Origin of the sequence: Micromonospora sp. GCM10011541 (assembly GCF_042650725.1) — a bacterium.
GTDB classification, from domain to species: Bacteria; Actinomycetota; Actinomycetes; order Mycobacteriales; family Micromonosporaceae; genus Micromonospora; species Micromonospora sicca.
On sequence record NZ_JBHSBP010000047.1, the window covers coordinates 1 to 96807 of the forward strand.

Below are 96807 nucleotides of genomic sequence, written 5' to 3' on the forward strand. Positions count from 1 at the left end.
ACCGGTGAAAGCCAGACCAGCAATACCCAGCACGCTCTTACGCAGCATCGTGTTCATGACAAAAGCTCCTTGGGGGGTCGGCGCACACCCGGTGGGGGCCGGGACATGCGCAAGCACCGTCAGGCGCTCAAAAGAGTGCAAGGGGGAAAGTCTCTGCCCGGTGCCAGCCGCGGGGCGGGGGCCTCGTCGCGGCGCCGGGACCATGTGTAACGACCACCGGCCCACCACCATTCCCGGGGCCCGACCATCCGACCCGGTCGAGCGGGCCAGGTACTCGGTCGTACGCGATGTGTAACGACCCCGGGCCGGCCACGATTCCGGGCTGAGGATGCCGCCGGTCACACCCAGAACCGGACATCTCGGCCAGACCGCACGGGCCGTCTCACGCCGACCGCCAAGATCCACACAACCTGCGGGCACACCGCGGTATCACCACCCGGAGACACCAAGCTGCCGCAACCCGCGACGATCTCGCCAGAACACGACCTCTCAACACCCGCCACGCACCAACCTGCCGCAACCCGGGACGACATCGACGGGACACGCGAACCGCCCGGCCGGGGACGCACGAGCGGACCGGGACCACGTCAGGGGTGTGGCCCGCCGTGACCGGCGCAGGGATCAAGCCTGACCGCCCGGAGCCGGTCACGGCGGGCCACACCCCCACCGCAACCAACCACGCACCGCAACGCACGACCCGCCGCCTGGAGAGCGGAGGTCCCCAGCGACCGGTTCAAGCCTCCCAGCGCGGGTAGCAGTCCGATGGACGGCACCAAAGAGGGGACATTCAGGCATGAAGGCACTGACCTGGCAAGGTAAGCGTGACGTCCGGGTCGAGGACGTCCCGGACCCCAGGATCGAGGAGCCGACCGACGCGATCCTCCGGATCACCTCCACCGCCATCTGCGGCTCCGACCTGCACCTGTACGAGGTGCTCGGGCCGTACCTGAAGCCCGGCGACGTCCTGGGGCACGGGCCGATGGGCATCGTCGAGGAGGTCGGCCCGGGGGTGACCCGGCTGAAGGTGGCCGACCGGGTGGTCGTCCCGTTCAACATCTCCTGCGGCTCGTGCTGGATGTGCGCGCGGCAGCTCTACGCGCAGTGCGAGACGACGCAGGTCACGAGCGAGGGCAAGGGCGCCGCGCTGTTCGGCTACACCTCGCTCTACGGCTCGGTGCCGGGCGGGCAGGCCGAGTACCTGCGGGTCCCGCAGGCCCAGTTCGGCCCGATCAAAGTCCCCGAGACCGGCCCTGATGAGCGCTGGCTATACCTCTCCGACATCCTGCCCACCGCCTGGCAGGCGGTGAAGTACGCGGACACCCCGCGCGGCGGCACCCTCGCCGTCTTCGGGCTCGGCCCGGTGGGGCAGTTCTGCGCCCGGATCGGCCGGCACCTCGGCGCCGACCGGGTGATCGGGCTCGACCTGGTGCCGGAGCGGCTGGAGATGGCCCGCCGGCACGGCATCGAGGTGCTCGACGTGTCGGCCCTGGACGACGTCCCCGGCGCGCTGATCGACCTGGTCGACGGGCGCGGCCCGGACGCGGTGATCGACGCCGTCGGCATGGAGGCGCACGGCGCCCCGCTGGGCAAGGTTGCGCAGACGGCCGCCGGGCTGCTGCCCGACAAGTTGGCGCAGACGATGACCGACAAGGCCGGCGTCGACCGCCTCGTCGTGCTGTACGCGGCGGTGAAGGCGGTCCGCCGGGGCGGCACGGTCTCCGTCTCCGGCGTCTACGGCGGCGAGCGGGATCCGATGCCGTTGGTGGAAATGTTCGACCGGGGCATCCAACTGCGGATGGGGCAGTGCCACGTGAAGCGCTGGGTGGACGAGATCATGCCGCTGCTCGCCGGCGACGACGACCCGCTCGGGGTCGAGGACCTGCGTACCCACCGGCCGCCGCTGGAGCAGGCGCCGCAGGCGTACGAGATGTTCCAGAAGAAGCAGGACGGCTGCGTCAAGGTCGTGCTCGCGCCGTGACCCGGACGGTGGTGATCACCGGCGCGACCAGCGGGATCGGCCGGGCGGCGGCCCAGGCGTTCGCCGGGCGCGGGGACCGTCTGGTCCTCGCGGCCCGCTCCCCCGCCACCCTCGCCGAGGTACGCGAGGAGTGCCGGGCCGCCGGCGCGCCGGTGCTCGCCGAAGCGACCGACGTGACCATGCCCGACGCGGTGGGCGGGCTGGCCCGCGCCGCGCTGGCGGCGTTCGGCGGCATCGACGTCTGGGTGCACACCGCCGCGGTGATGGCGTACGGACGGTTCGACGAGGTGCCCGAGCGGGTCTTCGAGCAGGTGGTCCGCACCGACCTGCTCGCCGCCGCGGCGGTGGCCCGGGTGGCGTTGCGGCACTTCCGGGCCGCCTCGGCGGGCACCCTCATCCTCACCGGCTCGGTGCACGGGCACATCACCGCGCCCTACCTGAGCGGCTACGTCGCCGCCAAGTGGGGGTCACCACCCCGCAACGGGTGGCCCGGGCGATGGTGGACTGCACCGACCGGCCGCGCCGGGAGGTGTCGGTGGGCCGGCTCAACGTGGTGATGCGGTTCGGTTTCACCGTCCTGCCCGGCGTGTACGACCTGCTGGTCGGCCCGCTGATGCGGCGGGCGGGGCTGTGCGACCGGCCGGTGGCGCCGCACGACGGCATCGTGTTCACGCCCAACCCGGCCGGCGAGTCAGTGCGCGGCGGCTGGCTGCCGGACCTGTCGCAGGTGGTCCGTTCGGTCGGCGGGATGGGCACTACGGTCGGTTCGGCGGTCCGGCGCCGGCTGGGCTGAGCGCGAGGGCGCGACGGCTTCGGGATGGCTACCGTGTACTGCGGGACACGGCGGAGGGGACGACGATGGGCGAGACAGCGGATCGGGCGGTAGAGCGGGCGCTCGGCCGTCGGCTGTGGCGGATGGCCGGGGTGGCGGCGCTGGCCGGGGTGGCCTGGGTGGGGCGGGACGTCCCGGCGCAGCTCGGCGGCCGGCTCACCGGCGCGCGGGCGGAGCGGGCGATCCGCTCGCCACGGTTCCGCGACGGCACCTTCCACAACCCGTCGAGCACCCGGACGATGGTCGCGGACCCGGGCCGCAACCTGGTCAAGGAGCTGATCTTCGGCAAGCAGAAGCGGCGACCCGACGGCGGGGTGCCGCTGTTGCGCCCGTCGGCCGCGCCCGTGTCCGACCCGGCCCGGGAGCTCAACGTCGTCTGGTACGGCCACGCCTCGGCGCTGATCGAGATCGAGGGGCACCGGGTGCTGGTCGACCCGGTCTGGAGCGACCGGTGTTCCCCCTCGGCCCTGGTCGGCCCGCGCCGGATCCACGAGCCGCCGGTACGCCTCGACGAGCTGCCCCCGGTGGACGCCATCCTGATCTCGCACGACCACTACGACCACCTGGACCTGGCGACGGTACGCGGGCTGCTGGCCCACCAGTCGGCGCCGTTCCTGGTGCCGCTGGGCGTCGGCGCCCACCTCGACCGGTGGGGCGTGCCGGAGGAGCGGATCGTCGAGCTGGACTGGTCGGAGAGCCACCGGGTGGGCGGCCTGACCATCACCGCCACCGCCGCCCAGCACTTCTCCGGCCGGGGGCTGCGCCGCGACGGCACGCTCTGGAGCTCCTGGGTGGTGGCGGGCGCGCACCGCAAGGCGTTCTACACCGGTGACTCCGGCTACTTCGACGGGTACGCGGAGATCGGCGCCGAGCACGGCCCGTTCGACGTCACGCTGATGCAGATCGGCGCGTACGACCGGGCCTGGCCGAGCATCCACATGTTCCCGGAGGAGGCGGTCGCCGCCCACCTCGACCTGCGAGGCGGGCTGTTCCTCCCGGTGCACTGGGCGACGTTCAACCTGGCCCTGCACGACTGGGCCGAGCCGGTCAACCGGCTCTGGGTGGAGGCGAAGGCCCGGGACGTCCGGCTGGCGGTGCCGCGGCCCGGCGAACGGGTGGTGGTGGACGACCCGCCGGCCGTGGACGGCTGGTGGCAGGCGATCGCCTGAGCGGTCCGGCCCGGCCGGGTCGGCTCAGAGGACGAAGGCGTCCGTCCAGAGGGCGCCGGAGCGGCCGGAGAGGGCGTCCAGCATCGCCACCGCCTGGCCGTCGGTGAGCTGGGCGACGAAGTCGACGATGGCCCGGCCGCGGGCCCGGCCGATCCGGTCCTTGGTACGCGGGTGCAGCTCCGCCTCGGCCAGCTCCACCAGGTCGTGCAGCCGGCGGGGCAGCCGGGACTCCTCCTCCGGGTCGAGCAGCCACTCCCAGAGCGCCTCGACCAGGGTGCCCAGCAGCCGGGCCTGACCGCGCTGGTGCAGGGCCAGGTCGGGGCGGGCCAGCACGAACCGGTGGTGGACGAACTTGAGCACCTGCACCTCGTGCCACTGCGCCTCGGCCAGCAGCACGTACCCGGAGCGCGGGCCCGGCTCGGGGGTGACGGTGATCGACTCGACGAACCGGGTGGACCAGCGGGCGGAGAAGCGGGCCACGTACTGCTCCGCCTCGATCGAGCCGTCGAAGGGCAGCGCGAGCAGCCCCTCCACCAACTCTTCGCGGACGTGCTCGACCGCGGCGGCGAACGCCTCGTCGTCGGCGATCCAGGCGTCCTTGCGGTGCAGTTGCCGGCGCAGCCGCTCGATCGCCGCGCCGGGCCGGCGGGCCGCGGCGGCCAGGGCGGCGTCGGTGATGGCCCGGAAGTGCCCGCTCTCCCGCTGCCAGGCCATCAGCTCGGCGGCCACCGCGCCCTGCTGGAGCACCCCGACCCGGTAGAAGTCCTCCACGTCGTGGATGGCGTACGCGATGTCGTCGGCGGTGTCCATGATGGATGCCTCGGGGGTCTGCTGCCAGTCCGGGATCCGTCCGGCGAACGGCTCGCGGGCCTGCCGCAGGTCGTCCACCTCGGTCCGGTACGCCCCGAACTTCGCCGACCCGCTCTCCGGGTCGTCCGGTGGCGGGGTGGCGCCCCGGGGCGCCGGGTCGAGGTGACGCGGGTGCGGGTCCGGGTGATCCAGCCGGGTCCACGGGTACTTCAGCATCGCCGCCCGAACCGCGGCGGTGAGGTCCAACCCGGTGGTCGCCGCGCCCCGGATCTCGGTGCTGGTCACGATGCGGTACGACTGCGCGTTGCCCTCGAAGCCGTCGGCCAGGCCGAGCCGCTGCCGAGCCAACCGGTCCAGCACCCGCTCCCCCAGGTGCCCGAAGGGCGGGTGGCCGAGGTCGTGGGCGAGCGCGGCCGCCTCCACCACGTCCGGGTCGCAGCCACCGAGCTTCTCCAGCAGGGCGCGGTGCTGCTCGTCGGCGGTGAGCCGCTCGGCGACCGCCCGGGCCACCTGGGCCACCTTCAGGCTGTGGGTGAGCCGGTTGTGCACCAGCAGGCCCGAACCACCCGGGCTGACCACCTGGGTGACCCCGTTCAGCCGGGCGAAGAAGGGCGAGGCCACGATCCGGTCCCGGTCGGCCCGGAACGGGCTGGCGGCAAGGTCGCCGAGGGCCCGGGAGCTGCCGCCGAAGAGCCGCCGCGCCCGCGGGTCGGCAGGTGGTTCCATGATCGCCACGCTAGCGCAGCCGGCCGGCCTGCGGCGACGCGTCCGCCCATGCTGCGCCGGCGCGGGCGGCGGGTGCGGCGCGGCCGGTGACCGACGGAACGGCACAATGCACTGCGGAACCCACCGGAAAAGGCGGATCAGATCGTGACCCAGTCTGTGCACCAGCGGATCGCCGACGAGCTCGGCGTCGCCGAACGGCAGGTACGCGCGGCCGTGGAGCTGCTCGACGGCGGCGCCACCGTGCCGTTCATCGCCCGCTACCGCAAGGAGGCCACCGGCCTGCTCGACGACGCCCAGCTGCGCACCCTCGAGGAGCGGCTGCGCTACCTGCGCGAGCTGGACGAGCGGCGCGCCGCGGTGCTGGAGTCCATCCGGAGCCAGGGCAAGCTCGACGAGGCCCTGGCAGCCCAGATCATGGCGGCCGACTCGAAGTCCCGGCTGGAGGACATCTACCTCCCGTACAAGCCGAAGCGGCGGACCCGGGCGCAGATCGCCCGCGAGGCCGGGCTGGAGCCCCTGGCCGACACGCTGCTGGCCGACCCGGGGCAGGACCCGCGCGGGACGGCCGCCGGCTACGTCGACGCCGACAAGGGCGTCGCCGACGCGGCCGCCGCGCTGGAGGGGGCGCGGAACATCCTCATCGAGCGGTTCGCCGAGGACGCCGACCTGATCGGCACGCTGCGCGGGCAGATGTGGTCGCGGGGCCGGCTGGTCTCCCGGGTACGCGACGGCCAGGAGGCCGCCGGCGCCAAGTTCGCCGATTACTTCGACTTCGCCGAGCCGTACACCCGGCTCCCCTCGCACCGGATCCTGGCCATGTTCCGGGGCGAGAAGGAGGGCGTGCTCGACCTGACCATGGACCCGGAGGGCGAGGGCGACTCGGACGCCGTGGTCACCGGCCCGACCCGCTACGAGGCGGCCATCGCCGGCCGGTTCGGCGTCAGCGACCAGGGGCGGCCCGCCGACAAGTGGCTGGCCGACACGGTGCGCTGGGCCTGGCGTACCCGGATCCTCATCCACCTCGGCGCGGACCTGCGGATGCGGCTGTGGCAGGCGGCCGAGGAGGAGGCCGTCCGGGTCTTCGCCACCAACCTGCGCGACCTGCTGCTCGCCGCGCCCGCCGGCACCCGCCCCACCATGGGCCTCGACCCGGGCCTGCGCACCGGCGTGAAGGTCGCCGTGGTGGACGCCACCGGCAAGGTGGTCGCCACCGACACGATCTACCCGCACGAGCCGCGCCGCCAGTGGGACGCCTCCGTCGAGACCCTGGCGAAGCTGGCCGGGGCGCACGGGGTGGAGCTGATCGCCATCGGCAACGGCACCGCGAGCCGGGAGACCGACAAGCTCGCCGGCGAGCTGATCAAGCGGTATCCGCAGCTCGACCTCACCAAGGTGGTGGTCTCCGAGGCCGGCGCGTCGGTCTACTCCGCCTCCGCGTACGCCTCCCAGGAGCTGCCCGGGCTGGACGTGTCGCTGCGCGGCGCGGTCTCCATCGCCCGCCGGCTCCAGGATCCCCTCGCGGAACTGGTCAAGATCGACCCGCGTTCGATCGGCGTCGGGCAGTACCAGCACGACCTGTCCGAGGTGAAGCTCTCCCGCTCGCTGGACGCGGTGGTCGAGGACTGCGTCAACGCCGTCGGCGTGGACGTGAACACCGCGTCCGCTCCCCTGCTCACCCGGGTCTCCGGCATCGGCGCCGGACTGGCCGAGAACATCGTGCTGCACCGGGACGCCAACGGCCCGTTCCGCACCCGGGCGGAGCTGAAGAAGGTGGCGCGGCTCGGCCCGAAGGCGTTCGAGCAGTGCGCCGGCTTCCTGCGCATCCCCGGCGGCGACGACCCGCTCGACTCGTCCAGCGTGCACCCCGAGGCGTACCCGGTGGTGCGGCGGATCCTGGCCAGCACCGGGCAGGACCTGCGCTCGCTGATCGGCCGGTCGACGATCCTGCGCGGGCTGAAGGCGACCGACTTCGTGGACGACACGTTCGGCCTGCCCACCGTCACCGACATCCTGCGCGAGCTGGAGAAGCCGGGCCGGGACCCGCGACCGGCGTTCAAGACGGCCACCTTCGTCGAGGGCGTGGAGAAGATCGGCGACCTGGTCCCCGGCATGCTGCTGGAGGGCGTGGTCACCAACGTGGCCGCGTTCGGCGCGTTCGTGGACGTCGGGGTGCACCAGGACGGCCTGGTGCACGTCTCGGCCATGTCGAACACCTTCGTCAAGGACCCGCGGGACGTGGTGAAGTCCGGCGACGTGGTCCGGGTCAAGGTGCTCGACGTGGACGTGCCCCGCAAGCGGATCTCACTGACCCTGCGGCTGGAGGACGAGGCGGCCCCGGGCGGCGGCCGGTCGTCCGGCGACGGTGGGCGGCGCGAGCGCGGCGGAGGGCGCCCCGACCAGGGTGCGGCCCGGGGGGCCCAGGGCGGTACCCGGGGCGGTCAGGGTGGTACCCCGGGCGGCCAGGGCGGTAACCGGGGCGGTCAGGGTGGCGGGCGCGGTGACCGGGGCGGATCCCGGGGCGGGCCGCAGCGGCAGGGCCGGGGCGCGCCGGCACCGGCCAACAGCGAGATGCTCGAGGCGTTGCGCCGCGCCGGCCTCGCCTGACCGTTCGGCACCCGTCGGGTCGACGCCGGGCCACCGCACCGGGCGGTGCCGCGGGCGGGTCGGCCCGACGGGTTGCCACGAGGCCGGGAACCGGCATGGTTCCGGGTGCGGGCGGTGGGGCGTACCGTCGCGGGCGTGGGCGTGGACGACGACCTGGAGTGGCGGGAGCGGCAGCGCCGCGCGGTACGGGCGCACGCCGCGGCGGACGAGCGGGCCCGCGCGGCCGAGCAGGCGGAGGCGGCCGAGCTGGTCGCCTGGTTCGCCGCCGAGGCGACCCGGCGCGGCCTGCGCACCACCCGGCTCGTCGCCCGGTCCTACGACGGTCGCAGCCGCTACCGCACCCGGCTCACCGGCTGGTACGTCGACCGCGCCCGCAGTCGGGCCGTGGACACCGAGGGGCGCTTCCACCTGCTGACCGTCCCGGCCAGCGTGCGGTCCCGGCTCTTCGGCGCGGATCCCCGGCCCGAACCGGCGCCGCTGGTGGTGGGGCGGGGCGGTCGCGACGGCGAGTCGATCCCGCTGCGCGACCTGCTCCACCGCCGGCTGGCCGCCGGCGACGACTGGGACTGAGCCGGCTCAGCGCCGCCCGGTCACCCGCTCCCGCGCCGTGCGCCGCCGGATCCGGCCGACGCGCCACCACCAGAGCTGCTGCACGACCAGGGTCAGCATCCCGGCCAGCACGATCGCGCACAGGTTGATCACCAACTGGAGCGCCGACCCGCCGGCCTCGGGCCACACTCCGTACGCGGCGGCGACGGCGACGTTCGCGGCGGCCGGCACGGTGGTGACCGAGATCAGCACCCCGACCAGGGAGCCGGACTTCTTCGCCGTCAACGAGAGCATGCCGGCCACGCCGGCGAGCAGGCCGACCACCCAGGAGAGCGCGTCCGGCCGCCAGATGAAATCGGTCAGCGGCCGGTCGGCCAGCAGCATCCCCCGGTCGACCAGCCCGGCGGCGGTGAGCGCCCAGGTGCTAAGCACGGTGCCCAGCATGGCCGCCAGGAAGCCCACCACCAGGGCCTTGATCGAACGGCCGATGACGCGTGGATTGCGGCGCAGCAGGGCTACGCAGAGCGCCGCCAGCGGGCCGAACTCGGGGCCGACCACCATCGCGCCGACGATCAGGATGGGCTGGTCGAGCAGGACCCCGATGCCGGCGATCATGGTGGCGACGATGATCAGCACCAGGAAGGTGCCGGTCAGCACCGTCTGCTCGCCGGTCTTGGCCGCGATCTCGTCCCAGACCACCGCGTCCTCGCCGTGCCCCGGCGCGTCGCGGGCGGCCTGTTCCGCGGCCGAGGAGAGGGTCAGCTCGACGTCGTCGGCCGAGATTCCACCCCGGGCCTCCACGCCGAGGTCCTGGAGTTGCCGCAGCAGGTGGTCGGCGCTCTCCCGGACGACGTCGCAGAGGATGAGGTCACCGGCCGGCTGACGGGCGGCGCCGGGGACGACGGCCAGGTGCGCGACGCCCGGGTCGTCGGCGAGGAGATCCGCCACCGCCGCCGACTGGTCGGTCGGCGCGATGATCCTCAGATGCAGCACGGGGAGGCTCCTGGATTCGGGCGGCCGTCCCGCCGCCGGCCGCGAACTCTACCGTCCGTCCCGGCCCGGGCCTCCTCCCGATGCCCATGGCCCGGCTCCATCGGCCGGGCGGCGCGGATCCCGGCGAGACCGACCAGCACGCCAAATGGGACGAAACCGCCTGCTGATCTGGATCGTTGAGCGCGTGTAAGCTGCCGCACTCCCACGAGGAATCCTCATGCTCCTGACGGAACGGATTCACCTGTCGCCGCCGGACGTCGGCCCGGCCGAGGAAGCCGGCGTGCTCCGGGCGCTGCGGTCGGGGTGGGTCGCGCCGCTGGGCCCCGAGGTGGACGCGTTCGAGCGGGAGGTGGCCGAGCGGGTGGGTGTCCGGCACGCGCTGGCCCTCAACTCCGGGACCGCGGCCCTGCACCTCGCCCTGCTCGCCCTCGGCGCCGGACCGGGACAGGTCGTCATCGTGCCGACGCTGACCTTCGTCGCCACCGCCAACGCGGCCGTCTACACCGGAGCCACCCCGGTCTTCGTGGACTGCGACCCCGCCACCGGCAACCTCGACGTCGCGCTGGCCGCGGAACTGATCGACCGGCTACGGCGCGCCGGGCGGCGCATCGCCGCCCTCGTCTCGGTCGACATGTTCGGCAGCTGCGCGGACTACGACGCGCTGCTGGGCCTCTGCCGGGATGCGGAGGTGCCCGTCGTCGAGGACGCGGCGGAAGCCCTCGGCGCCTCCTACCGGGGCCGGGCGGCCGGCTCGTTCGGCGACGCCGGCGTGCTCTCGTTCAACGGCAACAAGATGATCACCACCTCCGGCGGCGGGATGCTGCTCTCGGACGAGGCGGCGCTGATCGCCCGGGCCCGCCACCTGTCCACCCAGGCCCGTCGTCCCGCCGTCCACTACGAGCACGACGAGGTGGGCTACAACTACCGGCTCAGCAACGTGCTCGCCGCGCTGGGCCGGGCCCAGCTCGGCCGCCTGGACGACATGCTGGACCGGCGCCGCCGCCTCCGGGAGCACTACGCCAAGCTCTTCGCCGCCGTACCCGGGGTCGAGGTCCTGGCCGACGGGGATCCGGGGGGCAACTGTTGGCTCACCGTCATCGTCGTCGACCCCGAGCGCGCCGGCTGGCGGGCCGGTGACCTGGGGGCACACCTCGCCGCGGCGGAGATCGAGACCCGGCCGGTCTGGAAGCCGATGCACCTCCAGCCCCTCTTCGCCGGCGCCGGGACGCTGCTCAGCGGCGCCGCGGAGCGGCTCTTCGAGCGGGGCCTCGCCCTGCCGAGCGGATCCGCGCTGACCGAGGAGCAGATCTCCCGGGTCACCGCCGCCATCACCGAATTCCTCGGGGCGCATCCGTGACCGCTCGGCACCGCGCGGTCGACCACGTGGCGTACGACCGGGTGAAGCGCGCCATGGACGTGGTGGTGGCCGGCCTGCTGCTCGTCCCCACGGCACCGGTCATGCTGGTCGTCGCGACCGCGATCCTCGTCGGCACGGGCCGGCCGGTCCTGTTCCGGCAGCACCGGCCGGGCCGGCACGGCGCCCTGTTCACCCTGGTCAAGTTCCGGACGATGCGGCCGTCCGGGCGGCCGTCGGTCGACCCGCGGGACGACGGGGACCGACTCACCCCGCTCGGCCGCTGGCTGCGGGCCACCAGCCTGGACGAGCTGCCCACGCTCTGGAACGTCCTGCGGGGCGACATGAGCCTGGTCGGGCCGCGTCCCCTGCTCCCGCAGTACCTGGACCGGTACAGCCCGAGGGAGGCCCGGCGGCACGAGGTACGACCGGGGGTCACCGGACTGGCCCAGGTACGGGGCCGCAACGAGTTGGACTGGACGGCGCGGTTCGAGTACGACGTCTGGTACGTGGATCACCGGAGCCTCCACCTCGACCTGCGGATCCTCGGGGAGACGGCGGTGGCGGTGTTCCGCAGAACCGGGATCAGCGCCCCGGACGCCCCCACCGCGCACGAGTTCGTCCGGGTCCCGGCGGGACACGCCGCGGGCGCCGGCGGCAGCGACCGGTCGGAGGAGCGGGTGGCATGACGGTGGACCTGGTGATCGTGGGTTGCGGCGGACACGGCCGCGAGCTGTTCGGGATCGTGCAGGCGATCAACGGAACCGACCCGGCCCGGCCGAGGTGGCGCGTCCTCGGGTTCGTCGACGACCGGCCGTCGGAGGTGAACCTCAAGCGACTTCAGCGGCTCGACGCGGCGTACCTCGGTGGCACGGACCGGCTGCGCGACCTGCCGGGCCCGGCCCACCACGTGCTCGGGGTCGGGGACCCCCGGGTGCGCCGGCTGATCGACCAGCGGATCGCCGACCTCGGGCTGCCCGCGGCCAGCCTGGTGCATCCGCTGGCCAGCGTGGGCGCGGACCTGGTGCACGGGGAGGGCCTGGTGGCGTTCGCCGGGGCCCGGGTGACGACCAACGTCCGGCTGGGCCGGCACGTGCACCTCAACCAGAACGCCACCGTGGGGCACGACAGCGTGCTCGCCGACTTCGTGTCGGTGAACCCGCTCGCCGCGGTCTCCGGCGACTGCCACCTGGACTCCGGGGTGCTCATCGGCACCACCGCCGCGGTTCTGCAGGGCCTGCGGGTCGGCGCCGACGCCACGGTGGGCGCCGGCGCGTGCGTGGTCCGGGACGTGCCGCCCGGCTCGGTGGTCATGGGGGTGCCCGCACGATGACGGGCACCCGCCGAACCGGGCCGACGGCCCCGGAGAACGGAGGTGTGCCCATGCCGGCCCTGCGCGTGTGCGTCGTGCTGAAGACCAACAGCGGCGGTCTGTGGATCGTCCCGCAGGTGGAGGAGCTGCGCCGCCGCGGGCACGAGGTGGCGGTCGTGCTGCCGCCGGGGCCCGGGCGGCTCCCCTCGGAGCTGGACCGCCGCGGGATCCCGGTCCTCGACGCCGGCTTCGACTTCCGCCTCCGCCCCCAACTCAGGACCCTCCGCGGGCTGCGCAGGCTGCGCCGCCTCGTCCGCGACTTCAGGCCCGACGTGCTGCACTACCACCTGTACGCCTCGGCGCTGGCCACCCGCTTCGCGACGCTCCGCCTCCCGGCCCGCCGGGTGCACATGTCGGCCGGGCCGCTGTACCTGGAGTCGCCCACGATCCGGCCGGTGGAACGGCTGCTCTGGCGCCTCGACGACACGGTGATCTGCGGTACCGCGTACACCTCGGAGCTGTACGGCCGCCTCGGCGTCCCCGCGGACCGCCGGCCGGTGGTGACGTACGGGGTGGACACGGACCGGTTCAGCGTACGGCCGCCGGACGGCGCTCCCGGCGGGCACCGGGACGAGGTGCGGGCCAAGGCCCGGGCCGAGCTCGGCATCGACCAGGACGCGTTCGTCGCCATCATGGTCGCCTACGTCTACGCGCCCAGACGGCTGGCGCACCACGGGCGCGGGATCAAGGGCCACGACGTGCTGCTGGCGGCGTGGCGGACGTTCCACGCGCGGCACCCGCGCTCCCGGCTGCTCCTGGTGGGCGGGGGGTGGACCGCGGCCGGCGAGGCGCACCGACGGGACCTGGTCGACCGCTTCGGACTCGACGACGATCCCAGCGTCACCTGGCTCGAATCGGTGCCCGACGTGCGGCCCTGCTACCGGGCCGCCGACGTCAGCGTCAGCCCGTCGCTCTCCGAGGGCCACGGCGCCGCGGTCGAGGCGAGCGCGATGGGCGTGCCCAGCATCGTCAGCGACGCGGGCGGGCTGCCGGAGACCGTCGACGAGGACTCCGGTTGGGTGGTGCCACGCGCCGACGTGCCGGCGCTGACGGCCGCCCTGTCCCGCGCGTACGCGGAGTTCGAGGACGGCCGGCTGGCGCGCCGCGGCGCGCACGCCCGGGACCGGGCGCTGCGCCTGTTCGACAATCGGATGGCGGCCGCCGCCGTGGCGGACGTCATCGAGCGGACCGCCCGGCCCTGACGTGATCCGCCGCCCCGTCCGCCGGGTGGCGGGCGGGGCGGCGGTGGCCCCAGCACGATGGTCCGGTCCGGTTCCGCGTGGGACGCCTAGCGGGTCGGTGCGACGCGCCCGGCGACCTCCCCGAGCAGCACCAGATAGCGGGCCAACTGGTCGTCCCGGAAGAGACCGTCCAGGGCCGACGCCGGCAGGGCCGGGATCCGGCCACTCCGCTCCTTCATCGCCAGCCAGGTGCGCAGCTGCTCCGCGATCGCCTGCTTGTCGTTGCGGACGACGCCGGCGCCACGGGCGCGGATGAGGTTCGCCGCGACCCCCGACTCGTATCCGAGCAGCAGGATCGGACGCCGGGCGAACAGGTAGTCGAAGATCTTCCCGGTCACCGTGCCGGCGTCCCGCGGGTCGTTCCACATCAGCAGCACCAGGACGTCCGCCTCGGCCTGGATGCGCCAGGACTTCTCGGCGGACACCTGGCCGAGGAGGGTGACGGAGTCGGCCACCCCGGTCCGCTCCACCGCCCGCCGCACGATGCCGTTGTCCTCACCGGCGAACACGACGTGCACCCGGGCGGCGTCCTCGCCGAGCGAGGCCACGGCCTCCAGCAGCGGGCCGGGATCGCGCCGGCTCGGGTAGACGTACCCGGTGTGGGCCAGGGTCAGGGTCGCCGCCGCGTGGTCGGCCCGGGCCTGCGGGCCGGCGACCGGCTCGGTGGACGTGGCCGGCGGGCGTCGGTCGATGCCGTTCATGACGACCCGGGTGTGCACCCCGAGGGTGCGGCGCATCGCCTCCGCCAGCGGCTCGGAGACGGTGACGGACGCGGCCGCCGACCGGAGCAGGCGCCGTTCCAGGCGGCGGTCGACCGACCGGCGGGCGCGGGTGCGGACCCAGTACTCGTTGCCGACCGACCACAGGTCCCGGTAGTCGGCGACCCAGGGCACGTCCAGTCGGCGGGCCAGTCGCGCGGCCACCGCGAACACCGAGAAGGGCGGTCCGGTGGCGAGGATGACGTCGGGCCGCCAGCCGTCGCGGGTGTCCAGGAAGCGCCGGACCGCCGGCCAGATCCAGTTGACCTGGGAGTCCGGGACGAGCAGCTCGGAGCCGGCCTTCCACACCCAGCGGTTGACCGCGAGGCGGAGGTCGGCGGCCCGGGTCCGCGCGGCCGTAGCCGGGCGGGACGCGGTGGCGTCGGCTCCGTCGGCTGCCGCGGCGGGCGAGCGGCGCAGGCGGGGCAGCCGGGGCACCGGCGCGACCCGCACGATGTGCCGTTCGGGCACTTCCGGCACCGGGTTCTCGAGGTCCGGCGTGCCGGTGGTGAGGACTCGGACGTCCCACTGCCGCTCGGCCGCGTACCGGGCGAGGGCGGCGGGCCGCCGGGCGCCCACCGAGTCGGCGGGCGGGAAGTGGTAGGCGACGATCAGCAGCCGAAGCGGTGCGTCCGTCCCACCCACGGAATCCGGGGGCTGCAGCGGGTTGTCCATCGGGTCCTCCTGTTCGACCGACATTCAGGTCAACGACCCAGCCGTCGGTGGGCAGCGCATTTCACCGTGAAAGGTGCAAATCGTACGAGTGTCAGTCGTTCAGCGCGGCGGCCCGGACCGGCACGGGTCGCGGGCCGGCGGCGGCCTGTCGCGCCCGCCGACTGTCCACGGTGACCGCGCGCAGCGACATCAGCCATGCCGCCCCGTACGCGACGGCCCCCGAGACGCCGAGGGCCCAGATCGCGGTCAGCGCGGACGCGCCGGACCGGGCGGCTGCGACGACCGCGCCGGTCACCAGCACGACCCGGCCCACGTCCCAGGCCAACTGGAGCCCCTGCCGCTCGAGCACGATCAGCGTCTGGGACAACGGCGAGGCGATGATCTGGGCGGCCATGTAGAGCGCGAGCGCCTGGGTGTACGCCCCGCTGGTGCGCCACGGCGCGCCGAACACGACGGCGAACACCGTCGGCGCCCCCAGGACCACGGCCAGCGCCGCCGGCCCGGCCACCAGGGTCAGTTTCCTGCTGGCGCCGACGAAGATCCGCCGCGCTCCCTCGCCGTCCCCCCGGACCGCCCGCGATATCTCCGCGAGGTACACCTGGGCGACCGCCGACGCGACCAGCGCGGCGGGCATCGCGATCACCCGCTGGGTCAACCCGAGGTAACCGGCGACGGAAGCCGGGTACCAGTACGCGATGAACAGGATCGGCAACTGGAGCCCGAGGATGTTGAGCAGCCCCGACGGCGCCAGCAGGAGCGGGAACCGGCGATAGCGCACCGCGCTCTCCCACAGGTGCCGCAGCCGTCGGCCCGCCCTGACCTCCGGATCGGCCGACCGTGCCCCGGGGAGCAGCACGAGCGCGCCGACGACCTGGCCCATTCCCAGCCCCAGGGACAGGCCGCCGGACCGCAGACCGCCGGCCCCCGCCACCACCTGGGTCGTCACCATCGTCGCGGACTGGAGGAAGTTGCGCCGGCCGATCGAGCCGTAGCGGCGGTGCCGGATGGCCATTTGGTTGAGCACCAGCACCGCCGCGGTGGCGGCCGCGGCCGGCGGCACCAGCCACAACCAGGGCCGCAGCTCGGGCCGGCCGAAGAGTCCGGCGACACCGTCACCGACCAGCAGGACCGCCACCGTGCCCAGCAGCGCCGTGGCCGCCGCCGCGGCCAGCCCGAGGGCCACCAGAGCCTGCGCGTCCCGCTCCCGCTCCGGCAGTGGGACGGCCAACTCGAAGCGGAACGCGGCCACCGTGCCGATCGTCGTGACCAGGGCGGCGACGATGGTGAACACGCCGAAGTCGGCAGGGCTGTACAACCTGGCCAGCAGGGGGGCCGCCGCCAGGGCGAGGACCTGACCGCCGGCGGAGCCCGCCGCGATGCTCAGCACCCCACGCCGGCTCGCCGTCATCCGGCCACGGACGGCGCGGAGCCGGCTCACCGAGCCGCCCTTCCCCCTCCGGTCCCGGCGGGCCGCCCGAGCGGGGCCGCCTCCGCCGGGTACGTGCCGGGCGGGCCGGGGCTCCGCCCGGGACCCGAGACCGATCGCCGCGGTCGTTGTCGTCCGTCCCCCGCCACCCCGTCGCCGGAGGAGGGCCGGGCCGCCGGGCCGTCCAGGACGGACGGCTGGGGGCCGGGCCGGCCCTTCACCCGCGTCCAGGTCAGCACCAGGATCCCGAGGGCGAGCGCGGTGAACAGCGGCCGGTCGGCGTTGACGTCACCGGACGTCGACACCGCCACCACGGCGAACACCAGGAGGCCGAGCACGAAACCGGCCGCCGAGTCGACCCGGGCGGCGCCCCACAGCCGCGCCGCCACCACCACGGTCGCCAGAATGAACGCGCCGCCGACCAGCCAACCGGCCTCGGCGGGCAGTTCCAGCCACAGGTTGTGCGGATAGTTGAAGGACAGCAACCCGGAGACGCCGCTCCAGTTCCCGTAGCCGACGCCGCCACGGTATTCCGCGATCATGGACAGCGTGCGCTGTCGCATCTCCGCCCGCGCCGAGTCGAAGAGTTCGTCCGACGGGTCGACGATGAGGGCGTACATCCGGGGCGGCAGCAGCCGGGGCAGCGTCATGACCGTGACGACCAGGCCGGCCATCAGCGTGACGCCGATCCATTCCCGCTTGCCCCGAGCGGTCTTCCGACGCAGCCCGGCGAGGACCAGAACGAACAGCCCGAGAACGGTCGCCACCAGCGGCCCACGGGAACCGGTGGCGAACATCCCGAGGGAGAGCAGCACCGTCAGCGAGGCGGCCAGCCACATGGCCAGCCACCGCTGGAAGTACAGCCAGGCGACGGCGATCAACGCGGCGCCGATGGCGCGCGCCAGCCAGATCGGATTGGAGCCGAATCCGTCCGACCGGCCGCCCGAGTCGCCTGCCGTCAGCGCGGCGACGGCCAGGATCGCCGCGGACAGGATCAGCAGCCAGGCGAACATCCGCAGGTCCCGCCGCCCGCGGACGATCGCCACGGCAAGCGTGGAGAGCAGGGTCAGCGTCATCAGCAGGACAACCTTCTGCCGTCCGTAGTCGGTCTCCGGCCAATGCAGGAGGGCGGGCAGCGCCAGCCCGCCGAAGAGCAGCAGGATCCAGCCGACCACCACCCGCGCTGCGGTCGTCCGCCGGCTGAACTCGTGGAGCAGCAGCGGCAGGGCCAGCCCCGCCGCCGTGAAGAGGAAGGTCCTGCCGATCAGGCGGGGAAACTGGTCGAAGTTCAGGAACAGCACGAGCGTGACCGCCCGGACGGTGCTCGACGCGAAACCGGACCGGGCGTCCCCCGCCACGTCCGTCCGTGGCCGGGAAGCGGAGCCCGCCGGGTCGGCGCCGGCCGACCATGGAGGCGCCGGCTCGGTGGCCACGCCCTCACGCAACATCATCAGGTTGATCCTCCAGCAACGAGTCGGCCGAACTCAACGAGCGGCAGGCCCGTTCAGGTGAGCGTCGAGATGGGCTGCCCTGCCCGCGCTCAGCTTCCGGACCGCCTGGTAGAAGTCGCGCCGGCGGGACGAGAGCACGTCGGCGGAGTACGACGAGGCCAGGTCGAGGTTCCGGCGGGACGCCTCGGCCAGCCGGTCCGGGTCGGCCAGCAGACCGCCGATCGCGGTCGCGAGGGCCGCCGGATCGCCCGGCGGCACCAGGCAGCCGGCGGGCAGCAGCTCAGGGATGCCGCCGGCCGTCGAGCCGATCGCCGGCAGTGCCCGCGCCATCGCCTCGATCAGCGCCCGGGGCAGCCCCTCGGTGCGGGACGGCATGACGAACAGGTCCACGCCGTCCAGCAGGCTGCGCAGGTCCTCGGTCGACGGCAGCCAACCGGCGAGCGTGACCTGACCGGTCAGCCCCCGCGCGACGATCAGCTCCTCGATCCCGGGCTGGTGGCGCCCGACGCCAACGTGCACGAGCCGGTGCCGCTGCCCGGCGTCCCGCAGCCGGGCCAGCGCCTCCACCAGCGTGTCGATGCCCTTGTACAACTGCTCGAGCGAGCCCACCGACACCAGCGTCGCCGATCGGACCGGCGCGTCGTACGTCCTCGGCGTCGCCACGAAGGCGGCGGCCGGCAGGTCGACCGAGGAGATACCGACGCTCACCGCCGACGGGGACGCCGGGTAGCGCGCCTGCAGGGTCCGCCGGGTCTCGTACGACACGGCGACCGCCGACCCGCACTGGCGCTGCATGGCCGAGGTGGCCCAACGGCGCAGCACCGGCCGGAGGGGATGGTCGACGACACCCCGGGACAGGACCACGTAGGGGTCGCCGATGGCCTCGCAGGCGTACGGCCGGCCGCGCCGGTCCAGGTCGCGGCTGATCAGGTTCGCGATCGGTGACGGCACCCGGAGGATGACCGCGTCCGTGTCCGCGACGGCGGCCAGCGCCGCGCGCCGGATCGCGGGCCGCCTCAGGAGGAACTGGACCGGTCCCTCGTAGTACGGCACTCCCCGGACCTCCACCCCGGGACCGTCGACCCGGGCCGCTCCGGCCGGTGCCTCGTCGACGTCCCTGACCCGGGCCACCACCCGGACCTGTTCGAACGCCGCCAGGTACCGCGTCCAGATGGCGTGGTCCGGGCCGACCTGGACCCACACCCGCCCGTCCGGGGTCCGCAGGAACCGGGACTCGGTGGTGATGACGACCTGCGCCACGATGCTCCTCAGCTGTTCGACGGTGGGGACGGGGGACGGCGGCCCGTCGTCACGTGGACGCGGTCCGGTACCACTCGAAGGTGCGTCGGACGCCCTCCTCGAGCGGCACGGTGGGCTCGAAGCCGGTCAGCCGGCGCAGCCGGGTCAGGTCCGGGCACCGCCGGTGCACCGAGCGCGACGGCGCGGGCAACGGTTGTACGGTCGGCGTCACGCCGGCGAGGCGCAGCACGATCTTGGCCAGGTCGGCGATGTTGGTCTGTTCGCTGTCGTTGCCGATGTGGACGATCTGCCCCTCGGCCGCGGGGGTGGCCATCAGCCGGAGGACCGCCTCGACGGCGTCGTCGACGTGGCAGAAGGCGCGATACTGGTCCGCCCCCCACACCCGGAACGGGTCCTCCCCCCGCAGGGCGCGCAGCGCCATCTCGGGGATGACGTGGTCGGCTCCCATCCGGGGGCCGTAGACATTGTGGAAACGGCCGACGACGGTGGCGCAGCCCCGCGCGGGCGCGCCATGCAGCAGCATGGCCTCCCCGGCGAGCTTGCTGATCGCGTACGCCAGCCGGGGCGACGTCACGTCGGCGATCATGACGGCGACATCCTCGGCGGTCGGCACCGGCACGATCCCGGCGTCCACCCCGCCGGCGTACACCTCGCTGGTGGAGCTGAAGAAGACCCGTCGACCAGGGGTCAGCCAGTCCAGCAGGTGCGACACGACAAGCGTGTTGACCCGGAGCACCCGGGCCGGATCGGCCTCCACGTTCCGCACGCCGACCACCGCGGCCAGCAGGTAGACCTCGTCCACGTCCCTGGGCAGCGCCGACCAGGCCTCCGGCGCGGTGAGGTCCGCCGAGACGATCTCGACCAGCGGGCTGTCGCGCAACGCGGCGACCCGCTGGTCGTTCCGGCCACGGGAGAAGTCGTCCACGACGACCACCCGGCGGCCGTCGGCGACGAGCCGTTCCACCAGGTGGAGTCCGATGAACCCGGTCCCGCCGAGCACCAGCGCGCGGGTCATGCCGGCACCGCCGTCGTCGGGGTGGCGGGGTCCACCGGCAGGTAGCCGATGCCGGCGTACCGGACCCCGGCCGCGCGGACCGCCGACTCGTCGAGGATCCGCCACGAGTCGAACACCACCCGGATCCGCGTCCCGGGCAGCAACGCGCCGATCTCGACCGTCCGGTAGTCCGGGTGGTCGTTCAGCACGAGGACGGCATCGGCCTCCGCGAACGCCTTGTCCAGGCTGGTCGGCTCACCGCCGTGCTGCCGGATCACGTCGTCGCTCACCATCGGGTCGTGCCCGAGCACCACGAGGCCGGCGTCGCGGAAGACCGGCAGCATGGTGGTGACCGGGGTGCCGCGCATGTCGTCCGTGGCCGGCCAGCCCTTGTAGGCCCAGCCCAGCACCGCGAGCCGGGCGCCCGGCAGCGGGCCGCACTCCTGCCGCATCAGCTCCACCATCCGGGCGGCGACGTGGGCCGGGAGGTGCTCATTGAGCTGCCGCGCCGCCCCGACCAGGAACGGCGGGCGCGCCCCGGCGCTCGCCACCATCAGGTACGGGTCCTTGGAGAGGCAGCCCCCGCCGACGTAGCCGGGCTTGCACAGGTCCGGACGGGGGTAGTCGAGGTTCGCGGCGCGGATGACCTCCAACGGGTCGAGCCGGTGCGTCTCGGCGACGAGCGCCAGCTCGTTGCCGAACGAATAGATCAGGTCGGTGTGGCAGTTGTTGGCCAGCTTCACCAGCTCGGCCGCCTCCAGGCTGGACACCGGAACCACCTGGCGGGCCAGCCCGGCGAAGAGCGCCACCCCCGCGGCGCGGCTCGCCTCGTCCAGACCGCCGACGACCTGCGGCAGCTCGACCAGCTCGCGGAGCGCCTGCCCCTGGATCGTCCGCTCGGGCGCCATGACCAGTCGCACGTCGTCGCCCCAGGCCCGGCGCAGCGCCGGCAGCACCACCCGCCGGCTCGTGCCGACCGGCACGGTGCTGCGCACCACCACCGGGGTCCCCGGGCGGCACCGGCGCGCCACCTCCTCGGCCGCGGCGGCCAGGTTCTCCAGTCGGGGCTGGTGGGTGGACTCGTCGACCGGGGTCGAGACGCAGAGCACCACCGCGTCGAGGTCGGCGGGGAGCGCGTCGACCACGTGCAGCGTCGACCCGGTCCGCTCCGCGAAGATCCGCTCGATGCCCGGTTCGAAGATGTGCAGCCGACCCGCCCGCAGCGACTCCCGTACGCGCGGCTGCGTGTCGACGCCGTGCACCTCGTACCCGTTGTCGGCCAGCGCGGCGGCGAGCGTCACGCCGACATAACCGAGCCCGACAACGCCGATCCTCTGATACAACGTCTACTCCCTGCTGGACGAAGAGTCACCGAGGCCGGCAGCCTCGGTCCAGATGGCCTTCACCGTCTCGGTGAGGTCGTACGACGGGCGCCAGCCCAGTTCCCCGGCCGCCGACGAGACGTCCGCGCACATCCACGGCACGGTGGCCGAGCGCGCCGCACCAGGCCCCGGCGCGGTCTCGGCGATCCCACCGGGATATCCGGCGGCGGCGGCCAGCATCGAGACCACCTGCCGGATCCGCACGGCCGTTCCGGTGCCCACGTTGAACACGACCGGGTGCGGCCTGGGCAGCCGTACGGCTGCCCGGACGGCCAGGGCCACGTCCCGGGCGTCGACCAGGTCCCGGTACGCGTCGAGAGGCCCGAGCGCCACCTCCGGGGCGTGGCGGGCGAGCGCGGTCCGGATCAGCCGGGCGGCCCGGCCGACCACGTTCTGCTCGCCGAGGCCGGGCCCGATCGGGTTGAACACCCGCAGCACGACGCCGTCGAGCCGGCCCGCGGCGACCGCGGTCTCCATCAACCGGGTGGCGGCAAGGTGGCTGAGCCCGTACGCGCCGACCGGCTCGGCGGGGTGCGACTCGCGGACCTGCTGCCCGAAGGGCACCGGGCCGTACTCGCCGGCCGAGCCCAGCCGGATCAGCCGCGCGTCCGGGGCGCCCGCGACGACGGCGTCGACGAGCCGGGCGGTCACCTGGGTGTGCGCGTCGACCAACTGCCGGTCGGTGCCGTCGAGGCGGCCGGTGCAGTTCACCACCGCAGCGGGTCGGACCGACCGAATCAGCTCGGTGAGCTCGGGCAGGTCGACGGTCAGCAGGTCGCACTCCGACCGGCGGGGGCAGGTCAGCGTGTGGTCCGGCGTGAGCGCCGCACGGACGTGCCGGCCGAGGAACCCGTTCGCGCCGAACAGCAGCAGGCGGGTCATATCGCCTCCCGCACCGACGGCGGGAGGAGGACCGACCTCAGCGACTCGAAGCTCCGGTTGGCCTCGTCGTAGTCTTCGGGCCGGCCGACGTCGAGCCAGTAGCCGTCGAACGGGTAGTCCGCCGGGTACCGCCCCTGGTCGATGAGGTCCAGCATGAGCTGGTCGAAGCCGAAGGGCTGGCCGACCGGATAGGAGGCGATGGTCTTCGCGGACAGCCCGTAGACCCCCATGCTCACCCGGTAGTCGAGCGTGGGTTTCTCGCTGAACTCCACCACCCGGTCGTCCAGCACCTCCAGGACACCAAAGTCGATCTTCACGGTCCGGTGGAACGTGGCGACGGTGAGCGGAGCACCCGAGCGGGCGTGGGTGTTCAGCAGTTCGGCGTAGTCGAGGTCGGTGAGGATGTCACCGTTCATCACGAGGAAGTGCTCGGGCAGCCGGTCCCGGAGGTGGAAGAGCGGGCCCACGGTCGACAGTGGCACGTGTTCCTCGATGTAGTCGACACGCAGGCCGAACCGGCTGCCGTCCCCGACGAAGGCCCGGATGAGCGAGCCCAGGTGGTTGATCGCGAGCGTGGCGTGGGTGAACCCGCAGGCCACGAGCTGGTGCAGGACGATTTCGAGGATCGCGTAGCTGTTGCCGATCGGGACCAGCGGCTTCGGCAGCGCGGTCGTGTACGGCCGCAGCCGGGTGCCCATCCCCCCTGCCATGATCACGACGTGCACGTGGCACCCCCGCTCAGCACAATGTCCACGGTCGCTCCCGTTGCTGGCCCGGTCCGCCGTTGCGTGAGCGGATCCTCCGTTCGCTGCCGAGGGTCTAACGTGCAAAAACGGACATAGTTATGCCGCTCGCGACAGTGCGCGTCCGCCCCTCCACATTGAGTAGGGGAAAGCTGGATCGAATGATTGACATGGATGATTCGCGCCTGAAAGCTCGCGCCTACAGGTCCTTCCACCAAAGGGGGCGCGATGAGACCGACACGGCTGGCGATCGCCGGCGTGTTCACTCTGGTCGGCGCGATGGCGCTGACCGCACCGGCGAGCGCGCGGCCACCGTCCGATCCGGGCGGCCGCGACAGCTTGGAGGTGTACGTCGGCAGGGTCAACGCCGAGCAGCTCGACCGGCTGCGGGCCGCGGGGGTCGACCTGGACGAGGACCACCGGTCCGCAGGCGCGAACGGCAGCACGACGATCGAGACGGTGCTCACCCGGCGGGAGGCGGCCCGGCTCACCGGCCAGGGCGTCCCGCTCAGCGTGAAGAAGGTGCACGGCAAGGACGCCTCACAGGCGCTGCGCGAGCAGGCCGCCGCCGGCTGGCAGGCGTTCCGCTCGTACAGCGAGCCCGGCGGCATCCGGGACGAACTCACCGCCACCGCCGCCCGGTTCCCCGGGCTGGCCAAGGTGGAGACCCTCGGCCGTACGGTGCAGGGGCAGCCGATCCTCGCCGTCAAGGTCACGAAGAACGCCCGGACGGTCGCGGACGGGAAGCGTCCCGCGGTGCTCTACGCCAGCACCCAGCACGCCCGGGAGTGGATCACCCCGGAGATGACCCGTCGGCTGCTGCACCACCTGCTGGACAACTACGGCACGGACGCGGAGATCACCCGGCTGGTGAACACCACCGAGCTGTGGTTCCTGCCGGTGGCCAACCCGGACGGCTACGACCACACCTTCACCCCGGGCAACCGGCTGTGGCGCAAGAACCTGCGGGACAACGACGGCGACGGCCGGATCACCAGCGCGGACGGCGTCGACCTGAACCGCAACTTCAGCTTCAAGTGGGGGTACGACGACGAGGGCTCCTCGCCCGAGCCGAACAGCGACACCTACCGCGGCGCCGGCCCCAACTCCGAGCCGGAGACCAAGGCGCTGGACCGGCTCTTCAACCGGGTCGGCTTCGAGTTCTTCGTCAACTACCACTCGGCCGCCCAGCTGCTGCTCTACGGCGTGGGCTGGCAGGTGAGCACGCCGACCCCGGACGACGTCATCTATGAGGCGATGGCCGGCGACGACGCCCACCCGGCGGTGCCCGGCTACGACCCGGACATCTCCGCCGAGCTGTACACCACCAACGGCGACACCGACTCGCACGCCCACGTCCGGTACGGCACCCTCGGCTTCACCCCCGAGATGTCCACCTGCCAGACGGCCGCCGCCTCCGACCCCGACGACCAGTGGCGGCCGGAGGACTGCGTGAGCGGCTTCATCTTCCCCGACGACGAGAAACTGATCTCGGCGGAGGTGACGAAGAACCTGCCGTTCGCCCTCGCCGTGGCGAAGTCGGCGGCCGACCCGGACGACCCGGTGTCGGTGGTCGGCCGGAGCACCCCGGACTTCCGGGTGGACGCCTTCGACACCTCGTACGGGCGGACGCAGCAGGTCGCCTCGATCACCCGGCGGGCGCTGAAGGACGTCCGGATGCACTACGTGGTCAACGGCGGCCGGCCGAACACGGTCCAGGTCCGCGAGTGGCGCGGCGGGGAGCGGTACGGCGACACCAACGACGACTACTACGCGGAGCTGCGCGGCACGGTGACCGGCACGAAACCGGGCGACCGGGTGGAGGTCTGGTTCACCGGGGTCAAGCCCCGCAAGGGTCCGGTGGCCAGCGAGCACTTCACCTACCGGGTGCACGCCGACATCGGCGGTGACGTGCTGGTGCTCGCGGCGGAGGACGTGACCGGGCTGAGCCCCGCGCAGAACGCCACCACCGCGAAGTACGCCGGCCAGATCGCCGCCTCCGTCGAGGCCGCCGGCCACCACGCCGACGTCTACGACTTCGACGCGATGGGCCGGCGGGCGCCGCATCCGCTCGGCGTGCTGTCGCACTACCGGGCGGTGGTCTGGGAGACCGGGGACGACATCATCCTCCGCTCCCCGGGCCAGGTCGGCGGCACCGCCGCCGAGGCCGCGCTCACCACCGAACTGGCCGTCCGGGACTACCTCAACGAGGGCGGCAAGGTGCTGGTCAGCGGCAAGTACGCGCTCTTCGCCCAGGGCGCCAACGGCTCGTACGTCTACCGGCCGGGCGCGCCACCGGAGTGCACCGACCCGGACGACGTGGCGTGCCTGCCGCTGCTCAACGACTTCCAGCAGTACTACCTGGGGGCGTACAACTACGTCAGCGACGGCGGCACCGACCCGGACGGCGACCCGTACCCGGTGCGCGGCTCGGACGGAGCGTTCGCCGGCTTCGACGGGCAGCTCAACGCGGCCGGGTCGGCCGCCAACCAGGACCACACCGCCTCGTTCCTCACCACCTCGAGCTTCCTGCCGCCGGAGCAGTTCCCGCAGTTCGCCAGCTCCGCGGCGGTGGACTGGGCGCGACCGGGCGCGGCGCCGTTCGACCCCCGGACCGGTGACTGGTACCTGTACAGCGGCCGGGCCGACGAGTCGTACAAGCGGCTCACCCGGACCGTCGACCTGACCGCGGCGTCCGCGGGCCAGTTGCGCTTCTTCACCTCGTACGACGTCGAACAGGACTGGGACTTCCTGATCGTCGAGGCGCACGAGGTGGGCAGCGACCAGTGGACCACGCTGCCCGACCTCAACGGGCACACCGGCACGGCGACCGGGGAGAGCTGCCAGTCCGGCTGGGTGGCGCAGCTGCACCCGTTCCTCGGCCACTACCAGGGCGCCGACTGCTCCCCCACGGGCAGCACCGGCACCTGGAACGCGGCCACCGGCGCGTCCGGCGGGTGGCAGGAGTTCGCCGTCGACCTGTCGACGTACGCGGGCAAGAAGGTCGAGCTCTCCATCTCGTACGTCTCCGACTGGGGCACCCAGGGTCTCGGCGTGTTCCTCGACGACGCCCGGGTGATCGCCGACGGGACGGTGGTCTCGGAGACCTCGTTCGAGACGGCCGACCTGGGCGGCTGGACGGTGGCCGGCCCGCCGACCGGGTCCGCCGGCGCCCCGAACGACTGGACGCGCAGCCAGCAGGCGTTCGAGGAGGGCTCGGCGGTGGTCACCGCCGACAGCGTCTATCTCGGCTTCGGCCTGGAGGGGCTGGCCCCGGCGGCCCGGGACGACCTGGTCGCCCGGTCGCTGACCCACCTGACCGGCGCGCCGCGCCGGTAGCGGTCCGCGGGGTGCGCCGGCGGTGGAGCCACCGCCGGCGCACCTTCCGGTACGTCCGGCGCGTCCGACGCCGATGTGGTGAGCTGTACGGGTGGCGGGGCTGGGACTGGTGCTGCACCCCACCCGGGACGTCTCCGAGGTGGTCGCGATCATCGAGCGGTGGGCGGCGCGCTACCGCAAGACGTTGATGGTGCGCGCGGAGGACGCGCACCGGGTGCCGTCCAGCGTCGAACCGGTCCCCGCCGAGGAGGTGGCCACCCGGGCGGACGCGCTGATCAGCATCGGCGGGGACGGCACCATGCTGGGCGCGCTGCGCTCCGCGGTGCGGGACCCGAAGCCGGTGCTCGGGGTGCACCTGGGGCGGGTCGGCTTCCTGGTGGAGGTCGAGCCGCCGGACCTGCCGGAGGCGCTGAGCCGGCTGCTGTCGAAGGACTTCACCGTTGAGTCCCACGCCTGCCTGGCCTGCGACGTGTGCGGCGACGACGTGGTGGCCTTCAACGACATCGCGCTGGTCCGCCAGCCCGGCTCCGGCTTCGTCACCGCCACCCTGGCTGTCGACGGCCAACGGTACGGCTACTACCGCTGCGACGCCCTGGTGGTCAGCACGCCGACGGGTTCGACGGCGTACAGCTACGCCGCGGGCGGCCCGCTGGTCTCCCCGGCGGCGGACGCGGTGGTGGTGACCCCGTCGGCGCCGATGGCGGGCATCTCCCGGTCGTTGGTGCTCTCGCCGCAGGAGCGCATCCGGCTGGAGCTGGAGCCGAACTCGGCGGCGGTCGCCGTCGAGATGGACGGGGTGATTTTCAAGGACGCGGCGACCGAGGGGTGGGTGGACATCAGCTACCGCCGGGACGCCGGCCTGGTGGTCCGCTTCGACCCGCTGCGCTATCAGGAGCGCAACCAGTTGAAGCTGAGCCTGCTCGACCTGCCGTTCCTCCCCGACCAGCTGCGCGAGCTGCTCCCGGAGGAACTGCGGCGGGAGCGCAACCGGCGCGAGCTGGAGCCACCCTGCTGACCGGTCCCGGCCCGACGGGCCGCGCCGGCCCCGCTAGGCCTGCGCGAGCACCCCGTCGACCAGGGACTTTGCCTCCTCCTGGATGCGGGCCAGGTGCTCGGGGCCCTGGAACGACTCGGCGTAGATCTTGTAGACGTCCTCCGTGCCGGAGGGGCGGGCGGCGAACCAGCCGGAGCTGGTGGTCACCTTGAGGCCGCCGATCGGCGCGCCGTTGCCGGGGGCGGTGGTGAGGGTGGCGGTGATCGGCTCGCCGGCCAGCTCGGTCACGGTCACCTGCTCCGGGGAGAGCTTCGCCAGCACCGCCTTCTGCTCCCGGCTGGCCGGGGCGTCGATCCGGGCGTACGCGGGCGCGCCGAAGCGCCCGGCCAGCTCGGCCCAGTGCTCGCTGGGGCTCCGCCCGGTGGTCGCGATGATCTCCGAGGCGAGCAGGCAGAGCAGGATGCCGTCCTTGTCGGTGGTCCAGGTGCTGCCGTCGCGGCGCAGGAACGACGCGCCCGCGCTCTCCTCGCCGCCGAAGCCGACCGCCCCGTCGAGCAGCCCCGGCACGAACCACTTGAAGCCGACCGGCACCTCCAGCAGCGGACGGCCCAGGTCGGCGGCCACCCGGTCGATCATGGAGGAGGAGACCAGGGTCTTGCCGACCGCCGCGTCCGGGCCCCAGTCCGACCGGGTGCGGAAGAGGTGGCCGATCGCCACCGCCAGGTAGTGGTTCGGGTTCATCAGCCCACCGTCCGGCGTGACGATGCCGTGCCGGTCGGCGTCGGCGTCGTTGCCGGTGGAGACCTGGTACTTGTCGCGGGCCGCGATCAGCGACGCCATCGCGTTCGGCGAGGAGCAGTCCATCCGGATCTTGCCGTCGCCGTCCAGGGTCATGAAGCGCCAGGTCGGGTCGACCAGCGGGTTGATCACCGTGAGGTCCAGGCGGTGCCGCTCGGCGATCTCCCCCCAGTAGGCGACGCTGGCCCCGCCGAGCGGGTCGGCGCCGATGCGCACCCCCGCGTCCCGGATGGCGTCGATGTCGATCGCGGCGGGCAGGTCGTCGACGTAGTGGGCGAGGAAGTCGTACGTCCCGGTGGTGTCGGCGGCGCGCGCCCGGGCGTACGGGACGCGCTTCACCTCCTTGAGTCCGGCGGCGAGGATCGCGTTGGCCCGGTCCTGGATCCACTTCGTGACGTCGGTGTCGGCGGGGCCGCCGTTGGTCGGGTTGTACTTGAACCCGCCGTCGTCGGGCGGGTTGTGCGAGGGAGTGATCACAATGCCGTCGGCGAGCCCGCTCGTACGGCCCCGGTTGTGGGTGAGGATCGCGTGCGAGGCGGCCGGGGTCGGGGTGTAGCCGTCCCGGCTGTCCACCAGCACGGTGACGTCGTTGGCGGCGAGCACCTCCAGCGCGCTGACCTCGGCCGGGGCGGAGAGCGCGTGGGTGTCCCGGGCCAGGAAGAGCGGCCCGTCGAGGCCCTGCTCACGCCGGTAGTCGCAGAGCGCCTGGGTGACCGCGAGGATGTGGTCCTCGTTGAAGGCGTTCTTCAGGCTCGACCCGCGGTGCCCGGACGTGCCGAAGGAGACCTGCTGCGCCGGGTCCGCCGGATCCGGGTGCTCGGCGTAGTAGGCGGTCACCAGCCGGGGCACGTCGACCAGGTCGGCGGGCTGGGCGGGCTGGCCGGCACGGGGATGGGCCACTGCGGGGACCTCCTGACGGGTTGCTGCGGTTCTGCGTTGACGGGCGGGGCTCAGGGCTCGACGCGCTGACCCTTGCCGATGACGACGATGCCGTTGTCGGAGACGGTGTAGCGCTGGCGGTCCTTCTCCAGGTCGACGCCGATCTCGGCGCCCTCCGGGACGTACACGTTCTTGTCCAGGATGGCCCGGCGGACCACCGCGTGCCGGCCGATCTCGACACCCTCCATGAGCACCGCGCCGTCCACGTGCGCCCAGGAGTGCACCTTCACCTTCGGCGAGACGATCGAGTTCTCCACCAGCGAGCCGGAGACCACCGCGCCCGGCGAGACCATCGAGCCGACCGCGCGGCCGACCCGCTCGCCCCACTGGTGGACGAACTTCGCCGGCGGGTACGGCGGCTGCATGCTGTAGATCGGCCAGTCGAAGTTGTAGAGGTTGAACACCGGGTGCACGTTGATCAGGTCCATGTGCGCGTCGTAGAAGGAGTCCAGCGTCCCCACGTCGCGCCAGTAGCCGCGATCCCGGTCGGTGCTGCCGGGCACCTCGTTGTCCTTGAAGTCGTAGACGTTGGCCTCGCCCCGCTCGACCAGCATCGGGATGATGCTGCCGCCCATGTCGTGCTTGCTGGTCTTGTCCTCCGCGTCGCGCTCGACGGCCTCGCACAGCGCACCGGTGCTGAAGACGTAGTTGCCCATCGAGGCGTAGATCTGGTCCGGCGCGTCGGGCAGCCCGACCGCGTCGGTGGGCTTCTCGCGGAACGCCCGGATCCGCCGCCCGTCCTCGCCGACCTCGATCACCCCGAACTGGTCGGCCATGGACAGCGGCTGGCGGATGCCGGCGACCGTCACCGCGGCGCCGGAGGCGATGTGGTCGTCCACCATCTGCCGCGGGTCCATCCGGTAGATGTGGTCGGCGCCGAAGACGATCACGTACTCCGGCTGCTCGTCGTTGATCAGGTTGAAGCTCTGGTAGATGGCGTCGGCCGAGCCGGCGAACCACCACGGGCCGCGGCGCTGCTGCGCCGGCACCGGGGTCACGTAGTTGCCGAGCATGGTCGACATCCGCCAGGTCTGGGTGATGTGCCGGTCCAGCGAGTGGGACTTGTACTGGGTCAGCACGACGATCTTCAGAAAACCGGCGTTGGCGAGGTTGGAGAGGACGAAGTCGACCATGCGGTACATCCCGCCGAAGGGGACGGCCGGTTTCGCCCGGTCGGTGGTCAGGGGCATCAGGCGCTTGCCCTCCCCGCCGGCCAGGACGATCGCGAGCACCTTGGCAGCCATGTCACGAACGCTATCCATCCGGCTGCGACTTCACCACTCGTACGGACGGACTTCTGCACTAGGGTGCGGGGGCATGACCGATTCCGCTCGCCTGCGCGTTGACCTGCTCACCCGGGAGTATCCGCCGGAGGTGTACGGCGGCGCCGGGGTGCACGTCGAGTACCTGGCCCGGGAGCTGCGCCGGCTCGCCGACGTCCGGGTGCACTGCTTCGGCCTGCCGCGCACCGAGCCGGGTGTCACCGCGTACGCCGAGCCGCCCGGCCTGACCGGCGCGAACGCCGCGCTGCGCACGATGGGCGTGGACCTGGAGATGGCGGCCGGCTGCGCCGGCACCGACGTGGTGCACAGCCACACCTGGTACGCCAACCTGGCCGGGCACACCGCGAAGCTGCTGCACGGGGTGCCGCACGTGGTGACCGCGCACAGCCTGGAGCCGCTGCGGCCGTGGAAGGCCGAGCAGCTCGGCGGCGGCTACGCGCTCTCCTCCTGGTGCGAGCGGACCGCCGTGGAGGCAGCCGACGCGGTGATCGCGGTGAGCGCGGGGATGCGCCAGGACGTGCTGACCGCGTATCCGGCGGTGAACCCGGACCGGGTCCGGGTGGTCCACAACGGCATCGACACCAGGCAGTACGCCCCGGACCACGACACCGACGTGGTGGACCGGCTCGGCATCGACCCGGCCAGCCCGAGCGTGGTGTACGTGGGCCGGATCACCCGGCAGAAGGGCCTGCCGTACCTGCTGCGGGCCGCCCGCCACCTGCCCGCCGACACCCAGCTGGTGCTGCTGGCCGGCGCGCCCGACACCCCGGAGATCGCCGCCGAGGTGGAGGGGCTGGTCGCCGAGCTGCGGGCCAACCGGTCCGGGGTGGTCTGGGTGGCCGAGATGCTGCCCAAGCACGAGGTGATCCAGGTGCTGACGCACGCCACGATCTTCGTCTGCCCGTCGGTCTACGAGCCGATGGGCATCGTGAACCTGGAGGCGATGGCCTGCGAGACGGCGGTGGTGGCCACCGCCACCGGCGGCATCCCCGAGGTGGTCGCCGACGACGAGACCGGCCTGCTGGTCCCCATCGAGCAGGCGACCGACGGCAGCGGCCGGCCGCTGGACCCGGAGCGCTTCGTCGCCGACCTCGCCGCGACGATCAACGAGCTGCTGGCCGACCCGGCGCGGGCCGCCGAGCTCGGCCGGGCCGGCCGCCGGCGGGCCGTCGAGCACTTCTCCTGGGACACGGTCGCCGCCCGCACGATGGAGGTGTACCGGTCGGTGGGAGCGGCAGGCTGACCCGAGCACGAACCGATCTCGGGCAGTAGGTTGACGGGGTGACTGGACGGTTCCCGATCGAAGACGTCTCCCCCGTCGTCTCCTGCGGTCGCTACCCGGCCAAGGCGGTGGTCGGGGAACTCGTGCCGGTGTCCGCCCGGGCCTACCGGGAGGGCCACGACGCGCTCGGCTGCAACGTGGTCTGGCTCGGCCCGGACGGCGCGGCCCGCCCGTTCACCCGGATGCGCCCCGGCGAGCCCGGGCAGGACCGCTGGCACGCCACCATCCGGCCCGACGCGGTCGGCGACTGGGTGTTCACCGTCGAGGCCTTCAAGGACCCGTACCTGACCTGGCAGAACGCGGTCACCAAGAAGATCGCCGCCGGCCAGGGCGCGGCCGAGCTGGCCAACGACCTGGCCGAGGGCGCCCGGGTGCTGGAGGCGGCGCTCGAGCTGGTCCCGGCCGTCGACCGGAAGCGGGTCCGCGCGGCGGCGACGGCGCTGCGCGACGCCAGGCTTCCGCTGCCCCGGCGGGTCGCCCCCGCCCTCGACCTGGCCGACCTGCTCTGGGACCACCCGGTCCGGGAGCTGGTCACCACCGGCGAGGAGCACCGGCTCTGGGTGGACCGCCCCCGGGCGCTCTTCTCCGCCTGGTACGAGTTCTTCCCCCGCTCCGAGGGCGCCGTCCCGGCCACCGTCGACGCCCCGGCGCGGTCCGGCACCTTCGCCACCGCGACGGACCGGCTGCCCGGCGTCGCCGCCATGGGCTTCGACGTGCTCTACCTGCCGCCGATCCACCCGATCGGCCGGGTCAACCGCAAGGGCCGCAACAACTCGCTCACCGCCGGGCCGGACGACGTCGGCTCGCCGTGGGCGATCGGCGCCGCCGAGGGCGGCCACGACGCCATCCACCCCGACCTGGGTACGCCGGCGGACTTCCGCGAGTTCATCGCCGCCGCCGCCGAGCAGGGCCTGGAGGTGGCGATGGACCTGGCGTTGCAGTGCGCCCCGGACCACCCCTGGGTGACCGAGCACCCGGAGTGGTTCACCACCCGGGCCGACGGCAGCATCGCGTACGCGGAGAACCCGCCGAAGAAGTACCAGGACATCTACCCGCTGAACTTCGACAACGACCCGGAGGGCATCCGGGCCGAGGTGCTGCGGGTGGTGCTGCACTGGGTCGGCGAGGGCATCCGGATCTTCCGGGTGGACAACCCGCACACCAAGCCGTTCGACTTCTGGCACTGGCTGATCCGGGAGGTGAAGAAGGTCGACCCGGACGTGCTGTTCCTGGCCGAGGCGTTCACCCGGCCGGCGATCATGCACGGGCTCGGCAAGATCGGCTTCACCCAGTCGTACACCTACTTCACCTGGCGCACGTCGGCGGCCGAGATGCGGGCGTACTGCGAGGAACTGGTCGCCGCGGCCGACTACATGCGACCGAACTTCTGGCCCAACACCCCGGACATCCTGCACGAGTCGTTGCAGCACGGCGGCCCGCCGATGTTCAAGATCCGGGCGGTGCTGGCCGCGCTGCTCTCCCCGTCCTGGGGCATCTACGCCGGCTACGAGCTCTTCGAGCACGTCGCCCGCCCCGGCGCCGAGGAGTACCTGGACAACGAGAAGTACGAGCTGCGCCCCCGGGACTGGGCGGGCGCCCAGGCGCACGGCCGGTCCCTCGCGCCCTTCATCGCCACCCTCAACCGGGTCCGCCGGGACAACCCGGCCCTGCACCAGCTGCGTAACCTGCGCTTCCACGACATCGACAACCCGGCGCTGCTCTGCTGGTCAAAGCACGACCCGGAGACGGGCAACACGGTGATCGGGATCTGCTCGTTCGACTCGCACACGGTCCAGTGGGGCAACACCACGCTGGACATGCCGGCGCTCGGCTTCGACTGGCACGAGCGGTTCACCGTGCGCGACGAGCTGACCGGCGCCAGCTACGACTGGGGCCAGCGCAACGCGGTCCGGCTCGACCCGTACCTGCAGCCCGCACACGTGCTGACGGTCCGCCGCCCGGCCGCGACCGGCCCGGAACCGGCCGTGCCGGCGGCGCCGCAGCTGACCGTCGAAGACGTACCCGCCGACCTCTCGGGCGGCACCGCCCCGACCGCACCGGCTGCGAAGGACGACGCACGATGGACCAGCTGATCGCCGGCGAGACGCATGACCCGCACGCCGTCCTCGGCGCGCACCCCGCCGACGGGCGCACCACCATCCGCACCATGCGCCGGGGCGCCGCCGAGGTGGCGATCCTCGTCGGCGACGAGCGGCACCCGACGAAGCGGGTGCACGACGTCGGCGTCTTCGAGACCGTCGTGCCGGGCACGGTGCTCGACTACCGGGTCGAGGTGGACGGCGCCACCCACGACGACCCGTACCGCTACCCGCCCACCCTCGGGGATCTTGACCTGCACCTGATCGGCGAGGGGCGGCACGAGCGGCTCTGGGAGGCGCTCGGCGCGCGGGTCTTCGACGAGGGCGTCGCGTTCACCGTCTGGGCGCCGAACGCGCGCGGGGTGCGGGTGGTCGGCGACTTCAGCGGCTGGGGGCCGGACGACGGCTGGCCGATGCGCTCCCTCGGTGCCAGCGGGGTGTGGGAGATCTTCGTGCCCGACGCGCACGTGGGCGCCCGCTACAAGTACCGCGTCCTCGGCGCCGACGGGCACTGGCGGGACAAGGCCGACCCCCTCGCGGCGTACGCGGAGGTGCCGCCGGCCACCGCCTCGGTGGTGCACCACTCCACGTACGAGTGGTCCGACGCGCTCTGGCTGGAGCGGCGGGCGCGGCGGGCCCCGCACCAGGAGCCGATGAGCGTCTACGAGGTGCACCTCGGCTCGTGGCGGCCGGGCCTCGGTTACCGGGAGCTGGCCGAGCAGCTCACGGCGTACGTCACGGAGATGGGCTTCACCCACGTCGAGTTCCTGCCGGTGATGGAGCACCCGTTCGGCGGCTCCTGGGGCTACCAGGTGACCGGCTACTACGCACCGACGTCCCGCTTCGGCGACCCGGACGACTTCCGCCACCTGGTGGACCGGCTGCACCAGGCCGGCATCGGCGTCATCCTGGACTGGGTGCCCGCACACTTCCCGAAGGACGAGTGGGCCCTCGCCCGCTTCGACGGCACCCCGCTCTACGAGCACCCCGACCCGCGCCGCGGCGAGCACCCCGACTGGGGTACGTACGTCTTCGACTTCGGCCGCCGCGAGGTGCGCAACTTCCTCGTCGCCAACGCCCTCTACTGGCTGGCGGAGTTCCACGTCGACGGGCTGCGGGTCGACGCGGTCGCCTCGATGCTCTACCTCGACTACTCCCGCCAGGAGGGGCAGTGGGCTCCCAACGTGCACGGCGGCCGGGAGAACCTGGAGGCGATCGCCTTCCTCCAGGAGGTGAACGCCACCGTCTACAAGCACCACGCCGGGGTGGTGATGGTCGCCGAGGAGTCCACCGCCTGGCCGGGCGTCACCCGCCCCACCGCCGAGGGCGGGCTGGGCTTCGGCTTCAAGTGGAACATGGGCTGGATGCACGACACCCTGCTCTACGCCTCGAAGGACCCGATCTACCGGCAGCATCACCACCACCAGCTCACCTTCTCCCTGGCGTACGCCTGGAGCGAGAACTACGTGCTGCCGATCAGCCACGACGAGGTGGTGCACGGCAAGGGCTCGCTGGTCGGCAAGATGCCCGGCGACACCTGGCAGAAGCTGGCCAACGTGCGGGCGCTGCTGGCGTACATGTGGGCGCACCCGGGCAAGCAGTTGCTCTTCATGGGCTGCGAGCTGGCCGACGACCGGGAGTGGAGCGAGGAACGCGGCCTCGACTGGTACCTCACCCACGACCCGGCCCGGGCCGGCGTGCAGCGTCTCGTGGCCGACCTCAACGCCGCGTACCGGGCCACCCCGGCGCTCTGGGCGCAGGACACCGAGCCGTCCGGGTTCCGCTGGATCGCCGGGGACGACGTCGCCAACAACACCGTCTCGTTCATCCGGATCGCCCCGGACGGCGCGACCCTGGTCTGCGTGGCGAACTTCTCCGCCCTGCCGCTCGAGGACTACCGGGTCGGCCTGCCGGCCGGCGGCACCTGGACCGAGATGATCAACACCGACGCGCACCACTACGGCGGCTCGGGGGTGGGCAACCTCGGCGCGGTGCATGCCCAGGACGTTCCCTGGCACGGGATGGTCGCCTCGGCGCCGCTGCGGGTGCCCCCGCTCGGCGTGCTCTGGCTGCGCCGCGACGAGCGTCCGTAAGGGTCTTGCCCTCGATCCTCCCCCGTCGTTAGCCTGACCGGCGCAACGGGGGAGGAAGTCCATGAGGACGTCGCTGCGGGCGCTGCTGTCCGTCGTCATGCTCGTCGGGTTCTACGTGTTCGCCTTCGGGCTGGTGGTGGCGCTCTGCGCGTTCGGGTTCCAGGCGGGCACCGACCGCGACGGCAACGGGACGCTGACGTTCCGGCCCTTCGTGGTCGGCGGCGCCATCGTCCTGCTGGCGGCGCTGGTGGCGGCCCTGGGCAAGGTCCTGACCGCCCGTCCGGCGTCTCCGACGGGGATCCGGCTCACCCCCGAGCGGGCCCCGCAGCTCTGGACGCTGGTCCAGGAGTTGGCCGCCCGAGCGGAAACCCGCCCGCCGGACGAGATCCGGCTGGTCGCCGAGGCCAACGCGGGCGTGTCGGAGGATTCCCGGCTGCTGGGTCTGGTGCCGGGCTGGCGCACGCTGGTGATCGGGATGCCGCTGCTGCGGTCGTACACGGTGGACCAGTTGCGGGCGGTGCTCGCGCACGAGATGGGTCACTACTCGGGACGGCACACCGCGACCGCCCGGCTCGCCCACCGCGGCCGGATGGTCGTGGTGGAGACCGTCCAGCACACCACGGACGGGCTGCTCCGCGCCGTCCTCTCCGGCTACGCCCGGCTGTACGTGGGCGTCGAGCAGGGCGTCAGTCGGCAGCTGGAGTTCGAGGCGGACCGCGCCGCCGTCGCCAGCGCCGGGCGGGAGGCGATGGTCAGCGCCCTGCGCGAGACCCGCGTCGTGGGGACGGCCTGGGACGCGTACCTGGAGCGGCATCTGCTGCCCGCGTACGACCGGGGGCACCTGCCGGAGGACGTCTTCGGCGGGTTCGACGCCTTCCTGGCGGAGTGCCGGGCGGAGCTGACCGGGCGCAGCGTCGAGGTGGCGCCGGCGGAGCCGGCCTGGTGGGAGTCGCACCCGCCGATCGGCGCCCGGATCGCCGCGCTGCGGTTCGTGCCGGACGTGTCGGTGCGGGCGGACGGCAGACCCGCGACGGTACTGGTTCCCGAGCTGGCCGCGGCGAGTCGGCAACTCCAGGCGGGCGTCTTCGATCGGGCCGGGATCCGGCTGCTGCCCTGGGACCAGCTCACCCCGACGCTCGCCGACCAGGCCGCCCGCGGGCTGGCCCACCCGCTGTTCCAGGCGGCGACCCGACTCACCGGCCGCGCGCACGCGGGCCTCGATCTGCTGCTGGACCTGTTCGCCGCCGACCGGTACGCCGACCTGGCCCGGGCGCTCGCCCCGGACGCCGGCGGCGAGGACGGCCTGCGGGAGTTGACCGCGGCCTTCGAGGGTGCGGTGGAGGCCGCGGCGGTGGAGTCGGGCGCGGCCGCCTGGCGGCACTCCTGGTCCGGCCCGCCAGAGCTGCTCACCCGTGCCGGGGAGCCGCTGCCGCTCGACGAGTTGGTGGAGCTGGCCGCCGATCCGCTCACGGTGCCCGCCGCCCGGGAGCGCCTCGCGGTGCTCGGAATCCGGGTGTCGGCCGAACCCGCGTCCCCGGCCCCCGCGTAGCGGAGGCCACCCGGCGCCGGTCGACGCACCGGCCCACTTCCCGTCTCTTGATCCACTCCAGGTCGCCGATCCGGCGGCATGGCGGCCTGGCGGATACCGCCAGGTCGCGGGACTGGCCGCTACGATCCCGCACGCCGGCGCGGAGAGTGACCAATCCAGCGGGCCAGGAATACGCTGCGTCGAACGTTCAGCCCCGATCGCCGTCCCCCGTGAACGGTGCCGGCCGTCCGCCCGTACCGCTGGACGGATGCCGGACACCCGTGAACGACGAGGCGGAGGAGCTTCGATGGCGTGGAGCAGGGGCACAACCAGGAGACGCGGGACGGCGGCTTCGTCCTGGAACCGGAAGATCGCCGGCGGGGTCGCGCTGGCGTTGACCGCCGGCGCGGCCTTCGCGGTGGCCACCGGGACGGGCCAAGCGGCGGAGAACTGCCAGGGCCTGGACACGGCCCTGCGCAACAACCTGACCTTCATCGCCGACCAGCGGCGGAACCCGGACGCGAACTCGGCGGCCCGGATCGCCAACCGGCAGGCCGTGGTCGACCTCATCCAGCAGCGCCGGGCGGCGGCCGGCTGCGCCGCGACCGTGGACGTGGCCGGGGCGGCCTGTCCGAGCGTCCCGTGGGAGGCGGCCATGTCGACGCAGTTGAACCAGGCGTGGGCGATCACGCAGGAGATGAGCGGTGAGCAGTCGGGTCAACTGGTCGATCGTGCGGCCACCGAAGCCCGGGTGAAGCGGCTCGCCGGGCTCGTCGACGGTATCCGGAGCGTCGCGCAGGGCGCCGCCCAGGCCGGCGCGCCCCAGGGCGGCGGCGCGGCCCAGAACGACGGCGCGGGGGAGGCTGCCGGCATCATCAACGCGATCGGCGGTCTGATCGGACAGATCGCCGGCATCATCCAGGCGGCCCGGCAGCCAGCCGCGGCCGAGCAGGCGGGCGCCGCCCAGCAGGGTGACGCTCAGCAGGACGCCGGTCAGCAGGCAGGCGAGGAGCAGGGCGCAACCGGCCAGCAGGCCGGCGGGCAGGAGGCCGGCGGCGGGTACGGCCAGCAGGCCGACAACGGCGCGGCCGAGCAGGAGGCCGGGCAGCAGAACGCCGGCGGCCAGCAGGCGGGCAACGGAAGTGGGCGGATCGCCAATCGGCTCAAGCAGATCCGGGAACGCATCCAGCAGTTGCGGGCGATCGCGCAGCAGGTGCGTGAGGCCCGCCAGGCCGCCCGGGACGAACGCGCCGTCCAGGGCAACGGCAACGCTCAGGGCACCGGCAACGCACAGGGCAAGGGCCAGGGTCAGGGCGACGCGCAAGGTCAGGGCAAGGGCAACGCGGCTCAGGGCGGTGGCGCGGCGGGGAACGACGGCGGCGACTCCTACATGGTCGCCGACCCCAGCCTGCCGGGCTGCGCGAGCGCCCCCGCCGACCCGGGGCAGGCGGCCGGCTCCGCCGGCGCGGACCAGCACGGCGCCGGCCAGCAGGCCGGCCCGGGCGACGCCGGCGACGACCAGCAGGCCGGCAACGGCATGGCCGGTGACGGCGCGCAGAACGGCGGCCTGGACGCCGGTGCCGGCATGGACGCCGACGGCGCCCTGGTCGGCGGCGGCGCGAACTAGGGGTACCCGGCCAGGAGGCCGACCCACCCGTCGAGCGGTTGACGTAGGGGAACCGCCGGGCGGCGTGCGCCTGTCGACGGCGCACGCCGCCCGGAGGTTCCCCGGACCGACGCTCACGCTCGTCCGACTGGTCACGGCCGTCGCCCGCCGGGCGACCGGGCTGCCGTCAGGGAGTGATCGTGGCAAGGACCGCTGGCGTCCGGAAGGGGCCGACCATCGCCGCGCCTTGTTGTCGGTGGGTAGGTCTAGCGTCGGTGGTCGCAGGAGACCAGCGCGCTAAGGAGACACCGTGACCACACTCGAGAACCGGCCGAACACCGCACTCCTCGTCGTCGACGTGCAGAACGGCGTCGTCGAGGGGGCGCACGAGCGCGACACGGTCGTGGCGAACGTCGGCAGCCTGGTCGAGAAGGCGCGGCGGGAACAGGTACCGGTTGTCTGGGTCCAGCACTCCGACCACCATCTCGTGAGAGGAAGCGACGCCTGGCGGATCGCCCCCGAGCTGAAGCCGGGCGACGCCGAGCCGCTGGTCGAGAAGAGCTACGGCGACTCCTTCGAGGACACCACCCTCGAGACCGTGCTGTCGGGCCTCGGGGTCGGCCGACTCGTCGTCGTCGGCGCGGAGACCGACGCGTGCGTCCGCTCGACGCTCCACGGCGCCTTCACCCGGGGGTACGACGCGACCCTGGTCGGCGACGCGCACACGGCCGGGGACAAGACGGCATGGGGGGCGCCGCCGCCGGACCAGGTCATCGCGCACACCAACCTGTACTGGGCCTATCAGACTGCGCCGGGGCGGACGGCCGGGACGGTCGACACCCGGGATGTCGACTTCGGCGGCGCCTCCTGACGCCGGGCACCGCGGAGGCGGGTCGGGCCGTACGTCAGACCAGGCCCGCGTCCCGCAACAGCTTCCACAGGCCGGCGCCGTCCGGCGCGGAGAGCCACTTCTGCCCGACCGGTCCGGCGGACGGGCGGCCCGCGGGCGCGGGCAGGCTGCCGGCGAGCACCGACTGGGTCGGTGACAGCCGGCGGATCGCCACCCCCGCCACGTTGTCCGGGTGGGCGGCGGCGAACTCGCGGTAGATCTCCTGGTCGTGCTGGCCGTCGTCGCCGATCAGCAACCACCGCACGTCGGGGAACTCGCGGGCCAGCCGGGCCAGGGTGGCGCGCTTGTGCTCCCGGCCGCTGCGGAACCAGCGGTCGGCCGTCGGACCCCAGTCGGTGAGCAGCAGCGGCCCGGCCGGGTACAGGTGCCGGGAGAGGAACCGGGTCAGCGTCGGGGCGACGTTCCACGCCCCGGTGGAGAGGTAGAAGACCGGCGCGCCGGGGTGGGCGGTGACCAGCCGCTCGTAGAGCACCGCCATCCCGGGCACCGCGGCCCGGGCGTGCTCGTCGAGGACGAAGGTGTTCCACGCGGCGAGCAGCGGGCGGGGCAGCGCGGTGACCATGACCGTGTCGTCGATGTCGGAGAGGATGCCGAACCGGACCTCGGGGTCGAGGATGCGGACCAGCGCCTCCGCCGGCTCGGCGTCGGGCACGCTGAGGCGTACGGAGGCCCAGCCGGGGGCGAAGTCGGCCTCGATGACGGTGTCGACGAAGCCGCTGCGGTCGGCGGTGGCCTCGTGTCGTACGCCGCCGGCCTCGATGGTGACGGTGGCGTGCTTGGCGGGCAGGGTGGCGAAGCTGCGCCAGCCACGTACCTTCTCCAACCGGCCGCGCTGACGGATGTCCGGGCGGCCGAGCAGCACCCGGCAGAGCACCCGCGCCCAGCCCGGGCCGCCGTAGCCGGCGTACGCGATGATGTTGACCCGCCACCCGGTGCGCCGCAGCCGACGTGCCACCAGGTTGTGCACGGCGTCCTCGATCCGCGCTGCCCGGTGCAGGTTCGGTACGGCCAGTTGGCCAGCGGCTGTGGGTGGCACGCTGCCACCCTGCCACACCCGGGCGAGGGCGGCCACGCGAGTGGGCCCGGGAACCGGCTCCGCCGATCCACCCCGCCGCCGGCGGTCACCGTGACAAACTGCGGTCGGGACGACGACGGGGGCGTTGGTCGTGTCGACACCAGTGCAGGACGGGCGGTGGCGCCCGACGCTCGACCGGCCGGCGCTCGTCGCGCTGCTGCTGGGGCTCGCGGGGGTCGGCTACCGGCTGGTCCTGACCCTGCTCACGCTGCCCGCCTCGAACAGCGACGAGGCGACGTTCGGCCTGGCCGCGCTGCACATCGCCGCCGGTCGGGACCGGCCGGTCTTCCTGTACGGCCAGCGCTACATGGGGATGCTGGAGTCCTATCTGGCGGCGCCCCTGATCGGGCTGGCCGGGCCGAGCTGGCCGGTACTGCGGCTGCCGCTGCTGGCGCTCTACGCGCTCTTCCTTTGGCTGATGTACCGCCTGACCCGCCGGCTGTTCTCCCCGTGGTTCGCCGTCCTGGTCGTCGGCCTGCTGGCGCTCGGCTCGGAGCGGGTGGTCCGGGACCAGCTCACCGTGGTCGGCGGCCGGCCCGAGGTGAAGCCGGCGGTGGTGGCGATGCTGCTGATCGCGGTGGCCCTCGCCGAGCGCCGGGTCCGGCACCGCTGGCTGGCCACCGGCCTGTTCGGGCTGCTCGCCGGGGTGTCGCTCTGGTCGGACTGGCTGATCGTGCCGTACCTGCTGGTGGCCGGGCTGTTGCTGGTCTGGGCCGCGCCCCGCGATCTGGTGGGCTGGCCGGGGGTGCTGCTGGTGGCCGGGTTCCTGCTCGGGGTGTCGCCGATGATCAAGGACAACCTGGTGGCCCCGGACGGGCAGGACTCGCTGTCGGTGTTCCGGGAGATCAGCACCAAGGCCGGGACGCCGCCGCCGTGGTCGGACCGGCTGCGCGGCGGGCTGCTGGAGGGAGTGCCGCTGGCCTCCGGGCTCTGCCCGATGGACGGCTGCGCCCGCTGGCAGCAGTGGTTCGGCCTGCTCTACCCGGTGCTGCTGGTGGCCGCCGCGGTGGCCGCCGCGGTCGCGTACCGGCGGGCCGCCCACCGGGCCGACCGGGTCCGGGCGGTCGCGCAACTCGCCCTGGTCGCCGGCGCCACGCTGACCCTGCTCGCGTACGTCCGCAGTCCGCTCGCCGCGACCGACCCGTTGGGCAACTCGCGCTACCTGTCGGTGCTGCAGATCTCCCTGCCGGCGGTGCTCTGGCCGCTGTGGCTGGCCGCGGTCCGCACCCGGCGGGGCGCGGCCGGGACGGCGGACCGGCCCCGGCGGGGCGGGGGCGCGGCCGCACGCTCGCTCGGCGGCGCGGTGGCGGTCGCCGCGCTGGTCGCGCTGACCGGCATCGCCCTGGCGGCCACCGGGCGTTTCGTCGCCGACGCCGGCTCGCTGCGCGCCGAGGAGCGGCACGCCCGCGAGCTGGCCGACGCGGTGCGCGGGGCCGGCCTGCGCGAGGTGTACGGCGACTACTGGACCTGCAACCGGCTGATCTTCAACACGGGCGAGACGGTGGTGTGCGGGGTCCTCGACGGCAACCTGACCCCGGGGCAGAACCGCTACCCGGCGTACTGGAAGCGGGTGGGCCGGGCGGACCGGCCGGGGTACGTGCTGGCGGTCGGGTCGTCGGCGGAGCGGGGGCTGCGCCGGCTGCTCGGCGACCGGGCCGACGCCGCGATGGTCACCGAGGTCGGCGGCTATCGCGTGTACCACCCGGAGGCGGCCGTCCGGCCGTGGCGCTGAACCCGGGCCGTACGCTGGCCGGGTGCTGATCCTGCTGCCGCCCTCCGAGGGGAAGGCCGACGCCGGCACCGGCCGGCGGCTCGCCCCGTCCCGGCTCTCCCTGCCGGAACTCACCGGCGCCCGGGAGGAGGTGCTGACCGCCCTGGTGGCGCTCTGCGCCGGCCCGGACGAGGCGGCGGCCCGGGCGGCGCTCGGCCTCAGCGAGGGGCAGCGCGGCGAGCTGCGCCGCAACGCCCGGCTGCGGGAGGCGGCCACCGCGCCGGCCGGCCGGATCTACACCGGGGTGCTCTACGAGGCGCTCGACCTGGCCACGCTGCCGCCCGCGGCGGAGCGGGCCGCCCGCCGGTCGGTGCTGATCAGTTCCGGCCTGTGGGGGGCCGTCCGGCTCACCGACCGGATCCCGCCGTACCGCTGCCCGGTCGGGGCGCGGCTGCCCGGGGTCGGCGCGTTGTCGGCGTACTGGCGGCGGGCCCTGGCCCCGGCGATGGTGGCGGCCGCCGGGGCGGGGCCGGTGCTGGACCTGCGTTCCGGGGCGTACGCGGCCACCTGGATGCCCCGGGGCGAGCTGGCCGCCCGGACGGTGACCGTCCGGGTGCTGCACGAGCGGACGGTCGACGGGGTGCCGACCCGCGCTGTGGTCAGCCACTTCAACAAGGCGACGAAGGGTCGCCTGGTCCGGGACCTGCTCACCGCCGGGGTCCGGCCGCGGACCGCCGACGGCCTGGTCGGCGCGCTTCGGGACCTCAAGTACACGGTCGAGGAACAGCCCGTGGCTTCAGGCCGCCCGCGCCAGCTCGACGTCGTGGTGACGGAGCTGTAGCCGCAAGTTTTGCTCAAGGCTGGCGCGCACCGGTTTCGCCGCACCGGCCACCGGGCCACGGTTAGGGGACCCCGACGCCGACAAGGAGCGGTCCGATGGCCCTCGAACCCACCACCCTGCTCGACCGGCCCCGCCTGCCGCCGGCACCGCCACCACTGGACTGGCTGACCCTGGCCGACGCGTTCGAGGTCGCCTGCCTGGTGCGCTGCACCCCGCCGCCGGCCACCGACGGCCGCCGACCGACCGTCGAGACGTACCGGGGCGGGGTCGCCGAGTTCAACCGGGAGGACGCGGCGCGCCGGATGCGGCAGCTGCTCGGCCGGCTCGACGTGCCGGTGGAGCACGAGCTGGCCACCGGCGGCCTGCGCCGCCGGTACGAGTTGCACCGGCTGACCGTGCCGCGGGAGCAGCGGTCGGCGTACGCGACGCTGCTGGAGGCCGGCTGGCGGCAGGGCCGCCGGGAACTGCTCGGCGGACCGGTGCCCGGTGCGTCGACCGCCCGGCGGGTGTGGCGGCCCCGGCTGGCCGCCGCCGCCTGGCGCTCGGCGCTGCTGGCCGGCGGCCGGCACGTCCGCCGGCACATCCTCGGTGTCCGGCTGATCGACCGGGAGCTGGCGGCGGTGCTGGTCCGCGGCGCCGCCCTGCTGGACGTCCCGGCGCTGCTCCGGCCGGGCGCCGGCTGCTTCGTGGTGAGCGTCGCGCACGGCCCGCACCGGGACCGGATCCTGGACAGCGTCGCCCTCGCCCGCGCCTGCTGACCCTCGGCCGGTCGCCCCCGCCGCCCGCGGACCCCAGGCGGGCTTGCGCGCGGCGGCGTGCACGGCGCACAGTGCAGCCCGTGAGCCGTAGCTGGTCTGTCCGCCGTCCGCGCCGGGCCGCCGCGCCGCTGATGGTGCTGATGCTGGTGACCGCGCTGGCCGGGATCGGCGGCTGCCGGGACGAACGCGCCGAGCCGGTGCGGATCCGGATCGCGACGGGCAGCCCGACCGCGGTCTACCACGCCTTCGGGCAGTCGCTGGCGGCCATCCTCAACCGGGAGCTGCCCGGGGTGCGGGCCAGCGTGGTGGTCACCGCCGCGTCCGCGCAGAACGTCCGGCTGGTCGGGTCCGGCGAGGCCGAACTGGGCTTCACCCAGGCCGACGTGCTGCCGACCGCGGCGCCGGAGCAGCCCGGCGTGCTCGCCGTGGCCCGGGTCTACGACGACCTGCTGCACCTGGTCACCACCGCCGGGACGCCGGTACGGACGCTGGCCGACCTGCGCGGGCGGCGGGTCTCGGTGGGCGCGGAGGGCTCCGGCACCGAGGTCACCGCCACCCGGCTGCTGGACGTGGCCCGGCTCGGCGGCGACGTGGTCCGCCAGGAGCACCTGAGCCTGGACGATTCGGTCGCCGCGCTGCGCGCCGGCCGGATCGACGCCTTCTTCTTCTCCGGCGGCCTGCCGGTCCGCGGCGTGGAGGAGCTGGCCAAGGCCACTGCCGTCCGGATCGTCGACCTGGGCGAGTGGACCGAGCCGCTGCGCCGCGGGTACGGGCAGGTCTACGTGACCCGGGACGTCCCCCGGTCGGTGTACGGGGTGCCACCGGTCAGCACGGTGGCGAACCCGAACTATCTGATCGTCCGCGCCGACCTGCCCGAGGCGCTGGTCCGCGAGGTGACCCGGCTGCTGATGGAGCGCCGGGCGGAGCTGGCCGCCGCGCATCCGGCCGCCGGCCGGATGAGCCCCCGCTCGGCGATCGTCACCACCCCGCTGCCGCTGCATTCCGGCGCCGCCGACTGGTACCGGGCGACCAAGCCCTAACCGGCGTCGGAGCCGACCGGCTCGACGGACTCGGTGTCGTCGGCGCCCACGGCGTCGACGCCGGCCTCGTCCGGGGCCGGGAACCACAGCTCCGCGACCAGCCCCCGGGGCTCCCCCGGCCGCATGGTGAGCCGGCCGTCCGAGGCGTCCACCAGCACCGCGACGATGGTCAACCCCAGCCCGGCGCCGTCGACGTTCTGCACGTCCGGGGCCCGCCAGAACCGCTCGGTGGCCTGGCCGAGCTGGCTCGCGGTCATGCCCGGGCCGGTGTCCCGCACCTCCAGCGCGGTGCCCCCGTCGGCCGGGCGGACGGTGACGGTGACCTCTCCCCCGTCGCCGCTGAACTTCACCGCGTTGTCGATCAACGCGTCGAGCGCCTGGTCGATGGCGGTGGGGACGGTCCGGGCGTACGCGGGGGCGTCGACCGTGACGAGCCGGAGGGCGACCGACCGGTGCCGGGCCAGCGGCTGCCAGGCGGTCACCCGGGAGGCGGCCAGCTCCACGGCGTCCACGGTGATCCGCTGGTTCTCCTCCCGTTCGGCCCGGGCCAGGGTGAGCAGCGCGTCGAGCACCCGGGCCAACCGGTCGGTCTCTTCCAGCGCCAGGCGGTGCTCGGCGCGGCCGTCCGGGTCGGTGAGGCTCGGCCCCAGCTCCTCCACCCGCAGCCGCAGCGCGGTCAGCGGGTTGCGCAGCTGGTGGCTGGCGTGCGCGACGAAGGCGCGCTGCCGGTCCATCACGTCGGAGACCGCGTCGGCCATGTTGTTGAAGCTCGCCGCCAGCCGGCGCAGCTCCGGCGGGCCCAGGCGCGGGCGGACCCGCGCGCCCCGGTCGCCCTCGGCGATCTCGTGGGTCACCGCGTCCAGCTCGGTGACCGGGCGCAGCACCCAGCCGGCCAGCCCGAACGCGGTGGACACGCAGGCCAGCACCGCGAGCAGGCCGATCCCGGCGAGCAGCAGCCACCAGGAGGTGACGGTACGCCGCACCCGGTCAACCGGGGTGGCGGTCACCACCGCGCCCAGCACCTCGCCGCCGTCGTTGATCGGGACCGCCACCACCACCGGCCCGTCCGCCCAGGGCCACACCGAATCGGGCCCGCTGAACTGCTGCCCGGCCAGCGCGGCGTCCAGCGCCGACGCGGTGCCGTGGCCGGGCTCCCAACTGGTGGAGGCGACCACCGTACGGCCGTCCCGATCGACCACGGCCGCGCCGATGCCGTACAGCTCGTCGTAGGCGCCCAGCTCACCGTCGAGCGGGCCGGGTACGCCGCCGCGCAGCGCCGGACCGGCCAGCGAGGCGAAGCGGGTGGCGTCGGCGAGCCGGTCGGCGCGGACCCGGTCGGTCTCGCGGCTGGCCAGGGTGGCCGCCAGCGGCGTCTCCAGCGCCAGCAGCACCAGCACCATCAGCAGCAGGTAGCTGATCACCAGCCGACGACGCACCGGGCCTCCTCACTCGCCGCGGAGCCGGTAGCCGACCCCGCGGACCGTCTCCACCAGGGTCGGGTCGCCGAGCTTGCCGCGCAGCGAGCCCACGTGCACCTCCACGGTGTGCCGGTCGGCCCAGGTGGTGCCCCAGACGTCGAGCAGGATCCGGTCCCGGGGCACGGCCACCCCGGGCTGCCGGGCGAGGGAGACCAGGATGTCGAACTCCTTGCGGGTGAGGGCGACCGGCCGACCGGCCACGCGCACCGTCCGCCCGGCCACGTCGATCCGGACCGGCCCGGCCTCGATCAGGTTCCGCTCCGGCACGGTGTGGGCGGCCCGGCGCAGCACCGCCTCGATCCGGGCCTGCAGCTCCACCATCGAGAAGGGCTTGACCACGTAGTCGTCGGCGCCGAGCCGCAGGCCGAGCACCCGGTCGCGTTCCTCGCCCCGGGCGGTCACCGCGATGATGCCGAGCTGGCTGCTGCGCCGGCGCAGTTCCCGGCACAGGTCCGTGCCGTCGCCGTCGGGCAGGGTCAGGTCGAGCAGCACCAGGTCGCATGGGGCGGCCGACAGGGCGGCGGCGACGGTGCCGGCGTGTTCCACCTCGTACCCGCGCCGGGTGAGCGCGGACGACAGGGCGGCGGCGACCCGACGGTCGTCCTCGACCAGGAGGATCCGCACCCGTGCCTCCCATTCCCTCGACGTGCTGCCCACGAATGGTGGCAGACGGGCCCGCGCGGTGGGAGTCCCCGCCCCGAACAGGTGCGGCGGGCAGCGGCGGGCGTAGGTTAAGGTCCTACCCTGTGTCCGCCATCTCCGCCGCGCCCCATGAGCCCGCCGCCGACGCCCGGCGCGACGCCGACGCCGACGCTCCGGCCGAAGACGTGACGCCCACCTCCGACGAGCCGGCCGCCGCGGCGGAACCGGCCGCGCCGGACAAGGCGACGCCAGCCTGGCGGCGCGTCCATCCGGTGGCCCTCGCGCTGGGGCTGTACGTCCTGCTCCGGGCCGTCGGGCTGCTCATCCTCTGGGCTTACGCGCACCGGAAGGGGATCGACTTCTGGCCGATGCTGCACAGCCGGTACGACGCCGTCTGGTACGCGCGGATCGCGGACGAGGGCTACGACCACGGGCTGGTTAACCACCTGCCCAGCGGCAAGCCGCGGATACCGAACCTGCCGTTCTTCCCGCTGTACCCGGGGCTGATCGCCGTCGTCGCCGCGCTCACCCCCTTCTCCACGCCGGTCAGCGCGCTGATCGTCTCCTGGACGGCCGGGCTCGCCGCCGCGTGGGGGCTCTACGCGGTCGGGCAGCACCTCGGCTCCCGCCGGGTCGGCCTGGTCCTGGTGGCCCTCTGGGCGACGCTGCCCCACGCGGTGGTGCTCAACATGGCGTACACCGAGACCCTCTTCACCGCGCTGGTCGCCTGGTCGTTGTACGCCCTGCTGCGCCGCCAGTGGGTGACCGCCGGCCTGCTCTGCGTCCTCGCCGGCCTGACCCGACCGACGGCGACCGCGCTGATCGCCGCCGTCGGCCTGACCGCCCTGGTGGCGATCATCCGGCGGCAGGACGGGTGGCGGCCGTGGGCGGCGGCGGCGCTCTCCCCGCTCGGCTACCTGGGCTACCTGGCCTGGGTCGGCCACCGGCTGGGCCGGCTCGACGGCTACTTCTACATGCAGAAGAAGACCTGGCTGATCGGCTTCGACGGCGGCGTCTACACGGTGCAGACGCTGGACCAGGTGCTGACCGAGCCGTCCCGGCTGGCCTTCTACATGTCGGCCCTGGTGATGGCCGTGGCGGCCATGCTCATCGTGCTGCTCGCCGTGCACCGCCACCCGCTGCCGGTGGTGGTCTACTCGGTGGTCTTCTGGCTCGTCACCGTCGGCACCTCGGGGTACTTCTACGCCAAGGGCCGCTATCTGGTGCCGGCGTTCACGGTGCTGCTCCCGATCGCCATGGCGTTGGGCCGGGCGCGCCGGCGGACGCAGGTGACCGTGCTGACCCTGCTGGTGCTGATCTCCGGGTACTACGGGGCGTACCTGTGCATCATCTGGCGGTCGTCGCCGTAGCGTCGGGCAGCGCTCACAGGCCGAAGACCTCGTCGGCGGTGGCGTCCCGGACCCCGTCGACGAAGCCGCGGAAGCCCGGGTCGTGGTGGCTGAGCGGCACGCTGGTCACCGCCACGCCGGTGGCCTGGGTGACGGCGTCGACCAGCGGCGGATAGTCGGTCTCCGACGCGCCGAGGGTGTCGTCGTCCGCCTCGGCCAGGTTGATCACGTGCTGCACGTCCTCGCTGGGGGTGTCCGGGTCGCCGGCCCACTCGGTGCCGGCCTGGTGGCACTCGTCGTAGACGGCCCGCTGACCGTCGGTCCAGTCGTCGTCGTAGCTGGCCATCGGCATCCCTCCGCACCTGTCGCATCCGAGCATGCCGGTTGGGCGGGCCCGGTCGGGGCGGTACCGGTGAACCGACCGGCGCGCCGCCCTAGGCTGCGGTGATGATCTACAAGATTCTGTCGACCGACGAGTGGAACCGGGCCCGAGCCGCGGGGCACTTCACCGGCACGGCCATGGACCATCAGGACGGGTACATCCACCTCTCCGGCCCCGACCAGGTGGTGGAGACCGCTCACCGGGTGTTCGGCGGGGTCACCGGGCTCACGCTGCTCAGCGTCGACCCGGACCGGCTGGGCGGGGCGCTGCGCTGGGAGCCGTCCCGGGGCGGGGCGCTCTTCCCGCACCTCTACGGCGTGCTGCCGGTCGACGCGGTGCTCGCGGCGGAGGCGTTGCCGGCGGACACACCCGCCGCCGACGCGGTGGCGGCGCTGCTCGGCTGACGGCCTCGTTATGCTACGCCGAGCCCGCGCCCCGGCCTCGGCAGCCAGAGTCCGGGGCGGCCGGGCGGTCCTGGCCCGCGCGGCCGCGACGGTCAACCGGCGCGGCAACCACGCGGCACCGACGGCGCGACGACGCGCCCTGCGACGATGCGAGTTGAAGGATGACTGACACCAACGACCGGTCCCCTGTCTTCGTCCACCCGACGGCCGACGTGGAGGAGGGCGCCCAGCTCGGCGACGGCACCAAGGTCTGGCACCTGGCCCACATCCGCTCGACCGCGCAGGTCGGCGCCGGCTGCGTCATCGGGCGCAACGTGTACGTCGACGCCGGCGTCACGGTCGGCGACCTGGTGAAGATCCAGAACAACGTCTCCGTCTACCAGGGCGTGACCATCGAGGACGAGGTCTTCGTGGGCCCGTGCGCGGTCTTCACCAACGACTTCCGCCCGCGCGCCCAGAACCCGGACTGGAAGATCACCCCGACGCTGGTCCGCCGGGGCGCCTCGATCGGCGCCAACGCCACCCTGGTCTGCGGGATCGAGGTCGGCGAGTTCGCGATGATCGCCGCCGGTTCGGTGGTGACGAAGGACGTCCAGCCGTACCAGCTGGTCGCCGGCAACCCGGCGCGGCCGAAGGGCTGGGTCGACGAGCGGGGCGAGGTCATCTCCCGGGACGTAGACAACCCGCCGCAGCGGGGCTGACGCACGCAGCGGGGGCGACGGCCGTCGGCCGTCGCCCCCCTTTCGTCGGCGCGGCGGTCAGTCGCAGAGGCGATCGATCTCCGCCCGGAACCGGTCCATCGGGTTCACCCCGGCGGGTCCGAGCAGGTACTCCTTCAGTTCCCGCCGCGCCTCGGTCATCGGGTCGTCCCCAGCCCGGGTGACGGTGATCACCTTCGCCAGCTCACCGCAGTCCGGGGAGAGCAGGTACGCCGCCCGGGCGGTCGGGTACGTCCGCCGGAACTCGTCCTCGGGCAGGCCCGCCGGGTTGGCCACCACGTACGGCCGCTCGCTCTGCACGAAGTCGGAGACCACGCTGGAGACGTCGCTGATCAGCAGGTCGGTGACGTTGAAGCAGTCGAACAGGGCCGGCGTACGGGCGGTGACCACCAGGTGGGCGGTGCCGTCGAGCGAGGTGGCGTCGGTGTCCCCGCCGGCGGCGCGGATCCGGGCGACGATCCGCTCGTGCGCCGCCCGGGCCTGCTTCGACCGGGTGCCGGTCAGCGGGTGCGGCTTGTAGACCACCCGGACCCCGCCGGTGGCGAGCAGCCCGGTCACGATCCGCTCCCCCATCAGCACCAGCGAGGTGTGGTACGGGTCGTCGTCGAGCCAGCCCTCCCAGGTGGGAGCGTAGAGCACGGTGAACGGGCGGTCGGTGGCCGCCGAGCCGAAGGTGTGCACCCCGGCGAGCTGCGGGCGGCCGATCTCCACGATGTCGCGGTCCAGCACGCCCACGCCGGCCCGAGCATACCGCTCCCGGCCGGCCGGACCGGCCACCCAGACCTCGTCGTACACCTTGCTGTAGGGGTTGACGCTGGCCTGCTTGTCGCTGTCGCCGTGGCCGACGAAGACGTGCTTCACGCCCGGCTCGCGGAGCAGGTGGATGTTGGCGCCGACGTTCGCCGCGTACAGGGCGACCCGGACGCTGCTCAGGTCGAGGTTCATGAAGTCGACGCCGGCCGGTACGCAGACCACCGGCAGCCGGGTGTCGGCCAGCTCGCGGAACGCGTCCTCGTTGCGCAGCAGCACGACCGCGCGGTGCCCGGCCGCCTCGATCGGGGCGAGCCACATGTTGGCCTGGTAGACGTCCTTCGCCGGGCCGGCGAAGTAGAGCGCCACCTCGGGCCGCTCCCCGGCCAGCCAGGCGTGCAGCGCCGGCAGTACCCCCGGCGTCCGGCCCCGCCCGCGCAGCCAGCTCAGCGCCAGCACCGCCGCCGTCACGGCCCCCACGGCGAGGGTGACCAGGCCGGTCACCACCACCGGCGTCACCCGGTCGGTCAGCGCGGCCACCACGGCCGCCGGCACGAGCAGCATGTTGAGCAGCGGCAGCCGGTCCCCCTCGATCCGGCGCGCCCAGGCCGGCGGGGTCGGCACCCGGCGCGACCCGCCGAGGTCGATGTTGCGGGTCAGGGCGGGGGCGCTCGCCCGCCGCTCGCCCAGCACCGCGAGGGCGCCGGTGCCGACCGCGACGGCCCAGAGCGCGGCGGGCAGCAGGATGACGACGACGGTGCCGCCCACGCCGGGGCGGACCGCGCTGACGGTCAACAGGACGACCGACAGGTCCCGGGTGAGCTGCCGCCAGACCAGCCCGAGCCCGCCCTTCTCCAGCAGCTCGCCGGTCGCGGCGAACCGGGTGGCGAGGGCGAACTCACCGGCGATGGCGACCAGCCCGGCAACCGCGAACGGGACCACCCAGCCGAAGACGCCGGCCAGGACCATGATCCCGTACGCCAGCAGCACCGCGCCGACCGTGGCGATGCCCTGCTGGCTCCGTACTCTGCTGAACAAGGAACGCTCCCTGTCTGCCCACCGGCGTCGATGAGATCCGATACCGGGCGGCTGCGGCCTTGAACGGGCCAGGTAACCCAAGTATTGCCCGGGTGAACGGCCGACGACCCCTCACCACCGGTGTCCGCCGGGCGGCGCAAACGCAGTGGGCCCCGGCCGCGACGGCCGGGGCCCACTGGCGGGCGAACGGGTCAGCCGCCGATGACCACCCGGCGGACGCCGGTCCAGCGGGCCGGGTCGGTGACCCGGCGGCCGTCGACCAGCACCGTCACGCCCGGCAGGTCGGCCGGGGCGAGGGTGCGGTACTCGGCGTGGTCGGCCTGGATCACGGCCGCCCCGATCGGCTCGCCGTCGTAGCCCGGCAGGCCGTGCGCGACCAGCTCCTCGTTGGTGTACATCGGGTCGGAGACGTACGGCTTGGCGCCCCGGGCGCGCAGCGCCTCGACGGTCGGGAAGACGCCGGAGAAGGCGGTCTCCTTGACGCCACCCCGGTACGCGGCGCCGAGCACCAGCACCCCGACGTCGGTCAGGTCGCCGTACGCGGCGGCGAGCAGGTCGACGGCGTACTCCGGCATGGCGGCGTTGGCCTCGCGGGCCGAGCGCACGACGGTGGCGGCCGGGTCGTTCCACAGGTACATCCGCGGGTAGATCGGGATGCAGTGCCCGCCGACCGCGATGCCCGGCGAGTGGATGTGGCTGTACGGCTGGGTGTTGCAGGCCTCGATCACCTTGGTCACGTCGACGCCCACGGTGTCGGCGAACCGGGCGAACTGGTTCGCCAGGCCGATGTTGACGTCCCGGTAGGTGGTCTCCGCGAGCTTGGCCAGCTCGGACGCCTCCGCGGAGCCCAGGTCCCAGACACCGTTCGGGCGGTTCAGGTCGGCCCGCTCGTCGAAGTCCAGCACCGCCTCGTAGAAGCGCACGCCGTGCTCGGCCGACGCCTCGTCGATGCCCCCGACCAGCTTCGGGTAGCGGCGCAGGTCGGCGAAGACCCGGCCGGTGAGCACGCGCTCGGGGCTGAAGACCAGATGGAAGTCCTTGCCTGCGGTGAGGCCGGAACCCTCCTGGAGCATCGGGGCCCAGCGCTCGCGGGTGGTGCCGACCGGCAGCGTGGTCTCGTAGCTGACCAGCGTGCCCGGCTTGAGGCCGGCGGCGATGGCCCGGGTGGCGTCGTCCATCCAGCCGAAGTCCGGCACCCCGTCAACGTCCACGAAGAGCGGGACGACCACGACGACCGCCTCCGACTCGGCGACCGCGGCGGCGGTGTCGGTGGTGGCCGACAGGAGCCCGGCGGCCACCGCCTCCTTCAGCTTGACGTCCAGGTCGGTCTCACCCGGGAACGGCACCGCCCCGTCGTTGACCAGCCGCACGACCCGCTCGGAGACGTCGGCACCGATCACCCGGTGCCCCTTCGAGGCGAACTGCACGGCGAGCGGCAGACCGATCTTTCCCAGCGCGACGACGCAGATCTTCATGGAACTACTTTCCTCCTGAGGGCCAGATTCGGCGGAGACGGGCAATGAACCGACGGGGGGTCACCGGCGTGATCGCGACGATCACCTGGCCCTTGTGGTTCGTGGTGGGCGTGACGAGGTGGAGCCGGACACCGTGGCGGGCCACCCGGCGCGGCGCCGCGAGGCGGCGGTCCGCCCGCAGCGGTGCGGACGCGATCCCGCCCAACGCGGTCACCTCGGCCTGTACCACCCGACGTTCCCCGTTCGGCGTGACGACCGCGAGCAGCTGGTCCACCGCGAAGTCCGTCCGTACGACGGTACCGGGGCCGCCCGGGGCGACCGAAGTGACACCCGCCAACTCGCCCACACTGACCCGGACCGCGTCCGCGGCGAGCTCCGCCAGCTGCGCCCAGCGGCTCTGCGCGGTGATCACCAGGGCGGGACCGCCGGTGGCGTCCCGCCCCCAGGCCAGCTCGGTCGCGGTCAGCTTCGCCATCAGCTTGGCGGCCTGGGCGGTGGCGTCGTACCAGTCGTCCGGATAGCCCAGCCTCGGGTCCCGGAAGCCGACGTAGTGGGCGTACCAGCGGTCGCCGGCGATGGTCACCTCCGGCAGCACCGGGTCCGCCTGCTGGCGGATCAGCTCGCGCAGCCGGTCCAGGTCGGCGTCGCGGGCCACGACCATCCGCAGCCGGACGTCGGGCGCCATCGCCGCGACGATCCCGTCGGTGAGGTACGCCTCGGCGAGCTTGCGGATCCGGTCGTGGACCTGCTGCTGGACGTCCGGGCCGAGGTCGAGGAACTCGGGCCGCAGCAGCTTCGCCACCTCCCAGGTGAAGTGGCGCAGCAGGATCGCGTCGCGGCGGCGGCCCGGCTCGATCAGCCCGGCGACGAAGCCGACCAGCTCCTCGGCGCAGCGCAGCCGCTCCTCGAACCGGCTGGCGTAGGTGATGTTCTGCGCGTTGTCCCGTTTGACCGCGTAGTAGAACTCGTAGTCGGCGAGGACGGAGATCTTGACGGCCCGGAAGCAGGCCTCGAGGGTGAAGGGCTGGTCGCTGCCCATCGGCATGTCCTCGCGGAACCGCAGGCCGTGCCGTTCGATCAGGTCCCGACGGAACAGCTTGGTGTTCGACAGCGACCAGGGCAGCGGGCTGTCGAACAGGTCCACCTGCTCCTGGGTGCTGGCGTAGATCGCCTGGTGGACGTAGCGCTTGTTGGTGCCGACCATCCGGCCGAGCACCACGTCGGAGCCCCAGCGGTCGGCCGCGTCGACCAGGCGCTCCAGCGCCTCCGGGCCGAGGTGGTCGTCCGAGCCGATGAAGAAGACGTACCGCCCGCGCGCGTGGTCCAGGGCACGGTTGCTCGGCACCGCCGGGCCGCCCGAATTGGGCTGGTGGAGCACGGTGACGGTGCCCGGGTAGCGCTCGGCGAACCGGTCCAGCTCCGCCCCGCTGCCGTCGGTGGACCCGTCGTCGACCGCGACCACCTCCAGCCGGTCCAGGCCGATGGTCTGCTCGACGAGGGAGTTGAGGCAGGTGGTGAGGTACGGCATGGTGTCGTAGACGGCGACGACCACCGTCACGTCCGGCTGGCTCACGCGCCCACCCCCACCGAGGTCGGGGCGGCACCGGAGGCCGGGGCGGTGCCCGGCGTCGGGCGCGGCCGGTCGGGCAGCAGCCGGGAGTACACCCCGTCCAGCACCTCCGCCTGCGCCTCCCACGTCCACTGCGCCAGCAGCCCCGGCCGCTCGTACGCGGCCCGGTAGCGGGTCGGGTCGGCCAGGACCGCCCGGACCGCGCGGACGAAGTCCGCCACGTCCTCGGCCCGGAACACCTCACCCTGCCCGGTCTCCCGGACAGTCTCGGCCATGGTCCGCACGTCGGAGACGACCAGCGGGAGGCGGGCGTGTGAATACTCGAAGAACTTGGTGATCAGCGCGATCTCGTGATTCGGCCAGTGCTGGATCGGGATGACCCCGACCTGCGCGCCGGAGAGGAACGGCACCACCTGGTGGTGCGGCACGTACGGCAGGACGTGCACCCGGCCGGCGACGCCCAGCTCCCCGGCCCGGGTGAGCAGGCCCTTGACGTACGCCGACGCGGGCTTGTTCACCACCAGGGCGACGTGCGCGTCGGGCAGCTCCGGCAGCGCCTCGACCATCACGCCGAGGCCCCGCTTCGCGGCGGCCACCCCGCTGTAGACCAGCAGCGGGGTCTGCGGACCGATGCCGCACAACGCACGGATGTCCGGCACCGGGGCGGTCGGGTCAGCGGGCAGCTCGTCCACCGCGGGGGCGTTCAACACCACCGCCGGACGCTCCGTCAGGCCGTGCTCGCCCTGCAGCAGGTCGGCCAGGCCGCCGGAGACGGTCATGGTGGCGTCGGCGTACGGGACGTACTCCCGCTCGTGGGCGACGTTCCCCGGCAGCCAGCGGGCGTTGTCCCGCCATGGCTGCACGCCGGGGAGGTACTCGTGGGCGTCCCAGACCAGGGCGATCCGCCGGCCCTTGGCGGCGGCCCGGATCTTGGCGCGGGCGCCCACCCCGATCATCCGGAAGTCGTTGGCGTGGATCAGGTCCGGGGCCAGCTCGTCGACCACCGGGCCGTAGGCCAGCTCGTAGTCCCACAGGCCCGGCTCCAGCCGGCGCCAGGCGCCGTCGCCGCGCAGCTTCTGCCAGAACAGCGTGTACGCCCGGTCCCACGGCCCGTCGAGCTTGCGGCCCCGGCGGGCCTGGGTGAGCTGGCGGTTGCGGAACGAGACCCAGCGGCGGGCCAGGCCGGCGAGCTTCTCCTCGGCGCGCAGCGCGTGCCAGGACAGCCCGGAGGGCGTGCCGGAGCCGGCCTCCCGGGCGGCGGCGGTCAGCGCGGCCCGCCGGACCCCCAGGTCGGCGCGCCAGGCCTTGACCGCCTGGATGCGGTGGGCGGCGATGCCGCTGGGCGGGTAGGCCAGCGGCCGGCGCAGCCAGGCGCGGCGGAACTCGTGCCGCCGCTTGGCCAGCGGCTCGGGCATGGGGACCAGCCGGACCTGGGCGCCGCCGAGCTGCCAGGTCCGCGGCTGCCCGACCGGCGCCCGGCCGAGGAGGACGACCTCCCAGCCGGCTTCCGCCGCCGAGCGCGCCGCCTTTTGCACCCGGGAGTCACCGTCGACCCCGTTGTCCACCAGCATGACGACCCGTCCCCGGGTGCCCGCCGCTGCGGTAGTGCCGTCAGATCCCATTCCTGCCCGTCTCCGTGTCAGCCAGCACCGCGCCCGCGGACCCGAGCGAGTCTACGACAACGCATCGGCCGGAAAGGTCCGCCGCCGTCGGTGGTCCGCGCCCTCACGCGCCGGTTGCTACCCTCCATGCTGTTCAACGACCGGTGACGTCGGGAGTTCGCGGGACGGGCCGGCGTCGAACCTCCCGGCGGACCGGGTGCCTTCGGATCACCCCAGCTCAGCGCGGACGGGATCGCAAGATGGACGTGATGACGACCGAGGAACCAGGCCGGCCGACGCCGGCCGCGGAGCCGGCGAGCCCCGCCCCGGGCCGGGCCACCCTCGGCCGGCGGCTGCGGGACGCCGCTCGGTACGCGCTGCCCGCGCTCGCGGTCTACGCCGCGATCCGCCTGGTGGGGCTGCTGACGGTCTACCTCTGGGCCCGCAACGTGGGCGCCTCCCCCGGCAAGGGGCTGACCCGGGCGGACGGGAACTGGTACCTCGCGATCGCCCAGCACGGGTACGACGGGTACGAGAAGACGCAGAGCAACATGGCGTTCTTCCCGCTCTACCCCGGTCTCACCGCGGGCCTGGACCGGATCTCCCCGCTCAGCCCGCGCGAGGCGGCGCTGATCGTGGCGTGGCTGGCCGGCCTGGCGGCCGCCTGGGGGCTGTTCGCGATCGGCGCGTACCTGCACGACCGGCGTACCGGCGTGCTGCTCGCCGCGCTCTGGGCCGCGGTGCCGCACGGCGTGGTGGAGTCGATGGGCTACAGCGAGAGCCTGTTCACCGCCCTGGCCGCTTGGACGCTGTACGCGCTGCTGCGCCGCCGCTGGCTCACCGCCGGGGTGGTCTGCCTGTTCGCCGGCCTGACCCGGCCGACCGCCTCGTCGCTGATCGCGGTGGTGGGGCTGGCCGCGCTGCTGGCGATCGTCCGGCGCCGGGACGGCTGGCGGCCATGGGCCGCCCTGCTGCTCGCCCCCGCGGGCTGGCTCGCGTACCTGGCCTGGGTGGGTGTCCGGACCGGGCGGCCGGACGGCTGGTTCCACATCCAGTCCGCCGGCTGGGGCACCACCTTCGACTTCGGCGTCTACACGGTGCGGTGGGGCCAGCTGGTCCTGTCAGAGGTGGCCGTGCTGCCGATGCTCGTGGTCACCGTGGTGGCGTTGCTGGCGATCATGTTCTTCGTGCTGAGCCTGCTCGACCGGCAACCCTGGCAGTTGCTGCTGTACAGCGGGCTGCTGCTGGTCACCACGCTCGGCGCGGCCGGCTACTACCACTCCAAGGCGCGCTTCCTGCTGCCGGCGTTCCCACTGCTGCTCCCGGCGGCCGTGGGCCTGGCCCGGGCCGGCTGGGCCCGGGCGGTCACGGTGCTGGTGCCGGTGACGGCCTTCTCGGCCTACTTCGGCGGGTACCTGCTGCTGATCTGGCGGTATTCGCCCTGACCGGTCAGCGGGAGAGGGACCGGACGCCGGTCGGCGGCCGTGGGGCCGGGGCCCGCCCGGCGGCGGCACGTCCGGCGCCCGCGACGGCGCTATTGTAGTCTCCGCGCTCTGTCCGAGGGTCGTTTCGCGACCATCGGCGGAGCAGACACCGCCTCCGGCCGACCACAAGGTACGGCGTACCGCTGATGGAAAGGTCCCTCCCGGCATGGTCCCGCTCGGTGGACGCCCGACGGTCGTCGCCTCCCGACCGGGTGGCGAGGGCCGGCCGTCCGGGTCACGACGCCGCATCTCCCCACCTCCCCAGGATCGGAATCGATGAACAACGGGCGAAATCTCTGGGACTCGTTGAAGCTCCCCCGGGCGCGACGGTCCGGGTCCCGACCGCACATGATCTACCTGGCGATCGGCTTTCCCCCCGCGGCCAAGAGCTGCGCCTACCGGATGCGCGAGACGGCCAACCAGTTCGCCGCGGCCGGCTGGGACGTGACCGCCGTCACCATCATCGACGAGGCGTGGGAGCGGGAGTACGGCCTGGACCACACCCTCGCCGCCGGGGTGGACTCCCGGGTCCGGGTGGTCAAGCTGCCGCTGGTCCGCGACGACCTGGAGACCGACATCCGGGCGTTCAGCGAGACCCGCGCCCTGGCCCACAAGGACTACCTGGCCCAGTTGCGCAAGCGGAACCTCAAGGTCTTCCCCGAGCCGGTCTTCGGCGGGTGGCGGCCGGCGCTGGAGAAGGCCCTGGTGCAGATCCACCGGGACAAGCCGGCCGACCTGCTGGTGACGACCTGCGCCCCGTACGTGAACCTCGCGGCGACCTGGAAGCTCTGGGAGACGCACCAGGTCCCGTACGTGGTCGACTTCCGCGACGGCTGGTCCGTCGACGTGATCAACAACGGCGAGGCGTTCCCGAAGGAGTCGGTCTCCGGGCAGTGGGAGATCAAGCTGCTCACCAACGCGATCGCCATCTGGAACGTCAACGAGCCGATCTCCCGCTGGTACCGGGAGCGGTACCCGGAGCTCGCGCACAAGATGCGGGTCGTGCGCAACGGCTACGACGCGTCCAGCATCCCGGCCCAGGCCCGGCCGGTGGCCCCCGACCGCCCGCTGACCTTCGGCTACCTGGGCGCGCTGAACCTGCCGGTGCCGCTGCTCGACGCGGTCCTGCAGGGCTGGCGGACCGCCCGCGCCGAGGACCCGGCGCTGAAGGACGCGCGCTTCGAGGTGCGCGGCCACATCGGCGCCGCCTGGGCGCGGGGTGACAACGCGCACGCCGAGTTGCTGAAGGCCGCCGCCGCGGACGGCGTGGTGGTCGGCGGTTCCGTGCCCAAGGCCGAGGTCATCGACCTGTACGCCCGCTGGGACGCGGTCGTGCTGATGGTGACCGGCGGCCGGTACATGACCTCCGGGAAGGTCTACGAGTACATGGCAACCGGCCTGCCGGTCGTCTCCGCGCACGAGGCGGACCACGACGCCTCGACGGTGCTGTCGACGTACCCGCTCTGGACCGGGGCGGTCGGCCTGGACCCGGCCGAGCTGGCCGGCGCGTTCCGCCGGGCCGCCACGTTCGCCCTCAACGCCACCGAGGCCGACCGGGAGAAGGCGCGGGCCGAGGCGAAGCAGTACGCCCGGGAGGCGCAGCTCATCCCGGCCGTTCAGGAGGTCACCGAGCTGGTGCACGGCACCGGCGGACGGACCGGCACCCCGCCCGTTTCCCCCGCCGGCGCTGCTCGCGTACTGGCCAGAGAAGGTAGGTCATGATCGAGGTCCTGATGGTCCTAGGAGCCGTCCCCGGCCGGGTGGCGGTCCTGACCGACGCGCTCGAGCAGTTCCGGTCCCTCGGGGTCACGGTGCGCGTCGCCTGCACCTTCGACCCGGACAAGATCCCGGCCGCGGCCGACCTCGCCGAGCTGCACCTGCTGCCCACGGCCAAGGAGCTCGGCCCCCGCTTCGGCCGGATGGTCAAGCGGGCCAGCCCGGCCCGCCGCCCGTGGCTGCGCGCCCTGCGCGACCCGTGGGTCCGGCGCCACGCCAAGCGGGCCGACGTCCTGGTCGCCCTGGACCAGCAGGCGCTGCACACCGTCTGGCAGCTGGCCCACCGCTACCGCCGGGCCGACGCCGTCTTCGGCATCGCCCCCGCGCTGCGCGCCGTGGAGAAGCGGTCGGCCGATCCGGCCCGGTACCGGCGTCCCCGGCTCACCACCCTCGGCCCCTCGCCCCTGCTGGTGGTGAACAGCACCCGCAGCCAGACCATCGACCTGGCCAAGGTGGTGCTGGAGGCGGCCACCGGGCAGAAGGCCATGCGCCTCGGCGCGGTCCGCTGGTTCTGGCAGCGGGCGGTGGCCGCGCCCGGCGTCCCCGAGCGGTACCGGGGCAAGATCGCCCGGCGGGTCAACACCAGCATGCACCGGGCCGGGCACAAGGCCAGCGCGAACCAGCTGGCGTTGGCGGCGCAGGGCCGGCTGAAGAGCAGCACCACCAAGGGGCACCTCCTCGGCCCGATCGTCGAGGCGGAGCTGAACCAGGGCAAGGTGCCCGCGCACCTGATGACCGTGGCCAAGGGTCAGCTCGCCGTCGCCGACGGCTTCCTCAAGAAGCGGAACCCGGGCAAGGCAGCGCCGCACGTGCTGCGCGCCTTCGACCTGATGTTCCACCGGATCGCGCACTTCGACGGCGTCACCTCGCCGCTGGCCGAGGACCCGGAGGGCTTCCTCGCGCCGCTGCACGGGAGCAAGGTGGGGCAGGCGATGGCCACGCCGCGGGGCAGGCGGGCGCCGGCCCAGTTCCCGCCGGCGGACCGGCCGCACCGGATGCTCTTCTTCACCGGGCTGAACGACAACTTCCTCGCCCCGATCCTCGAGCGGTACGAGGCGATGCCCGACGTGCAGGTGCGCCGGCTGAACCTGGTCGAGGAGTCGATCCGCCCGGTGCTCAGCAACGGCCGGACGAACCTGGTCCACCACATGCTCGCGGGCACCTCCAAGCGGGCGGAGGAGGTGGCGGAGGCCTGGGGTGAGCACCTCGCCTGGGCGGACACGGTCTTCGTGGACTGGTGCAACCTGCCCGCCGCGATGCTCACCATGATCGACCCCGGCACCACCCGGGTGATCGTGCGCCTGCACAGCTTCGAGGCCTTCAGCTGGTGGCCGCACCTGGCCGACTGGTCCCGGGTCGACGACCTGGTCTTCGTCTCGGAGCACCTGCGTGACCTGACGCTGGCGGCCGTGCCGCGGCTGCGCGCCCCGCAGGGGCCGCGCACGCACGTGGTCAGCAACGCGATGGAGCTGCACCGGTACGCGGGGCCGAAGACGGACGACGCGCGGTTCACGCTCGGGCTGATCGGGCTCAGCTCGCTGGCCAAGGACCCGCGCTGGGCCCTGGCGGTGCTGCGCGAGCTGCGCAAGCGGGACGAGCGGTACCGGCTCAAGCTGATCGGCGACGACCTGCGCGCCTCGCTCAGCCCGGCGGTGCGGGCGTACGTCGCGGAGCTGGACCGGGAGCTGGCCGAGCTGGAGTCCTCCGGCGCGGTGATCCGGACCGGCCGGACCGAGGACGTGCCGGGCGCGCTGACCGACGTGGGCGTCATCCTGAGCACCTCGGTGCGGGAGAGCTTCCACTGCGGACTGGTCGAGGGCGCCGCCAGCGGCGCCGTGCCGGTGGTCCGGGACTGGCCGTTCTTCGCGGGCCGGCAGCACAGCGCGCGCAGCCTCTTCCCGAGCGACTGGGTGGTGGGCACGCCGGAGGAGGCCGCGGAGCGGACCCTCGCCGTCACCGCGTCGGAGGACGGCTGGCGCGAGGCCGGTCAGGCCGCGGCCTCCCACGTGCTGAGCACGTGGGACTGGTCGGTCACCCAGAAGGACTTCGACCGCCTGCTGCTGGAGCCACCGGCCACCGCCGGCTGACCATCGGCACGAACAACACCGGGGCCGTCCCGCCATCGCGGGACGGCCCCGGTCGTCTTCTCGTGGGGGCTCGGCGGCGCCCGGTGCGGCACGGCGGCCCACCGGGGAAAATGGACCGGCCGGCTCCGCCCTGGGGCGGAGCCGGCCGGTCCTCGCGTCAGCGGGTGGTACCCGCCAGCTCCCGCTGGTCCCCCGGGACCCGGGTCGCCGGCACGGCGCCGCCGGCGGCCGCGGCGGGGATGCCCAGCAGGCCGCTGTAGACCTGGTCGAGGACCCGCGCCTGGGCCTCCCAGGTCCAGCCCTCCAGCAGGCCGGGCTTGTCGTACGCGGCCCGGTAGCGTGCCGGGTCGGCGAGCACGGAGCGGACGGCCCGGACGTAGTCGGTCAGGTCCTCGGCCCGGAAGACCTCGCCCTGCCCGGTGTCCCGGGCGGTCTGGGCCATGGTCTTCACGTCACTGACCACGATGGGCAGTCGCGCGTGCGAGTACTCCAGGAACTTCGTGATCAGCGCCAGCTCGTGGTTGGGCTTGTGGTGGATCGGGATGACGCCCGCGTCCGCCGCGGACAGGAACGGGACGACCTGCCAGTGCTTGACGTACGGCAGCAGGTGCACCCGGTCGCCGACGCCCAGCTCCACGGCCCGTTCCAGCAGCGTCTCCGAGAACCGGTTGTCCCCGTTCGGGTTCATCGTCACGAAGGCGACGTGCACCTCGGGCAGCTCCGGTAGCGCCTCCACCATGAGCTGGACGCCCCGGCTCGGGTTCACGGCACCGGCGTAGACCAGCACCGGCGTCCGCTCGTCCACCCCGCAGAGCGCCCGCAGGTCGGGCGTGTCGCCGTCGGCGTCGGCCGGCGGCGCCATCGGCGCGTTGAGCACCACCGCCGGCCGTTCCGGCAGGGCGTGCGTCTCCTGGAGCAGCTCGGCGAGCGTGTCGGAGACCGTCACCACCGCGTCCGGGTAGGCGGCGTACTCGGCGGTGTAGGCGATCTGGGCCGGCAGCCAGCGGGGGTTGTCGGCCCGACCGGTGATGCCGCCGACGAACTCGTGGGCGTCCCAGACCAGCTTGGTGTCGCGTCCGGCGGCCCGGGCCCGCAGCATCGCCCGCGCCCCGACGCCGAGCATCCGGAAGTCGTTGGCGTGGATGATGTCCGGCTCGAGCTCGTCGATCGCGGTGCGGAAGGCCAGCTCGAAGTCCCACAGGCCGGGGTCCAGCCGGCGCCAGCTGCGGTTGCCCAGCAGCGCCTGCCAGCTCCTGATCGGCAGCTTGGTGAGCAGCGAGTCCGGGTCGACCTGACGCTCGCGCAGCCGATGGGTCTCACCGGCCCGGAACTTCACCCACCGGGCCAGCACCACCGCCGCGGCGCGGGACGGCAGCTGCGCCGTCCGGCCGACGACGGCCGGCAGCCGGCCGCCGAGGACCTGCGCCCGGATCCGGCGCTCGTACAGTTCGGCCTGCCAGGCCTTGATCTCCTGGATCCGGTACGCGGCCTTCGTCCCCGGCGGGTACGCCAGCGGCCGGCGCAGCGAACGGCTGCTGTCCCGGGGGAGCCGGTGCAGCGGCTTGGGCACCCGCAGCAGCCGGACCTCCGCCCCGCCGATCTGCCAGGTGTCCGTGTCGGAACGGGCGTTGCGGATGCCGAGGAGGAAGACCTCCCAGCCGGCGTCCGCGGCCGACCGGGCGGCCTTCTGGACCCGGGAGTCGCCGTGCACCCCGTTGTCGACGAGCATGACGACCCGGCCGCGTGACCCGGTCGTGCTGTTGGAAGCCATCGTGTATCCCTCCCCCTGGAATGCGCTGCGGCTAGCGGGCGACGGCCGGTTCGTCGCTCTGGCTCGACGCCACGGAGACGACCTTGCCGTCGGAGGCGGACTCCAGGAGGCCGGCGGCCACCTGCACCGTGCGCAGACCCTGCCGCAGGGTGACGATGTCGCTCTGCTTGCCCTCGACCGCGTCGCGGAACCGCTCGTGCTCGACGAGCAGCGGCTCCCGCTTCGGGATCGCGTAGCGCACCATGTCGCCCTCGGCCACCCCGCGGAACGCGCGCAGCGCCTCCCACTCGGTGTCGATGGCGCCGTTGGCGTAGAAGGTCAGGTCGGCGGTGAGCGTGTCGGCCACGAAGCAGCCCCGGTCACCGGTGATCACGGTGGACCGCTCCTTGAGCGGGCTGAGCCAGTTGACCAGGTGGTTCACCATCGTGCCGTCGGCGAGCTGGCCGACCACGGCCACCATGTCCTCATGCAGCCGGCCGCTGCGGGAGACCGTGCGGGCCGACACCGAGGCGTACTCCTGGCCGGTCACCCAGGCGGTGAGGTCGATGTCGTGGGTGGCCAGGTCCATCACCACGCCGACGTCGGCGATCCGGTGCGGGAACGGCCCCTGCCGCCGGGTGACGACCTGGTAGACCTCGCCCAGTTCGCCGGCCTCGAGCCGGCTGCGCAGGTTCTGCAGGGACGGGTTGTAGCGCTCGATGTGCCCGACCCCGGCGACCAGGCCGGCGGCCTCGAACGCCTCGACGAGCCGGGTCGCCGCCTCGACCGACTGGGCCAGCGGCTTCTCGATCAGCGCGCTGACCCCGTTGGCCGCCAGCTCCAGGCCGACCGGCTCGTGCAGCGCGGTCGGGCAGGCGACCACCGCGTAGTCGATGCCCATGGCCAGCAGGTCACCGAGCTGCGGCACCACCGGGGCGCGCAGCGTGCCGGTGACGTCGCCGGCCGGGTCGACGATGCCGACCAGCTCGACGCCGTCCAGGTTGGACAGCACGCGGGCGTGGTTGCGGCCCATCGCGCCGAGGCCGATCAGGCCGGCGCGCAGCTTGCGTCCGCCGCTCATCGGGCACCCCCGGCGAGGTTGGCGGCCTCGGCGATCCGCTCCAGGTCGGCCTGGGTCAGCGACGGGTGGACCGGCAGCGAGAGCACCTCGGCGGCGGCCCGCTCGGTCTCCGGCAGCTCCCACGGGCCGGGCTTGCCGTCCTCGGTGAGGTACGGCTTGAGCCGGTGGATCGGCGTCGGGTAGTAGACGGCGTTGCCGATGCCCAGCTCGGTCAGGCGGGCCTGGGCGGCGTCCCGGTCGCCCTTCACCCGCACCGTGTACTGGTGGTAGACGTGCTTGGCCGCGTCCGCCACCGGCGGGGTGACCATGCCGGTGATGTTGGAGTCGAGGTACTTGGCGTTGGCCCGGCGCTGCTCGGTCCACTCGCCGAGCTGACCGAGCTGCACCCGGCCGATCGCGGCGGCCACGTCGGTCATCCGCATGTTGGCGCCGACGATCTCGTTGGCGTACCGCTGCTCCATGCCCTGGTTGCGCAGCAGCCGCAGGGTGCGGGCCAGCTCCGCGTCGGCGGTGGTGACCATGCCGCCCTCGAGGGCGTGCATGTTCTTCGTCGGGTAGAAGCTGAAGCAGCCGGCGGTGCCGAAGGCGCCGACCGGGGTGCCGTGGAGGCTCGCGCCGTGGGCCTGGGCGGCGTCCTCGACGACGGCGAGGCCGTGCTGCTCGGCGATGGCCATGATCCGGTCCATCGCGGCCGGGTGGCCGTACAGGTGCACCGGCATGATGGCCACGGTCCGCGGGGTGACCGCGGCGGCCACGGCCTCCGGGTCCACGCAGAAGCTGCCCGGCTCGATGTCCACGAAGACCGGCTCGGCGCCGACCAGCCGGACGGCGTTGGCGCTGGCGGCGAAGGAGAACGAGGGCACGATGACCTCGTCGCCGGGGCCGAAGCCGAGCGCCATCAGGGTGAGCTGCAGAGCGGACGTGCCGGAGTTCACGGCCACGCAGTGCCGGCCGGCGACGAGCTCGCCGAACTCCTCCTCGAACGCCGCGACTTCCGGGCCCTGCACGACCCGGCCGCTCCGCAGCACCCGGACAGCCGCCTCGATCTCGGCCTCACCGATGATCGGTCGTGCTGGGGGGATGAACTCTGGGTGCGGCCCAGCCATGGGGCTTCCTCCTGTCGACAAAATGCTCATTGGGGGTTCCGGGGGGATGGTAGCGGGTTCGGTGGAAAACTAGCTGGTCGCGGTAATTTGTCCGACCAGTTGTGTCCTGTTGTTCATGATCGACGAGTCGGGTCGCGAACGACGCGCAGCGGGGGTCAAATCTCCACCTCGTCGCGGACGGGCCCCACGCATGCTACCCGGAGCGCCGCGACGATCGCGGTCGCCATTCGCGGCACCTCCTCCGTCCGCAGCGGCGCCCGGGCGATGGCCAGCCGCCAGTAGATCGGCCCGACGATCAGGTCGACCGCCGCCCGCGGGTCGGTGTCGGTGGGGAGCTCCCCGCGCTCGACGGCCCGGCCGATCAGGATCCGGCCGACCGCCTGCTGGTAGTCGTCGAGTGCCTGCTGGAGCTTCTCGGCGATCTGCGGGTTGCGGGCGGCCTCGGCGAGCAGGTCCGGGATGATCTGTGAGGCCAGCCGGTGACGCAGCGCACGAGCCATCACGTGCAGCAGGATCTCCAGGTCGCCGAGGAGGCTGCCGGTGTCGAGCAGCGGCAGGTTGCGCCCGGCCACGGCGGAGACCATGTCCAGCACCAGGTCGAGCTTGGAACGCCACCGGCGATAGATGGCCGTCTTGCTCACCCCGGCCCGCCGGGCCACCGCCTCGATGGAGAGGCGGCCGTAGCCGACCTCGGCCAACTCCTGCATGACGGCAGCGCGGATGGCCGTGGTGATCTCGCCGCGCAGCACCGCCGCACCGGCCGGCGCACGCCTCTTCTCGGTCGTCACGTGGGACAATGTAGCGCAACGACGATACGGTTGCGTCCCGACGTGTTTTGGACTACCTTCCACGCAGCAGCGAGGCGGCTCTCCCCGCACTGGCCACGCTAGATTTCATCGCCGCGACACATCACTTGCTCCCCATCGGCACGGAAGATCGGAGCGCCTGACCATGGCCAACACCGCGGTGGCCGACCCCAACTCCGGAGTGACCCAGGCGCAGCTCGCGCAGCGGCACGGGCTCCGGATCGCGGGGGAACGCCCACCCCTGGCCGAGTACACCCGCAAGCTGTGGGCGTACCGACACTTCATGACCGCGTACTCGCGGGCGAAGGTGGCCTCGTCGTTCAGCAACACCCAGCTCGGCCAGCTCTGGCAGGTGCTGACCCCGCTGACCAACGCGGCGGTCTACTACCTGATCTTCGGCGTGATCATCTCGCAGAACCGGAACGTGCCGAACTTCATCGCGTACCTCTGCACGGGTGTCTTCATCTTCACCTTCACCCAGAGCGCGGCGTTGCAGGGCACCAGCGCGATCACCGGCAACCTGGGCCTGATCCGGGCGCTGCAGTTCCCCCGGGCGGCCCTGCCGATCACCGTCACGCTGGTGCAGTTCCAGCAGCTGCTCATGTCGATGGTGGTGCTGGCCGGGATCGTGTTGTTCACCGGCGAGCCGATCACCTTCCGCTGGCTGCTGATCGCGCCCGCGCTGGTGCTCCAGTCGATCTTCAACGTCGGGCTGACCATGATCATGGCCCGGATCGGCTCGAAGGTCACCGACCTCAAGCAGGTCATGCCCTTCGTGCTGCGGACCTGGCTCTACGGCTCCGGCGTGCTCTACAGCGTCAAGCTGTTCGAGGACCGGCTGCCCGGGTGGGCGGCGACCGCCCTGGAGTCCAACCCGATCCTGGTCTACATCGAGCTGGCCCGGTACGCGCTGCTCGACTCGGCGTACCCGGAGCACATCGCGTCCTCGCCGCTGCGGCTGTGGACTCTGGCCGTGGCCTGGGCGGTGGCCTTCGGTTTGGGTGGATTCGTCTACTTCTGGCGCGGAGAAGAGGAGTACGGCCGTGGCTGACCAGACCCAGCCGGCGGGCAACGCCGCCGTGGCGGACGCGGGACGGGTCCCCACCGTGGTGGTGGACGACGTGCACGTGATCTACAAGATCCACAAGGGCGCCACCGGGGGCACGAGCCCGGTCGCCGCCCTCAAGCGCATCGTGTCCCGAACCAACGCGCCGAACATCCGTGAGGTGCACGCGGTCAAGGGGGTGAGCTTCACCGCGTACCAGGGTGAGGCCATCGGCCTGATCGGCAGCAACGGCTCCGGCAAGTCGACCCTGCTGCGGGCCATCGCCGGGCTGCTCCCGCCAGCCCGGGGCGCGGTCTACACGCTGGGCCAGCCGTCCCTGCTCGGCGTGAACGCCGCCCTGCTCAACGACCTCTCCGGCGAGCGCAACGTGGTGCTCGGCTGCCTCGCCATGGGCATGTCCCCCGAGGAGGTCAAGCGGCTGGCGCCGGAGATCATCGAGTTCTCCGGGATCAACGAGCGCGGCGACTTCGCCTCGCTGCCGATGCGGACCTACTCCTCCGGCATGGGCGCCCGGCTGCGCTTCGCCATCTCCTCCGCGAAGAAGCACGACGTGCTGCTCATCGACGAGGCGCTGGCCACCGGTGACCGCAAGTTCCGGGCCCGCAGCGAGCAGCGGGTACGGGAGCTGCGCGACAGCGCCGGCACGGTCTTCCTGGTCAGCCACTCGATCAGCTCGATCCGGGACACCTGCGAGCGGACCATCTGGCTGGAGAGCGGCGTCCTGAGGATGGACGGCCCCACCGACGAGGTCTGCGACGCGTACGAGGGTCAGAACTAGCCAGCCGGAGCGCACCGGCCGGGGCCCGCCCCGGTCGGTGCGCTCCGTCGTACGCGTTAAGGTTTTCTGGTCGCCGGCGAAAGTTCACCACCCGGTCATCCAGGCGTAGAACCCCATCCCCCGCAGAAGTGAGGAACGGCAATGACGCAGGATCGCACCACCGCACCGGACGCCACGCCGGCGAGCCCGGCACCCTGGCGCCCCTCGCGGACGGTGGCCGTCATCCTCGCCGGAGGGACCGGGACCCGCCTCGGGCTGGGCATCCCCAAGCAGCTGCTGAAGATCGCCGGCAAGCCGATCATCGAGCACACGCTGGCCGTCTTCGAGGCCGCGCCGGAGATCGACGAGATCATCGTGCTGATGGCCACCGGCCACGTCGCCGACGCTGAGCGGATCGTCGCCAACGCCGGATTCCGCAAGGTCAGCCAGGTGATCGAGGGCGGCGACACCCGCAACGCCACCACCCGGATCGCGCTCGACGCGGTCGGCGAGGGCGACGTCAACATCCTCTTCCACGACGCGGTGCGGCCCCTGGTCAGCGCCCGGATCGTGCGCGAGTGCGTGAACGCCCTCTGGACGTACTCGGCGGTCGACGTGGCCATCCCCTCCGCCGACACGATCATCCAGGTCGACCAGGACGACTGCATCACCGACATCCCCGTGCGCGCGACCCTGCGGCGGGGGCAGACCCCGCAGGCGTTCCGGTCCGGCACCATCCGGGAGGCGTACCGGCGGGCCGAGGGCGACCCCGACTTCGCCGCCACCGACGACTGCGGCGTGGTGCTGCGCTACCTGCCCGGCACGCCGATCAAGGTGATCGACGGATCGGACGAGAACATCAAGGTCACCCACCCGGTCGACGTGCACCTGGCGGACAAGCTCTTCCAGCTCGCCGCCGCGCAGGCGCCCCGGCTGACCGACCAGCGCAGCTACACCGAGGAGCTGACCGGGCGAACCATCGTGGTCTTCGGCGGCAGCTACGGCATCGGCCACGACCTCGCCGAGCTGGCCCGCCGCTACGGCGCCCAGGTCTTCCCGTTCAGCCGCTCCACCACCGGCACGCACGTCGAGCGGGCCGAGGACGTGGCGGCGGCGCTGAAGACCGCCTTCGAGGCCACCGGCCGGATCGACCACGTGGTGGTCACCGCCGGCATCCTGGAGAAGGGCGCCCTCGCCGAGATGGACGAGGAGACGATGGACCGGCTCCTGCACGTCAACTTCGTCGGCCCGGTCACCATCGCCCGGCAGTCGCTGCCGTACCTCCAGCAGACCAAGGGTCAGCTGCTGCTCTACACGTCCAGCTCGTACACCCGGGGCCGGGCCCGCTACGCGCTCTACTCGGCCACCAAGGCCGCCCTGGTCAACCTGACCCAGGCGCTCGCCGACGAGTGGGCGGAGTTCGGCGTACGGGTCAACTGCGTCAACCCGGAGCGCACCGCGACCCCGATGCGGACGAAGGCGTTCGGCGAGGAGCCGGAGCACACCCTGCTCTCCTCCGAGGCGGTCGCCCAGGCGTCGCTGGACGTGCTGATCTCCGACCTGACCGGCCAGGTCATCGACGTGCGCCGGGCGCCCGGCGAACAGGTCGCGGCGGTGCCCGCCCAGCCGGGCGCGCACCCGTCCGAGCAGCTCTCCGCCGACGTCGACGCCTGACCCACCGAACGGACGACCGACATGCGTGGTGACCTGGTCCGGAAGCTGCTCGCCCGGGTGCTGACCACCGGGCTGGCGGTGCTGGCGTTCCTCGTCGTGGCGCTCACCGGGGCGACCGGGTGGGGGCTGGCGATCGCGGTGGCCGCCCTCGCGGCCGCCGCGGTGGAACGCCGGATCCGACCGGGCGCCGACGGCGTCGCCGAGTCGGTCCTGGTCGCCGCGGGCATCCTGGTCGGGTACGCCCGCCGGCTCGACGGCGGCTTCCACGCGGCGCTCGCCGCCACCGCGCTGGTCCTGCTCGGCCTGGTCCTGCTGGCCGCGCCGCTGCGCGCCGCGGGCGCCCTGGAGATCCGCGCCGCCAACCTGCCGGTCCGCACCTGGACGCCGCGGGTCACGGAGCGGCTCGGCGACGCGCTGCTGGTGCTGCTCGGGCTCGTCGCGGTCGCCGCCGCCGCCACCCTGCCCGCGTGGGTGCCGCTGGTCGCCGTCCTGCTGGTCGCCGCCGGCTGCGCGGCGGTCGGCCTGGACCTCGCCCGGCGGCGGTTCCGGCCGCCGGCCGGCGGCGGTCCGGTGGGCCGGGCGCTGCGCCGCCACCAGCCGGAGTTCCTGCTCTACTTCTCCGCGCCGCCCGGGTCGGAGTACCAGGTCACCATGTGGCTGCCCTACCTGGAACGGATCGGCCGGCCGTTCCTGGTGCTGCTGCGCGAGCCGGAGTTCCTGCCGGCCATCGCGGCCGCCACCAGCGCCCCGGTCGTCTTCTGCCCGACCCTCAAGACGATGGACGAGGCGCTGGTGCCGAGCCTGCGGGCGGCGTTCTACGTCAACCACGGCGCTAAGAACAGCCACTGCATCCGCTTCTCGCAGCTCACCCATGTCCAGCTGCACCACGGCGACAGCGACAAGGCCCCCAGCGCCAACCCGGTGTCGGCGATCTTCGACCGGATCTTCGTGGCCGGGCCGGCGGCGATCGACCGGTACGCCCGGGCCGGCGTGGAGATCCCCGCGGAGAAGTTCGTCGTGGTCGGCCGCCCGCAGGTGGAGGCGATCGAGGTACGACGGGAGCCGGCGCGCCGCCTGGCCGCCCCGACGGTGCTCTACACCCCGACCTGGACCGGGCACCACGCCGACGCCGACTACTGCTCGCTGCCGGTGGCCGAGACGGTGATCCGCCGGCTGCTCGACCGGGGCGCCACGGTGATCCTGCGGGCCCATCCGTACACCGGGCAGAACCCGACCTCGGCCCGGCAGCTCGCCCGGCTGACCGAGCTGCTCGCCGCCGACCAGGCCCGGACGGGACGGGCGCACCTCTGGGGCGCGACCACCCGCGAGCTGACCCTGACCGAGTGCGTCAACCGCTCGGACGCGCTGGTCTCGGACGTCTCCGGGGTCATCTCGGACTACCTCTACTCCGGCAAGCCGTACGCGGTGACCGACATGGGTGTCGACGGCGAGCACTTCGTCGAACGGTTCCCGCTGGCCGGCTCCGGTTACGTGCTGCGCCGGGACATGTCCAACGTGGACGATGTGCTGGCGGAGCTGCTCGACACCGACCCCAAGGCGGCCGACCGCTGGGCCACCCGGAGCCGCTACCTCGGCGACTTCCCGGCCGACTCGTACGCGGAGGCGTTCGTCGACGCCGCCCGCCGCCAGCTCGAACCGGACTGGAACCCACCGGCGCCCCGGGCCGCGGACGCCGTCACCCAGCACGGCTCCCCCCTGTCCCCGACGCCCTGAGCAGTCCTTCCGTCGCGGCGTCCGACGGTGCTCGTCCGGGTGGTCACGCCCCGAATCGTCGACCACGAGCGGAGTAGGAGCGCAGGGCGCGCAGGAAATCGATCTTCCGGAAGCCGGGCCAGTACACGTCGCAGAAGTACAGCTCGGAGTAGGCGGCCTGCCAGAGCAGGAACCCGGACATGCGACGTTCTCCGCTGGTGCGGATGATCAGATCCGGGTCGGGCTGGCCGCCGGTGTACAGACGCGCCGCGATGGCGTCGGCGGTGAGGCGTTGCGCGACGTCGTCGAGTGCGGCGCCCGCTCTCGCCTCGTCCTCCAGCAGCGAACGAACCGCACTGACGATCTCCTCGCGGCCGTCGTAGCCGATGGCGACCGTGAGGTGGAAGTGGGCGCCCCGCTCACGGGTGGCGTCCTCGGCGAGTTTCAGGGCGTGGCGGGTCGAGTCGGGTAGCACGTCCGCGCGGCCGGCCAGGTGGAGCCGCCACGGGTTGGCCGGGCGCAGGAGTGGCTCCGCGACGACCTCCTCGATCATCCGCATCAGGTTCTCGACCTCGTCGGACGCGCGTTTGCGCATGTTGTCCACGGAGGCGACGAAGAGCGTGACGTGGCGGATGCCCGTCTCGGCACACCAGCCCAGTACCTCGTGGATGTGCTCCGCGCCGTACCGGTGGCCCAGCCCGGGGTCGTCGAAGCCCATCTGCCGGGCCCACCGGCGGTTTCCGTCCATCAGCATGGCAACGTGGCGCGGCAGTGTCTGATGAGCCAGCTGGGCGCGGAGACGGCGGGCGTAGAGCTCATAGGCAAGGCGGCGGATGGGCTGCATCATGATCAGATATAACCACCTCAGCCCGCCCGCGCATCAGTGGTACGGGTCGAGGAGGGCGAGGACCGCCTCCGGGTCCTCGACGTGGGCGTTGTGCCCCAGGCCGGGCAGGGTGGCCACCGGGACGCCGAACTCCTGCTGGGCGTCGGTCACCATCGGATCGTGCTCGCCGCGAGCCAGCAGCACCGGCACGTCGGTCGCCGCGAGCAGCGCCGCCAGCCGCGGCTCCCCGACCCCGAACGCGGCCGGGTCCATCGCCAGCCGCCAGCGGCCGTCCTCCCGGCGCAGTCCGGCGTCGACCACCGGGTGGTCCGGGGCGAAGAGGCCGGCGAGGCCGGAGACCCGCAGGTAACGGCGGGCCGCCTCGTCCCGGCTGGCGAACCAGGTGACCGGCCGCTCGGCCAGCTCCCGGGCCTTGTCCAGCTCGGCGGGCGACCAGACCGCCTTGATGCCCAGCCCGACCACCGCCTCGATGGCCAGGCCGAGCTGCCGGGCGGCCAGCGCCAACGCCACCACCCCGCCGAGCGAGTGCCCGAGCACCACGAGCCGGTCCCGCGGTCCCAGCCGGTCGGCGACCGGCGCCAGGCCATCCACGACCCGCCGGGCCAGCGCCGCGAAGGTGTACGCCGGCAACGGCGGCGACCAACCGTGCCCGGCCAGGTCGGGGGCGAGCCACCGCCCCGCCCACCGGCGCTCCAGCAGCGGCGCCCAGGGCAGCCACACCTCGCCGGTGGCGCCCAGGCCGTGCAGCAGCAACAGCTGGCGGGTACCCGTCTCGTCGCCCATGGGGCGCAGTGTGCCACCGGTGGGACACCACGCGCGAGAGCCGGCGGCGGCCCGGACGGTCGGGCATACGACGTCGGGCACCGGCTCCTGGAGCCGGTGCCCGACGGGTGACGCGGAGTGGATCAGGCGGAGTAGCCGCGGGTGGCCATCCAGTTCGCCAGGTCGATCGTGGTGATCCAGTACGCCGGCAGCGCCGGGTTCGCCGAGTCGGCGATCCGCACGGTCCGGCCGTCGTTCTTGTAGCCGACCACGGCGATGTAGTGACCGCCGGGGAACGAGTGCCAGCCGCCGTCGGTGTCGGTGGCGGAGCCGACGATGTTGGCGACCACGCCGCGGCCGTCGGTGATGGCCTTGACCACGTCGGCCTGGAGCTGGTCCATCTGGGCCGGGGTGGCCGGGCCGGGGATCACGTGGGTCCGGTACGGGTTGCCCTTGACCATCTGGTTGAGCCCGCGGGTGGTGTCCTCGGCCGAGTTGGTGCCGTTCTCACCGGCGTTCAGGGGGGCGACCATCGCGTCCTGGGTGGTCTCGACGCCGCTGGCGCTGAGCGCGTTGCGCACCGCGGCCGGGCCGCAGTTCCAGTAGGCGGTCTGTGCCTCGTAGGTGTAGTCGAGGACCTTGGTCGACGGCGGCTTCGGCGCCGCCTTGCGGGTCAGGTCCGGGTCCGGCTTGGCCGAGGTCGCCGTCGGCGACGCCTTGGGGCTGGGCGAGGTCGACGGGACGGCGGCGATCCGCTCCTGGCTGCGGGTGGCCACGTCGCCGAGACGCGGGGCCAGCTCGGAGACGGCGGCGGTGGTCTCCTGGCGGACGGGCGCGTCGCCGGTGCCGGCGAGCAGGGCGCCGGTGCCGGAGGCCAGCACGAGCGCGGCGGCGGAGCCAGCCACGATCTGGTACGGGCGCTCGGTGGCGAGGCGCCGCAGCTGCCGCTTCAGGGTGTGCTTCATCTTGGTCCTCCACGGAAGGCGGGAGCGGCGCACGCCGATCCGACGCGCGGAGGAGCTCACGCGTGACGAGGGATCATGGGCGGTGCGACCGCGGGAAGGGGGCGCCCGGTCAACCGGGCAGCAGGGCCGATGCCGGAGTCAGCGCGCCGGTCAGGCGAGCGACGGCACCGCGGCGCCGTGGAGGCGGGGGGACGGACGGGGGATGGGATCGAACTGCACGATGTTGGAACTCCTTCCGACACCGCCTACCGGGTTAGCTGACGGATTCGGGCGGGAAGTCGCCCTACCGCGGGCCGTGGCTCGCGGATTCACCCCGGACGTGCACTGGGTCCCCGGTTCGTGAGATCACGATTGAGCGGGTCGGCGCGGCGTCGCTTCTTGCGATCGGAAACCGCACCGGACGCGCTGACACTACCGGTGGGTATCCCCCGTGCCAAGCACCCCCACCTGCTTAAACCTCGGTCACCATTACTCTGACCGGAACAGTCCGTCACTGACGTCACTCAATGGGACAAGCAGTTATGACGGAACCGTCGGGCCACAATCGGACATCGGGTGGCGAGCGACCGGAAATTGCGGGGTGGATCAGCCCCGACTGACCCGGATGACCGTTTCCCGATTCGCGTGACCAGGCTCACCAATTTCAGGTCACAATTCAGCCAACCCGTGCGGGCCGCCAGCGTGCCGGACGGGCCGGGGCCGCGCCGGCCGCCACCGGGGCGAGGGCCTGGGTCGTCGACTCCGTCCGGCGTACCGGGGCCGGGCCGGGCCGCAGCGCCGCCGCGGCGGCGTACGCCTCGACGGCCAGCGCGCGGGCCGCCTCGGCGGCCAGTTCCGCGTCCCGCCAGGCCCGCTGCTCCCGCTCGGCCGCCGTGCGGTAGCCGGCCCGCCGCACGTCGCGTACCACCCGGGCGAGGACGATCTCCTGTTCCGCCGGGTGCCGGCGCGGGTCCCACCCGTTCCGGTGCGCCAGGACGTCGGCGAGTTGCCGTGCCGACAGCTCACCCCGCCAGTGCGCCCCCATCGCCGCGTGGTGCAGCCACCGCTCCCGGGTGGCGTACTCCGCCGGAGTCCGCGGGGTACGCGGCGCGGGCAGCACGGCGGCGCCGGCAAGCCGACGGGCGGCGGTCTCCGCTTCGTCGTACGCCTGCCAGGCCCGGTCGACCTCGTCCTGGGCGCGCAGCCACTGCTCCCGCCGTCGGCGCGCGGTCTGCGCGGCCCCGGCGGCGGCCACCGCCACCTCGTCGGCGTACCGGCGCAGGTCGGCGAGGCGGGCCGCCTCCTCGGCGGCCGGGTCGGGCACCGGCTCGGCGTCGGACGGGCTCTCCCGCTCCGGGCGGGCGACCAGCGCGGCGAGCAGGGCCAGGGCGAGCAGGAGCAGGGCCGACCAGATGGCGGCGGCCTGCGGGATCTCGATCAGGAACTGGTAGAGAACGGTCTGCATGGTGGGCACCTCACGGGAGCGATGTGGCGGAGGAGGTCCGCACGCCCCGGCGCGGCGGGGCGCGACCGGAATGGGCGCCACCGGGCCGCCGTCGGGCGGGGTGCGGGGGTGAGGTTCGGTGGAGAACGGCTGCGGGCGTGGCCCGCGGGCGGTCAGCGGGTCGGCGGGGCCCGCGAGCCGGGGGCCGCCGGGGCGGTTCCGCGCGGGACGCGCTCCTTCGAGACCGCGGCGGCCACGGTCCGCCAAGCCGCCAGCGGGGAGCCGTTGCCCACCGGCAGGGCCTGCTGGCCGGTCCCGGCCACGACGTCGCCGGCAGCCGCGCTGGTGGACGCCCGTGCGACGTGCCCCCGGTCCGCGGTGGTCCCTCCGGGCAACGCCAGGCCCGCGTCGAAGGCGGTTGCGCCGCTCGGGGCGCGGCCCGCATCCTCGGGCCGGTCGCCGGGCTCGGGAACGGCGCCGGGCTGGAGGGCCGGCGGAATCGTGGACCAGGAGGGTGCCGGGACCGCGGAGGTCAGCTCGGCGACCGGGGCCGCCTGGGCGGCGGCGGCCGCGCCGACGGGCAGGGTGGCGGCGCCGAGCGAGCAGGCGACCGCGACGGCGAGACTGGCCAGCATGCGGGCCGTCCAGCGCGCCACCCACCACAGGGGACAGGTGAGCGCGACCGGAAGCACGGACCCACGCTACCGCCGACGGCGCGGTGCCGCATCGCCGCCGGGCGTGTCGCCACGAGTCGGGTCGCCGCACTGACCAGCATGGACCGACAGCGAACGGGCGGAGCGGGGGCCCGCCTCAGGCCGGGTCGCGCCGCCCGGCGTACTCGATCGGCCTGACCTGCCCGTCGCGGGCGGTGGCGGGTCCGACCTGGGCCGGCGTGACGGCGGCCGGGGCGCTCCGCGCGCGGGCCCGGCGGGGCGGTCCCAGCCGGCGCATCATCGGCATCTCGACGTACCGGTGCAGGGCCCCGGCGAGCACCAGGTTGACCACCAGGAAGCCGAGCACGGCGAGCGGGCCCCACCAGCCCGGCAGCCCGACCCCGTAGTGACCGGTCAGTCGGAGCACGGTGACCATCACGAAGACGTGCACCAGGTAGAAGGCGAAGGAGACCTCACCGAGCCAGACCATCGGCCGGGACCGCCACGGGGTGCGCCGGCCGCGCACGTCCGCGTCGGCGGCGGCGGTGATGACCAGCAGGTACGCCACCGCCAGCAGGCCCGCCCAGAGTTCCGCCCGGATCCACTGCGCGGCGACCGCCCAGGTGGCCACGAAGAGCAGGCTGGCGGCGGTCAGGCCCGGCCCCCGCCAGCGCCCCCGGCGCATCAGCTCGGCCGCGGCCACGCCCATCCAGAACTCCAGGGACCGCACCAGCGGGAAGACCTGGGTGAACCACCACCGGCTCTCCTCGGGCACCAGGCGCTGGCCCGGCCAGAGCGCGACGATCAGCAGCGGCGCGGCGACCACCACCGCCCACAGGGCGGCGGGGCGCAGCCGGCGCAGCACCGGCAGCACGAACGGCAGGCAGAGGTAGAAGAACAGCTCGCAGGAGAGCGACCAGCTGACCGTGTTGACGCTGTAGAAGTAGCCGGGGGTGGGATTCCAGGCCTGCACCAGGGCCAGGTTGCCCAGCGCCGCCCAGCCGTTGACCGGGTCGGCGAACCAGAGCCCGACGAGGAGCACCACCACCCACATCAGCAGGTGGTTCGGGTAGATCTTGGCGAGCCGCCGGCGCAGGAAGGTCCGCCGGCGCTCGCCGTCCCGGTACGACCAGACCAGCACGAATCCACTGAGGATGAAGAAGAACTCCACGCCGGAGAGGCCGAGGGTGAACAGCCAGTCGACGACCGCCTGGTAGTCCGGCACGGCCACGATCCGCATGGTGGCGACGTGGAAGCCGAAGACCAGCAGGGCGGCGACCCAGCGCAGCCCGGTCAGCGACGGCAGCCGGCCGGCGACCGCCGAGGCCCGGGCGGCACCGGTGGTCGGGGCGGCGGTCATGCCGGAAACCCGACCGTCACCAGGGTCACCAGCACGCGCGTCTCCTCCTCGGGCGAGGTCGTCGGCGGGCGGAGCATCGGGACCGCCCAGAACGGCGCCCCAGGGTCGACGCCGCCGCCGGGCACCCTACCGGTTGGTACCCCCACCCGCCTCCGGGCCGACGTGGCGGTCGGCACGCCGGATCCGGACCGGCGTGGCGATGGCATGGGATTTCTGCTCCTGCACTTCGAGCGGAACTGGATCGGCGCCGTACGCCCGAGGACCTGCTGACCCGGACCCGGTGGCTGCCGGACCAGAACCGGGCGCTGCGGGACACCATCGAGACCCACCGCGCCCAGCAGCCGCGCGAGCGGTTGCGCAAGGCGGCCGGCGGGCACGTCCGCCGGATGCTGCGCCGCCGATACTCGTACGCCTGTTCGATCGGTTGGTAGGATCGGCGGCGTGTCCGACGTCGCGTACCAGCCCTCGATGCTGGACTTCACCGAGCAGGGCCCCAGCCTGGGCCCGCTCGCCGCCCTGCGCCGGCACCAACTGAGCCGGGGCGCCTGGGTCGACCACCTGCCCGGCTGGGTGCGCGGCTCCGACGCGGTGCTCGACACCCTGCTGCACGAGGTGCCGTGGCGCGCGGAGCGCCGCACCATGTACGACGCCGAGGTCGACGTCCCCCGCCTGCTCTGCTGGTACGCGGCCGGCCGGCCGCTGCCGCACGCCGTGCTGACCGAGGCCCGGGAGGCGCTGACCCGGCACTACGCACCCGAGCTGGGCGAGCCCTTCGTCACCGCCGGGATGTGCCTCTACCGAAGCGGACGGGACAGCGTCGCCTGGCACGGCGACACGACGGGCCGCTCCGCGCACACCGACACCATGGTCGCCATCGTCTCGTTCGGCTCGCCGCGCCCGCTGCTGCTGCGCCCCCGCGGCGGCGGGGCCAGCCTCCGCTTCCCGCTCGGCCACGGCGACCTGGTCGTGATGGGCGGCTCCTGCCAGCGCACCTGGGAACACGCCATCCCCAAGACCACCCGCCCGGTCGGCCCCCGGGTCAGCGTCCAGTTCCGCCCCACCGGCGTCTCCTGACCCACCAAGACCTCCCGGCCTCCCGCGATCTTGCACTTTGCGCCCGCGCTTCGCGTGATACGTCCGGAATGCCGGGGCAGCAAGTGCAAGATCGCGGAGGATGAGGGCGGGTCAGAGGAGGCCGGCGAATCTCCACCGCCACGTCCAGGGCGTCGAGGGCCTCCGGCGGAAGGCCGTTCGCCTCGTGGCCGAGCAGCACAACGGTGCGGCCCCGCGCGGCGGGCAGGTCACCGAGGCGAATCGCCTCGTCGGCCAGCTCCACCCCGACGATCCGGGCCCCGGCGGCCCGCTCGGCGGCGAGCCAATGGGACGGGCTGCCGACCCGGTGCACGCAGCTGGGCCTCCGCAGCGTGTTGCCCCGGGCGAGGGCCTCGTCGACCCAGCGGAACGGCGGCACCGCAAGACAGGCGCCGACGGCGTCACAGGTGCGCAGCAGGGTGCCCAGGTTGGCTCCGTGCAGCGGCCAGAGCGGCGCGGCGATCAGATGACCCCAACAGCCGTGCTGGCGGGTACGACGGGCGGCGCGCAACTCGCGGCGCGGGCGCACCCGGATGGCGGGGCTCACGCCGGTCCGGCGACTCCGCCGGAGGAGAGGTGGGTCATGGAGGGGAGTGCTTCGCGGCGCACCCGGGCCATCGACGGTGACAGACGGCCCGATTGTAGACCTGCCAGGGCGGCCCTCGTCCCCGGCCGAGGTCGTGCTAGAAACAACTCTCAGGGTCGATCACGCCCCCGTCACCTGACGCGAAGGGCCCCCATGACCCAGTCCCCCACCACATCACGTTCCCGCTGGTCCCCGTGGAGCGTGCACGGCGACGGCCGCGCCATCCGACCGGGCGACGTGGTCCACCCCGGTGAACGGCTCTCCTGGCCGCGCACCGTCGGGGTCGGCGTGCAGCACGTGGTCGCGATGTTCGGCGCCACCTTCACGGTGCCGCTGATCACCGGCTTCCCGCCGGCCACCACGCTCTTCTTCTCCGGGATCGGCACGCTGCTCTTCCTGCTGATCACCGGCAACCGGCTGCCGTCGTACCTGGGCTCGTCGTTCGCGTTCATCGCGCCGGTGCTGGCCGCCAAGGCCGGCGGCGACATCGGCCCGGCGCTCGGCGGCATCGTGGTGGCCGGCGCGGCGCTCGCGCTGGTCGGCGTGGTGGTGCAGCTGGCCGGGGCCCGGTGGATCGACGCGCTGATGCCGCCGGTGGTCACCGGCGCGATCGTGACGCTGATCGGGCTCAACCTCGCGCCGGTCGCCTGGGACGGCGGCGGCAACGGCGGGGTGAAGGCCCAGCCGCCGATCGCGGTGGCCACCCTGGTGGCGATCCTGCTCGCCACGGTGGTCTTCCGGGGCTTCCTGGCCCGGCTGTCCATCCTGCTCGGCGTGGTGGTGGGCTGGGCGCTCGCCGCCGTCCTCGGCCAGTTGGACCCGAAGGCGGTGACCGCGCTGAAGGAGGCCGCCTGGGTGGGGCTGCCCCAGTTCCACGCGCCGAGCTTCAGCCTGCGGGCGGTGGTGCTGGTGATCCCGGTGATCCTGGTGCTGATCGCGGAGAACGCCGGGCACGTCAAGGCGGTGGCCGCGATGACCCGCCGCAACCTGGACCGGGACATGGGCCGGGCGTTCCTCGGCGATGGCATCGCCACCGTGCTGGCCGGCTCCGGCGGCGGCTCCGGCACCACCACGTACGCGGAGAACATCGGCGTGATGGCGGCGACCCGGGTCTACTCGACGGCGGCGTACTGGGTGGCCGGGGTGGCGGCGGTGCTGCTCGGGCTCAGCCCGAAGTTCGGCGCGCTGATCCTCACCGTGCCGGCCGGCGTGCTGGGCGGCGCCACCACGGCGCTGTACGGCCTGATCGCCATCCTCGGCGCCCGGATCTGGATCGAGAACCGGGTCGACTTCCACGACCCGGTCAACCTGATGACCGCCGCCGTCGCGCTGATCATCGGCGCCGCCAACTACACCCTGACGGCCGGCGACCTCTCCTTCAACGGCATCGCCCTGGGTACCGCCGCCGCGCTGGTGATCTATCACGGCATGCGCCTGATCGCCCACCTCCGCGGCACCACCCCCGACTCCCGCCGAGGCCCCGAACCCGAACTCTGACCCCCCACCCCACCCCCCACCCCGTTGATCATGAGGTTGACGGGTTGAATTGCCCGAATCGAGTCCGTCAACCTCATGATCAACAGCGAGGGGCGGGACGGGGGCGGGAGGAGGCGGCGGCCTTGCCGCCGGCCCCTCCCGCAGGGGTCAGTGGCGTTCGACCAGGTGGCCGACGACCGTGGGGCCGAGCATGACGGCGAATCCGGAGCCGTCGCGGCGCGGGTCCGCCGGGGGCAGTTCGACCGGGTCACCGGTGGCCGTCGCGCCGACCGGGCGCGGGCCGATCCAGGCCACGGCCAGGTCCAGCTCGCCCTTGAGGAGCCGCTGCGCGCGGACCCCGCCGGTCGCCCGCCCCTTCGCCGGGTACGCCTTGAACGGCGTCACCTTCACCGTGGCGCCGGTCGAGGTGACCACCATCGGCTCGCCGTGCCCCGGGTCGTCGGTGCGGATCGCGCCGAAGAAGACCACCCGGGCGCCGGCCGGCAGATTGATGCCGGCCATGCCGCCACCCTTGACGCCCTGCGGCCGGACCACGGAGGCGGCGAAGCGCAGCAGGGACGCCTCGGACGAGACGAAGGCGATGGTCTCCCCGCCGTCGGTGAGCCAGGTCGCCCCGACCACCTCGTCCCCCTCGCGCAGGGAGATCACCTCGAACTCGTCGGAGCGGACCGGCCACTCCGGGGCGCAGACCTTGACCACGCCCTGGCGGGTGCCGAGCGCCAGACCCGGGGAGCCCTCGGCGGACGGGCCGAGCGGCGCCAGGCCGACCACCGTCTCCCCCGGCTCCAGCGGCACCAGCTCGGCGGCCGACATCCCGCCGCGTAGCGACACCGTGCCGGACTGCTCGGGCAGCACCGGCAGCGGCAGCACATCGATCTTGAACGCCCGGCCGGCGCTGGTCACCAGGAGCACCCGGCCCCGGGCCGTGGAGTGGACGACCGCGCGTACCGCGTCGTGCTTGACCCGGCCGCTGCGCCGCCGCCCCTCGACGGCCTCCTCCGACTCGGCCGCGGTCCGGGCGACCAGCCCGGTCGCGGAGAGGATCACCTGGCACGGGTCGTCGGCGACCTCCAGCGGACCGGCCGGCGCGGAGGCGGCCAGCACCTCCTTGAGGTCGCCGTCGACCAGCGTGGTCCGGCGCGGGGCGCCGAACTGCTTGACCACGGCGGCCAGCTCGTCGGAGACCAGCTTCCGGAGCACCTTCTCGTCGTCCAGGATCGTGGAGAGCTCGGCGATCTCCTTGCGGAGCTTCTCCTGCTCGGCCTCCAGCTCGATCCGGTCGTACTTCGTCAGCCGGCGCAGCGGAGTGTCCAGGATGTAGGTGGCCTGGATGTCGGAGAGCTTGAACTGGCGCATCAGGCCGTCCTTGGCGGCCTGGGCGTCGTCGCTGCCCCGGATCAGCTTGACCACCTTGTCGATGTCCAGCAGGGCGATCAGCAGGCCGTCGACGAGGTGCAGCCGCTCTTCCCGCTTGCGCCGGCGGTAGGAGCTGCGCCGGGTCACCACGTCGTACCGGTGGGCGAGGAAGACCTCCAGCAGCGCCTTGAGCCCCAGGGTCTGCGGCTGGCCGTCGACCAGGACCAGGTTGTTGACGCCGAAGGACTGCTCCAGCGGGGTGAGCCGGTACAGGTCGGCCAGCAACGCCTGCGGGTTGACGCCCACCTTGCACTCGATCACCAGCCGGGTGCCGTTCTCCCGGTCGGTCAGGTCCTTGACGTCGGCGATGCCGGTGAGCCGCTTGGTCTTGTTCACCTCGTTGGTGATCGCCGCGATGACCTTCTCCGCGCCGATCCCGTACGGCAGCTCGGTGACGGTGATGGCCTGCCGGCCGCGGCTGCCCTCGAGCGGGCCGACCTCCACCCGGCCGCGCATCCGGACCACCCCGCGCCCGGTCTCGTACGCTCGGCGCACCTCGTCGAGGCCGAGTAGCAGCCCGCCGGTGGGCAGGTCGGGGCCGGGGACGAACTCCATGAGCTTGTCCAGGTCGGCGTCCGGGTGGTTGATCAGCCACCGCGCGGCCTGGACCACCTCGCCGAGGTTGTGCGGGATCATGTTGGTCGCCATCCCGACCGCGATCCCGGACGCGCCGTTCACCAGCAGGTTGGGGAAGGCGGCCGGCAGCACGGTCGGCTGGGTCAGCGAGCCGTCGTAGTTGGGCTCGACGTCGACGGTGTCCTCGCCCAGCTCGCCGACGAGCAGCATCGCCTCGCGGGACATCCGCGCCTCGGTGTAGCGCGCCGCGGCCGGTCCGTCGTCCTGGCTTCCAAAATTTCCATGCCCATCGATGAGCGGCACGTTGAGCGAGAAGTCCTGGGCCATGCGGACCATCGCGTCGTAGATCGCGGAGTCACCATGCGGGTGGTAGCGGCCCATCACGTCGCCGACCACGCGGGCGGACTTTACATGCGCGCGATCGGGGCGGAACCCCGCCTCATTCATCGCGTAAAGGATGCGCCGGTGCACCGGCTTGAGACCGTCGCGGGCGTCGGGCAGGGCGCGGGAGTGGATGACCGAGAAGGCGTACTCCAGGTAGGAGTCGGAGACCTCGGTGACCAGCGGGTTGTCGAAGACCCGCGCGCCGGCCTGGTCGAAGGCGGACAGGTCCGCCTTGGTGCGGTCTTCCTTGCGGCGTGCCATGACTCAGCTTTCCTTCCGAACGAACCCGGTCGTCATGCGTCGATCGCCTGGCGGTCGACCCGGTCGGCCGAGTCGATCAGCCAGTTGCGGCGCGGTTCGACCTTCTCCCCCATCAGCAGTTCCAGGATCCGCTCAGCCGCCTCGACGTCGTCGAGGGTGATCCGGCGGACCGCCCGGGTGGCCGGGTTCATCGTGGTCTCCCAAAGCTCGTCGGCATCCATCTCGCCGAGACCCTTGAAGCGCGGAATCGGCGTGACGATCTGCTTGCCGGCCTTCTCCAGCTTGCGGACCGTCGCCTCCATCTCCGCCTGGGTGTACGTGTAGACGGTCTGCGGGTTGCGCCCCTTGGTAGTGATCTTGTGTAGCGGCGGCATCGCGGCGAAGAGCCGGCCGGCCTCGATCAGCGGACGCATGTAGCGGGCGAAGAGCGTGATCAGCAGGGTCCGGATGTGCGCGCCGTCGACGTCCGCGTCGGCCATGATCAGGACCCGGCCGTACCGCAGCGCGGAGAGGTCGAAAGTCCGCCCCGACCCGGCGCCGAGCACCTGCACGATTGCCGCGCACTCGGCATTGTCCAGCACCTGCTGGAGGTTCGCCTTCTGCACGTTGAGGATCTTGCCGCGGATCGGCAGCAGCGCCTGGTACTCAGCGGTTCGTGCCACCCGGGCGCTGTTGTGGACGAACACACCCGCTTCGAGCGCGAAGTTGTGGTAGCCATCGACGGTCAGGTCGTAGACGTCCGCCGTCTCGTCCAGAGCCTTTACGGATACCACGCGGTGGTTGACAAGGGAGGCCGCCTCTCGCAGTCGCCCGTAGTCGCCCCCGTAGAGGCTCCGGAGCCGATCGAAACGGAGGCCGGTGCGGGCGGTCCGCAACCGCTCGGCTTCGTAGGCGGTCGCCAACTCCTCGTCGGCTTGCGACAGCAGCGGCGCGAGACGACGCAGCGCAGCCAGACGCCGACCTTCGAGTTGCCGGCCAACGCGTTCCTGGCGCGGCACCGTTGCGACGTATCGAGCCCTGCCGGCCTGCGCCTTGGCGAGGTGGCCCGTGCTCGGGTCAGTCATCCGCCGCCTCATCCGGGACGAGTGCTGCTCACCGAATTCGGGGTTGTCCCGGTGCCAGGCCAGTACGGCGCCGCGCTGGCGTTCCCGCTCGGCGGGGTTCGCGAACTGTTCCACGGTCTCTCGTGACCGCCAAGCACGTAATGCGTCGTCACGCCACTGCTTCAACGAGCGCTCACGCCACTCCTCTCGACGAGCGGGATCGGTGAAGTATTCCCGCACCCGCTCGGCTGCTGCCTGTCGATGCTCCGGCTGCGACCAGTATGTCGCCTGCCGCTCACGCATCCGCTCGGCATAGGCACGCTGCTCGTCGGCACCTAGCGCGTTGTACCAGTCCTGGAAGCCCTTTTCGATCTTTGCGCGGAACGCGGGCGACTCATTGAGCGCGAACAGCCGCGCGAGGCAGGCCTCACGGAAGGCAGGATCCCGCCACTGCGCTGTCAGCATGGCCGAGCGGAACTCTCGGCCCCCATTGTCGAACCACTCCCGCCAACCGGCGTGGACATGTTCGCCCATCATCGCGGCGTGCAGGGCGGAGTGGTCGGCCCAGGTCATCCGGCGCAGATTGCGCGGGTCATTGTTTCGCTTGTTGATGTCGACGTGATGACGGACGGTGCCGTTTGTAACGCTGTCCCTGCCGTGGCGCAGATTCCACACGTCCGCCAGGTAATGGGTGTAGACCCACTCCTCGCGGTCGTTCATCCAGACCCGCTCATACCCCTGCAGTTTGTGCCCCTCCGCCTTGTTCGACAGACTGCGATACAGGGGCATAAGGGAATCACCGGGCACAAGTGCGTCAGCCCGCCGGTAGGAGCCGTCGCGCAGCCGGAACAGATGATCGGGGGTGCACCGCACCGACTCGCCGTTGTCGAGCGTGACACGCACCAACGGGGCATCGCGCTTGGTGAGCCGCGGCTCCAGCAGCGGAGCGATGACCACCCGGCCAGCCTTGTTGGTGCTGTAGCCGAAGTGGCTGATGCCGTGCTGCCAGTCCGCAGCCAAATCGGCGAAGGATCGGCTCTGACCCGATGCCAACGAGACCATCGTGTCGCCGGTGAAGCACCCGAGCGCGCTGTCCCCCTCCACGATGAACAGCTCGCTGCGGTCCACCCCGGTGGCCCGACAGTCGACCAGCTTGGCCGGCATCGACGCGCCCTCCAGGGCGGTCTTGCGCCGGGCCGCGTCCTTCTGCTGCTTCTGGGTCAGCCGGACCCGGGCCGCGTCGACGATCTTCTGCAGCACCGTCCGCGCCTCGGCCTTGGTGCGCCGGTCCTCCAACCAGGCCTTGAGGTGCTGCTCGACCAGACCCTGGAGCACCTTGGTGATGCCCGCGGTGGACAGCTCGTCCTTGGTCTGCGAGGTGAACTGGGGCTCCGGGATGCGGACGTGCACCACGGCCGTCATCCCCTCGAGGACGTCGTCCAGGGTGGGCGCGTCCTCCTTGGGGCGGAGCATGCCGCGGGTGTTGCGGGCCGCCTCGGTCAGGGTGCGGACCAGGGCCCGCTCGAACCCCTTGCGGTGGGTCCCGCCGTGCGCGTTGCGGATGGTGTTGGTGAAGCACTCCACGGTGCGCTCGTAGCCGGTGCCCCAGCGCAGCGCCACCTCGACCTCGGCCCGGCGCTGCACGTTGGACTGCATCACGCCGTTGGCGTCGGCCGCGTTCTCCCGGTACGTCCCCTCGCCGGTGATCAGCAGCGTGCCGGAGACCGGCCGGTCACCGGCCGGGGCGAGGAACTCCACCATGTCGGTGAGGCCGTTGGGGAAGTGGAACTTCTCCTCGGTGCGCTCCTCGCCCGTCTCGTCGCGCAGCAGGTAGGCCACGCCGGGGACGAGGAACGCGGTGTTGCGGAGCTTGAGCCGGACCGCGTCGCTGTCCAGCCGGGCGCCCGTCTCGAAGTACCGGGTGTCGTGCCACCACCGGATCGAGGTGCCGGTGCGCTGGCCGCGCTTCATCGCGCCGACGATCTGCAGGCCCGGACCGGGGGTGAAGCGTGCGTCCGGACCAGGCCCGTCGAAGATCCCCGGTACGCCGTGCCGGAACGACATCGAGTGGACCTTGCCGCCGCGCCGGACGGTCACGTCGAACCGCCGGGACAGGGCGTTGACCGCGGAGGCGCCCACACCGTGCAGGCCGCCGGAGGTCTTGTAGCCCGAGCCGCCGAACTTGCCGCCGGCGTGCAGCCGGGTGAGCACCAACTCGACGCCGGAGATGCCGGACTTGGCGTGCACGTCGGTGGGGATGCCCCGGCCGTCGTCGTCGACCTGCACCGAGCCGTCGGCGTGCAGGATCACCTCGACCTTGGTGGCGTGACCCGCGACACCCTCGTCGGTGGAGTTGTCGAGGATCTCGTTGACGAGGTGACCCACGCCACGGCTGTCGGTGGAGCCGATGTACATGCCGGGGCGCTTCCGGACGGCGTCCAGGCCCTCCAGATGCGTGAGGTCGTCGGCCCCGTACAGGGTCTCAGGCTGTGCGGTCAACTGGTCGTACTCCCAGGTCTCGGCGGTGTGGTGCCGCTCACCGGCTCGATCGCCACGCGCGGCGCGCCGGAGCGAGCCTAGCCCGGCGCTCCGACAGAGCCGTGGCACCCGGGCGGGTGAGCCGCGGGGTTACGCCGCGGCGCGTGCCGTGCCCGCCTCCGGGCGAGGGCCCCGGGACGGCGGCCGGGCGCGGGGGCGTCAGTGGACGACAACGATCCGACCAGGCGTTTGTCTTCCCGGTCGGTCGCCGCCGGGGACCCGACCGGCTGGTTCGAGCGGCTCTACGCGGAGGCGGAGCGGGGCGAGGCGGTCGTGCCGTGGGACCGGGACACGCCGCATTCCCTGCTCGCCGAATGGACCGGACGGACGGGGATGGACGGGGCCGGCCGGAGCGCGGTGGTGGTCGGCTGCGGCTTCGGCCGGGGCGCCGAGCACCTGGCCGGCCTCGGCTTCCGTACCGTCGCCTTCGAGATCTCCCCGACGGCCGTGCGGGCCGCCCGGGCGCGCCACCCGGACTCGCCGGTCCGCTACCAGACCGCGGACCTGCTGGATCCGCCGACTGGCTGGCAGCCGGGATTCGACCTGGTGCTGGAGAGCATGACCGTCCAGGCGCTGCCGGTGGAGCTGCGGGAGCGGGCCGGTCGCGGCGGTCGGCAGGGCGGGACGTACGTCCAGCGCTGCCAGGAGTCCCGGCGCCCGAGACGACCTTGGCGACGTGGCTGCGGGGCAGCGCGAGCTGGATGGCCAGTTCGTCCACCGTGGTACGCGCCGGGGACACGGCGGTGAGCATGGCGATCCGCAGGGCCATGTCGGTGGACCGGTTGAGCTTCACGGCACCGACGCTAGCCAGCGCGAACGGCTCGCGACACGGGCCGATGAGCCGGTCAGCGGATGTGATTCAGACGACCCCGGACCCGGGACCTTCGACCTAGAAGGGGACTTTCAGATTCCTGTTCAGTGGTGATCGCCAGAACGGATCACTGAAGGAGTAGTCGTGCTCTCGGAATCATCAGCAGCAGTGGTGAAGGCGACCCTGCCCGTCGTGCAGGCGCATGGAGAGGCGATCACCGGCCGCTTCTACCAGCGAATGTTCGACGCCCACCCGGAGCTGCTCAACATCTTCAACCGCGGCAACCAGGCGACCGGGCAGCAGAAGGCCGCGCTCGCCGCCGCCGTCGTGGCGTACGCCGAGCACCTGACCGGCCCCGGGACGATGCCGTGGGGGCCGATCCTGGACCGGATCGCGCACAAGCACGTCTCCCTCGGCATCACCGCCACCCAGTACACGATCGTGGGCCGGCACCTGATGGCCGCGATCGGTGAGGTGCTCGGCGACGCCGTCACCCCCCAGATCGCGGCGGCCTGGGACGAGGTGTACTGGCTGCTGGCCTGCGAGCTGATCGCGCGGGAGGCGCGCCTCTACACCGAGGCCGGGGTGGCGGAGAACGGGTCGGTATGGCGGGCCTGGCGGGTGACCGACAGGGTCCAGGAGACCCGGGACGTCGTCTCGTTCACCCTGGTCCCGGTCGACGGCGGCCCGGTGCCCACCTTCACCCCCGGCCAGTACACCTCCGTCGCCGTCGACCTGGACGCCGGGCGCGGCCAGCAGATCCGGCAGTACAGCCTCTCCGGACGTCCCGGCGCCGACCACTGGCGGATCACCGTCAAGCGGGTACGCGGCACCGGAGACGCACCGGACGGGATGGTCTCCGGTTTCCTGCACGACCGGATCGCGGTCGGTGACACGCTGCGGCTCAGCCCGCCCTTCGGCGAGGTCAGCGCGGTCGCCGGCGGCGGCCCGCTGCTGCTGGTCAGCGCCGGCATCGGGCTCACCTCGGCGATGGCCGCGCTGGAACACCTCGCGGCGGCCGAGCCGGAACGTCCGGTGGTGCTGGTGCACGCCGACCGCACCGCGGCCGCGCACGCCCTGCGCGACGCACTGCCCCGGCTCCTGGAGCGGCTGCCCCGGCTGCGGCTGAACCTCTGGTACGAGGACGCCGCCGACGGGGAGCTGGCTGGGCTGAAGGCACAGGTCGCCACCGGCCTGGTGGACCCGGAGCTGATCCCGCTCTCCCCCGACGCGCACGTGCACCTCTGCGGGCCGCTACCGTTCATGAACGCGGTCCGCGGCGGCCTGCTGCGCCGGGGCGTACCGGCGGAGCGGATCGCGTACGAGGTGTTCGGCCCGGGCATGCTCCGCGACGAGCGGATCTGACCCTCGCCCCGGCACGGTCGGCGCCGGCCTCCGGCGCCGATCACCCGATCCCCGCCCGCCACGCCCGGCCCTCGGCCACGACCCGGCCGCGCAGCACCTGCAGGGTCACGTATCTCCACAGCCGACGATTGGCACCCGCGGAGAAGTCGATGATCTACAGGTTAGGGCGCGAAGGCCAGGGTAGGGACTTCTCATGCGCGTCCTTGGGATCAACGCCATCTTCCACGACCCGGCGGCCGCCCTGGTGGTGGACGGGACGGTGGTGGCCGCCGCCGAAGAGGAGAGGTTCAGCCGCCGCAAGCACGGCAAGCGTCCCGTGCCCTTCTCCGCCTGGGAGCTGCCCGAGTTGTCCGCCGCCTGGTGCCTGGCGAGCGCGGGGATCGACGTCGACAACCTCGACGCGGTCGCCTACTCGTTCGACCCCGGCCTCTGTCGGGACGCGGCCGACCTCGGCCTGGGCGACCCGTGGGACTGGCTGCGGGTCGACTACGCCAAGCGGGCCCCGCAGTTCCTCGCCGCCGCCCTGCCCGGGCTCGACCCGGAGAAGGTGCGGTTCGTGCCGCACCACGTGGCGCACGCCGCCTCCGCCGGGCTGGCCGCACCTCGGGCCGGCGACGACACCGCGGTGCTGGTGCTGGACGGGCGCGGCGAGGTGGCCAGCCACCTGGCCGGCGTCTACCGCGACGGACGGTTGTCCGCCCTGTACTCCCAGCAACTGCCGCACTCGCTCGGCCTGCTCTACGAGGACCTGACCCGGCACCTGGGCTTCCTGCACTCCAGCGACGAGTACAAGGTGATGGCGCTGGCCTCGTACGGCCGACCGAGGCACCTGGGCCTGCTGCGCGAGCTGGTGCGGGCCACCGACGACGGTGGCTTCCGGGTCGAGCGGATCGACTGGGCGAGCATGGCCAAGGCGCGCACCGCCGACGGCGAGATGACCGAGGAGCATGCCGATCTCGCCGCCAGCGTGCAGGCCCGGTTGGAGGAGGTCGTTCTCGACCTGTCCCGCTGGCTGTACGACGCCGCCGGCGGCGCGTCGACCCTGGCCATGGCCGGCGGGGTGGCGCTGAACTGCGTGGCGAACGCCCGGCTCGCGGCCGAGGGGCCGTACCGCGAGGTCTGGGTGCAGCCGGCGGCCGGCGACTCGGGGACGGCACTCGGCGCGGCCCTGCACATGGCCGGCACGCTCGGCGACCGGCCCACCCCGCTGGCCGGGGTCGACCTGGGCCGGGGCTGGTCGGACGAGGAGCTGGAGGCGGAGCTGCGCCGCGCCGCGCTGCCGTACACCCGGCCGGCGTCGATCGCCGCCGAGGCGGCCCGGGTGCTCGCCACCAACGGCATCGTCGCCTGGTACCAGGGCCGCAGCGAGTACGGCCCGCGCGCGCTGGGCCACCGGTCGCTGCTCGCCCACCCGGGCGACCCGGCGACCACCGCCCGGATGAACGACGTCAAGGGCCGGGAGCAGTTCCGCCCGATCGCCCCGATGGTCCGCGCGGAACGCTTCGCGGAGATCTTCGAGGGGGTCTTCCCCAGCCCGTACATGCTCTTCGTGCACCGGGTGAAGCCGGAGTGGCGGGACCGCATCCCGGCGGTCACCCACGTCGACGGCACCGCCCGGGTGCAGACCGTGCACGCCGACACCGAGCCGGTGGTGGCCGAGATGCTGGCCGAGTTCGAGCGGCTCACCGGCCTGCCGGTGGTGGTGAACACCTCGCTGAACACGGCCGGCCGGCCGATGGTGGACACCCCCCGCGAGGCGATGGAGCTGTTCGGCTCGGCGCCGGTGGACCTGCTCGCGCTCGGTCCGTTCGCGGTGCACCGCCGGTCCCTGGCCGGTGACTGGTGATCAGCATCGTGGTGCCGACACTCGGCCGGCCGAGCCTGGCGGCGCTGCTGGACACCCTCGCCGGCCAGCTCGGCGAACTGCCCGAGGTGGAGCTGCTGCTGGTCGACGACCGGCGCGACGACACCGGGGAGGTGGCGGTGCCGGGGGCGCTGTCCGCGTACACGAAGGTGCTGACCGGGCGCGGCGCGGGCCCGGCGGCGGCCCGCGACCTGGGCTGGCGGGCGGCCCGGGGGGCGTGGGTGGTCTTCCTGGACGACGACGTGGTGCCGGCGCCGGACTGGTGCCGGCGGCTGCGCGACGACCTTGCGGTGGGGAACGCCGTCGGCGGCGTGCAGGGCGTCGTGGCGGTGCCGCTGCCCACCGGCCGGCGCCCCACCGATTGGGAGCGCGGCACCGCCGGCCTGGCCGAGGGGCACTGGATCACCGCGGACATGGCCTACCGGCGGACGGCGCTGGCCGCCGTCGGGGGGTTCGACGAGCGCTTCCCGCGGGCCTACCGGGAGGACGCCGAGCTGGCCCACCGGATCCGGCTCGCCGGTTGGCAGCTGGTCCGCGGCCACCGCCGGGTGGCCCATCCGGTACGCCCCGAGAGCCGCTGGGTCAGCCTGCGCACCCAGCGCGGCAACGCCGACGATGCGCTGCTGCGCCGGCTGTACGGTCCGAACTGGCGCTCCGATCTGGAGCTGCTCCCGGGCCGGCGGCCCCGGCACGTGGCGGTCACCGCGGCGGGCGCGCTGGCGCTGGGCGCCGCCGCGCTGCGCACCCGACCGCGCCGGGCATCGGCCCGGCGGGTGCTCGGGGTCACCGCCGGCGTCGCCGCGCTCGGCTGGGCGGCGGGCACCGCCGAGTTCGCCCGGGACCGGATCGCGCCCGGACCGCGCACCGCCGACGAGGTCGCCACCATGCTGGTGACCAGCGCGCTGATCCCCCCGCTCGCCGTCGTCCACTGGGTACGCGGCTGGTGGCGCAGCCGGTCGGTGCCCGCCGGATCGGTCCTGGGGGTTGCGCGGCCGGGAGCGAGAGAATGATGTTTACTTCACTTGCCCGGGGCAACTGGTCGGCCATGGCTCGTCCTGCCCTTTTCGACGCGGTGCTCCTCGACCGGGACGGCACGCTGATCGAGGACGTGCCCTACAACGGCGACCCGGAGAAGGTCCGCCCGCTGCCGGGCGCGCGAGCGGCGCTGGACCGCCTGCGGGCGGCCGGTCTCCGGCTGGCCGTGGTGACCAACCAGTCCGGCCTGGCGCGGGGCTACTTCACCGAGGCCGACATGCGGGCGGTGCACGCCCGGGTCGAGGAGCTGCTCGGCCCCTTCGACGACTGGCGGATCTGCCCGCACGACGACACGGACGGCTGCGCCTGCCGCAAGCCGGCTCCCGGTCTGGTGCACGCCGCCGCCACGGCGCTCGGCACCACGCCCGCCCGCTGCGTCATGGTTGGCGACATCGGCCGGGACATGGCCGCCGCGCTCGCCGCCGGCGCCACCGGCATCCTGGTGCCGACCCCGGTCACCCGCCCCGAGGAGGTCGCCGCCGCGCCGGCCGTGGCCCGGGACCTGCCGGCGGCGGTGGACGAGATCCTGCGCCGGCAGCACGCCGTCCAGCCCGCCGTCGCGCGCGCGGGGCGGGCCGGCACCGTGCTGGTGGTGCGCGGCGACTCGGCCGGGGACGTGCTGGTCACCGGCCCGGGGATCCGCGCCGTGGCCGCCGGGGCGGAGCGCGTCGTGCTGCTCTGCGGACCGGGCGGCCGCGCCGCCGCCGAGCTGCTGCCCGGCGTCGACGAGCTGATCGAGTGGCGGTTGCCCTGGATCGACGGCTCCCCCGACCCGGTGGACCCCGACGACATCCGCCGGCTCACCGCCCGGCTCGCCGAGGTCGGCGCGGACGAGGCCGTCGTCTTCACCTCCTTCCACCAGTCGCCGCTCCCGCTGGCGCTGCTGCTGCGGCTGGCCGGCGTGCCCCGGATCAGCGCGATCAGCGACGACTACCCGGGCTCCCTGCTCGACGTCCGGCACCGGGTGCCGGTCGGCGTGCCGGAGCCGGAGCGGGCGCTCTCGCTGGCCGCCGCGGCCGGCTTCGCGTTGCCCGCCGACGACGAGCCGCGCCTGCGGCTGCGCGCCGACCTGGCCGCTCCCGCCGCGCCGACCGGGGTCACCGGCAGCGCCGGCTCCGGCGTCGCGACGGCCGCCGCCGGTACCGGTCGGGCGGGTGCGCTCACGGCCGCCGACCCAGCGGCGGAACCGGCGTCGCGCGACTACGTCGTGGTCCATCCCGGCTCGTCCGTGCCGGCCCGGGCCTGCCCGGCCGACCGCTGCACCGACATCGTCGCCGCCCTCGTTGCCGACGGGCACCGGGTGGTCGTCACCGGTGGACCCGACGAGCGGGAGCTCACCGCCCGGGTCGCCGCCCGCGGCGGCATCGACCTCGGCGGCGCGACCGACCTGGCCGGGCTCGCCCGGATCCTCACCGGGGCCCGCTGCCTGGTGGTCGGCAACACCGGCCCGGCGCACCTGGCGGCGGCCGTCGGCACCCCGGTGGTCAGCCTCTTCGCCCCGACCGTCCCCTTTGGACAGTGGGGCCCCTACCGGGTGCCCACCGTCCGGCTCGGCGACGCCGGGGCCGCCTGCCGGGACACCCGGGCGGCGGTCTGCCCGGTCGCCGGGCACCCCTGCCTGACCGGCGTCGACCCGGCCGAGGTGGCCGCGGCCGTCCGCCTCCTCGCACCGCCCGCGCCCACCTGAGCCCCTGTCCGTCCCGGCCCCCGACCAGCCCGATCGCGAGGAGAGGCATGAACGTCCTGCTCTGGCACGTGCACGGCTCCTGGACCACGTCCTTCGTGCACGGGAAACACCGGTACCTGGTCCCGGTCACCCCCGACCGCGGCCCGTACGGCCTGGGCCGGGCGCGAACCTATCCGTGGCCCGACAGCGCGGTGGAGGTGACCCCGCAGGAGCTGGGCCGGGCGGACGTGGACGTGGTGATCCTGCAACGGCCGCAGGAGCTGGAGCTGACCGAGCAGTGGCTGGGCCGCCGGCCCGGGCGGGACCTGCCGGCGATCTACGTCGAGCACAACACCCCCAAGGGCGACGTGCCCAACACCCGCCACCCGATGGCCGACCGGGACGACCTGCTGCTCACCCACGTGACCCACTTCAACGAGCTGTTCTGGGACAACGGCGGCACCCGCACGGCGGTGATCGAGCACGGCATCGTCCCGCCCCGGGTGGAGTGGACCGGCGACCTCGACCGGCTCGCGGTGGTCACCAACGAGCCGGTCCGCCGCTGGCGGGTCACCGGCACCGACCTGATGCCCCGGTTCGCGGCAGTCGCCCCGCTGGACGTGTTCGGCATGGGGGTGGCCACACTGCCGGAGGCGCTCACCGCGGCCGGCGCCGCCCTCGCCCACCCGGTCACCGGGCACGAGGACCTGCCGCAGGACCGGATGCACGCGGCGGTCGCCCGCCGGCGGGCGTACCTGCACCTGTGCCGGTGGACCTCGCTGGGGCTGAGCCTCATCGAGGCCATGACGATCGGCATGCCGGTGGTCGCGCTCGCCACCACCGAGGCGGTGGACGCCGTACCGCCCGACGCGGCGGTGCTGTCCACCCGGGTCGACACGCTGGTGGAGGCGGCCCGCTGGCTCGCCGAGGACCGCGACGCGGCGTACCGGCTGGGGGCGCGGGCGCGCGAGGTGACGAAGAACCGCTTCGGGCTCGACCGGTTTCTCACTGACTGGGACCGGCTGATGGAGGAGGAAACATGCGCATCGCGATGATCTCGGAGCACGCCAGCCCGCTCGCCGTCCTCGGCGAGGAGGACGCCGGCGGTCAGAACACCCACGTGGCGGAACTCGCGGCCGCGCTGGTCGGCGAGGGGCACGACGTCCGCGTCTACACCCGCCGGGACTCCACCACGCTGCCCGAGTCGGTGTCCACACCGGGCGGTTACCAGGTCTGCCACGTGCCGGCCGGGCCGGCGCGGCGGGTGCCCAAGGACGAGCTGCTGCCGTACATGGGGGAGTTCGGCGGCTGGCTCGCCGACCGGTGGCGGCACGGGGACTGGACGCCCGACGTCGCGCACGCGCACTTCTGGATGAGCGGCCTGGCCACCGTGCACGCCGGCCGACGTACCGGGGTACCGACCGTGCTGACGTACCACGCGCTCGGCACGGTGAAACGACGGCACCAGGGCGGCCGGGACACCAGTCCACCAGGGCGGGTCGGCTACGAACGCGCGCTGGGCCGGGCCGTCGACCGGGTCGTCGTACAGTGCGCGGACGAGGTCGCCGAGCTGGTCCGGATGGGGGTGCCCCGGTCCCGGATGGCGCTGGTGCCCTCCGGCGTCAACCAGGACGTGTTCCGCCCGGACGGCCCGGTCGCCCCGCACGACCCGGCCCGGCCGCGGATCCTCACCGTCGGCCGGATGGTGGAACGCAAGGGCTTCCTCGATGTGGTCCGGGCGCTGCCGGCCGTGCCGGACGCCGAGTGCGTGGTGGTCGGCGGGCCACCGGCCGAGCTGCTCGCCGCCGACTCCTTCGCCCGCCGGCTGTCCGCCCTCGCCGAGTCCTGCGGCGTCGCCGACCGGGTCGAGCTGGTCGGCGGCGTGCCCCGCGAGGAGATGGCCTCCTGGTACCGCTCGGCCGACGTGCTGGTCGCCGCCCCCTGGTACGAGCCGTTCGGGCTCACCCCGCTGGAGGGCATGGCCTGCGGGGTGCCGGTGATCGGCACCGACGTGGGCGGCATCGCCGACACCGTCGTCGACGGGCTCACCGGCGACCTGGTCCCGCCGCGCGACCCCCGCGCCCTGGGGGCCGCGGTCCGCCGGCTGCTGGCCGACAAGGTCCGCCGCTTCGCGTACGCCACGGCGGCGCTGGACCGGATCCGCAGCCGGTACTCGTGGAAGCGCTGCGCCGAGCAGCTCGGCGCGGTCTACGCCGCGGTGGCCACGGTCGCCCGTCCCGCCCGGGCGGTGGCCTGATGACCCAGCTCTCCACCCTCGACGCGCACCTGTCCGGGCTCGCCGCAACGCTGCTGCCGTACCGCCGGCAGGCCGAGCGGCTGGCCGACTGGGGCACCGAGCTGGCCTGGACGCTGGCCCGGGGCGGGCGGCTGCTGGTGGCGGGCAACGGGGGCAGCGCCGCCGAGGCCCAACACCTCACCGCCGAACTCGTCGGCAAACTC

At 73.5% G+C, this 96807-nt stretch carries 73 protein-coding genes, 4 pseudogenes and 1 riboswitch; of the genes and pseudogenes, 42 read left to right on the forward strand and 35 right to left on the reverse strand.

What is annotated here, in order from left to right; translation table 11 throughout:
* Positions 1 to 793 precede the first annotated feature (793 nt).
* From ACFOYX_RS16630 to ACFOYX_RS16645, 4 genes are all read left to right on the forward strand, one after another.
* Positions 794 to 1978, forward strand: coding sequence for a zinc-dependent alcohol dehydrogenase (locus tag ACFOYX_RS16630; RefSeq protein WP_322442795.1), 1185 nt, complete (start codon positions 794 to 796; stop codon positions 1976 to 1978).
* Positions 1975 to 2535 carry an SDR family NAD(P)-dependent oxidoreductase gene (locus tag ACFOYX_RS16635; protein ID WP_322442794.1) on the forward strand — a complete coding sequence of 187 codons (561 nt, stop codon included), beginning with the start codon at positions 1975 to 1977 and terminating at the stop codon, positions 2533 to 2535. Before ACFOYX_RS16630 ends, ACFOYX_RS16635 begins: the two co-directional genes overlap by 4 nt.
* Complete coding sequence (locus ACFOYX_RS16640) at positions 2514 to 2771, forward strand: hypothetical protein (protein WP_322442793.1); 258 nt, start codon at positions 2514 to 2516, stop codon at positions 2769 to 2771. Before ACFOYX_RS16635 ends, ACFOYX_RS16640 begins: the two co-directional genes overlap by 22 nt.
* Positions 2772 to 2836: 65 nt before the next feature.
* Complete coding sequence (locus ACFOYX_RS16645; RefSeq protein ID WP_322442792.1) at positions 2837 to 3979, forward strand: MBL fold metallo-hydrolase; 1143 nt, start codon at positions 2837 to 2839, stop codon at positions 3977 to 3979.
* A 24-nt stretch (positions 3980 to 4003) separates the two neighbouring features.
* Here ACFOYX_RS16645 and ACFOYX_RS16650 read toward each other — a convergent pair whose 3' ends face one another.
* The gene (locus tag ACFOYX_RS16650; RefSeq protein ID WP_322442791.1) at positions 4004 to 5515 is read right to left on the reverse strand and encodes a dGTP triphosphohydrolase; all 1512 of its coding nucleotides are present in this window, start codon (positions 5513 to 5515) and stop codon (positions 4004 to 4006) included.
* Between the two features lie 144 nt (positions 5516 to 5659).
* Between ACFOYX_RS16650 and ACFOYX_RS16655 the strand changes: the two genes are divergently transcribed.
* Together ACFOYX_RS16655 and ACFOYX_RS16660 are read left to right on the forward strand one after the other, a co-directional pair.
* The gene (locus tag ACFOYX_RS16655; RefSeq protein ID WP_322442790.1) at positions 5660 to 8119 is read left to right on the forward strand and encodes a Tex family protein; all 2460 of its coding nucleotides are present in this window, start codon (positions 5660 to 5662) and stop codon (positions 8117 to 8119) included.
* A 135-nt stretch (positions 8120 to 8254) separates the two neighbouring features.
* Positions 8255 to 8689, forward strand: coding sequence for a hypothetical protein (locus tag ACFOYX_RS16660; RefSeq protein WP_322442789.1), 435 nt, complete (start codon positions 8255 to 8257; stop codon positions 8687 to 8689).
* A gap of 6 nt (positions 8690 to 8695) precedes the next feature.
* Here ACFOYX_RS16660 and ACFOYX_RS16665 read toward each other — a convergent pair whose 3' ends face one another.
* On the reverse strand, positions 8696 to 9661 hold the full coding sequence (locus ACFOYX_RS16665; RefSeq protein ID WP_322442788.1) for a DUF389 domain-containing protein: 966 nt from the start codon (positions 9659 to 9661) through the stop codon (positions 8696 to 8698).
* A gap of 217 nt (positions 9662 to 9878) precedes the next feature.
* Between ACFOYX_RS16665 and ACFOYX_RS16670 the strand changes: the two genes are divergently transcribed.
* Genes ACFOYX_RS16670 through ACFOYX_RS16685 form a run of 4 tightly spaced genes read left to right on the forward strand, consistent with a single transcriptional unit; the run spans position 9879 to position 13589 of the window.
* Positions 9879 to 11018 carry an aminotransferase class I/II-fold pyridoxal phosphate-dependent enzyme gene (locus ACFOYX_RS16670; protein WP_322442787.1) on the forward strand — a complete coding sequence of 380 codons (1140 nt, stop codon included), beginning with the start codon at positions 9879 to 9881 and terminating at the stop codon, positions 11016 to 11018.
* Positions 11015 to 11704, forward strand: a complete 690-nt coding sequence (locus ACFOYX_RS16675; RefSeq protein WP_322442786.1) for a sugar transferase — start codon at positions 11015 to 11017, stop codon at positions 11702 to 11704. The genes ACFOYX_RS16670 and ACFOYX_RS16675 overlap by 4 nt, the downstream gene beginning before the upstream one ends.
* Positions 11701 to 12348 (forward strand): acetyltransferase, encoded by a 648-nt coding sequence (locus ACFOYX_RS16680; RefSeq protein ID WP_322442785.1) that lies wholly within the window; start codon positions 11701 to 11703, stop codon positions 12346 to 12348. Before ACFOYX_RS16675 ends, ACFOYX_RS16680 begins: the two co-directional genes overlap by 4 nt.
* Positions 12349 to 12398: 50 nt before the next feature.
* Positions 12399 to 13589: a glycosyltransferase family 4 protein gene (locus ACFOYX_RS16685; RefSeq protein ID WP_322442784.1), complete on the forward strand. Its 1191-nt coding sequence runs from the start codon at positions 12399 to 12401 to the stop codon at positions 13587 to 13589.
* A gap of 86 nt (positions 13590 to 13675) precedes the next feature.
* On the opposite strand, the gene ACFOYX_RS16690 is transcribed toward ACFOYX_RS16685, so the two are convergent.
* The 8 genes from ACFOYX_RS16690 to ACFOYX_RS16725 all read right to left on the reverse strand — a co-directional run bounded on the left by ACFOYX_RS16690 (position 13676) and on the right by ACFOYX_RS16725 (position 23166).
* Positions 13676 to 15061 carry a glycosyltransferase gene (locus ACFOYX_RS16690; RefSeq protein WP_322442783.1) on the reverse strand — a complete coding sequence of 462 codons (1386 nt, stop codon included), beginning with the start codon at positions 15059 to 15061 and terminating at the stop codon, positions 13676 to 13678.
* A gap of 91 nt (positions 15062 to 15152) precedes the next feature.
* Positions 15153 to 16499, reverse strand: coding sequence for an oligosaccharide flippase family protein (locus ACFOYX_RS16695; RefSeq protein ID WP_322442782.1), 1347 nt, complete (start codon positions 16497 to 16499; stop codon positions 15153 to 15155).
* Positions 16496 to 17938: an O-antigen ligase family protein gene (locus tag ACFOYX_RS16700; protein WP_322442781.1), complete on the reverse strand. Its 1443-nt coding sequence runs from the start codon at positions 17936 to 17938 to the stop codon at positions 16496 to 16498. Before ACFOYX_RS16700 ends, ACFOYX_RS16695 begins: the two co-directional genes overlap by 4 nt.
* A 33-nt stretch (positions 17939 to 17971) precedes the next feature.
* The gene (locus ACFOYX_RS16705) at positions 17972 to 19198 is read right to left on the reverse strand and encodes a glycosyltransferase (protein WP_322442780.1); all 1227 of its coding nucleotides are present in this window, start codon (positions 19196 to 19198) and stop codon (positions 17972 to 17974) included.
* A gap of 49 nt (positions 19199 to 19247) precedes the next feature.
* Positions 19248 to 20213, reverse strand: a complete 966-nt coding sequence (locus ACFOYX_RS16710) for an NAD-dependent epimerase/dehydratase family protein (RefSeq protein WP_322442779.1) — start codon at positions 20211 to 20213, stop codon at positions 19248 to 19250.
* Complete coding sequence (locus ACFOYX_RS16715; RefSeq protein ID WP_322442778.1) at positions 20210 to 21535, reverse strand: nucleotide sugar dehydrogenase; 1326 nt, start codon at positions 21533 to 21535, stop codon at positions 20210 to 20212. Before ACFOYX_RS16715 ends, ACFOYX_RS16710 begins: the two co-directional genes overlap by 4 nt.
* A 3-nt stretch (positions 21536 to 21538) precedes the next feature.
* Positions 21539 to 22456, reverse strand: a complete 918-nt coding sequence (locus tag ACFOYX_RS16720) for an NAD(P)-dependent oxidoreductase (RefSeq protein ID WP_322442777.1) — start codon at positions 22454 to 22456, stop codon at positions 21539 to 21541.
* Positions 22453 to 23166 (reverse strand): sugar phosphate nucleotidyltransferase, encoded by a 714-nt coding sequence (locus tag ACFOYX_RS16725; RefSeq protein WP_255420218.1) that lies wholly within the window; start codon positions 23164 to 23166, stop codon positions 22453 to 22455. Before ACFOYX_RS16725 ends, ACFOYX_RS16720 begins: the two co-directional genes overlap by 4 nt.
* A gap of 261 nt (positions 23167 to 23427) precedes the next feature.
* Here ACFOYX_RS16725 and ACFOYX_RS16730 point away from each other — a divergent pair, with 261 nt between their 5' ends.
* A complete protein-coding gene (locus tag ACFOYX_RS16730; RefSeq protein ID WP_322442776.1) occupies positions 23428 to 26538 on the forward strand; it encodes a M14 family zinc carboxypeptidase in 3111 nt (1036 codons plus the stop codon).
* A gap of 91 nt (positions 26539 to 26629) precedes the next feature.
* The gene (locus ACFOYX_RS16735; RefSeq protein WP_322442775.1) at positions 26630 to 27553 is read left to right on the forward strand and encodes an NAD(+)/NADH kinase; all 924 of its coding nucleotides are present in this window, start codon (positions 26630 to 26632) and stop codon (positions 27551 to 27553) included.
* A gap of 33 nt (positions 27554 to 27586) precedes the next feature.
* Here ACFOYX_RS16735 and pgm read toward each other — a convergent pair whose 3' ends face one another.
* Both pgm and glgC read right to left on the reverse strand, forming a co-directional pair.
* A complete protein-coding gene (gene pgm, locus ACFOYX_RS16740) occupies positions 27587 to 29230 on the reverse strand; it encodes a phosphoglucomutase (alpha-D-glucose-1,6-bisphosphate-dependent) (RefSeq protein ID WP_322442774.1) in 1644 nt (547 codons plus the stop codon).
* 50 nt (positions 29231 to 29280) lie between these two features.
* Positions 29281 to 30531 (reverse strand): glucose-1-phosphate adenylyltransferase, encoded by a 1251-nt coding sequence (glgC, locus tag ACFOYX_RS16745; protein WP_109803312.1) that lies wholly within the window; start codon positions 30529 to 30531, stop codon positions 29281 to 29283.
* Positions 30532 to 30586: 55 nt separating this feature from the next.
* On the opposite strand from glgC, the gene glgA reads away from it, so the two are divergent.
* The 6 genes from glgA to ACFOYX_RS16775 all read left to right on the forward strand — a co-directional run bounded on the left by glgA (position 30587) and on the right by ACFOYX_RS16775 (position 40031).
* Positions 30587 to 31795, forward strand: coding sequence for a glycogen synthase (gene glgA, locus ACFOYX_RS16750; RefSeq protein ID WP_322442773.1), 1209 nt, complete (start codon positions 30587 to 30589; stop codon positions 31793 to 31795).
* A gap of 38 nt (positions 31796 to 31833) precedes the next feature.
* A complete protein-coding gene (locus tag ACFOYX_RS16755) occupies positions 31834 to 33927 on the forward strand; it encodes a maltotransferase domain-containing protein (RefSeq protein WP_322442772.1) in 2094 nt (697 codons plus the stop codon).
* Entirely contained in the window at positions 33915 to 36026 is a 2112-nt protein-coding gene (glgB, locus tag ACFOYX_RS16760; protein WP_322442771.1) for a 1,4-alpha-glucan branching protein GlgB, read from the forward strand. The genes ACFOYX_RS16755 and glgB overlap by 13 nt, the downstream gene beginning before the upstream one ends.
* Before the next feature lie 61 nt (positions 36027 to 36087).
* Complete coding sequence (locus tag ACFOYX_RS16765; protein WP_322442770.1) at positions 36088 to 37575, forward strand: M48 family metallopeptidase; 1488 nt, start codon at positions 36088 to 36090, stop codon at positions 37573 to 37575.
* A 286-nt stretch (positions 37576 to 37861) separates the two neighbouring features.
* Entirely contained in the window at positions 37862 to 39181 is a 1320-nt protein-coding gene (locus tag ACFOYX_RS16770; RefSeq protein ID WP_322442769.1) for a hypothetical protein, read from the forward strand.
* A gap of 289 nt (positions 39182 to 39470) precedes the next feature.
* Positions 39471 to 40031 carry an isochorismatase family protein gene (locus ACFOYX_RS16775; RefSeq protein ID WP_322442768.1) on the forward strand — a complete coding sequence of 187 codons (561 nt, stop codon included), beginning with the start codon at positions 39471 to 39473 and terminating at the stop codon, positions 40029 to 40031.
* A 34-nt stretch (positions 40032 to 40065) separates the two neighbouring features.
* Here the strand turns inward: ACFOYX_RS16775 and ACFOYX_RS16780 are convergent, their stop codons facing one another.
* Positions 40066 to 41106 (reverse strand): phosphatase domain-containing protein, encoded by a 1041-nt coding sequence (locus tag ACFOYX_RS16780; protein WP_322442767.1) that lies wholly within the window; start codon positions 41104 to 41106, stop codon positions 40066 to 40068.
* A 130-nt stretch (positions 41107 to 41236) separates the two neighbouring features.
* Between ACFOYX_RS16780 and ACFOYX_RS16785 the strand changes: the two genes are divergently transcribed.
* From ACFOYX_RS16785 to ACFOYX_RS16800, 4 genes are all read left to right on the forward strand, one after another.
* The gene (locus ACFOYX_RS16785; RefSeq protein ID WP_377534112.1) at positions 41237 to 42877 is read left to right on the forward strand and encodes an ArnT family glycosyltransferase; all 1641 of its coding nucleotides are present in this window, start codon (positions 41237 to 41239) and stop codon (positions 42875 to 42877) included.
* 22 nt (positions 42878 to 42899) lie between these two features.
* On the forward strand, positions 42900 to 43697 hold the full coding sequence (gene yaaA / locus ACFOYX_RS16790; RefSeq protein ID WP_322442765.1) for a peroxide stress protein YaaA: 798 nt from the start codon (positions 42900 to 42902) through the stop codon (positions 43695 to 43697).
* Positions 43698 to 43792: 95 nt separating this feature from the next.
* The gene (locus tag ACFOYX_RS16795) at positions 43793 to 44455 is read left to right on the forward strand and encodes a hypothetical protein (protein ID WP_322442764.1); all 663 of its coding nucleotides are present in this window, start codon (positions 43793 to 43795) and stop codon (positions 44453 to 44455) included.
* A gap of 80 nt (positions 44456 to 44535) precedes the next feature.
* On the forward strand, positions 44536 to 45495 hold the full coding sequence (locus ACFOYX_RS16800) for a TAXI family TRAP transporter solute-binding subunit (protein WP_322442763.1): 960 nt from the start codon (positions 44536 to 44538) through the stop codon (positions 45493 to 45495).
* On the opposite strand, the gene ACFOYX_RS16805 is transcribed toward ACFOYX_RS16800, so the two are convergent.
* Positions 45492 to 46931 carry a HAMP domain-containing sensor histidine kinase gene (locus ACFOYX_RS16805; protein ID WP_322442762.1) on the reverse strand — a complete coding sequence of 480 codons (1440 nt, stop codon included), beginning with the start codon at positions 46929 to 46931 and terminating at the stop codon, positions 45492 to 45494. The genes ACFOYX_RS16800 and ACFOYX_RS16805 overlap by 4 nt on opposite strands.
* A 9-nt stretch (positions 46932 to 46940) precedes the next feature.
* Positions 46941 to 47597 carry a response regulator transcription factor gene (locus tag ACFOYX_RS16810; RefSeq protein ID WP_322442761.1) on the reverse strand — a complete coding sequence of 219 codons (657 nt, stop codon included), beginning with the start codon at positions 47595 to 47597 and terminating at the stop codon, positions 46941 to 46943.
* Between the two features lie 122 nt (positions 47598 to 47719).
* On the opposite strand from ACFOYX_RS16810, the gene ACFOYX_RS16815 reads away from it, so the two are divergent.
* Positions 47720 to 48985 carry a glycosyltransferase family 39 protein gene (locus tag ACFOYX_RS16815; protein ID WP_322442760.1) on the forward strand — a complete coding sequence of 422 codons (1266 nt, stop codon included), beginning with the start codon at positions 47720 to 47722 and terminating at the stop codon, positions 48983 to 48985.
* A gap of 13 nt (positions 48986 to 48998) precedes the next feature.
* Here ACFOYX_RS16815 and ACFOYX_RS16820 read toward each other — a convergent pair whose 3' ends face one another.
* Entirely contained in the window at positions 48999 to 49310 is a 312-nt protein-coding gene (locus ACFOYX_RS16820; RefSeq protein ID WP_322442759.1) for a hypothetical protein, read from the reverse strand.
* A gap of 101 nt (positions 49311 to 49411) precedes the next feature.
* On the opposite strand from ACFOYX_RS16820, the gene ACFOYX_RS16825 reads away from it, so the two are divergent.
* Together ACFOYX_RS16825 and ACFOYX_RS16830 are read left to right on the forward strand one after the other, a co-directional pair.
* Positions 49412 to 49750 carry a DUF952 domain-containing protein gene (locus ACFOYX_RS16825; RefSeq protein WP_322442758.1) on the forward strand — a complete coding sequence of 113 codons (339 nt, stop codon included), beginning with the start codon at positions 49412 to 49414 and terminating at the stop codon, positions 49748 to 49750.
* Positions 49751 to 49911: 161 nt separating this feature from the next.
* Entirely contained in the window at positions 49912 to 50451 is a 540-nt protein-coding gene (locus tag ACFOYX_RS16830; protein WP_322442757.1) for an acyltransferase, read from the forward strand.
* Between the two features lie 57 nt (positions 50452 to 50508).
* On the opposite strand, the gene ACFOYX_RS16835 is transcribed toward ACFOYX_RS16830, so the two are convergent.
* The 4 genes from ACFOYX_RS16835 to ACFOYX_RS16850 all read right to left on the reverse strand — a co-directional run bounded on the left by ACFOYX_RS16835 (position 50509) and on the right by ACFOYX_RS16850 (position 56873).
* Positions 50509 to 52257: a CDP-glycerol glycerophosphotransferase family protein gene (locus ACFOYX_RS16835; protein ID WP_322442756.1), complete on the reverse strand. Its 1749-nt coding sequence runs from the start codon at positions 52255 to 52257 to the stop codon at positions 50509 to 50511.
* A 191-nt stretch (positions 52258 to 52448) separates the two neighbouring features.
* Positions 52449 to 53732: a nucleotide sugar dehydrogenase gene (locus ACFOYX_RS16840; RefSeq protein ID WP_322442755.1), complete on the reverse strand. Its 1284-nt coding sequence runs from the start codon at positions 53730 to 53732 to the stop codon at positions 52449 to 52451.
* Positions 53733 to 53736: 4 nt separating this feature from the next.
* Positions 53737 to 55305 (reverse strand): glycosyltransferase, encoded by a 1569-nt coding sequence (locus tag ACFOYX_RS16845; protein ID WP_322442754.1) that lies wholly within the window; start codon positions 55303 to 55305, stop codon positions 53737 to 53739.
* Entirely contained in the window at positions 55302 to 56873 is a 1572-nt protein-coding gene (locus ACFOYX_RS16850) for a glycosyltransferase family 4 protein (RefSeq protein ID WP_322442796.1), read from the reverse strand. Before ACFOYX_RS16850 ends, ACFOYX_RS16845 begins: the two co-directional genes overlap by 4 nt.
* A gap of 299 nt (positions 56874 to 57172) precedes the next feature.
* On the opposite strand from ACFOYX_RS16850, the gene ACFOYX_RS16855 reads away from it, so the two are divergent.
* The 3 genes from ACFOYX_RS16855 (at position 57173) to ACFOYX_RS16865 (ending at position 62250) form a co-directional block, all read left to right on the forward strand.
* Complete coding sequence (locus tag ACFOYX_RS16855; RefSeq protein WP_322442753.1) at positions 57173 to 58348, forward strand: hypothetical protein; 1176 nt, start codon at positions 57173 to 57175, stop codon at positions 58346 to 58348.
* 315 nt (positions 58349 to 58663) lie between these two features.
* Positions 58664 to 60109 (forward strand): glycosyltransferase, encoded by a 1446-nt coding sequence (locus tag ACFOYX_RS16860; protein WP_322442752.1) that lies wholly within the window; start codon positions 58664 to 58666, stop codon positions 60107 to 60109.
* Entirely contained in the window at positions 60106 to 62250 is a 2145-nt protein-coding gene (locus tag ACFOYX_RS16865; protein WP_322442751.1) for a glycosyltransferase family 1 protein, read from the forward strand. Before ACFOYX_RS16860 ends, ACFOYX_RS16865 begins: the two co-directional genes overlap by 4 nt.
* A gap of 157 nt (positions 62251 to 62407) precedes the next feature.
* Here the strand turns inward: ACFOYX_RS16865 and ACFOYX_RS16870 are convergent, their stop codons facing one another.
* From ACFOYX_RS16870 to ACFOYX_RS16885, 4 genes are all read right to left on the reverse strand, one after another.
* Entirely contained in the window at positions 62408 to 64021 is a 1614-nt protein-coding gene (locus ACFOYX_RS16870; protein WP_322442750.1) for a glycosyltransferase family 4 protein, read from the reverse strand.
* 31 nt (positions 64022 to 64052) lie between these two features.
* Entirely contained in the window at positions 64053 to 65081 is a 1029-nt protein-coding gene (locus ACFOYX_RS16875) for a Gfo/Idh/MocA family oxidoreductase (RefSeq protein WP_322442749.1), read from the reverse strand.
* Positions 65078 to 66187: a DegT/DnrJ/EryC1/StrS family aminotransferase gene (locus ACFOYX_RS16880; protein WP_322442748.1), complete on the reverse strand. Its 1110-nt coding sequence runs from the start codon at positions 66185 to 66187 to the stop codon at positions 65078 to 65080. Before ACFOYX_RS16880 ends, ACFOYX_RS16875 begins: the two co-directional genes overlap by 4 nt.
* Positions 66188 to 66342: 155 nt before the next feature.
* Entirely contained in the window at positions 66343 to 66975 is a 633-nt protein-coding gene (locus ACFOYX_RS16885) for a TetR/AcrR family transcriptional regulator (protein ID WP_322442747.1), read from the reverse strand.
* A 163-nt stretch (positions 66976 to 67138) separates the two neighbouring features.
* Between ACFOYX_RS16885 and ACFOYX_RS16890 the strand changes: the two genes are divergently transcribed.
* The 4 genes from ACFOYX_RS16890 (at position 67139) to ACFOYX_RS16905 (ending at position 72224) form a co-directional block, all read left to right on the forward strand.
* The gene (locus ACFOYX_RS16890; protein ID WP_322442746.1) at positions 67139 to 68044 is read left to right on the forward strand and encodes an ABC transporter permease; all 906 of its coding nucleotides are present in this window, start codon (positions 67139 to 67141) and stop codon (positions 68042 to 68044) included.
* Complete coding sequence (locus ACFOYX_RS16895) at positions 68037 to 68837, forward strand: ABC transporter ATP-binding protein (RefSeq protein ID WP_322442745.1); 801 nt, start codon at positions 68037 to 68039, stop codon at positions 68835 to 68837. Before ACFOYX_RS16890 ends, ACFOYX_RS16895 begins: the two co-directional genes overlap by 8 nt.
* Positions 68838 to 68978: 141 nt before the next feature.
* Positions 68979 to 70490, forward strand: a complete 1512-nt coding sequence (locus tag ACFOYX_RS16900; protein WP_109803187.1) for a bifunctional cytidylyltransferase/SDR family oxidoreductase — start codon at positions 68979 to 68981, stop codon at positions 70488 to 70490.
* Between the two features lie 21 nt (positions 70491 to 70511).
* Positions 70512 to 72224, forward strand: a complete 1713-nt coding sequence (locus tag ACFOYX_RS16905) for a CDP-glycerol glycerophosphotransferase family protein (protein WP_322442744.1) — start codon at positions 70512 to 70514, stop codon at positions 72222 to 72224.
* 43 nt (positions 72225 to 72267) lie between these two features.
* Here ACFOYX_RS16905 and uppS read toward each other — a convergent pair whose 3' ends face one another.
* The 6 genes from uppS to ACFOYX_RS16935 all read right to left on the reverse strand — a co-directional run bounded on the left by uppS (position 72268) and on the right by ACFOYX_RS16935 (position 78213).
* Positions 72268 to 73050, reverse strand: coding sequence for a polyprenyl diphosphate synthase (gene uppS / locus ACFOYX_RS16910; RefSeq protein ID WP_322442743.1), 783 nt, complete (start codon positions 73048 to 73050; stop codon positions 72268 to 72270).
* A gap of 33 nt (positions 73051 to 73083) precedes the next feature.
* Positions 73084 to 73833 carry an alpha/beta fold hydrolase gene (locus ACFOYX_RS16915; protein ID WP_322442742.1) on the reverse strand — a complete coding sequence of 250 codons (750 nt, stop codon included), beginning with the start codon at positions 73831 to 73833 and terminating at the stop codon, positions 73084 to 73086.
* Between the two features lie 122 nt (positions 73834 to 73955).
* Positions 73956 to 74777, reverse strand: a complete 822-nt coding sequence (locus tag ACFOYX_RS16920) for a C39 family peptidase (protein ID WP_322441243.1) — start codon at positions 74775 to 74777, stop codon at positions 73956 to 73958.
* Positions 74778 to 75004: 227 nt separating this feature from the next.
* A riboswitch (cyclic di-AMP (ydaO/yuaA leader) is annotated at positions 75005 to 75145 on the reverse strand.
* Positions 75146 to 75432: 287 nt separating this feature from the next.
* Positions 75433 to 76221 (reverse strand): hypothetical protein, encoded by a 789-nt coding sequence (locus tag ACFOYX_RS16925; RefSeq protein WP_322441242.1) that lies wholly within the window; start codon positions 76219 to 76221, stop codon positions 75433 to 75435.
* A 152-nt stretch (positions 76222 to 76373) separates the two neighbouring features.
* Positions 76374 to 76892 (reverse strand): hypothetical protein, encoded by a 519-nt coding sequence (locus ACFOYX_RS16930; protein ID WP_322441241.1) that lies wholly within the window; start codon positions 76890 to 76892, stop codon positions 76374 to 76376.
* Positions 76893 to 77010: 118 nt separating this feature from the next.
* A complete protein-coding gene (locus tag ACFOYX_RS16935; RefSeq protein ID WP_322441240.1) occupies positions 77011 to 78213 on the reverse strand; it encodes an acyltransferase in 1203 nt (400 codons plus the stop codon).
* A gap of 441 nt (positions 78214 to 78654) precedes the next feature.
* On the opposite strand from ACFOYX_RS16935, the gene ACFOYX_RS16940 reads away from it, so the two are divergent.
* On the forward strand, positions 78655 to 79287 hold the full coding sequence (locus ACFOYX_RS16940) for an alpha-ketoglutarate-dependent dioxygenase AlkB (protein ID WP_322441239.1): 633 nt from the start codon (positions 78655 to 78657) through the stop codon (positions 79285 to 79287).
* Here ACFOYX_RS16940 and ACFOYX_RS16945 read toward each other — a convergent pair.
* Positions 79253 to 79852, reverse strand: coding sequence for a TrmH family RNA methyltransferase (locus ACFOYX_RS16945; RefSeq protein WP_322441238.1), 600 nt, complete (start codon positions 79850 to 79852; stop codon positions 79253 to 79255). The genes ACFOYX_RS16940 and ACFOYX_RS16945 overlap by 35 nt on opposite strands.
* A gap of 192 nt (positions 79853 to 80044) precedes the next feature.
* Here ACFOYX_RS16945 and ACFOYX_RS16950 point away from each other — a divergent pair, with 192 nt between their 5' ends.
* Positions 80045 to 81388, forward strand: coding sequence for a solute carrier family 23 protein (locus ACFOYX_RS16950; protein WP_322441237.1), 1344 nt, complete (start codon positions 80045 to 80047; stop codon positions 81386 to 81388).
* A gap of 147 nt (positions 81389 to 81535) precedes the next feature.
* Here ACFOYX_RS16950 and ACFOYX_RS16955 read toward each other — a convergent pair whose 3' ends face one another.
* The 4 genes and pseudogenes from ACFOYX_RS16955 to ACFOYX_RS16970 all read right to left on the reverse strand — a co-directional run.
* The gene (locus ACFOYX_RS16955; RefSeq protein ID WP_322441236.1) at positions 81536 to 84025 is read right to left on the reverse strand and encodes a DNA topoisomerase IV subunit A; all 2490 of its coding nucleotides are present in this window, start codon (positions 84023 to 84025) and stop codon (positions 81536 to 81538) included.
* Positions 84026 to 84057: 32 nt separating this feature from the next.
* A pseudogene (locus ACFOYX_RS16960) lies at positions 84058 to 84696 on the reverse strand (toprim domain-containing protein); the annotation flags it as partial.
* A 6-nt stretch (positions 84697 to 84702) separates the two neighbouring features.
* Positions 84703 to 86172: pseudogene (locus tag ACFOYX_RS16965) on the reverse strand (DNA topoisomerase); the annotation flags it as partial.
* A pseudogene (locus ACFOYX_RS16970) lies at positions 86149 to 87567 on the reverse strand (ATP-binding protein); the annotation flags it as partial. The pseudogenes ACFOYX_RS16965 and ACFOYX_RS16970, both read right to left, overlap by 24 nt.
* Positions 87568 to 87795: 228 nt before the next feature.
* On the opposite strand from ACFOYX_RS16970, the gene ACFOYX_RS16975 reads away from it, so the two are divergent.
* The 8 genes and pseudogenes from ACFOYX_RS16975 to ACFOYX_RS17010 form a co-directional block, all read left to right on the forward strand.
* The gene (locus ACFOYX_RS16975; RefSeq protein ID WP_322441235.1) at positions 87796 to 88353 is read left to right on the forward strand and encodes a methyltransferase domain-containing protein; all 558 of its coding nucleotides are present in this window, start codon (positions 87796 to 87798) and stop codon (positions 88351 to 88353) included.
* Between the two features lie 208 nt (positions 88354 to 88561).
* Positions 88562 to 89782 (forward strand): globin domain-containing protein, encoded by a 1221-nt coding sequence (locus ACFOYX_RS16980; RefSeq protein ID WP_322441234.1) that lies wholly within the window; start codon positions 88562 to 88564, stop codon positions 89780 to 89782.
* 193 nt (positions 89783 to 89975) lie between these two features.
* Positions 89976 to 91628, forward strand: coding sequence for a carbamoyltransferase C-terminal domain-containing protein (locus ACFOYX_RS16985; RefSeq protein ID WP_322441233.1), 1653 nt, complete (start codon positions 89976 to 89978; stop codon positions 91626 to 91628).
* Positions 91625 to 92656 (forward strand): glycosyltransferase, encoded by a 1032-nt coding sequence (locus tag ACFOYX_RS16990; RefSeq protein WP_322441232.1) that lies wholly within the window; start codon positions 91625 to 91627, stop codon positions 92654 to 92656. Before ACFOYX_RS16985 ends, ACFOYX_RS16990 begins: the two co-directional genes overlap by 4 nt.
* Positions 92657 to 92691: 35 nt before the next feature.
* The gene (locus ACFOYX_RS16995) at positions 92692 to 94368 is read left to right on the forward strand and encodes an HAD-IIIA family hydrolase (RefSeq protein WP_322441231.1); all 1677 of its coding nucleotides are present in this window, start codon (positions 92692 to 92694) and stop codon (positions 94366 to 94368) included.
* Positions 94369 to 94415: 47 nt separating this feature from the next.
* Positions 94416 to 95402, forward strand: a complete 987-nt coding sequence (locus ACFOYX_RS17000; RefSeq protein ID WP_322441230.1) for a glycosyltransferase — start codon at positions 94416 to 94418, stop codon at positions 95400 to 95402.
* Positions 95387 to 96604, forward strand: a complete 1218-nt coding sequence (locus tag ACFOYX_RS17005; protein ID WP_322441229.1) for a glycosyltransferase — start codon at positions 95387 to 95389, stop codon at positions 96602 to 96604. The genes ACFOYX_RS17000 and ACFOYX_RS17005 overlap by 16 nt, the downstream gene beginning before the upstream one ends.
* A pseudogene (locus ACFOYX_RS17010) lies at positions 96604 to 96807 on the forward strand (phosphoheptose isomerase); the annotation flags it as partial. The gene ACFOYX_RS17005 and the pseudogene ACFOYX_RS17010, both read left to right, overlap by 1 nt.

Bases quoted from the DNA above. Each gene is read 5' to 3' on its own strand.
- ACFOYX_RS16630 (WP_322442795.1), top strand. From the start codon at position 794: ATGAAGGCACTGACCTGGCAAGGTAAGCGTGACGTCCGGGTCGAGGAC.
- ACFOYX_RS16645 (WP_322442792.1), top strand. From the start codon at position 2,837: ATGGGCGAGACAGCGGATCGGGCGGTAGAGCGGGCGCTCGGCCGTCGG.
- ACFOYX_RS16650 (WP_322442791.1), bottom strand. From the start codon at position 5,515: ATGGAACCACCTGCCGACCCGCGGGCGCGGCGGCTCTTCGGCGGCAGC.
- ACFOYX_RS16670 (WP_322442787.1), top strand. From the start codon at position 9,879: ATGCTCCTGACGGAACGGATTCACCTGTCGCCGCCGGACGTCGGCCCG.
- ACFOYX_RS16680 (WP_322442785.1), top strand. From the start codon at position 11,701: ATGACGGTGGACCTGGTGATCGTGGGTTGCGGCGGACACGGCCGCGAG.
- ACFOYX_RS16685 (WP_322442784.1), top strand. From the start codon at position 12,399: ATGCCGGCCCTGCGCGTGTGCGTCGTGCTGAAGACCAACAGCGGCGGT.
- ACFOYX_RS16690 (WP_322442783.1), bottom strand. From the start codon at position 15,061: ATGGACAACCCGCTGCAGCCCCCGGATTCCGTGGGTGGGACGGACGCA.
- ACFOYX_RS16700 (WP_322442781.1), bottom strand. From the start codon at position 17,938: ATGATGTTGCGTGAGGGCGTGGCCACCGAGCCGGCGCCTCCATGGTCG.
- ACFOYX_RS16710 (WP_322442779.1), bottom strand. From the start codon at position 20,213: ATGACCCGCGCGCTGGTGCTCGGCGGGACCGGGTTCATCGGACTCCAC.
- ACFOYX_RS16720 (WP_322442777.1), bottom strand. From the start codon at position 22,456: ATGACCCGCCTGCTGCTGTTCGGCGCGAACGGGTTCCTCGGCCGGCAC.
- ACFOYX_RS16725 (WP_255420218.1), bottom strand. From the start codon at position 23,166: ATGGCAGGGGGGATGGGCACCCGGCTGCGGCCGTACACGACCGCGCTG.
- ACFOYX_RS16730 (WP_322442776.1), top strand. From the start codon at position 23,428: ATGAGACCGACACGGCTGGCGATCGCCGGCGTGTTCACTCTGGTCGGC.
- glgC (WP_109803312.1), bottom strand. From the start codon at position 30,531: ATGGATAGCGTTCGTGACATGGCTGCCAAGGTGCTCGCGATCGTCCTG.
- glgA (WP_322442773.1), top strand. From the start codon at position 30,587: ATGACCGATTCCGCTCGCCTGCGCGTTGACCTGCTCACCCGGGAGTAT.
- glgB (WP_322442771.1), top strand. From the start codon at position 33,915: ATGGACCAGCTGATCGCCGGCGAGACGCATGACCCGCACGCCGTCCTC.
- ACFOYX_RS16765 (WP_322442770.1), top strand. From the start codon at position 36,088: ATGAGGACGTCGCTGCGGGCGCTGCTGTCCGTCGTCATGCTCGTCGGG.
- ACFOYX_RS16770 (WP_322442769.1), top strand. From the start codon at position 37,862: ATGGCGTGGAGCAGGGGCACAACCAGGAGACGCGGGACGGCGGCTTCG.
- ACFOYX_RS16795 (WP_322442764.1), top strand. From the start codon at position 43,793: ATGGCCCTCGAACCCACCACCCTGCTCGACCGGCCCCGCCTGCCGCCG.
- ACFOYX_RS16820 (WP_322442759.1), bottom strand. From the start codon at position 49,310: ATGGCCAGCTACGACGACGACTGGACCGACGGTCAGCGGGCCGTCTAC.
- ACFOYX_RS16825 (WP_322442758.1), top strand. From the start codon at position 49,412: ATGATCTACAAGATTCTGTCGACCGACGAGTGGAACCGGGCCCGAGCC.
- ACFOYX_RS16830 (WP_322442757.1), top strand. From the start codon at position 49,912: ATGACTGACACCAACGACCGGTCCCCTGTCTTCGTCCACCCGACGGCC.
- ACFOYX_RS16840 (WP_322442755.1), bottom strand. From the start codon at position 53,732: ATGAAGATCTGCGTCGTCGCGCTGGGAAAGATCGGTCTGCCGCTCGCC.
- ACFOYX_RS16850 (WP_322442796.1), bottom strand. From the start codon at position 56,873: ATGCTGGTGGACAACGGGGTCGACGGTGACTCCCGGGTGCAAAAGGCG.
- ACFOYX_RS16855 (WP_322442753.1), top strand. From the start codon at position 57,173: ATGACGACCGAGGAACCAGGCCGGCCGACGCCGGCCGCGGAGCCGGCG.
- ACFOYX_RS16860 (WP_322442752.1), top strand. From the start codon at position 58,664: ATGAACAACGGGCGAAATCTCTGGGACTCGTTGAAGCTCCCCCGGGCG.
- ACFOYX_RS16865 (WP_322442751.1), top strand. From the start codon at position 60,106: ATGATCGAGGTCCTGATGGTCCTAGGAGCCGTCCCCGGCCGGGTGGCG.
- ACFOYX_RS16870 (WP_322442750.1), bottom strand. From the start codon at position 64,021: ATGGCTTCCAACAGCACGACCGGGTCACGCGGCCGGGTCGTCATGCTC.
- ACFOYX_RS16875 (WP_322442749.1), bottom strand. From the start codon at position 65,081: ATGAGCGGCGGACGCAAGCTGCGCGCCGGCCTGATCGGCCTCGGCGCG.
- ACFOYX_RS16880 (WP_322442748.1), bottom strand. From the start codon at position 66,187: ATGGCTGGGCCGCACCCAGAGTTCATCCCCCCAGCACGACCGATCATC.
- ACFOYX_RS16890 (WP_322442746.1), top strand. From the start codon at position 67,139: ATGGCCAACACCGCGGTGGCCGACCCCAACTCCGGAGTGACCCAGGCG.
- ACFOYX_RS16900 (WP_109803187.1), top strand. From the start codon at position 68,979: ATGACGCAGGATCGCACCACCGCACCGGACGCCACGCCGGCGAGCCCG.
- ACFOYX_RS16905 (WP_322442744.1), top strand. From the start codon at position 70,512: ATGCGTGGTGACCTGGTCCGGAAGCTGCTCGCCCGGGTGCTGACCACC.
- uppS (WP_322442743.1), bottom strand. From the start codon at position 73,050: ATGATGCAGCCCATCCGCCGCCTTGCCTATGAGCTCTACGCCCGCCGT.
- ACFOYX_RS16915 (WP_322442742.1), bottom strand. From the start codon at position 73,833: ATGGGCGACGAGACGGGTACCCGCCAGCTGTTGCTGCTGCACGGCCTG.
- ACFOYX_RS16920 (WP_322441243.1), bottom strand. From the start codon at position 74,777: ATGAAGCACACCCTGAAGCGGCAGCTGCGGCGCCTCGCCACCGAGCGC.
- ACFOYX_RS16925 (WP_322441242.1), bottom strand. From the start codon at position 76,221: ATGCAGACCGTTCTCTACCAGTTCCTGATCGAGATCCCGCAGGCCGCC.
- ACFOYX_RS16935 (WP_322441240.1), bottom strand. From the start codon at position 78,213: ATGACCGCCGCCCCGACCACCGGTGCCGCCCGGGCCTCGGCGGTCGCC.
- ACFOYX_RS16950 (WP_322441237.1), top strand. From the start codon at position 80,045: ATGACCCAGTCCCCCACCACATCACGTTCCCGCTGGTCCCCGTGGAGC.
- ACFOYX_RS16955 (WP_322441236.1), bottom strand. From the start codon at position 84,025: ATGGCACGCCGCAAGGAAGACCGCACCAAGGCGGACCTGTCCGCCTTC.
- ACFOYX_RS16985 (WP_322441233.1), top strand. From the start codon at position 89,976: ATGCGCGTCCTTGGGATCAACGCCATCTTCCACGACCCGGCGGCCGCC.
- ACFOYX_RS16995 (WP_322441231.1), top strand. From the start codon at position 92,692: ATGGCTCGTCCTGCCCTTTTCGACGCGGTGCTCCTCGACCGGGACGGC.
- ACFOYX_RS17000 (WP_322441230.1), top strand. From the start codon at position 94,416: ATGAACGTCCTGCTCTGGCACGTGCACGGCTCCTGGACCACGTCCTTC.
- ACFOYX_RS17005 (WP_322441229.1), top strand. From the start codon at position 95,387: ATGCGCATCGCGATGATCTCGGAGCACGCCAGCCCGCTCGCCGTCCTC.